The 115,343-nt window shown below is 64.9% G+C and carries 86 protein-coding genes, 1 tRNA gene and 1 pseudogene (1 of these 88 cut by a window edge); 49 read left to right on the top strand and 39 right to left on the bottom strand.

Features of this window, described 5'->3' with window-relative positions; genetic code table 11:
* The 3 genes from B9C43_RS06240 to B9C43_RS06230 form a co-directional block, all read right to left on the bottom strand.
* Positions 1-513, bottom strand: the 5' portion of a protein-coding gene (locus tag B9C43_RS06240; RefSeq protein ID WP_235038452.1) for an ABC transporter substrate-binding protein. 888 nt of this gene lie to the left of the window's left edge; only the first 513 of its 1,401 coding nucleotides appear in the window; it begins with the start codon at positions 511-513; the stop codon falls past the left edge of the window.
* A 15-nt stretch (positions 514-528) separates the two neighbouring features.
* Entirely contained in the window at positions 529-1,728 is a 1,200-nt protein-coding gene (locus tag B9C43_RS06235; RefSeq protein WP_084425037.1) for an MFS transporter, read from the bottom strand.
* Between the two features lie 148 nt (positions 1,729-1,876).
* Positions 1,877-3,157, bottom strand: coding sequence for an ABC transporter substrate-binding protein (locus B9C43_RS06230; protein WP_084425036.1), 1,281 nt, complete (start codon positions 3,155-3,157; stop codon positions 1,877-1,879).
* Positions 3,158-3,340: 183 nt separating this feature from the next.
* Between B9C43_RS06230 and B9C43_RS06225 the strand changes: the two genes are divergently transcribed.
* Together B9C43_RS06225 and B9C43_RS06220 are read left to right on the top strand one after the other, a co-directional pair.
* The gene (locus tag B9C43_RS06225; RefSeq protein ID WP_084425035.1) at positions 3,341-6,169 is read left to right on the top strand and encodes a family 43 glycosylhydrolase; all 2,829 of its coding nucleotides are present in this window, start codon (positions 3,341-3,343) and stop codon (positions 6,167-6,169) included.
* Positions 6,170-6,193: 24 nt separating this feature from the next.
* Entirely contained in the window at positions 6,194-6,997 is an 804-nt protein-coding gene (locus tag B9C43_RS06220; protein ID WP_084425034.1) for a glycoside hydrolase family 16 protein, read from the top strand.
* Here the strand turns inward: B9C43_RS06220 and B9C43_RS06215 are convergent.
* The 3 genes from B9C43_RS06215 to B9C43_RS06205 all read right to left on the bottom strand — a co-directional run bounded on the left by B9C43_RS06215 (position 6,973) and on the right by B9C43_RS06205 (position 11,518).
* Positions 6,973-7,812, bottom strand: coding sequence for an ABC transporter permease (locus tag B9C43_RS06215; RefSeq protein ID WP_084425033.1), 840 nt, complete (start codon positions 7,810-7,812; stop codon positions 6,973-6,975). The two genes, B9C43_RS06220 and B9C43_RS06215, sit on opposite strands and share 25 nt — an antisense overlap.
* Positions 7,809-9,131, bottom strand: a complete 1,323-nt coding sequence (locus tag B9C43_RS06210; RefSeq protein WP_084425032.1) for an ATP-binding cassette domain-containing protein — start codon at positions 9,129-9,131, stop codon at positions 7,809-7,811. Before B9C43_RS06210 ends, B9C43_RS06215 begins: the two co-directional genes overlap by 4 nt.
* Positions 9,132-9,253: 122 nt before the next feature.
* Entirely contained in the window at positions 9,254-11,518 is a 2,265-nt protein-coding gene (locus tag B9C43_RS06205) for a WD40/YVTN/BNR-like repeat-containing protein (RefSeq protein WP_084425031.1), read from the bottom strand.
* A 251-nt stretch (positions 11,519-11,769) separates the two neighbouring features.
* Between B9C43_RS06205 and B9C43_RS06200 the strand changes: the two genes are divergently transcribed.
* The 3 genes from B9C43_RS06200 to B9C43_RS06190 are packed head-to-tail and all read left to right on the top strand — an operon-like array spanning position 11,770 to position 16,204.
* Positions 11,770-12,786 carry a pectate lyase family protein gene (locus tag B9C43_RS06200; protein WP_084425030.1) on the top strand — a complete coding sequence of 339 codons (1,017 nt, stop codon included), beginning with the start codon at positions 11,770-11,772 and terminating at the stop codon, positions 12,784-12,786.
* Between the two features lie 11 nt (positions 12,787-12,797).
* Positions 12,798-13,760, top strand: coding sequence for a pectate lyase family protein (locus tag B9C43_RS06195; RefSeq protein ID WP_200825434.1), 963 nt, complete (start codon positions 12,798-12,800; stop codon positions 13,758-13,760).
* On the top strand, positions 13,760-16,204 hold the full coding sequence (locus B9C43_RS06190) for a pectate lyase family protein (protein WP_084425028.1): 2,445 nt from the start codon (positions 13,760-13,762) through the stop codon (positions 16,202-16,204). The genes B9C43_RS06195 and B9C43_RS06190 overlap by 1 nt, the downstream gene beginning before the upstream one ends.
* Before the next feature lie 45 nt (positions 16,205-16,249).
* Here B9C43_RS06190 and B9C43_RS06185 read toward each other — a convergent pair whose 3' ends face one another.
* The 6 genes from B9C43_RS06185 to B9C43_RS06160 all read right to left on the bottom strand — a co-directional run bounded on the left by B9C43_RS06185 (position 16,250) and on the right by B9C43_RS06160 (position 26,570).
* The gene (locus B9C43_RS06185; RefSeq protein WP_084425027.1) at positions 16,250-17,668 is read right to left on the bottom strand and encodes a DUF1996 domain-containing protein; all 1,419 of its coding nucleotides are present in this window, start codon (positions 17,666-17,668) and stop codon (positions 16,250-16,252) included.
* 94 nt (positions 17,669-17,762) lie between these two features.
* Positions 17,763-20,453, bottom strand: a complete 2,691-nt coding sequence (locus tag B9C43_RS06180) for a beta-L-arabinofuranosidase domain-containing protein (protein WP_200825433.1) — start codon at positions 20,451-20,453, stop codon at positions 17,763-17,765.
* Entirely contained in the window at positions 20,453-21,904 is a 1,452-nt protein-coding gene (locus B9C43_RS06175; RefSeq protein ID WP_084425025.1) for a family 43 glycosylhydrolase, read from the bottom strand. The genes B9C43_RS06180 and B9C43_RS06175 overlap by 1 nt, the downstream gene beginning before the upstream one ends.
* Positions 21,905-21,913: 9 nt before the next feature.
* A complete protein-coding gene (locus B9C43_RS06170) occupies positions 21,914-24,352 on the bottom strand; it encodes an alpha-L-arabinofuranosidase C-terminal domain-containing protein (protein ID WP_084425024.1) in 2,439 nt (812 codons plus the stop codon).
* A gap of 307 nt (positions 24,353-24,659) precedes the next feature.
* Positions 24,660-25,670 carry a LacI family DNA-binding transcriptional regulator gene (locus B9C43_RS06165; protein WP_084425023.1) on the bottom strand — a complete coding sequence of 337 codons (1,011 nt, stop codon included), beginning with the start codon at positions 25,668-25,670 and terminating at the stop codon, positions 24,660-24,662.
* Between the two features lie 108 nt (positions 25,671-25,778).
* Positions 25,779-26,570 (bottom strand): pectate lyase, encoded by a 792-nt coding sequence (locus B9C43_RS06160; RefSeq protein ID WP_143446150.1) that lies wholly within the window; start codon positions 26,568-26,570, stop codon positions 25,779-25,781.
* A 257-nt stretch (positions 26,571-26,827) separates the two neighbouring features.
* On the opposite strand from B9C43_RS06160, the gene B9C43_RS06155 reads away from it, so the two are divergent.
* Complete coding sequence (locus B9C43_RS06155) at positions 26,828-27,337, top strand: SgcJ/EcaC family oxidoreductase (protein WP_084425022.1); 510 nt, start codon at positions 26,828-26,830, stop codon at positions 27,335-27,337.
* On the opposite strand, the gene B9C43_RS06150 is transcribed toward B9C43_RS06155, so the two are convergent.
* From B9C43_RS06150 to B9C43_RS06140, 3 genes are read right to left on the bottom strand one after another with little or no spacing between them, the layout of a single operon-like run.
* Positions 27,303-28,661: a sensor histidine kinase gene (locus tag B9C43_RS06150; RefSeq protein WP_084425021.1), complete on the bottom strand. Its 1,359-nt coding sequence runs from the start codon at positions 28,659-28,661 to the stop codon at positions 27,303-27,305. The genes B9C43_RS06155 and B9C43_RS06150 overlap by 35 nt on opposite strands.
* Entirely contained in the window at positions 28,661-29,335 is a 675-nt protein-coding gene (locus B9C43_RS06145; protein WP_084425020.1) for a response regulator transcription factor, read from the bottom strand. Before B9C43_RS06145 ends, B9C43_RS06150 begins: the two co-directional genes overlap by 1 nt.
* Before the next feature lie 40 nt (positions 29,336-29,375).
* Positions 29,376-30,359, bottom strand: coding sequence for a LacI family DNA-binding transcriptional regulator (locus B9C43_RS06140; protein ID WP_051897487.1), 984 nt, complete (start codon positions 30,357-30,359; stop codon positions 29,376-29,378).
* Between the two features lie 147 nt (positions 30,360-30,506).
* Between B9C43_RS06140 and B9C43_RS06135 the strand changes: the two genes are divergently transcribed.
* The 6 genes from B9C43_RS06135 to B9C43_RS06110 are packed head-to-tail and all read left to right on the top strand — an operon-like array spanning position 30,507 to position 38,885.
* The gene (locus tag B9C43_RS06135) at positions 30,507-31,391 is read left to right on the top strand and encodes a carbohydrate ABC transporter permease (protein ID WP_051897488.1); all 885 of its coding nucleotides are present in this window, start codon (positions 30,507-30,509) and stop codon (positions 31,389-31,391) included.
* A complete protein-coding gene (locus tag B9C43_RS06130; RefSeq protein WP_033392236.1) occupies positions 31,388-32,251 on the top strand; it encodes a carbohydrate ABC transporter permease in 864 nt (287 codons plus the stop codon). Before B9C43_RS06135 ends, B9C43_RS06130 begins: the two co-directional genes overlap by 4 nt.
* Positions 32,252-32,281: 30 nt before the next feature.
* Entirely contained in the window at positions 32,282-33,613 is a 1,332-nt protein-coding gene (locus B9C43_RS06125) for an ABC transporter substrate-binding protein (RefSeq protein ID WP_084425019.1), read from the top strand.
* Complete coding sequence (gene arfA, locus B9C43_RS06120) at positions 33,610-35,142, top strand: arabinosylfuranosidase ArfA (RefSeq protein WP_084425018.1); 1,533 nt, start codon at positions 33,610-33,612, stop codon at positions 35,140-35,142. The genes B9C43_RS06125 and arfA overlap by 4 nt, the downstream gene beginning before the upstream one ends.
* Positions 35,135-36,880: a glycoside hydrolase family 35 protein gene (locus B9C43_RS06115; RefSeq protein ID WP_084425017.1), complete on the top strand. Its 1,746-nt coding sequence runs from the start codon at positions 35,135-35,137 to the stop codon at positions 36,878-36,880. Before arfA ends, B9C43_RS06115 begins: the two co-directional genes overlap by 8 nt.
* Before the next feature lie 19 nt (positions 36,881-36,899).
* Positions 36,900-38,885 carry an RICIN domain-containing protein gene (locus tag B9C43_RS06110; protein WP_084425016.1) on the top strand — a complete coding sequence of 662 codons (1,986 nt, stop codon included), beginning with the start codon at positions 36,900-36,902 and terminating at the stop codon, positions 38,883-38,885.
* A 1-nt stretch (position 38,886) separates the two neighbouring features.
* Here the strand turns inward: B9C43_RS06110 and B9C43_RS06105 are convergent, their stop codons facing one another.
* Complete coding sequence (locus tag B9C43_RS06105; RefSeq protein ID WP_084425015.1) at positions 38,887-39,900, bottom strand: proline racemase family protein; 1,014 nt, start codon at positions 39,898-39,900, stop codon at positions 38,887-38,889.
* Between the two features lie 137 nt (positions 39,901-40,037).
* Here B9C43_RS06105 and B9C43_RS06100 point away from each other — a divergent pair, with 137 nt between their 5' ends.
* The 3 genes from B9C43_RS06100 to B9C43_RS06090 all read left to right on the top strand — a co-directional run bounded on the left by B9C43_RS06100 (position 40,038) and on the right by B9C43_RS06090 (position 44,257).
* Positions 40,038-40,874, top strand: coding sequence for a helix-turn-helix transcriptional regulator (locus B9C43_RS06100; protein ID WP_160096371.1), 837 nt, complete (start codon positions 40,038-40,040; stop codon positions 40,872-40,874).
* 202 nt (positions 40,875-41,076) lie between these two features.
* Positions 41,077-43,449: an erythromycin esterase family protein gene (locus tag B9C43_RS06095; RefSeq protein WP_084425013.1), complete on the top strand. Its 2,373-nt coding sequence runs from the start codon at positions 41,077-41,079 to the stop codon at positions 43,447-43,449.
* 28 nt (positions 43,450-43,477) lie between these two features.
* A complete protein-coding gene (locus B9C43_RS06090) occupies positions 43,478-44,257 on the top strand; it encodes an endonuclease/exonuclease/phosphatase family protein (protein ID WP_084425012.1) in 780 nt (259 codons plus the stop codon).
* On the opposite strand, the gene B9C43_RS60440 is transcribed toward B9C43_RS06090, so the two are convergent.
* Complete coding sequence (locus B9C43_RS60440; protein ID WP_456077593.1) at positions 44,254-44,718, bottom strand: NucA/NucB deoxyribonuclease domain-containing protein; 465 nt, start codon at positions 44,716-44,718, stop codon at positions 44,254-44,256. The genes B9C43_RS06090 and B9C43_RS60440 overlap by 4 nt on opposite strands.
* A 486-nt stretch (positions 44,719-45,204) precedes the next feature.
* On the opposite strand from B9C43_RS60440, the gene B9C43_RS06080 reads away from it, so the two are divergent.
* The 5 genes from B9C43_RS06080 (at position 45,205) to B9C43_RS06060 (ending at position 54,067) form a co-directional block, all read left to right on the top strand.
* Positions 45,205-47,019: a lectin gene (locus tag B9C43_RS06080; RefSeq protein WP_084425010.1), complete on the top strand. Its 1,815-nt coding sequence runs from the start codon at positions 45,205-45,207 to the stop codon at positions 47,017-47,019.
* Complete coding sequence (locus tag B9C43_RS06075) at positions 47,016-48,023, top strand: SMP-30/gluconolactonase/LRE family protein (protein ID WP_235038450.1); 1,008 nt, start codon at positions 47,016-47,018, stop codon at positions 48,021-48,023. Before B9C43_RS06080 ends, B9C43_RS06075 begins: the two co-directional genes overlap by 4 nt.
* Before the next feature lie 179 nt (positions 48,024-48,202).
* Complete coding sequence (locus B9C43_RS06070; RefSeq protein WP_160096367.1) at positions 48,203-50,893, top strand: AfsR/SARP family transcriptional regulator; 2,691 nt, start codon at positions 48,203-48,205, stop codon at positions 50,891-50,893.
* A gap of 58 nt (positions 50,894-50,951) precedes the next feature.
* Positions 50,952-53,018, top strand: coding sequence for a M14 family zinc carboxypeptidase (locus B9C43_RS06065; protein WP_084425008.1), 2,067 nt, complete (start codon positions 50,952-50,954; stop codon positions 53,016-53,018).
* 374 nt (positions 53,019-53,392) lie between these two features.
* A complete protein-coding gene (locus B9C43_RS06060; protein ID WP_033393482.1) occupies positions 53,393-54,067 on the top strand; it encodes a glycoside hydrolase family 11 protein in 675 nt (224 codons plus the stop codon).
* Positions 54,068-54,127: 60 nt separating this feature from the next.
* Here B9C43_RS06060 and B9C43_RS06055 read toward each other — a convergent pair whose 3' ends face one another.
* The 5 genes from B9C43_RS06055 to B9C43_RS06035 form a co-directional block, all read right to left on the bottom strand.
* Complete coding sequence (locus B9C43_RS06055; RefSeq protein ID WP_143446147.1) at positions 54,128-55,132, bottom strand: hypothetical protein; 1,005 nt, start codon at positions 55,130-55,132, stop codon at positions 54,128-54,130.
* A gap of 67 nt (positions 55,133-55,199) precedes the next feature.
* Entirely contained in the window at positions 55,200-57,428 is a 2,229-nt protein-coding gene (locus B9C43_RS06050) for a glycoside hydrolase family 9 protein (protein ID WP_160096365.1), read from the bottom strand.
* Positions 57,429-57,448: 20 nt separating this feature from the next.
* Positions 57,449-59,047, bottom strand: a complete 1,599-nt coding sequence (locus tag B9C43_RS06045; RefSeq protein ID WP_327221769.1) for a cellulase family glycosylhydrolase — start codon at positions 59,045-59,047, stop codon at positions 57,449-57,451.
* A 299-nt stretch (positions 59,048-59,346) separates the two neighbouring features.
* Complete coding sequence (locus B9C43_RS59565) at positions 59,347-59,478, bottom strand: hypothetical protein (RefSeq protein WP_268811551.1); 132 nt, start codon at positions 59,476-59,478, stop codon at positions 59,347-59,349.
* The gene (locus tag B9C43_RS06035) at positions 59,475-59,711 is read right to left on the bottom strand and encodes a YbaB/EbfC family nucleoid-associated protein (RefSeq protein WP_084425004.1); all 237 of its coding nucleotides are present in this window, start codon (positions 59,709-59,711) and stop codon (positions 59,475-59,477) included. Before B9C43_RS06035 ends, B9C43_RS59565 begins: the two co-directional genes overlap by 4 nt.
* 137 nt (positions 59,712-59,848) lie before the next feature.
* On the opposite strand from B9C43_RS06035, the gene B9C43_RS06030 reads away from it, so the two are divergent.
* Genes B9C43_RS06030 through B9C43_RS05990 form a run of 9 tightly spaced genes read left to right on the top strand, consistent with a single transcriptional unit; the run spans position 59,849 to position 73,014 of the window.
* Positions 59,849-61,426, top strand: coding sequence for an ABC transporter substrate-binding protein (locus B9C43_RS06030; protein WP_235038449.1), 1,578 nt, complete (start codon positions 59,849-59,851; stop codon positions 61,424-61,426).
* Positions 61,423-62,403 carry an ABC transporter permease gene (locus tag B9C43_RS06025; RefSeq protein WP_033393471.1) on the top strand — a complete coding sequence of 327 codons (981 nt, stop codon included), beginning with the start codon at positions 61,423-61,425 and terminating at the stop codon, positions 62,401-62,403. The genes B9C43_RS06030 and B9C43_RS06025 overlap by 4 nt, the downstream gene beginning before the upstream one ends.
* 4 nt (positions 62,404-62,407) lie before the next feature.
* Positions 62,408-64,240, top strand: a complete 1,833-nt coding sequence (locus tag B9C43_RS06020; protein ID WP_084425002.1) for a dipeptide/oligopeptide/nickel ABC transporter permease/ATP-binding protein — start codon at positions 62,408-62,410, stop codon at positions 64,238-64,240.
* A complete protein-coding gene (locus tag B9C43_RS06015; RefSeq protein WP_084425614.1) occupies positions 64,233-65,006 on the top strand; it encodes an ABC transporter ATP-binding protein in 774 nt (257 codons plus the stop codon). The genes B9C43_RS06020 and B9C43_RS06015 overlap by 8 nt, the downstream gene beginning before the upstream one ends.
* Positions 64,984-68,301, top strand: coding sequence for a serine hydrolase (locus B9C43_RS06010; protein WP_084425001.1), 3,318 nt, complete (start codon positions 64,984-64,986; stop codon positions 68,299-68,301). The genes B9C43_RS06015 and B9C43_RS06010 overlap by 23 nt, the downstream gene beginning before the upstream one ends.
* A gap of 1 nt (position 68,302) precedes the next feature.
* Complete coding sequence (locus B9C43_RS06005) at positions 68,303-69,433, top strand: M20/M25/M40 family metallo-hydrolase (RefSeq protein ID WP_084425000.1); 1,131 nt, start codon at positions 68,303-68,305, stop codon at positions 69,431-69,433.
* Between the two features lie 23 nt (positions 69,434-69,456).
* Positions 69,457-70,287: a GNAT family N-acetyltransferase gene (locus B9C43_RS06000; RefSeq protein WP_084425613.1), complete on the top strand. Its 831-nt coding sequence runs from the start codon at positions 69,457-69,459 to the stop codon at positions 70,285-70,287.
* Complete coding sequence (menC, locus tag B9C43_RS05995; protein ID WP_084424999.1) at positions 70,284-71,390, top strand: o-succinylbenzoate synthase; 1,107 nt, start codon at positions 70,284-70,286, stop codon at positions 71,388-71,390. The genes B9C43_RS06000 and menC overlap by 4 nt, the downstream gene beginning before the upstream one ends.
* Positions 71,391-71,403: 13 nt before the next feature.
* Positions 71,404-73,014 carry a PucR family transcriptional regulator gene (locus tag B9C43_RS05990; protein ID WP_084424998.1) on the top strand — a complete coding sequence of 537 codons (1,611 nt, stop codon included), beginning with the start codon at positions 71,404-71,406 and terminating at the stop codon, positions 73,012-73,014.
* Between the two features lie 61 nt (positions 73,015-73,075).
* On the opposite strand, the gene B9C43_RS05985 is transcribed toward B9C43_RS05990, so the two are convergent.
* On the bottom strand, positions 73,076-73,363 hold the full coding sequence (locus B9C43_RS05985; protein ID WP_033393702.1) for a hypothetical protein: 288 nt from the start codon (positions 73,361-73,363) through the stop codon (positions 73,076-73,078).
* 99 nt (positions 73,364-73,462) lie between these two features.
* On the opposite strand from B9C43_RS05985, the gene B9C43_RS05980 reads away from it, so the two are divergent.
* On the top strand, positions 73,463-73,687 hold the full coding sequence (locus B9C43_RS05980; RefSeq protein ID WP_033393701.1) for a three-helix bundle dimerization domain-containing protein: 225 nt from the start codon (positions 73,463-73,465) through the stop codon (positions 73,685-73,687).
* A gap of 5 nt (positions 73,688-73,692) precedes the next feature.
* Here the strand turns inward: B9C43_RS05980 and B9C43_RS05975 are convergent, their stop codons facing one another.
* Positions 73,693-74,058, bottom strand: a complete 366-nt coding sequence (locus B9C43_RS05975; RefSeq protein ID WP_200825432.1) for a DUF4345 domain-containing protein — start codon at positions 74,056-74,058, stop codon at positions 73,693-73,695.
* Positions 74,059-74,102: 44 nt separating this feature from the next.
* Between B9C43_RS05975 and B9C43_RS05970 the strand changes: the two genes are divergently transcribed.
* Both B9C43_RS05970 and B9C43_RS05965 read left to right on the top strand, forming a co-directional pair.
* A complete protein-coding gene (locus B9C43_RS05970; protein WP_235038448.1) occupies positions 74,103-74,900 on the top strand; it encodes an AraC family transcriptional regulator in 798 nt (265 codons plus the stop codon).
* Between the two features lie 137 nt (positions 74,901-75,037).
* The gene (locus B9C43_RS05965) at positions 75,038-75,358 is read left to right on the top strand and encodes an STAS domain-containing protein (RefSeq protein ID WP_160096363.1); all 321 of its coding nucleotides are present in this window, start codon (positions 75,038-75,040) and stop codon (positions 75,356-75,358) included.
* Between the two features lie 7 nt (positions 75,359-75,365).
* Here the strand turns inward: B9C43_RS05965 and B9C43_RS05960 are convergent, their stop codons facing one another.
* Positions 75,366-76,355: a phosphotransferase family protein gene (locus tag B9C43_RS05960; RefSeq protein WP_084424995.1), complete on the bottom strand. Its 990-nt coding sequence runs from the start codon at positions 76,353-76,355 to the stop codon at positions 75,366-75,368.
* A 5-nt stretch (positions 76,356-76,360) separates the two neighbouring features.
* Positions 76,361-77,935: a non-homologous end-joining DNA ligase gene (gene ligD, locus B9C43_RS05955; protein ID WP_084424994.1), complete on the bottom strand. Its 1,575-nt coding sequence runs from the start codon at positions 77,933-77,935 to the stop codon at positions 76,361-76,363.
* Positions 77,936-78,196: 261 nt separating this feature from the next.
* Here ligD and B9C43_RS05950 point away from each other — a divergent pair, with 261 nt between their 5' ends.
* Entirely contained in the window at positions 78,197-78,748 is a 552-nt protein-coding gene (locus B9C43_RS05950; RefSeq protein ID WP_143446146.1) for a zinc-binding metallopeptidase family protein, read from the top strand.
* A gap of 123 nt (positions 78,749-78,871) precedes the next feature.
* Here B9C43_RS05950 and B9C43_RS05945 read toward each other — a convergent pair whose 3' ends face one another.
* The 3 genes from B9C43_RS05945 to B9C43_RS05935 form a co-directional block, all read right to left on the bottom strand.
* Positions 78,872-79,384 (bottom strand): DUF2231 domain-containing protein, encoded by a 513-nt coding sequence (locus B9C43_RS05945; RefSeq protein WP_084424992.1) that lies wholly within the window; start codon positions 79,382-79,384, stop codon positions 78,872-78,874.
* Positions 79,385-79,489: 105 nt separating this feature from the next.
* The gene (locus B9C43_RS05940) at positions 79,490-80,197 is read right to left on the bottom strand and encodes a LysR family transcriptional regulator substrate-binding protein (RefSeq protein ID WP_084424991.1); all 708 of its coding nucleotides are present in this window, start codon (positions 80,195-80,197) and stop codon (positions 79,490-79,492) included.
* Between the two features lie 47 nt (positions 80,198-80,244).
* The gene (locus tag B9C43_RS05935) at positions 80,245-81,591 is read right to left on the bottom strand and encodes a M20/M25/M40 family metallo-hydrolase (RefSeq protein WP_235038447.1); all 1,347 of its coding nucleotides are present in this window, start codon (positions 81,589-81,591) and stop codon (positions 80,245-80,247) included.
* 96 nt (positions 81,592-81,687) lie between these two features.
* On the opposite strand from B9C43_RS05935, the gene B9C43_RS05930 reads away from it, so the two are divergent.
* From B9C43_RS05930 to B9C43_RS58365, 4 genes and pseudogenes are all read left to right on the top strand, one after another.
* Positions 81,688-81,771 (top strand) — tRNA-Leu (locus tag B9C43_RS05930).
* A 177-nt stretch (positions 81,772-81,948) separates the two neighbouring features.
* The gene (locus tag B9C43_RS05925; protein WP_143446145.1) at positions 81,949-82,302 is read left to right on the top strand and encodes an AbrB/MazE/SpoVT family DNA-binding domain-containing protein; all 354 of its coding nucleotides are present in this window, start codon (positions 81,949-81,951) and stop codon (positions 82,300-82,302) included.
* Entirely contained in the window at positions 82,299-83,324 is a 1,026-nt protein-coding gene (locus B9C43_RS05920) for a site-specific integrase (RefSeq protein WP_084424989.1), read from the top strand. The genes B9C43_RS05925 and B9C43_RS05920 overlap by 4 nt, the downstream gene beginning before the upstream one ends.
* 118 nt (positions 83,325-83,442) lie before the next feature.
* Positions 83,443-83,922 (top strand): annotated as a pseudogene (locus B9C43_RS58365) (DUF2637 domain-containing protein); the annotation flags it as partial.
* Between the two features lie 471 nt (positions 83,923-84,393).
* On the opposite strand, the gene B9C43_RS05910 reads toward B9C43_RS58365, so the two are convergent.
* On the bottom strand, positions 84,394-85,086 hold the full coding sequence (locus tag B9C43_RS05910) for a tyrosine-type recombinase/integrase (protein ID WP_327222022.1): 693 nt from the start codon (positions 85,084-85,086) through the stop codon (positions 84,394-84,396).
* Between the two features lie 1,640 nt (positions 85,087-86,726).
* Positions 86,727-87,296: a hypothetical protein gene (locus B9C43_RS05900; RefSeq protein WP_084424986.1), complete on the bottom strand. Its 570-nt coding sequence runs from the start codon at positions 87,294-87,296 to the stop codon at positions 86,727-86,729.
* 2,595 nt (positions 87,297-89,891) lie between these two features.
* Between B9C43_RS05900 and B9C43_RS05890 the strand changes: the two genes are divergently transcribed.
* From B9C43_RS05890 to B9C43_RS05880, 3 genes are all read left to right on the top strand, one after another.
* Positions 89,892-92,309 (top strand): pentapeptide repeat-containing protein, encoded by a 2,418-nt coding sequence (locus B9C43_RS05890; RefSeq protein WP_160096361.1) that lies wholly within the window; start codon positions 89,892-89,894, stop codon positions 92,307-92,309.
* Between the two features lie 173 nt (positions 92,310-92,482).
* Positions 92,483-94,243 (top strand): hypothetical protein, encoded by a 1,761-nt coding sequence (locus B9C43_RS55430; RefSeq protein WP_143446144.1) that lies wholly within the window; start codon positions 92,483-92,485, stop codon positions 94,241-94,243.
* Between the two features lie 14 nt (positions 94,244-94,257).
* Positions 94,258-95,466: a S1 RNA-binding domain-containing protein gene (locus B9C43_RS05880; protein WP_084424983.1), complete on the top strand. Its 1,209-nt coding sequence runs from the start codon at positions 94,258-94,260 to the stop codon at positions 95,464-95,466.
* 268 nt (positions 95,467-95,734) lie between these two features.
* Here B9C43_RS05880 and B9C43_RS05875 read toward each other — a convergent pair whose 3' ends face one another.
* A complete protein-coding gene (locus tag B9C43_RS05875) occupies positions 95,735-95,929 on the bottom strand; it encodes a helix-turn-helix domain-containing protein (RefSeq protein WP_084424982.1) in 195 nt (64 codons plus the stop codon).
* A 496-nt stretch (positions 95,930-96,425) separates the two neighbouring features.
* Positions 96,426-98,276: a hypothetical protein gene (locus B9C43_RS05870; RefSeq protein ID WP_143446143.1), complete on the bottom strand. Its 1,851-nt coding sequence runs from the start codon at positions 98,274-98,276 to the stop codon at positions 96,426-96,428.
* 406 nt (positions 98,277-98,682) lie between these two features.
* Here B9C43_RS05870 and B9C43_RS05865 point away from each other — a divergent pair, with 406 nt between their 5' ends.
* From B9C43_RS05865 to B9C43_RS56615, 3 genes are all read left to right on the top strand, one after another.
* Positions 98,683-99,618, top strand: coding sequence for a hypothetical protein (locus tag B9C43_RS05865; protein ID WP_143446142.1), 936 nt, complete (start codon positions 98,683-98,685; stop codon positions 99,616-99,618).
* Positions 99,619-99,637: 19 nt separating this feature from the next.
* Positions 99,638-99,865, top strand: coding sequence for a hypothetical protein (locus B9C43_RS56620; RefSeq protein WP_084424979.1), 228 nt, complete (start codon positions 99,638-99,640; stop codon positions 99,863-99,865).
* Positions 99,866-100,004: 139 nt separating this feature from the next.
* On the top strand, positions 100,005-100,145 hold the full coding sequence (locus tag B9C43_RS56615) for a hypothetical protein (protein ID WP_160096359.1): 141 nt from the start codon (positions 100,005-100,007) through the stop codon (positions 100,143-100,145).
* Positions 100,146-100,288: 143 nt separating this feature from the next.
* Here B9C43_RS56615 and B9C43_RS05855 read toward each other — a convergent pair whose 3' ends face one another.
* The 3 genes from B9C43_RS05855 to B9C43_RS05845 are packed head-to-tail and all read right to left on the bottom strand — an operon-like array spanning position 100,289 to position 105,972.
* Positions 100,289-102,823 (bottom strand): toll/interleukin-1 receptor domain-containing protein, encoded by a 2,535-nt coding sequence (locus tag B9C43_RS05855; RefSeq protein WP_160096357.1) that lies wholly within the window; start codon positions 102,821-102,823, stop codon positions 100,289-100,291.
* Between the two features lies 1 nt (position 102,824).
* Entirely contained in the window at positions 102,825-105,029 is a 2,205-nt protein-coding gene (locus tag B9C43_RS05850; RefSeq protein WP_084424977.1) for a WD40 repeat domain-containing protein, read from the bottom strand.
* Position 105,030: 1 nt separating this feature from the next.
* Positions 105,031-105,972 carry a caspase family protein gene (locus tag B9C43_RS05845; protein ID WP_084424976.1) on the bottom strand — a complete coding sequence of 314 codons (942 nt, stop codon included), beginning with the start codon at positions 105,970-105,972 and terminating at the stop codon, positions 105,031-105,033.
* Between the two features lie 275 nt (positions 105,973-106,247).
* Between B9C43_RS05845 and B9C43_RS05840 the strand changes: the two genes are divergently transcribed.
* The 3 genes from B9C43_RS05840 to B9C43_RS05835 all read left to right on the top strand — a co-directional run bounded on the left by B9C43_RS05840 (position 106,248) and on the right by B9C43_RS05835 (position 108,228).
* The gene (locus B9C43_RS05840; protein WP_084425609.1) at positions 106,248-106,724 is read left to right on the top strand and encodes a hypothetical protein; all 477 of its coding nucleotides are present in this window, start codon (positions 106,248-106,250) and stop codon (positions 106,722-106,724) included.
* A 421-nt stretch (positions 106,725-107,145) separates the two neighbouring features.
* Positions 107,146-107,298 (top strand): hypothetical protein, encoded by a 153-nt coding sequence (locus B9C43_RS56610; RefSeq protein WP_160096355.1) that lies wholly within the window; start codon positions 107,146-107,148, stop codon positions 107,296-107,298.
* Positions 107,299-107,706: 408 nt separating this feature from the next.
* On the top strand, positions 107,707-108,228 hold the full coding sequence (locus B9C43_RS05835) for a peptidase inhibitor family I36 protein (protein ID WP_160096353.1): 522 nt from the start codon (positions 107,707-107,709) through the stop codon (positions 108,226-108,228).
* A 109-nt stretch (positions 108,229-108,337) separates the two neighbouring features.
* On the opposite strand, the gene B9C43_RS05830 is transcribed toward B9C43_RS05835, so the two are convergent.
* Positions 108,338-108,592, bottom strand: a complete 255-nt coding sequence (locus B9C43_RS05830) for a hypothetical protein (protein ID WP_143446140.1) — start codon at positions 108,590-108,592, stop codon at positions 108,338-108,340.
* A 441-nt stretch (positions 108,593-109,033) separates the two neighbouring features.
* Between B9C43_RS05830 and B9C43_RS05825 the strand changes: the two genes are divergently transcribed.
* The 3 genes from B9C43_RS05825 to B9C43_RS05815 all read left to right on the top strand — a co-directional run bounded on the left by B9C43_RS05825 (position 109,034) and on the right by B9C43_RS05815 (position 113,956).
* Complete coding sequence (locus B9C43_RS05825; protein ID WP_084424973.1) at positions 109,034-112,786, top strand: YobI family P-loop NTPase; 3,753 nt, start codon at positions 109,034-109,036, stop codon at positions 112,784-112,786.
* Positions 112,787-113,013: 227 nt separating this feature from the next.
* Positions 113,014-113,223 carry a hypothetical protein gene (locus tag B9C43_RS05820; protein WP_084424972.1) on the top strand — a complete coding sequence of 70 codons (210 nt, stop codon included), beginning with the start codon at positions 113,014-113,016 and terminating at the stop codon, positions 113,221-113,223.
* 220 nt (positions 113,224-113,443) lie between these two features.
* A complete protein-coding gene (locus B9C43_RS05815) occupies positions 113,444-113,956 on the top strand; it encodes a patatin-like phospholipase domain-containing protein (protein ID WP_084424971.1) in 513 nt (170 codons plus the stop codon).
* A gap of 266 nt (positions 113,957-114,222) precedes the next feature.
* Here B9C43_RS05815 and B9C43_RS56605 read toward each other — a convergent pair whose 3' ends face one another.
* Together B9C43_RS56605 and pip are read right to left on the bottom strand one after the other, a co-directional pair.
* Positions 114,223-114,396, bottom strand: a complete 174-nt coding sequence (locus B9C43_RS56605) for a hypothetical protein (RefSeq protein WP_160096351.1) — start codon at positions 114,394-114,396, stop codon at positions 114,223-114,225.
* 62 nt (positions 114,397-114,458) lie between these two features.
* Complete coding sequence (pip, locus tag B9C43_RS57450) at positions 114,459-115,340, bottom strand: prolyl aminopeptidase (protein ID WP_235038525.1); 882 nt, start codon at positions 115,338-115,340, stop codon at positions 114,459-114,461.
* Positions 115,341-115,343: the final 3 nt, after the last annotated feature.

Raw genomic sequence — 115,343 nt, 5'->3', positions numbered from 1 at the left:
GAACGGACCGGTGCCCGCACTGCCAGCGAGGATCACCAGGTTCGGCGACGACAGCCGTTGCGGCAACATCGCATCCGGCTTGGTCGTGGCCACAACGACATCGCGGTCTCCGTCCGCCTTCACGGTAAGCCCAAGCCCCTTGACGGCCCGGGGAACCGGGCTCGCCGACGCCGCCTTGGTGAGCGCGTCGACGACGTGCTGCGTTGTCAGAGTGGTTCCGTCATGGAACTTCACGCCGCTGCGCACGCGAAAACGCCACGTCGTCGCGTCCACCCTGGTCCAGCTTTCGGCCAGGCCCGGCACCGGCTTGCCACCCGCGTCCAGTTCCACCAACGGCTCCGCGATGCCAAGCCTGGTCAGCAACAGAGCGTCGTCACCCCACGGCGACATGGCCTGCGCAGGCGGGAACGGCAGCACCACACGCAACCTGCCATCGCCATTCGTTGCCGAGCCGGCGAAACACCCTGTCGCCAGCATTCCGACGGCAAGCAGGAACGCGACTATCCGAACCAAGAGAACCACCTTCTGTCAGCGGACCAGAACACCGCGGGATACGAGAACGGCGAGCACAACGGCACCACCGAGAGGGACGAGCGCGAGCAACAGCCAGGCGACCGGCCCGAGACCGAGGACGGCACCGCTGGCAGTACTGCCGATCAGCACCGCCACGCCACCCACCGACGACAGAAACCCGAAGTGGGCCCCCAACCGGCGTTCCCCAGCGAGCGCCGGCACCAGCTCCTGCGCGAAGGGCACCGCGAGCATCTGCCCAAGAGTCAACAGAACGACCAGCAGGACGGCGGGCAGCAAACCGGGCAACGGCACCGCCACAACCGCGAAAGCGGCCGCCATAAGCACAAATCCGGCTGCGACAGCGCGCCCGGGACCCAATACGCGCCGAGCGATCGCGGTGGTCGGCAACTGACCGAACACGATGATCAAGGAGGCCAACGCGAACAGCCAACCGAGAGCGGCCTCACCTCCGGTCACGGACCGCAGTTCACTGGGCAAGGCGAGATAAAGCTGGTTGTACGACACCAGATATCCGGAATACGCCACCGCGAACACGACGAACACCCGGTTGCCGAACACCTCACGCCAGCCCGCCAGCACCGGTTCCGACGCGTGCTCCCCCGGCCGGTACGGCAACAGCCAGGCATGACCGATCGCGATAAGCACGAACAGGCCAGCCGCGACCCAACACGCGAGGCCGAAGTCCGTCAGCACGAGAGCACCGAGCAACGGTCCCGTGACCGCACCTATCTGCCCGCACACCGCGAGCATCGCGAACGCCGTTCCGCGTAACTGCGGGCCCGCTTCCCGGGCCAGTGATGCTTCGACAGCCGGCGAGAACAGCGCACCCGCGAAGCCGGTGAGCACAGCACCCGCGAGCACACCGGGCAGCGTCTCGGACACGGCCAGCAACACAAACCCGGCGACCCGGACAGCACACCCGGCGAGGATCACCGGCTTCGCACCGAACCGGTCGGTCAGCGTGCCACCGACGAGGAACAGGCCCTGCTGGCTGAACGTCCGCAGGCCGAGTACGAGCCCGACGAGCCAGCCCGCCAACGCCAGGTCCTCGACGAGGTGACCGGCCAGATACGGCAGGACCAGGAAGAACCCGATGTTGAACAGCAACTGGGTGACGACCAGAAGCCGCACGACAGGCGCCAGTTCGCCGAACCGCGCCAGCGTCTTGCGACGCGTGCTGACAGACCCGGTCACCGAACTCCCCCGGACTCGACGGTTGATAACGCGAACACCGTAACGGTTTTCATTATCGTGTCGAGTCTGAGGTGATCAAGCCCACGCTCGGGCGTGCGGGCGACTGGGGTTCCGCCGAGCCTGGTGTCCTATCCCCGTGCGTGAAGGGTCATTTGCCGACGTTCGCCAGGTTCTCCTGGTAGGGCTTGGCTATCTCGTCCATCACCTGATGCGGCGTCGCCGTGCCGGTGATCAGCTTCTGCACCGCCGAAACCTGCACATCGTAATAACCCGGCGCCGGCCAGTCCGGATAGAACGCCAACCGATCCTGCGCGGCCAACGTCTTGAAATTCTCCGCCACTTCCTTCAACTGCGGCGCCGCACTCGACGCCGAACCAGTGTCCACAAGCGGCACACCACCCGCATCACGCAACTTGTCCTGAATCTGCGGCGACATCGTGATCTGAATGAAGTCGTACGCCAATTCCTTGTTCTTCGACCCCGCCGGAACCACCCACATGTTGCCCGCGGACCCCGCCGTCAGCCCCGGCCACAGGAACGACCCCCACTGGAAATCCTTGATCCCCGAAGCCAGCCTGCCGTACCACCAACTGCCACTGATCATGATCGGATGCTTGCCCTGCATGAACGACACACCCATGTCCTCGGCCTTCACCCCCGCCGAGTCCTTGCTGACATACCGCTTGTCCACCCAGTCAGCGAACGTACTGGCCCCATGCATCCACGCCGCGTCATGGAAATCCACCGGACCGGTGTACCGCTGGAACCGATCCACCCAATCCTTGTTCGCCTTCGACAGCGCCAACTGGTACATGATCTGGTGCGCCGGATACTCCGCACCCCCGACCGCCAACGGGGTCACACCGGCCGCGACGAACTTGTCCATCGCCGCCGTCAGCTCCGCGATCGAGGTCGGCACCGCGATGCCCTGCCGGGCGAACATGTCCTTGTTGTAGAAAACCATCACGTACTCGGCATAATTCGGCACACCGAACCACTTGCCAGACCCCATCACACCCTTCTCGTCATAACGAGCCGTGGTCTGGATCCCCGGACCGAGATGCTTGTCCCAGCCCCGCTTGGTCACCTCGTCACTGATGTCGGTCAGCAGTCCTTGTTTGGACAGCAGGCCAGCCGTCGCGTTGCCCTTGTTGTACTCCATCACATCCGGCGCGTCGCTGGAGTTCAGCACCATCGGCGCCGTCTTCTGGATCTGTTCGAACCCCTTCTCCTCAAAGGCGATCTTCACCCCGGGATACATGGCCTCGAACTGCTTGATCGCCTCGGCCCACGCCACACCCATCGCACTGTCGGGGCCCTCGTAGTGCCAGAGCTTCAACGTCCTCGGGCCGTCGGCCTGGTCGCCCGATCCACATCCGGCGATCGCCAGTACGGCCGTCAACGCGATTGCGAGAACTCGCTTGGACATCCGGCCTCTCCTCCGCACAACGGTGAACGGACTGTCGAAGCGCTTCGAAACACCATAGGACCACGTCCGCGCCGAGCACAACTGTGCGTACATACGTCTTGACCGTTCGCGTCGGCGTCTCTACGGTCGAGGCACCCTCGCTGGATGTTAGCGATAACACTGCTGTCGGGAAAGGGATCAACGATGACCCGTCGATTCAGCAGGCTGGCGGCTGCGCTGGGCATGGCCCTGATTTGTGGCCTGCTCGCCGCGCCAGCCGCCGCCGTACCGCAACCGGCGCAGGAACCCTATGCGGGGTACGCGTTCTTCTACTTCACCGGTGAGGGCACCGCGAACGGCGAGCAGATCTACCTTGCCACGAGTCGTGGCAACGACCCGCTGAAGTTCGACGAACGCAACGACGGCCAGCCGGTGCTCACCTCGACACTGGGCGACAAGGGCGTGCGCGACCCGTTCATCATCCGCGCTCCCGAAGGCGACAAGTTCTACCTGCTGGCCACTGATCTGAAGATCTACGGCAACGGCGACTGGGACAAGGCGCAACGGCACGGCAGCAGGTCGATCATGGTCTGGGAGTCGCGCGACCTGGTCAACTGGTCGACGCAGCGCTCCGTACAGGTCTCACCACCCACTGCGGGCAACACCTGGGCGCCGGAAGCGTACTGGGACAGCAAACGCGGCGAGTACGTGGTTTTCTGGGCGTCCAAACTGTACGCCGAGAACGACCCTGGGCACACCGGCTCCAGCTACAACCGGATGATGTACGCGACCACTCGCGACTTCGTGACGTTCAGCGAGGCGAAGGTCTGGGTGGACCCGGGATACTCGGTGATCGACTCGACCGTCATCGAGCACCAGGGCACCTACTACCGGTACACAAAGGACGAGCGGGATCCGAGTTCGTCCAGCCCGTGCAGCAAGTTTATCGTCGCCGAGAAGTCGACTGACCTGCTGGACACCTCGTACGACTTCATCAGCGAATGCATCGGCAAGCCGGACATCAGTCGCGGTGAAGGCCCGACGGTGTTCAAGTCGAACACCGAGAACAAGTGGTACATGTTCATCGACGAGTTCGGCGGCCGTGGTTACGTCCCGTTCGAGACCACTGACCTGGCGACGGGCAAGTGGACGATGTCGGCCGGTGCCCAACTCCCGGCGTCACCACGACACGGCACCGTCCTGCCCGTCACCAAGAAGGAACACGACCGGCTCACCGGAGGCCCCGTGCCGCCGGTGAAGGCGGACCGCAACGGCCTTGTCGCTCACTGGCCGCTCAACGCGGGGTCAGGCAAGACTGCCAAGGACATCACCGGTCACGGTTACGACGGAGCACTTTCCGGCGACGTGAGGTGGTCGAACGGATCGCTGTCATTCGGTGGTACGAACGGCTTCGTCGATCTGCCCGACAACATGCTGTCCGGCGTGGACTCGGTCACGGTTTCCGCGGACGTGTATGTCGACCCGGCTCAGCAGACACCGTACTTCTTGTACGGCTTCGGCAACACCGGATCGTCGGGTACTGGAAACGGGTATTTGTTCAGTACCGGCGGCAGTTCCGACAGCGGTCTGCGCTCCGCGATATCCAGCGGGGACTGGCGTTCCGAACAACAAACCGCCGCGTCAACCGGCTTGTCCAGAGGTTCGTGGCACAACATCGCGTACACCCTCGGTGACGGCAAAGCCGTGCTCTATCTGGACGGACAAGTGGTCGCCCGCAATGAGACCGTGAGTTTGAAGCCGTCGGACATCGGTGGCGGTCGTACGGCGGCGAATTACCTGGGCCGCTCGCTGTACACCGCGGACAAGTACTTCCAGGGCAGGATGAAGGACGTCCGGCTCTACAAACGGGCGCTGACCGCCGCCGAGATCGCCGCTCTGCCGAGCAACATCACGACGATCCGGTCGGTCACCATGCCCGAGCTGAAGGTGCCCGCCATCATCGACACGACCGCCGGAACCGTCGTGCTGCCTGTCAAGCCAGGGACGGATATCCGCCGCCTGGCCCCGTCTTTCGAACTCGCCCCCGGCGCGTCGATCCGGCCGAGCAGTGGCCAGTACGTGGATCTCAGCAAACCTGTGCCGTACCGCGTGATCGCGCCGCGCGGCAACACTCGCGTTTGGACGGTCAGCGCCCGGGAAATGCGCAGTCCGTTGCCACCAGGGCTGAACGCCGATCCCAACATCGCGGTGTTCGGTGACACGTACTACATGTACGCCACCACTGACGGGTTCCCGAACTGGGGCAGCACGACGTTCAAGGTGTGGTCCTCCAAGGACCTGGTGAGCTGGATCGATCACGGCGTGGCCCTGGATCTGGGTCCCGGCGTCTCATGGGCGGACAACAACGCCTGGGCACCGGGAATCGCGCACCGGAACGGCAAGTACTACTTCTACTTCTGCGCCGAGGCCAAGATCGGCGTGGCTGTCAGCGACTCGCCAACCGGCCCGTTCGTCGACTCCGGACAACCGTTGGTCAGCCGCAATCCTGACAGCGGCCAGGCCATCGACCCAGCGGTGTTCACTGACGACGACGGTCAGGCATACCTCTACTGGGGCAACGGCTCGGCGTACGTCGTACCGCTGAACAATGACATGGTCTCCTTCGACCAAGCCAAAGTAACGCGGATCACCGGCTTGACGGATTTCCGCGAAGGCTTGTTCATGGTCAAGCGCAACGGAACCTACTACCTGAGCTGGTCCATCGACGACACCCGTAGCGAGAACTACCGCGTCGCGTACGCCACCGGCAACAGCCCGACCGGACCGTTCACCAACCGCGGCGAGATCCTGCGCAAGGACTTGTCACTGGGCATCAAAGGCACTGGCCACAGCTCGATGCTGCAGATCCCTAGCACCGACGAGTGGTACATCGCGTACCACCGGTTCGCCATTCCCGGCGGCGACGGGACCCACCGCGAGTCCACAATCGACAAGCTGAAGTTCAACCCGGACGGCACGATCGTCCCGGTCGTACCGACGCTCGAGAGCATTGAGCGGAGGCCGATCGGGTAACCCTGCAACGAAAGGTCCCATGCAATGACGCATAACCGACGGGCGTTCTTGGCCGCCGGGTGCGGTGGCCTGCTTGGCGCGGCCATCGGCACCCAGCCGGCAGCGGCGGCGACTTGGGAGACGGTGATCAGCGGTTCGTTCGCGAACTACTCGACGCTGCAAGCCGCATGGAACTACCGCTATCCGTGGGGGTCGGACCACAACGGCTCGGCCCGGATGTACGCCAGCGCCTCGGATCACAACCACGTCTACCTGGAAAGCAACGGCGTTCTGGTGCTCAAGGCCACTCGGATCTCCTGGAACGAGGGCAACAGCTCGCACGATCCATACCTGCCCATCCGCTACCACTCCGGCGCCATCCACGCCCGCCAGCACGTCACAGTCACCGACCAGTTCCCGAACTGGGAAGTCAAAGGCGAGTTCCAGGCCCCGTCGGCGCGCGGCACGTGGCCTGCGTTCTGGCTTACCGGAGCCACGAGCTGGCCGCCGGAAAGCGACATCCTCGAGTACAAAGGGGACGCCCGCAACTGGTTCAACACATACCGCAACGCGATCGGCGGGTGGTCCAACACCATCGTCAACGTCTCGAACCCTGGCGCGTGGCACGGGTACCGGGCGTGGATCACCAAGGTCAACGCCACCGATGTCGACATCCACTACTACCTGGACGGCAACTGGGTCGGCCAGCACCGCGGCGCGAACTTCGCGGGCAAACCGATGTGGATCATCATCAACCTGCAGATGGAGGGGTCCTCCGGCGCGTCTGGCCCGTCCACCGACACCTACTACCGGGCCCGCAACGTCTACGTTGGACGAACCAGGGCCTGACGCCGTTCGTTGAACGCCGCCAGTAGCAACAGGACCGCGATCTGGACGCATTGCTGGCCGTACTCGTTGATTTTGAGGACGTCCATGACGGCGAGCAGCTGCACGCACAACACTGAGCCGAGAACGGTGCCGATGACCGTGCCGCGGCCACCGGACAGGCTTGCCCCGCCGATCAGCACGGCTGTGAGCACAAGGAATTCGAGCCGCACACCGGTCCCAAGGGGTGACAGCTCGGGTCCCGCCAGCGCTCCGGCGAGTGCGGCCAGCACACCAGAAGTCACGTACACCAGGGTCCGCACCAAGCCGGGACGGATCCCGGACAGACGTGCTCCGTCCGCATTGGACCCGACGAAGTACACGTGCAGTCCGGTCCTGGTTCGAGTCAGCACGATGTGGGCAGCAATGACGATCACCACCGCGACCCACACGACGACGGGTACGCCGAACCACCGCGTTGGATCCCCACTTGCCCCTCGCGGTCCTGCGCTCACGAGCACAGCACAGGTCGCCAACGTCACCAGGTACGGCGGTATCCGGGTCCGGGCCACCAGCAAGCCGTTGACCAGCCCACATGCCAATCCGACCAGCAGGCCGTAAGGCAGTCCGACAACCGCGAAGGCGGCGACCGGTCCAGCGGAGAGATCCATACCGCCCGCAGCGACGACGAACAGCAGTCCAATCGCGACAGACGCGATCAGTGCCGCACGGACAAGCCCTGGAGTGGACAGTAACGTTCCCGGTTGCGCGGCCACCGCACCAGCCGCCAGCACGACGAGGATCGCTTCCCTGGACCTGGCTGCCGTCGCAACGATCATGCGGCTCCCTCACCCACGAGGTAACCGTCCCGAAGCACGACCACGCGGTCGGCGAGTTCGGTCACCTCGGTCGAATCGCTGGAGATGACCACGACGGCCACACCCGCGGCGGCCAGCTCCCGGATCATCCACCGGATCTCCCCGTCAGCCGAGGTACCCGGTTCATCGATGACAAGTACCTGTGACTCGGCCGCGAGCCACTTCGCGAGGCCGATCTTGCGCATCTCGGCGAAGGAAAGCCCGTCAATCGGCAGGCGGGGACTCGGGTACTCGACACCGAGCAATGTTTGGACGTGCCGCACCAGCCGTTGTTGCGCCCTGCGCGACCATACCGAGGACGGCGCCAGCAGCCGGAGATTTCCCGCGACTGTCTGTCCCGGGACCAAGCCGGAACCAGAACCGCCATCGGACATATAGCCGACGCCGGCCCGCACGGCGTCATGTGGACCGCGTAGTCGCAGGGGTGATCCGTGCAACAGAATCTCACCGTCCAGAACAGGAGCGGCCCCGAACAACGCCTTGCCCACATCGGACCGACCAGCACCGATCACGGCGACGATCTCGCCGCCGCCAACGCTGAACGAGACATTGTGTACATCATCACCGGTACGCAGCCCACGAACCTCCAGCACAGGCTCGTCGGCCTCAGAGGCTGACACGAACGGCATGTCGTCCACCACGCTCATGTTGCCCAGCACAGTGATCCGGTCGCAGATCTTCTGCATCTCCTGAACACACCGGCTTGCGTAGATGACAGCCATACCCGCTTCGGCCAGCTTGTCCACCACCGAGTGCAGTCGGCGTAGATCTTCGGCCGGCATGAAGGCACCTAGACCGTCGAAGGCGACCACCCGCGCTCCGATCGCGTAGGCATTGGCCGCTTGCACAGCACAGCGCATCGCCGGCGACAAGTGCCGAACGGGCAGCCGAGGGTCGATCCGCAGGCCCAAAGCCGAGAGCACGCCGGCACTCCGGGCGAGCAACTTGCGTCGATCCACCAGCCGGAACCGGTTCCGGGGTTCGACACCGACGCATACGTTCTCGGCCACCGAAAGGTCAAGCGCCACCGCGTCCGGATCGCGGATCACCCGCATCACACCGGCACTCGCCGCCAGCAGGACGGGATTTCCCGCGATGACCACCTGACCGGAGTCCGGCATCAGCTCACCGGCGAGCATGTCGATCACCGCCGACTTCCCGGCACCACGGCCACCCGCCAGGCCCATCACCTCGCCCGCGCGCACGTCAAGGTCCACATTGTCCACACCGGACGCATCGCCGAAACGCCGGACCACACGGCGCATGCGCACCAACGCCACACCTGCCCCCTGGGTCCCGCTAGTTGAATTAATGATCGTTCAACCACGTGAACCGTACGATGGCAGACAGGCGGCGTCAACCGGCATTCGCGAGAAACCCTCGCGAATGCCGGTCACACCTCTTAGGACATACTTCCCATGATCACGCCGCGACCGTTCGTTCCCAAGTAGACCCTGCCGTAAACGCGTGGATCACCAGTAATGGCGTCACCGATGTTGCCGTACCTGTGTTTGTCGTCATTGATCCGCACCCAGATGGCGCCAGCGTCGATAGACCGGAACACCCCGTGCACACCGGCTATCCGGGCGATCGTGTACAGGGCCGGATAGCTCTTGCCGGGAGCCGCCCGGCCGATTCCGATGTTCTCCGCTTCCTGCACGCCTTGAACTTTCACGAAAGTGGCGCCTGAATCGGTTGAGCGCCACAGACCGCCGGTTCCCGCGAGCCAGATGTCACCTTCCCGGCCGGCCACGGCCGTGAACCGCGCACTGCTCGGCAGGCCTGCCGCCGAGCTCGCCGAGAAACTCGCTCCGCCGTCCACGCTGACGTAGAACTTTCCGGAAGCGAAGCCGTAGAACTTCCGCGGGTTCACGCGGTCAGCCGCGACTTTCGCACCAGCGGGAATTCCCGTCGAGGCGGTCCACGAGCTCCCATAGCCAGAGGCGTAGTGCACGCCCGTACCTGTTGGACTCCACACGAATCTACTCGCATCCGCGCCCGCGGCGACCGTCCCACCGCCGCTGACCCCCGCCGGTTCCGCACCTTGGAACCAGTTGGCGCCGCCGTTGGTGGAGAACGCGATACGGTTGTCGTTCGGCCTCGCGGCCTTGTCGAAGTTCCCGACACGCACCATCGACGCTGGATTGCGCTCGGCGAAGTCCAGATCGGTCGTGGTCGTGAAAACTGGTGACAGGAACACATTCCGGGGAACCGCGCCAAGCTGGTCGTGCCGGAACCCGCCGATGTCGCCCAGTGCGCTGATCAGCGGCGCTCCGGTCGGCGGACTGATCAGGTCGAGCACCGCGGTCTCCTCGAGACCGCCGACCATCGGCTTGATCGTGATCTTACCGCCGGTATCCCATGCTGTGAGGTTTGTCGTGCCGTAGATGGTGGCGCCGGTGCCGTACATCATCCGGTTCGAGTCGAACGGGTCGATCTCCATCGCCTCGGTCATCCAGCCGAGCTTCGGTGTCACTTCCGGCGGTTGCGGATTCGCACCGAGACTCAGCCACGGCACCGCCGAAATGTCATGGCTGTAGCGGAAAGAACGGTTCGGGTAGCTCGTCCAGTCCCAGATCCTTGTCCAAGTCGCGCCGCTGTCCGTACTGCGGAACAGAATGATGTCCGGCCACCATGACACCTGCGTGGACACCATCAGGGTGCCTGGTTTGCCGCGATCGAGGGTGAGACCGCTGTAGCCGAAGTAGTTGTCGGAACTACTCGACGGAATCGGGCTGATCTGTGTCCATTGGCCGGAGGCCGTGGTGAACTTCCAGACGTCGCCTTTGCTCCCGTCGTACGGTCCGCCAGTGTCACTGGTCGCGATGTACAGCTGACCGTTGACTGGGTCGAGAACTCCCTTGTGCGGCAGGTATCCGGTCGGTTGCCCGGCGACTCGTTCCCAGCTGGCGCCGCCGTTCGTGCTGCGATACAGGATGTTCTGCTTGTCCGCGACACCGACGTAGATGGTCTGCGTGGTGTTACCCCGGCTGCCGGTTCGCGGGTCGAACGTCACCCACAGCACGCCCTGGTTGTCGTTGAGATAACCGTTGGGATCATTCGGATCCTGGGCGTAGTTGCCCGGGTTCGGGAACGAGGTGACCTTGCTCCAGGTGGCACCCGAGTCCGTGCTGCGCCACAGGCCGTTCCCGCTCGGCGCGGCCAGGTACAGAACGCTGTTGCGGTTGGGGTCGATGGCCAGCCGCTCCCCCATTCCCCGGCCCGGCATGTTCCCGCCCAGCTTGAACGGCAGATTCGTCTGTTGCCAGGAGTTTCCGCGGTCGCTCGATCTCAGGATGGCGCCGTTGTTGGGATCCCAGCTGTTGGTGTACATCCCGGCGGCGACGTAGACCCGGTTCGGGTCGACCGGGTCGGTGGCCAGGCTGGCCACACCGTTGAGCCCCCAGTTGTCCCGGCCGATGTGGTCAAGCAAGGGAATCCACCTGCCAGTGGACTGGTTCCAGCGGTACGCGCCGCCGATGTCGGTCCGCGCGTAGATCAGGTTGCGTTCGGTTTGGTTGAACACGATTCCCGGTACGAACCCGCCGCCAGCGATCTCGACGTTGCTCCAGGTGTACGGCTCGGCCGCGTCTGCCACCGGGTTCGGTTGCGTCATCAGGCCCGCTGTCAGGATGATCGCGAGCGCGCCAGCAAGAGCTCTCCGCATTGAGAGTCCTCCGATCGCCGTGGTCGGACAAGGATCTGGGAGCGCTCCCAGATCCAGGGTAGCCGGACCGTCCGGCGCGGACAAGACACCCGTTGACACCCCGGAGCGGACCGCATACGGTAAGTCCGGAAAGCGCTTTCCGCGTTGCACGGCCGGACAACCCTGCATGTCCGGCCGACGCGGCCACGGCGGCTCGCGGCTTGCCCCAGCCGCTGTGGCCGCTTGCCCCGCACCGGAAAGGACACCCTCCCATGTGGACACGCTTTGTCGTGGCCGCAGTCATCGCGTCGGCTGCAGTGCTACCCGGACCACCACTCGGACCGTCACCGGCCGCATCCGCGCTCCCGACCGGACCAGACGGATTCGCCGCGGTCAATTCCCTGGGACAAAACGGAACGACCGGCGGCGCGGCGGGTGCCACCGTCACCGCGACCACAACAACCCAGTTCCTCGACTACATCGCGCGTCCTGAACCACTCGTCGTCCAGGTGCGTGGCACGATCACGCTCCCGACCGGGACCACCGACGGCATGCACAACGTCGCCTCGGACAAGACCATCATCGGGTTGGGCAGCGACGCCCGGCTGGTCGGCGGCGGACTGAACATCGGTCTGCCGGTCAACGACAAGATCACGGCACCACCACCGAACGCCGTGCACAACGTGATCATCCGCAACCTGTCACTCAGCGCCGCCACCGACGACCTGATCAACGTCCAGATGTTCTCCCATCACATCTGGATCGACCACAACGACTTCAGCAACGGTGACGACGGCGCCGTCGACATCAAGCGCGGTTCGGACTTCATCACCGTGTCCTGGAACAGGTTCCACGACCACGACAAGACCCTGCTGCTCGGCCACGACGACGACAACGGGGTACAGGACATCGGCCGCCTGCGGGTGACCTACCACCACAACTACTTCGACGGTTCCGACCAGCGCAATCCCCGGGTCCGCTTCGGTGAGCCGGTCCACGTCTACAACAACTACTACCGGGACAACAGCTACGGCGTCGCGGTAGCGATGAACGCGGGCGTCGTCCTGGAAGGCAATTACTTCTTCAGTGTGAACAACCCGGGCCGGGTCGACTTCAGCGGCGATCTCGGCCGGATGGTGGCCAGCGACAACGTCCTGGTCGACTGCAACCACGAGATCGAGACCCGTGGATCGGTCGTCGAACCGCGGACCTACTACCCGTACACCCTCCACCGTGCCACCGAAGTTCCCACCGTCGTGCCGAACGGCGCCGGTGTCGGCAGAATATGAGGAGGCCAGAAATGTCCCGGATCAGTCGCCGCACTCTGTTCGCCGGTGCGGCAGCCGCCGTCGTGGCCGCGTCCACGACGCCTGACGCGGTGGCCGCACCTGCGGCCACCGCTGACGGCTTCGCCGCAGTGCCCGCGTTGGGCCAGAACGGAACCACCGGTGGCCTCGGCGGTCCTGTGGTCACCGCGACCACGGCCGACCAGTTCCTCGACTACATCGACACAGTCGGCCCGATGACGATCCAGCTGTCCGGCCGGATCGACATCACCAGCAAGCAAGGGGTCCGGCCGAACAAGACGATCGTCGGTCTCGGCACGTCGGCTGTGATCAACGGGGGCGGGCTGGACTTCTACCGCTCGTCCAACGTGATCGTCCGCAACATCAAGTTCACCAACGCCGAGGACGACGCGATCAACGTCGGCCAGAACTCACACCACATCTGGATCGACCACAACGAGTTCGTCGCCCCTGTCGACGGCGCGGTCGACATCGTGCGCGGCGCGGAATACGTGACAGTGTCGTGGAACTGGTTCAACCAGACCGACAAGAGCATGCTGATCGGTCACTCGGACGGCAACGCCAGCCAGGACCGCGGCCACCTCAAGGTGTCCATCCACCACAACTACTTCGACCGCTCCCGGCAACGGCATCCGCGAGTCCGGTTCGGCGAGCCCGTGCACGTGTACAACAACTACTTCCGCGCCAACAACCTGTACGCCGTCGCATCCACAATGGACGCCGGTGTTCTCGTCGAGGGCAATTACTTCGAGAACGTGCCGTTCCCCATCTACTCGGGTTACGGCGACAGCGGCCCCGGACGTGTCGTACAGCGAAACAACGTGTTCGTCGGTTCGGGTACTCCACAGACACTCGGCACTGTCGTCGAGCCGCGCACGTACTACGCGTACACCCTCGACAATCCGGCCTCCATCCCAAGCATCGTGCCCGCCGGCGTCGGCGTCGGGAGGTTGTGATGAGAAAACTGACCACGCTGATCGGGTTCGCCCTCGCCGCCAGCATCGCACTCCCGCCGGCCGCTTCCGCTGCGACACTGCTCAATGACGACTTCGAAGACGGCAACACGACCGGGTGGAGCACCAGCAGCGGCAGCTGGTCGGTCGTGGCCGACGGGTCACGGGCGTTGCGCCAGTCCGGCACAAGCTCGGACGCCAGAGCCCTCCTTGGGCTGTCATGGTCGGACCAGTCCGTGCAGGTGCGCGTCAAGCCGACCGGCTTCGGCGCCACGAACCGCCATGTCGCCGTTGCAGCCAGGGCCCAGAACGCCAGCAGCTACTACTACCTCGCGTTGACCGCGAACAGCTCTGTGGTCCTCGGCAAACGGAGCGGGAGCGGGTTCACCACGCTCGCGTTGGCACCGGCGGCGGTGTCGACCGGATCCTGGTACACGCTGCGACTCGAAGCGTTCGGCACCACATTGCGTGGTTTCGTGGACGGCACACTGCTGACAAGCGCCGTTGACACCTCATTCGCCTCGGGACGAGCTGGCGTGACCACGAACTACGCCAGCGCATCCTTCGATGATGTGCTCGTCACCGATGTGCGCGGACCAGGCGGCCCGCCAGATCCGCCGCCTCCCGGCACATGCGACACCTCAGGGACCGCGACGGGCTTCGCATCGGTCGACGCTTGGGGCCAGAACGGCACGACCGGCGGCGCGGGCGGACCCACCGTCGAAGTGGACACCGCCACGGAGTTCCTCACCGCGATCGGGCGGACCGGACCGGTGAACATCTGTGTTCGCGGCATGATCGCCCTGCCTGGTCCGATGCACGACGTCACCTCGGACAAGACCATCGTCGGCGTCGGCTCCGCGTCCGGCTTCACCGGCGGTGGCCTGAACATCGGTCTGCCCGTCGCCGACAGCGTCACCACACCCCCACCGGATGCCGTACACAACGTCATCGTGCGCAACCTGGTGTTCCGCAACTGGGCCGACGACGCCATCAACGTGCAGATGTTCTCGCACCACGTCTGGATCGACCACAACGACCTGGCCAGCGGCAAGGACGGCGCGATCGACATCAAACGCGGCTCCAGTTACGTGACCGTCTCGTGGAACCACACCCACAACCACACCAAGAACATGTTGTTGGGACACGACGACAGCAACGGCGCACAGGACACCGGCCGGCTGAAGGTGACTTACCACCACAACTGGTTCAACGAGACGCCACAACGCAACCCACGAGTGCGATTCGGCGAGCCGGTGCACATCTACAACAACTATTACCTTCACAACACCGATATCGGCGTCGCGTGCCAGGCCAGCGCAGGCTGCGTCGTGGAGGGTAACTACTTCGAGAATGTCGAAGAGCCAGTCAGCAACCACTACGCTGGCCCGACGGGGCGTTGTGTCGCGCGGGACAACGTCTTCGCGGGCGAATCGGGCCAACCTGATTGCAGTGGGACTGTTCAGGAGCCGCGCGCCTACTACAATTACACACTCGATGACCCGAATTCGGTCAAGGCTTCAGTGATGGCGGGCGCCGGTGTCGGCAAGATCGGTGTGTCCGCTCTGGCCAACACTGTCGACGGCTTCGCCAGCGTCAACGCCCTCGGCCAGAACGGGACGACTGGCGGGGCGGGTGGACCGACAGTCACCGTCACGACCGCCGCACAGCTGCGGGACTACGCCGGGCGCGCGGGTCCATTCGTGATCATGCTGTCCGGCCGGATCCAGTTCGACGGGATGATCACGGTGGTGGCGAACAAGAGCATCATCGGTACCGCCGGTGCCGAGATCAGCGGTGGTGGCCTGCAGCTGGGGTCGACTACCCGGCCCGGCAACAACGTGATCATCCGGAACATCAAATTCGGTGACGCGTCCGACGACTCGATCAGCGTGACGAACTCCGCGCACCACGTGTGGATAGACCACAACGAGTTCCTGCCTGGCGCCGACGGTTCGGTCGACGTCAAGCGCCAGTCCAACTACGTCACGGTGTCCTGGAACTGGTTCCGCGGCACGGACAAGTCCATGTTGCTCGGTCATTCCGACAACTACACCGCGGATGTCGGATACCTCAAGGTGACGTACCACCACAACTTCTTCGACGGCTCAGCACAGCGGCATCCGCGGGTCCGGTTCGGCGAACCCGTGCACGTGTACAACAACTACTACCGCGGCAACAGCCTCTACGGTGTCGCATCCACAATGGATGCGGGCGTTCTGGTCGAGGGCAACTACTTCGAGAACGTCCCCTTCCCCTGTCACGTGGGCTATGCCGAGTCCGATCCGGGCAGGATCATGCAACGTGGTAACGCGTTCTCCGGCTCAGGCGCGTGCGAGGCGGCCGGAAGCGTCGTCGAGCCCCGCACGTACTACCAGTACACGCTGGACAGTGCGGCCAACGTTCCGGCCATCGTCCGCGACGGCGCGGGCACCGGCCGGATCTGACGGGATGCTCCTCGTGAGCGAGGGGCGCTCACGAGGAGCAAGTCGTCACTCCTTGCAGGTCTTGTTCTTGTTCACGCAGTTGACCAGCCGGTTCATGATGCTCTGCGACATCACGTTCGCGAAGTCGTCATGATCAGAGAACGGGTTGTGCTCCTCTTCCGGGAAGGAGTCCACCTTGTACTGTCCGTTGCGCTGCACGTCCGCTGGGATGTTGTACGTCAGTGTGATCCGCAGCTGCGGAACGGCTTTGAAGCCGTCACGGCACTTCCCGTTCTGGTCCGGGTAGACGATGTGGTCGCGGTGGTTCTTCGAGTCGGTGTTCTTGCCGTCCCAGCAGCTCGGGAAGTCGTGGATCCGCTTGACTTTGCTCCCCTGCGGGCAGATCGGGTACTTGTTGATCAACACGCGGTCCTCGAAGCCCTGGCAGGTCCACGAGTCACGGGCGTTCTTCGGCCCGTTGGTGGAGACCTTGGCGTCGCCGTACAGTACCCGCAGGAACTTCGGCATCGCGGTCACCTTGCCGACCGGGCTGCCCCGGAAGGTCAGCTCGACCGACTCCGGGCGCTGGATCTCGCCTTCGTTGCCCGGCAGCTCGTTGTTGTCGTTCTCGTCCGGCAACTGTCCACCGCCACCGGGATTCTGGTTGCCGCCCTGCTTGAGGGCGCATGGCGCGAGCCGCTCGAGTCCTTGGGGCCTCGGGGCGTTGCGGCCGATCGCGATGGCCATCCGGTCGATCGTGGCGACCCGCTTGTCCTTCAGCGGTCCCAGAATCGCGTTCTGGATGAAGTTCGGGCCACCCTCGCCCTGTGAGGTGATCAACCGCTTGTTCGCCTCGTCGATCTGCGTGTCGAGCAGGTCCAAGTTCCGCTGGATCTCCGCCTGCGCCTGCTCGGGAACGTCCGGTAGCTGGCTGGCGACATCCGGGCAGTCCACTTGCGGCGCCTGACCGGCCTGTTTGTCCTTGGCTTGCTGCTGATCGCGTTCCTGTTTACGGGCCGGCGGGTTGGCTTGCTCGTCTTCCCGATCGATGCGTACCACCGGCCAGAAGTACGTGGACTTGTCCCCGTTCTTGCAGGTGGTTCCCGCTGCGAGCAGGCTCTGGTTGTTCGAGTCCGCGTTGGTGGACAGGTTGCCGACGTAGTCGTGCAGGTGCTGCGCTCCATTGCGGACGCCCGGTTGCGCGATGAAGTTGTCCGGGTTGAAGTGCCCGTTCTCGTTGCGGCCGCAGTCCACAGTGAACGTGCCACGGGACGCGTTCTGTTGCTGCCGTGGCAGTTTGACGTTCGGACGGACGGTGGTGATGTCGACGAACAACGACTTGTCCGGGCCGTCCGCCCGGGCGACCGCCGGGTCGCCCGCGGTGGTCACCACGACCAGGCCGCCGACCGCCATAGCCAAGCCGATCGCACCGGTGGCGATCTTCGTTCTGCGGGAAATGCGGTGTCGCCCCTTGATACGCGCCATGGGCCACTCACCTCGTTCGGGTTAGTTGAGCTCTCATCCTGTTATACGGATGTGACCCGAAGTTGGACGCAAGAATTTTCGGCGTATTGAGTGGTCAAGGCCACAGTGGAGCGTGGCGTGCCGTGCGGGTGACCCGTGTCCGGTCCTCGCCCGCGTAGAAACGGTCAGCTACCCGGTCCACACGCGTTACGAAGTCAGTCTTCGTCGGGAAGGGCGCGGCCGACCAGACTGTGTCCAGGAAGGACGTTCCATCCCGTACGACATTGGCAACGCCGGCATCAAGACCGCCGAACACCACCCGCGGCTCCACCCGCCGGAAGTACGAGTGGAACGGGTCAGCGGTGCCTTCGAAGAACGGTGCCAGCTCGACTCCGTCCAGCGTGTAGTGCAGAGGCTTTCCGGCCACAGGCGTCAAGCTGCGGACCAGATCACCGGACAACGTGGCGTTGCGGTAGAGAGAGAATTCGAGCATGGCTGTCCGGGAGTCACGGGCGACCAGGTGGACCGGGCCGTACATCAGGCTCTGCACGTCGGGCCGATCAAGCGCCTGCTCGGCACGGAGGGTGAACGGCATCTCGACGCGAACCGTGTCCCCGCTGCGCCAGGCCCGGGAGATCGTCAGATAGCTGCCAGGAGTCGGCTTCCCCACGTGGTGGCTTCCATTGATCGTGACGGTGACGCCCTTGCGCGCCCACCCCGGGATCCGTAGATGCAGATCAAACGTGGCGTTGCCGGAGATCCGCAGCTCTGAAGCCTGTTCGAACGGGTACGCGGTAGTCTGGGTCACCGTGACGTTCTGCCAGCGAACAGTGGACGGCATGTAGAGGTTGACGTAAAGCCCCTCAGGATGCTGGAAGTAGACCGTGTCCTGGTACTTGGTCGCACTCTCCATTCCCGTGCCCTCACAACAGGTGGTGCCCTGTTTCGGGGTGTAGTCACGGACCGACCCGGGAGCCAGTCCGATGAAGTACGTCACCAAGGGAAGTTCAGGGTCCGCCTGGTCCTGTTTGGAGCCGAGGATCTGGTTGACCAGCGCCCGCTCGAAGTAGTCCATGTACTTCGGGTTCCGGTCGTGGGCGAACAACGACCGGCTCAGCTTGAGCATGTTGTGCGCACAGCACGTTTCGGCGTTGACATCGGTCAGCGTGCTCGCGACCGCTCCCCGAGCCCGCCAGAACTCCCGTTCGCTGGTGCCGCCGATGCTGTACATCCGGTGCGGTACGACCATGTCCCAGAAGTTCTTCGCCGCGGTCAGATAGCGCTGCTCCCCGGTGCTCTCATGCAGCCGCACCAGGCCGGTGAAGATGGGAATGTGCTGGTTGGCGTGCAGCCCTTCGAGCACGTCCCGGTTCGCCGCGCACGCGTCGATCAACGAGTTGAGATCGAACAACTTGGCCAGCGCCAGATAGTCCGCATTGCCGGTGATCTGGTGCAGGTCGGTGATCGCCTCGACCAGGCCGCCGAACTCACCGCTGGAGAACAGTCCCCACATTCGCTGCAGGACCTCGGCACTGAGCTTGCGCAGCCGGGCGTACATCCAGTCGGCCATCCCGGTGGCCAGGTCCAAAGCCCGCGCGTCGCCGGTGTTGAGGTACGCGTCCAGCAGTCCTTTGAGGATTTTGTGCGCGGTGTAGTAGGGCGCCCAGACGACGGTGTAGTCCGAGCGCGTCATCGTCTCGAGTGTGATGAACTGTGTCTCGGGATACGCGGCGAGGAAGCCTGGGTGGCTTGGGGAGCCCCACGTACGTCGCAGGGTCGCGTCCGACAGCCCGGAATCGAACGAGTACGAAGCGAGATCGCCCTTCCCCGGACTGTTCCGCAGTCCAGCGATCTCGCTCGCAGTCAATGCGCGCGACCAGATGTTGACGTCGTCGAGGACACCCGCGAAAGCCGGGTCGGCCGCGTAGTTGGACCGGCCGACCCAGTTGTTGCGCACCTGGCCGAGCACCGCTGGGTTGAGCGACATCGCGGTGTTCACCGCGACTTGGCTTCCGTTCACGTACAGCACACCGGCTGTGCCTTCGACAGTCACCGCGATATGGCTCCACTCCCCCAGTGGCAGCGAAGCGGTGCCGTTGATCGCTTGCTCGCTTCCACCGCCATTGGTGGTGATCGCGAAACGTGGCACGCCGTTGTTGTTGCGCGCGGTGAGGTACATGTAGCGGGTCGTGTCGTTGCCGAAGTCGAAAATCCGCGCCCATGTCGCGGCGTGGGTGGGTTTGACCCACGCCGACAAGGTGACGGCCGCGCTGCCGCCAAGCACATTCGGCGGCAGATCAAGGTATTGGTAGCTGCCGCGAATGAACTCCAGTCCGGTGCCGAACCGGCCAGGAACACTGAGCGGCACGGGATCTCGCCGCAGCGCCGCCCGGCATTCGACCAGTGCGCCCACTATCGTGCTGATCTTCTCGGCGAACACCGGTTCGCCGGTACTGCCATACGCCTGCGCCAGCATGGACAGGAAGTGACCTGTGTAGTGCCCACGGAGGTTGCCGTTCGCTTCCCCGTCCAGGCCTTCCCATCCGCCGGGCGCGACCGCGCCTCCAGTGGGAAGCCCGGCATTCGCGCGGAAGACCTGCACTAAGCGGTTGACGTCATAACCACGCGCGTAGGCCAGCATGAGGGCTCGCTTGTCCGCGAAAACTCCGCCGCCCAATGTGACGTCCCGCAGGGCAAACGGGCGTAGAGCCGGAGGCGCCGACTCTGCGAACGCCTGGCCCGTGGTCGCCGTCGTGGCGAGCGGAGCGACGACGGCGACCTTGAGGAGGCTACGGCGGTCAATCATCATCGGATCCAGAAGCTGACGCGTTGACGGTCGCGCTGCGATCCGCTGGGCCGGACCACTACGAACCTGCCATTGTCGTGGCCAAGGTAGGCCGCCGGATCGGTGGTCAGCCGGAACGACGTCGCTTTGCTGTCGGCCAGACCCGGCACCTGCACGAAACTCGCCGCTTTTCCGTACACATCGGACTCGTCGTACGGATCGACCCGGATGGTCATGGGATCCACCACCCGGACATACCGGTCGGGGAAGTTCACCGACTGCAGTGCGATCCGGCCGGGATCGCGGAATCCGGGAACGATGCGGAACTGTGAGTCGGCCAATTCCCGGACGTCGCCGTCCACGCGCAGGCGGTACTCGTAGTGCCGGACGTACAGGTTCGGCGCGTTCAGCGGCGAGAACCGCAAAGCTGGTCCGCCTTTGCCCACGGGGACACCGAAACTCGGTGTGCCGTCGTCGTTCCAGTACAGCCGTTGCACGCGCGTGTGCCGATTCGGGTCGTACAGCGGATCTCCGGAGATGTCCCGATAGTCGCGTGCGTGGTAGACCAGCACATCGGTCTTTCCGTCTTCGGCGACCGTGAAAGAGTTGTGCCCGGGGCCGTACTGCCGTGTGTTCTCGTTCGTCGTGAAGATCGGCTGCGGTGACTTGGTCCACGACCGGGCGTCGAGCAGATCCGATTGCTCGTCGGCGGTGAGCAGACCCATGCAGTAGCGGGCATCGGTCGCGCTGGCCGAATAGGTCATGAACACCCGGCCGTTGCGGATGATCACGGCTGGGCCTTCGTTGACCTTGAACCCCTGGATCTCCCACGGGAGTGTTGGGACCGCCAGCCGCACCGGGTCACCCTTGATCGCCAGTGGCGATGCCATCTCGGCGATGTAGAGGTTGCTGTTGGTCGCGATGCCTGGTTCGCTCTGCGCCCAGGCGAAGTACCTCCTGCCACGGTGTTCGAACGTCGTCGAGTCGAGGGTGAACGTGTCCCATTTGGTGATCATCTGACCACGCAGGACCCACGAGTCCGTCCGTGGATCGTCCGCAATGGACTCGAGGACGTACGTCCTGATCCGGAACACGTCGTCGGAGTCGCCTGCGGCGAAGTAGACGTACCAGCGACCGTCGATCCGGTGCAGTTCCGGTGCCCAGATGTGGCCGCCCATCTTGCCCGAGGACGGCCGGCGCCAGATCGTCCGCTCCCGGGCAGAGGCAAGGCCGTCGATCGTCGGTGCGCCTCGCACGACAATCCGGTCGTACTCCGGAACCGAACCGGTCATGTAGTACATGCCGTTCACTGGTCTGGTGATGAACGGATCGGCGCGCTGCTCGATCAAGGGGTTGCGGGTGGTGATTTGTGATTGCCCAGGTTCCGCTGCCTGCGCTGACTGCGCTGTGGTGGTTCCGGCAGCGACCAGCAGTCCTCCGCCGGCGAGCAGGACGTTTCGGCGACTCGGCATGTCGGCTCCTTACCTGGCCTGGACCCGCAGGAACGTCACCGAGTTGGCCGGGAACGTGTACGTGAACGTGTTCGCCACCCCGGAGAACCGGGAGTCTCGTGGCTGGATCGGTTGTGTGTAAGCGGTGTTGACGTCGTCGGGCTGACCTTGCAGCGTGGTCACTCGTGCGGTCGAACCGACTCGGACGCGTGAGCCGAGGTCGACCTTCGTGCGGGCGGCCGTGTCCTGCGCGTTGACGACCTTGACCACGAGTTCACCGGTCTTGGTGTCGCGCGTGACGACCTGCCGGAACGGTTCGGCGACCTTGTCGTCGGTGAAACCGCCCCACCGCTGTCCGTCGAGGAACAGCTCCACCTGACGGCCGCGAACCGAGATCCGCACGTCGTACTGCTTGCCGGTGTCGATCCGGGTGCCGTTCGAAACGAGGGTCTCCTTGGCTCCGCCGGAAGCTTTCTCCACCGCGGACACGGTGTTGCCCCAACCGCCGAGGTTCCACCAGTAGTAGTTGCCGGTGTCCTTGACGCCGAAGGCGATCAGGAACCCCTCCCGCCCCGCGAGTTTCGTCGCCTTGACGGACAGGTCGTAGTTGCTCCACGCCGGATCGCCAGCAGTGACCATGGTGTTCTCGGCGGCCTGGTCGGACTGGACGTACGCACCGTTGGAGACGGCCCATGAGCCGCGCCCGCTCTTGGTCCACCGCGAGTCGTTGCCCGAGAAGTCGTCAGTGAACAGCGAGGAGCCGTTGGCAGCGGTGACGTTCACGTCGTCGTAGGAGGCGCTCGTGGCCCATGTGGACAACCCGATCGCCCCGGCTATCGGCGCGACAGTGGTCGGTGTTGCGGAAGCCTTGCTCGGCACGACGTGGTCGCCGACGTTGGTCATGAAGAGCTTCTGGGTCTCGTAGCTGGTCGACCCCCAGGACGTGTGGTTGTTGAACCAGATCATGTCCGGACGCCACTGCACATAGTCGGTGTTCGCGAGCAGCGGAGCGTAGGAGGCGAGCTTGACTACGTCGGCGTTGCGCTCCAGGCCGGTCATGTACGCGGCTTCGGTCAGCGCGTTGTAGAACCGGTTGTCCTGCGATGCGTACTCGCCAAGGAAAACTTTGGGGCCGTTGCGATCGTACGAGTCATACCGCTGGTTGTTCTGCAGGAACCACTGTGGACTGTTGTAGTAGTGCTCGTCCACCATGGCCACGTTGGCACCGCGGTTGAGCTCCCAGAGGCGGTCGAACGTGGCGCCTGTGTCGTCAGGACCGGAGTTGCTGATCACGGTGATGCCCGGGTACCTGGCCTCGATCGCCTTGCGGAACTCGGTGAACCGCGCGAAGAACTCGTTCGGCAGGTTCTCCTCGTTGCCCACACCGACGTGCGTCAGGTTGAACGGCGCCGGGTGCCCCATCTCCGCTCGCTTGCGTCCCCACGTCGAGGTTGCCGGGCCGTTGGCAAACTCGATCAGGTCGAGCGTGTCCTGGATGTGCCGTTGCAACAGGGCAGGATCATCGGTCGCGCGGTTCTGCCCGCATCCGGTCACCAGTGCGGGCACGACCGGGAGCGGCATCGCGCCGATGTCCTCGGCGAACTGGAAGTACTCGTAGTAGCCGATGCCGTAGGACTGGTTGTATCCCCAGAAGTTCGCGTTGGTGGCGCGTTGCTCGACCGGACCGATCGTGTCTTTCCATTGGTACGAACGCTTCCGTTCCCAGTCGGGTGCCGTGTAGCCGTAGTGGCTGCCGGTGTTGACCAGGCAACCACCCGGGAAACGAACGAATCCCGGCTTCAGCGCGGCGATCTTCCCGGCAAGGTCGGCCCGCATTCCGTTGGGCCGGTTCTTGAACGTGTCACGCGGGAACAGCGACACCATGTCCAGCCGGAGAGTTCCGGTCCCGCTGGCCTTGAGCGTCAGCCGACCTGTCGTGCTGCTCGACCGAGCCCGGACCGTGCCGGTGTACTTGGCCCACCGGTCACCGCGCACTTGCAGCCGGAGCATATCGGTGAGTGGCTGGCCAGCGGGATCGGTGACCGAGACGGTGAGCGGCAGGCTTTCCGCGCGTGCCCAGACCGAGAAGTCGTAGAGTTTGCCGGCCTCGACACGGATGCCGGAGTTGTAGCCCGAGTTGGCGATGCCGTACTCACCGCCGCGCAGATCCATTCGCAGATAGCGTCGGTTGCGCTCGTTGAGCCGCGCTTCGTCGTCGACGACCTGCGCCGTCCCCGCTCCCCCGGTCGGCGCCCACGAGGTCATCCCGGTGTAGGACGCGTTGTCGGCCGGGTCGTACTCAAAGGACCTGTTCTGCACGAGTTCGGCGTACAACCCGCCATCCGCCGCACGATTGATGTCCTCGAAGAACACCCCGTACATCGTGCGGTCGATCGTGGCACCACGCCCGGTCGAGTCCACAGTCAGCGTGTAGTCCGTCGGATCGGCTCCCGCGGCTACCGGGTTCATGAGGCCAGCGAATGTTAGCGCTAACACTACTGGCAGGACGACGCCCCTCGTGAACACGACACATCCTTTCGCACCTTTGCGAAGATTCTGGCGGCGAACAGCTTCCAGATCGTGACGCCTGAACGCCATGGAGTCAATGGTCTGTTATCGCTAAACTTCCCGACCACCGGAAAGCGGTTGCCAGGACCTGCACCACCGACATGCTTCCAGCGCAGGCACCCGACATGCCAAGCATGTCCAGCACCCACTCCGGCAAGCCGAGCTGCCCCCATTGGGTCCGGTCTTCGAACGGGTCACCGACGCCCGGTCACAACCTGGTGCTGTCCCGCAGGATTACCTCGCCCTTGACGCGAATCACCCGGCGCCGCTCACCGGCTTGCTCCTCCATCGCCATCGACCCGGCCATCCGGCCCATGTCCTCGAGCGGCAACCGGACCGTGGTCAGCGAAGGCGCGACGTCCCGCAATGTCGGGATGTCGTCGAAGCCCGCGACCGCCATGTCACCCGGCAAGCTGAGCCCACGGTCCCGCACCGCCGCCATCGCCCCGATCGCCATCACATCGTTCACCGCGAACACACAGCCAGGCCTGGTCCTGCGATCAAGCACCTCGGACATCGCCTGGTAACCGCCATCTCGGGTGAAGTCGCTGTGCACGACCACCCCCGCTCGCTTGCCCCGCTTCGCCAGGCCTTCGACAAACCCGTCGACCCGGTCGCGGGCGGTGAGCAAGGTGTTCGGGCCGGCAAGGACGCCGAACGTCTTGTGGCCCTGGTCGACCAGGGCCACGGCCAGGTCCTTGGCGCCCGCGCGGTTCTGCGGCAGGACTGTGTCCGTCCCGAGTTTGTCCTGGCCGATCACCACGGCCCGGCCGCCGCCTGCCACGAAGTCCGCGATCGCCTGGGCCACCTGCCTGGTGTGGGCGTTGTCGGTGGTCCGGCTGCCCACCATGATCAAGGCCCGGGCCCGGCGCGCCCGCATCGTGCTGACGTACCGCAACTCCTGTTCCTGCCTGCGCAGGGTTGTACCCAGCATCATCTCGCCGGTCGGCTCGACCGCGGCCATCGCCGCCGCCGCGATCACCGAGAAGTACGGGTCCTGGATGTCCGGGACGACCAGGCCGACCACGTCACTGCGCCCGCGGGCAATCGCCTGTGCGAAGGTGTTGGCGGTATAGCCCAGCTCCTGCGCCGCGGCCAGCACGCGTTCCCGCAACCCGGCCCCGACCACGCGTTCGCTGCCGTTCACGACCCGCGATGCCGTCGCCAGGGAGACCCCGGCGCGCTCCGCCACTTCCGCGAGGGTGACCTGTGACCCCACGCCCGACCTCCCGATCGATGGAAACCGCTTTCCAAGCGTACGGGGTGCAGTCTGCGTGACGCGAGAGCAAAGGCGGAGCCGCGTGTCGCGACCCCGCCCGGAGCGCTCCTACCGATAGATGATGTCCGACGAGGAGTAGACGCAGTTCTTGCCGTCCGGCCCGGTCCCGACCTTCTTGGACTCGCCCTCGCCCTTCTTGACGCCGTTGTACTTGTCGCAGATGGTGACCTTCCTGCTGCTGTCGCCCACGATGGTCACCTTGCTCAACCGCGCGGTGTCGCCGTAGTTCACGTTGATGCTGACGACGTTCTTCGCCGACATCTCGATCCGCACGTTCTCCACCCGCACGTGCCGCGTCTGCGGGTTGTTGCTGCAGTTGCCGCAGGTCCGGACGAGTTTTCCGATGCCTTGGGCGGCGAAGTTGCGGATGATCATCGTGCCGGGGGCGTTGTGCTGGAAGACCTTGTCGCTCGCGCTCAGCGCACCTCCGCCGTCGATAGTCATCGTCTGCGAGGCTGACGTGCCCTTGAACGTGGCGGCATCCTCACCCACGTCTTCCCACCACACGTTACGCAACGTGCACGTGCCCATGCAGTGCACGCCGTCCGCGCCCGGCTTGCCGATGATGACGTTGGCCAGGGTCGCCCCGTCGGCCAGTTCGAACACCGCCTTCTGGCTTTCGCTCCCGCCGCCACCGCCCAGTCCCTCGGGAATGACACGCCTCATGCCGTAGTCCCGCGAACCAGAGACCTTCACCGTGCTCGTCACGGTTTCCTGGCCGTTCGCCGGCGGTATCGTCACCGCCGCGGACGCGGGTTGCGCGACCACCACCATCGCGCTCGCCGCGGCGGCACCAGCGACAACACCCGACAGAACGTGAAGCCACCTCTTCGTGGCCATAGAACCTCCGATAGCACCTCGTGGTTTTCGCTGTCCCGAAAGGGAAGCGCTGCAAATGTGCGAACCGGTTCCTTCGACGGACAGTACGACAGGAAAGCGCTTTCCGCAAGGTTTCGAAGTGCGCCCCGCCGTGAAAGGCCTTTCATTTATTGGCTGAATCTTGGCGCTTTCCTGGAATTCCGCTGTCCGGGCGTTTCCCATGCCGCATCCACAGTGGAGGTATCAGATCATCCGATCAGACAAGGGAAACAGCAACAATGCGCAACAAGGTTCGTAGTCGCGTCGGTGTCGTGGCCGGAGGGTTGGCTGCGACGGTGGTCCTCGTTGGATGCTCGACTGGAAACGCAGAGAACCAGGCTGCGCCGCAGGCCCCGTCGCCGCAGGCCCCGTCGCCGCAGGACATCGCGAAGCAGTTCGACACCTGGAACGCGGCATTGGCCACCGGTGACCCCAACAAGGTCGCGGACCTCTACGCGCCCGACGCGGTACTTCTGCCGACGGTGTCGAACAACGTCCGGACCAGCCGCGCGGAAATCGTCGACTACTTCCAGACCTTCCTGCAGAGCAAGCCGGTCGGCACCATCGACGAGCAGGTCATCAAGGTGATCGACCCGGACACCGCGGTCAACACCGGCGTCTACCACTTCAACCTGACCAAGGACGGCAAACAACAGCGGGTGGACGCCCGGTACACCTACGTCTACGAGCTGGTCAACGGCAAGTGGCTGATCCTCAACCACCACTCGTCCGCCATGCCCGAAGGCTGATCCGGACACACAGACCGCCGCCGGCGGCATCGGTCAGGCTGACCGTGCCGCCGTCGTCGGTCACCAGCTGCTTCACAATCGCCAGTCCCAGGCCGGACCCGGACGGTCCGGTCGTGCCTGGTCCACGCCAGAACCGGTCGAACGCGCGCTGCCGGTCGGCTTGCGGCAGTCCCGGTCCCTGATCGGAGATCTCCAGCACGACCTGATCGCCCTCGTGACTGCTCCGGACGCCGATGGTGCCGCCATCCGGCGACACCTCAAGGGCATTGGACAGCACGTTGTCCAGCACCTGCTCCAGATTGCCAGGACTGACAAGCACTTCGTCGTCAGTGGGTTCGGCGCGCAACTCGACGCCACGTTCCGCCGCGGCGGCTCGCCACACCTCGAACCGATCGGAGACGATGTCGCTGACCCGCATCCGTTCTGGCGTACCCACCGCGGCCTCCGCCCGTGCCAAGGTCAGCAGACCGTTGACCAGACGGCTCATCCGCACGACTTCCGCGGTGGCCAGATCGACATCCTCCCGTACCAGTGGATCCGACGCGCCGTCGGCGATGTTGTCCAGCGACAGCCGCAAAGCGGTGAGCGGCGTGCGCAACTGGTGAGAGGCGTCGGCGATGAACGAACGCTGTGAACGGACGAGCGTGTCGATGGTCTCCGCCGCGTTGTTGAGCGTCCGAGCCAAAGTGCGGGTCTCAGTCGGCCCGGTCTCCTCAGCACGGGCGCCGAGATCACCGTCTCGCAGGCGGCGGGCCATCCGGTTGAGTTCACGGAACGGGCGGGTCAGCCGCCGCGCCAGCAGTGCACCCAGCATCGCGGCCACGATCAACACGGCAACAGCGAGCGCGGCACGGAATCCCCAGATCTGCACTTGCCGTTCGTCCAACGGACCGGACGGATAGCTGACGCGAACCGCTCCCACGACCGTGCCAGTCGAGTCCCGTGCAGGCACAGCCAGCACCAAGCCTTCGGCGCCCAACGCTGGCGCGGCGCCCCATTCGACGTGCTCTCGTCCGTTCAGCGCGGCCCTGAACGCGGCGTCGTCCGGTGCGACGGGCAACGGCAGCGGGGTGGCCGCCGTTCCATTGGCGAGCAACACGTCCAGCCGACCCGGTGACTCCTGCTGGTAGGCGGCCACCAGTTGGACCAATGCCTGCCGCGATGGCGCGGCGACCAGCAACGCCGCGGCGGATGCTTCCCTGTGGACCGACGTCTCCACGTCATCACGCAACTGCCCGGTGAGCACGAACGCCACCGGAACCGTGAACGCCGCGATGGCCACCGCGACCAGCACCACATAGCTGACGACCAGTCTGCGGTTCATCAGGAGATGACCATCCGGAAGCCCACTCCCCGGACAGTCTCCACAGTCACCGCGTCGCCGAGCTTGCGCCGCAGCGCTCCAATGTGGACGTCGAGTGTCTTGGTCGGGCCGAACCAGTTGGTGTCCCAGACCGCTTCCATGATCTGTTCACGGGTCAGCGCGGCACCGGGTTCCTCGGCGAGGAACACCAGGAGGTCGTATTCCTTGGGCGACAACGAGATCTCAGCGCCGTCCAGCCGGACCCGCCTTGACCGCCGATCGATCACCAGCCGCCCGCCCGCGTACTCGGAGATTGACGACTGGGCCGGCGCAGCCTTGACCCGCCGCAGCACCGCCCTGATCCTGGCGACGACCTCCCTGACCCCGAACGGCTTGGAGACGTAGTCGTCCGCGCCGAGTTCCAGGCCGACCACTCGATCCGTCTCGTCGGCGCGCGCACTGATGACGATGATCGGAACTTCGCCGCGAGCCCGAAGCTCCCGGCACACGTCCAGGCCATCCGTGTCCGGCAGGCCGAGATCCAGCAGCACCAGCCCGCCCGGGTCGGCCGCGAGCGCCTCGGCACCGGTACGGACCCAGTCCACTTCGAACCCGTAGCGCCCAAGGCCGCGCCGCAGGGACTCGGCGATCGGCTCGTCATCCTCCACCAGCAACACCCGCACGCGGCCGATCATGCCATCAGTCCACAGCGCACGGCGACACATTCGCTGTCCATTATGGATTTTGTGGTGGTGCGGTGCTCGACCGGATGATCAGCGAGGTGGGCACAGTGACGGCCGACGCGCCCTTGCGCTCGTCGGCGATTTCGGCGAGCAGAGCGGCGACAGCGTCATGGCCGACTGTCTCAAAGGACTGGCGGACCGTCGTCAGCGGCGGCCAGAAGTACGCTGCTTCCTCCATGTCATCGAACCCGACGACACTCACGTCGCCGGGCACCGCCCGGCCTTTCTCGTGCAGGGCTCGCAGCAGGCCGAGTGCCATTTGATCATTGGCGGCGAAAACGGCCGTGACCTCGTCCGGCAACCGCAGGCCGTGGTCATAGCCGGACTGCGCCGACCAATCGCCGGTCATGACCGGAGGTACCACCCGCCCGGCGCGTTCCAGCGTCGCGCGCCACGACTTCAGGCGTCGTTCGGCGGAGTAGGACTCGGGTGGGCCTGCGATGTGCCAGACGGTCTGGTGGCCGAGGTCGAGCAGGTGCTGGGTCGCCGAAGCAGCGCCCTCGGCCTGGTCGGTGTCGACCACGGGATAGTCGTAGCGAGCGCTGGAATCGATGACGACGACAGGAAGCCCGTTCGGCAGTTCGATGTCGCTTTCGTCCAATTGGTGCTGCTCGATGAGAATGATCACGCCGTCGACCGCTTCTTCGTTGAGCCGGTTGAAGGCGCCGGTGACCTCCCCTTGGGACGGCTGGCTGACCGGCATCAGGACGATCGAGAAGCCCTTGGCCACCACAGCGGCGGCGATGGCGTTGAGGGTGCGGCTGTTGCCGAAGGCCGGCGCCGTCGACATGATCACGCCGATGTTGCGGAAATGGCCGTTGCGCAGGGCGCGGGCCGCGCTGTTCGGCCGGTAGCCGACCCGGCGCATCGCGGCGAGCACCCGTTCACGGGTGGCATGGTCGACATTGGACTTGCCGTTGGCGACCCGCGACACCGTCTGGCCTGACACCCCCGCCTCGCGCGCGACGTCCGCCATCGACGGTCCCCTGCCGCTTGTCTGCCGAACCACGGGTGACTCCTCGGTGTTCTGGACATGTTTACGTCAACAAGATAGCCTCCGCCGCGTTCATGTTGACGTAAACATCACCGGGTCGTCGATCCGGTGTCGGCCCCCGGAGCGACGATGACGTCCACGCGCAGGCTCCGCCACTGGCGAGGTTGGCTGTTCGTCGCGCCGTTCCTGCTGGTGTTCGCGCTGGTCTTCCTCGCGCCCATCGGCTACGCGTTCGGCCTCAGCCTGTTCCGCGACCAGGCGTTCTTCGGCGGCACGACGTTCGTCGGAGCCGACAACTACGCGCTGGTCCTCGCCGACGCGAAGTTCTGGGAGTCGTTCCTTCGGGTGCTGGTGTTCCTCGCGATCCAGGTGCCGGTCATGCTGCTGCTGGCGCTGGTCGCCGCGCTGGCGATCGACAGCGCGCGGCTGCACGCGGCCGGGTTCTTCCGGATCGTGATCTTCCTGCCGTACGCCGTGCCCGCCGTGGTCGCCACGCTCATGTGGGGCTTCATGTACGGCGACCACTTCGGACTCGCCGCCGACCTGAACCGCCTGTTCGGTACGGACGCCATCAAACCGTTGTCGGGCGGCTGGACGCTCGCCTCGATCGGCAACATCGTCACGTGGGAGTTCGTCGGCTACAACATGCTGATCTTCTACTCGGCGCTGAAGGTCGTCCCCACTGATCTGTACGAGGCAGCGGCCATCGACGGCGCGGGAACGATGCGCACCATCCTGAGCATCAAGATCCCGGCGCTGCGCGGAGCGCTGATGATCGCCACGATCTTCTCGATCATCGGCAGTTTCCAGCTGTTCAACGAGCCGAACATTCTGCGCACGCTGATTCCCAACGTGATCAGCACGTTCTACACGCCGAACATGTACGCCTACAACCTTTCCTTCGCGGGGCAGCAGTACAACTACTCCGCCACGGTCGCGATCGTGATGGGTGTGCTCACCGCGATCATCGCCTACGTCGTGCAACTGCGCGGTGCGCGGAAAGGCCTGCGATGAGCTCGATCTCCGTACTACGGCCCCGCAAATCCCGGGTACTCACAGCGGTCATGTCGCTGTACCTGATCTACACGCTGTTGCCGTTGGTGTGGCTGGTGATCAGCGCGACCAAGACCCAGTCCGCGCTGCTGTCCACGCCGGGGCTGTCGTTCGGCGGTCCGTTCGCCCTGTTCGACAACATCGTCGAGACGTTCACCTACGACAACGGGATCTACTTCCGTTGGCTGGGCAACACACTCCTGTACGTGGTGGCGGGCGCAGGTGGTGCCACGTTACTGGCGACCGCGGCGGGTTACGGCCTGGCGAAGTACGATTTCGCGGGCCGCAAGGCGGTTTTCGCCGTCATCCTCGGCGCCATCGCGATCCCCGGCACGGCGTTGGCCGTCCCGACCTTCCTGCTGTTCAGCGAACTCGGGCTGACCAACACGCCGCTCGCGATCATCATCCCGTCGCTGATCAGCCCGTTCGGCCTGTACCTGATCTGGATCTACGCCCGCGACGCGATCCCCGACGAGATGCTGGAGGCCGCGCGCATCGACGGCGCCGGGGAGATCCGCATCTTCTTCACCGTGGCGTTGCGCCAGCTTGTTCCCGGCATCGTCACGGTCGCGTTGTTCGCGGTCGTGTCCACATGGAACAACTACTTCCTGCCGCTGATCATGCTCAGCCAGCCGAAGTGGTATCCGCTGACCGTCGGGCTGTCCCAGTGGAACGCGCAGGCCACCGGCGCCGCGGCCCGTCCCGTCTACCACCTCGTCGTCACCGGCTCGCTGCTGACGATCGTTCCACTCGTCATCGCTTTTCTTCTCCTGCAACGGTTCTGGCAGTCGGGACTGAGCGCGGGAAGCGTCAAGCAGTAACCGCCCGCACACTGTCGTGAAGGGACACCAATGATCCGCCGCCACAGAAGGATCGCCGCGGTAGCGGCACTGGTCACCGCCATGGTGGCCGGCTGTTCGTCCGGGACGAGCACCGACCAGCCCGCCGTCACCGGCAACCAGGACGCTGTCGACGCCGCGCTGCAGGCAGGCGGGACGATCACCTACTGGAGCTGGACCCCGTCGGCCAAGGAACAGGTCGAGGCGTTCCAGAAGGAGTTCCCGAAGGTCAAGGTGAACCTGGTCAACGCGGGCACCGGCAACGACCACTACACCAAGCTGCAGAACGCGATCAAGGCCGGTTCCGGCGCACCGGACGTGGCACAGATCGAGTACCAGGCGCTTCCCCAGTTCGCGCTGACCGACTCGCTGGTCAACCTCGACCAGTACGGCTTCGGCGCGTTCGAGAAGGACTACACCGCGTCGACGTGGGCCAGCGTCAAGGTCGGCAACGGCCTCTACGGCCTGCCGCAGGACTCCGGGCCGATGGCGTTGTTCTACAACAAGGAAGTCTTCGACAAGTACGCCATCGCGGTGCCCAAGACCTGGGACGAGTACATCGCGGCGGCCAAGAAGCTGCACGCGGCCGACCCAGGCAAGTACATCACTTCCGACATCGGCAACGCCGGGTTCACCACCAGCATGATCTGGCAGGCGGGTGGAAAGCCGTTCAGCACCGACGGCCGGAACGTGAAGATCAACCTGGCCGACCCGGCCGCCAAGAAGTGGACGGCCATGTGGGATCAGATGATCCAGGGCAAGCTGCTGTCCACCATCAAGGACTGGTCCGACGACTGGTACCGGGCGATGGGCGACGGCACGATCGCCTCACAGGTGGCGGGGGCGTGGTTCCCGGGCATCCTCAAGGAATCCGTGCCCGGTGGGGCCGGGAAGTGGGCCGTGGCACCGATGCCGACCTATGACGGCAAGCCGGTCACCGCGGAGAACGGCGGCAGTACGCAGTCGGTCCTCAAGCAGAGCACCAACCAGGCGCTGGCCGCGGCTTTCGTGCGTTGGCTCAACAACGGCAACGGGGTCAAGATCTTCCTCGACAGCGACGGCTTCCCGGCCACCAAGGCCGACCTGGCCTCGCCGGCGTTCATCGACGAAGCCGTGCCCTACTTCGGCGGGCAGAAGATCAACCAGGTGCTCACCCAGGCCGCCAACGACGTCGCCAAGGGCTGGAGCTATCTGCCGTACCAGCTGTACGCCAACAGCATCTACAACGACACCGTCGGCAAGTCGTACCTCAACAGCGCCCCGCTGGACACCGGGCTGGCCGACTGGCAGAAAGCCCTGATCGACTACGGCAACCAGCAGGGCTTCACCGTGAGCGCCGGATGACTGTCCACATCGACGCGGACGTGACCGATGTGATCGGTCACGTGCCGCGCCGGTTGTTCGGCTCGTTCGTCGAGCACATGGGACGCGGGGTGTACACCGGGATCTACGAACCTGGGCACCCCGCCGCCGACGAACGCGGGTTCCGCCGTGACGTGCTGGACCTGGTCCGGGAGCTCGGCCCGAGCGTGGTCCGGTATCCCGGCGGGAACTTCGTGTCCGGCTACCGGTGGGAGGACGGGGTCGGCCCGGCGGATCGGCGCCCGGTGCGGCTCGATCCCGCCTGGCACAGCGTGGAGAGCAACCAGTTCGGGCTGCACGAGTTCATGCAGTGGGCCCAAGCTGCGGACGTGGAACCGATGTACGCGCTCAACCTCGGCACGCGCGGCATCCAGGAGGCCATGGACGTCCTCGAATACTGCAACCACCCGGGTGGAACCACGCTGAGCGAACAGCGCCGCGCGAACGGAGCTGACCGTCCTTTCCAGATCCGGCTGTGGTGTCTGGGCAACGAGATGGACGGCCCTTGGCAGATCGGCCACAAGACCGCCGACGAGTACGGCAGGCTCGCCGCGGAGACCGCCCGCGCCATGCGCATGATCGACCCCGGTCTCGAACTCGTCGTCGCCGGCAGCTCCAGCGCACAGATGCCGACGTTCGGATCATGGGAACGCACGGTGCTGCGCCACACCGCCGCGCTGGTGGACCACATCTCGCTGCACGCCTACTACCAGGAGATCGACGGCGACACCGACAGCTACCTCGCCAGCGCGGCCGCACTGGACGGCTACATCCGCGCCACTGCCGGGATCATCGACGAGACGCTGGCGAACCTCAGGCTGGACAAGAAGATCGGGATCAGTGTCGACGAGTGGAACAGCTGGGACCTGCGCCGGTGGAACGACGTCGACTCCGCCCGGCTGGCCGCCGAGGGCTGGCAGCAGCGGCCGAAGATCATCGAGGACACCTACACGGTCACCGATGCCGTCGTCGTCGGTTCGTTGCTGAGCTGCCTGCTGCGCAACGTCGACCGGGTCAGCATGGCCAACCAGGCGCAACTGGTGAACGTCATCGCGCCCATCCGCTCCGAACCTGGCGGCCCGTCCTGGCGTCAGACGATCTTCCACCCGTTCCGGCTCGCCGCCGCCTCCGCTCGCGGGTCGAGCTTGCGGCTGACCGTCAACGGGGCACGGATCCACACCACTCAGCACGGTGAAGTGGACATCGTTGACGCCGCGGCGACCGTGGACTCCGGACACTGCGCGGTTTTCCTCACCAACCGTGCGACGGCGTCGGCCACCGAGGTCCGCTTCTGCGTTCGCGGAGCAGACATGAGCCTTGCGGACGCCTGGACCATCGCCACACCCGACGGGCTCACCCGCCACGCCACCAATACAGCCGAGTCGCAACCTGTCCAGCCCACGAGGCTGGCAGGGGTCACGGCGGCCTCACACCACGGAGGAACCACCATCACCGCGATCCTTCCACCGCTGTCCTGGACCGTACTCCGGCTCGGCGGCCGGGATGCCTGAGTTCAGGGTCGGCGAGACCGACTTCCTGCTGGACGGCCGCCCGTTCCAGATCATTTCCGGCGCGCTGCACTACTTCCGGGTGCATCCGGACCTGTGGGCCGACCGCATCGAGAAGGCCCGTCAGATGGGCCTGAACACCATCGAGACGTACGTCGCCTGGAACGCCCACTCCCCCACGCCCGGCACGTTCGACCTGTCCGGCGGCCTGGACCTTGACCGGTTCCTCCGCATGATCGCCGAAGCCGGGATGTACGCCATCGTCCGGCCTGGCCCGTACATCTGCGCCGAATGGGACAACGGCGGCTTGCCGGCCTGGTTGTTCCGCGACCCGCAGGTCGGCGTACGCCAGTACGAGCCGCGCTATCTCGCCGCTGTCCGTGAGTACCTCAACCAAGTCTTCGATGTCGTCGTGCCGCACCAGATCGACCGCGGCGGCCCGGTCCTGCTGGTTCAGGTCGAGAACGAGTACGGTGCGTTCGGCGACGACAAGCGCTACCTCGCCGAGCTCGCCCGGTACACCCGGGACGCCGGGATCACCGTCCCACTGACCACTGTGGACCAGCCGACTCCGGAGATGCTCGCGGCCGGAAGCCTGGACGGGCTGCACCGCACCGCGTCCTTCGGCTCGCGGAGCACCGAACGCCTCGCCACACTGCGCGCCCACCAGCCCACCGGGCCACTGATGTGCAGCGAGTTCTGGGATGGCTGGTTCGACCACTGGGGCGCACACCACCACACCACGCCGGTCGAGGAGTCAGCGGCCGACCTTGACGCACTGCTCGCCGCGGGCGCGTCGGTCAACCTGTACATGTTCCACGGCGGGACCAATTTCGGCCTCACCAACGGCGCCAACGACAAAGGTGTCTACCAGCCGCTGGTGACCTCGTACGACTACGACGCACCACTGGACGAAGCGGGCAATCCCACGCGTAAATACCACGCCTTCCGGGAGGTGATCGCCCGCTACCACAAGGTGCCCGACAGCGTGCCCCTCCCGCCACAGCCCGCTCCCACACTCACCGTCGAGCTGCGCGACCCCGTACGGCTACTTGACGCACCACAGCGGTGGAAATCGTGGCAGTCATACGACCACCTTCCCACGTTCGACGAGCTGTCACCCATTCCTCGCCTTGCCCTGCTGCGCACGCGAATCGACGGTGATCGGCCAAGTGTGCTGACCTTCGGCGAGATCCGTGACCGCGCAACGGTGTTCGTCGACGGCAACCAGATCGGCACACTGCTCAGGGAACATCACGACCGCGCAATCGCGTTGCCCAGGTCGAACGGGGAACTGCTGGTCCTCGTGGAAGACCTGGGCCGGGTCGACTACGGACCGCGGATCGGTGAGCCGAAGGGCATCATCGGTGGCGCGACCGTTGACGGCATGCCACTGTCTACTTGGGACGTCCTGCCGATTGAACTGACCGCCATACCGGACCTCCGGCCCGACGGCACCCCGGCGACACCGTTCGGCCCGGTAGTGATGCGTGCCGAGTTCGATGTGGACCAGCCAGCCGACCTCTTCCTCGACACCGCCGAGTGGGGCAAGGGAATGGTGTGGCTCAACGGTTTCCTGCTCGGCCGCTACTGGCGTCGAGGTCCACAGCGGACACTGTACGTGCCCGGCCCGCTGGTCCGGGCGCACGGCAACGAGATCGTCGTGCTCGAACTGGACACCATGCTCAGCCCCGAAGTCAGTTTCGTGCCCCATCCCCTGCTCGGCCACACCGAAGCCTGAACGAAAGGGTAGTTCAACGATGAACCTCCGGCGTGTGCTCACTGTTCTCTGCGTCCCTCTGGCGACCGCGGCCGCGGTGCCCGTCGTCGCGACGGCGGCCGATTCGGTCACCGTCCGGCCTGATCCGACCTACCGCCACGAGCCCTTCGAGGGCTGGGGTGCGAGCCTGGCGTGGATGGCCGAGGCCACTGGCGGGTATCCCGACCAGATCCGCACCAAGCTCGCGGACATGGTCTTCGGCCCGGAGGGGCTGAACTTCACCATCGCCCGGTTCAACGTCGGCGGCGGCAACGCCCCGGACGTACCGCCCTATCTGCGTGCTGGCGGCGCGGTGCCGGGTTGGTGGAAAGCGCCCGCTGGAACGACCCGCAACGACAAGGACTGGTGGACGCCGAGCGATCCCGCCGAGTTCAACCCCGCGGCCGACCCGAACCAGCGGTGGTGGGTGGACCGGATCAAGAAACGGGTGACCAAGTGGGAGACGTTCAGCAACTCCCCGCCGTACTTCCACACCGTGTCCGGATACGTCTCCGGCGGTTTCAACGCCACCGACGAGCAGTTGCGCACCGAGAAGATCGGTGACTTCACCGCCTATCTGGCCAAAGTCACGAAGACCCTCGAGCGCGCACACGGGATCACTGTGTCGTCGGTGGATCCGTTCAACGAACCCAACACCAACTACTGGAAGACGACCCTCGGCAGTAACGGAAATCCGACCGGCGGGCGTCAAGAAGGCGCGCACATCGGACCGGCTGTGCAGTCGCAGGTGATCCCTGAGATGCGCAAGGCGTTGACGGCGACGGGATCCCGGGCCGTGGTGTCCACACCGGACGAGACAAACCCGGATCTGTTCGCAGCCGACTGGTACGGCTGGTCACCGGAGTCCCGCGCCCAGGTCGGGCAGCTCAACGTGCACACATACGGCACCGGAAACCGTGCTGTCGCAAGGGACATCGCCAAGGGCGCGGCGAAGCCGCTGTGGATGAGCGAAGTCGGCGGGAGCTGGCTGGACCGCCAGGACTTCACCAGCATGGACCCCGGCCTCGGCCTGGCCAAGCAGATCACCGACGATCTGCGGCTGCTCGAACCGAGGGCGTGGATCAGCTGGCAGCCGATCGAGGACTACAACAACATGAAGCCGGGCGGGGAGACGCCTGCCGGGATGAACTGGGGCGAGATCCAGGTCCCGTTCGACTGCCCGCCCAACGCCACCCTCACGACCTGTCCGATCCGGACGAACACGAAGTACCACACGATGCGCAACTTCACCCACTACATCAAGCCGGGCGACCGGATCATCGGGGTGAACGACACCGCCAGCACTGTCGCGATGCGCGGCGAAAACCTGGCAACTGTCGTGCACGCCAACGCCACCACCGCCGACCGTGATGTGGTGCTCGACTTGTCCGGCTTCGCGAACATCCGCAACGGCGCGACCGTCACGCCGGTCATCACCGACGTCAGCAGGGCACTGCACCGCGGCACGCCGGTACGGGTGGTCAACAAGAAAGCCACCATCCGCGTTCCGGCGAGGTCTGTGACGAGCTTCGTCGTCAACGGTGTCAGTTCCGCCGCTCCAGGCACCGGAATCGGCTCAGGCAAGCCGTTCTCGTTCACCGGAGTCCAAAGTGGCAAGTCACTGAACGCCGAGAACGGCTCAGTCGTCCAGCGCACAACGGACGCATCAGCGCCCACGCAGCGCTGGGTGCTCACCAACCGCACCGGCTGCCACGGCAACCGCGACCAGTACACCATCACCAACGTTGGCACCAAGCAGGTGCTCAGCACAGCTGACGGTGCCGTGACACTGGCCGCGGCAGGCACCGACAACGCCGCCTCGCGCTGGATACTGTCCAGCACAGGCGATGCGACCTGGGCGTTCGTCAACGTGAGCACCGGCCAGTTGCTGGACGTCGTCGGTGAATCTCGTGAGGACGGCGCTCGAATCGGGCTCTACCGACCCACCAACGGCGCCAACCAGAGGTGGACAGCCGTCACACAGTAAGTCAAGGACGCAACAGGAATCCGGGCACCAACGGATCGTCCGGGTCGATCGAGAACACATGCTCTCCCGTGCGGTAGGCCATGCCTGTGATCTGAGGGATGACCGCAGGACGCCCGTCGACGGTCTCCACGACCGTCCCGGTGAATGTGCTGCCAACGATCGAGTCGTGCCGCAGCACAGTGCCGGCGGGCATCCTGCCTTCGGCCGCCAGCACCGCGATCCGGGCACACGTCCCTGAGCCGCACGGGGAACGGTCGACTTGTCCATCAGCGAACACAGCCACGTTGCGCTGATGGACAAGTCCGTCTGCGGCACCGAGGTCGTCAAACCAGATGGTGCCGTAGATGCCGGTCAGTCGCGGGTCGGTCGGGTGCGTGGCATATGCGGTGTCGTTGAGCGCCCACTTGATCTCGCGGCCGACCGCGATGAGCTCGCCGAGGCACTCGGGCCTGACCGAAAGTCCGACCTGGTTTGCTGGCAGCGTCGCGTAGATCGCCCCTCCGTAGGCCACGGTCACGGTTACCCCGCCACGGGAAGTGGTCACCGGTACGTCGGTGGCCACCACCCAGCTGGGCACGTTGACGAAGTCGACGGCCACTATCCGGCTGTGCTCGCGATGCACGCGTGCGGTAACCCGGCCGGACGGCACATCGATCACCACGTCCACACTGCCGGTCGCCGGAGCCGTCACGCGACCGGTCTGCACCGCCCACACGCCCAGTGCGATCGTTCCGTGTCCGCAGGCGGTCGAGAAGCCATCCTTGTGCCAGAACAGCACACCGAGATGAGCACCATCGTCGTCCGACGGCACGATGAACCCGCCGTACATGTCGGCATGTCCACGAGGCTCCGAGCACAGCACCGCCCGCAGCGCCTGGATGTCAGGATCATCGATCGCCCGAGCACGACGCTCGGCCACCGTCATCCCGGGTATCGGCACCGGCGGATCGACCACGATCCGAAACGGCTCCCCGCCCGTGTGGTAGTCCGTGGTCACGATCGTCGGTGGCAGCACTACGGCATCGTCTCACGCCGCCCGTGAAGCAGTGTGAGTACGACGCGGGACGTACTGCGAATGCCGCTCTTGGCGTGACGAGGAGGCCATGCCGCTTCTCGACGATGGTCGCGACCGGACATCAGGGGAGGCGAACCATGGTCGGCAGGCGTTCACGAGCGGCGCAGCGAGGATTCGTAGTCGAGCAGATCCGCAGAGGGCAAGGCCCGATCGAGGCCAGGCACGGCGTCCCAGGGCGGGCGTTGGCTGGACAAGTCCTCAGTTATCGGGGGTATCGGAACGAGCGGGGTGGGTTGGCGCGGCTGCGTTTGGTGCCATCGCTTCGACTGAACCTGGACTTCAGTGTCGGCGTGCGCCCCTGGTTGGCCGACTCGGGAACCGTACCCGCGGGGGCGGTGTACGGCATGCGCTCCGATCCTGCGATGTTGGTGCGTTCCGAGGGTGAAGGCGTGCTCGTGGAGTTGACTCCGCCCGGGGCGTACACGCTGCTTGGCGTACCAATGTGGGAACTGGCCAACTTGGTCGTCGATGTTGCCGACGTGTTGGGGCCCAGGGCAGAACAGCTCGTAGAGAGGCTTGGGGAGACGCCGGGATGGCGGGCGCGCTTGGCGTTGCTCGACAACGCACTCGCCGTCCGGGCTGAGGTCGGACCGCGGCCCGCGCCACAGGTCGTGGGGGCGTGGCACCAGCTGTGCCGATCTGACGGGCACATCCCGATCGCTCAGCTGGCCGACGAGGTCGGCTGGACCCGTCGGCATCTGCTGACCCGGTTCCGCGAGCAGATCGGCTTGACACCCAAGACCGTTGCCCGCGTGATCCGCTTCCAGCGGGCACTGCAACTGCTCCAGCAGCCTGGAATTCGCCCGTCCGTCGGTGGCGTCGCGCAGGTGACCGGATACAGCGACCAGGCCCACCTCACCCGCGAGTTCCGCGCCCTCGCAGGCGTCACACCCGCCCGATTGACCGGTGCCTAGCGCAGTTCCCATTCGTTCAAGACAGGGCGCCGGGCAACCGGATACGAATGCCACTCGGGGTGTGACGGGGAGGGGGAACTGATGAGTCACCGCAAATGGATCGGACTGCTGTGCCTGGCTTTCATGGTGTTCGCCGGTGTGCCTGCGGCATCCGCCGGGAGTTCGGTGCCCGATTGGATCAGGCACAACGCGGCTCCGCTCGATGACACGGCATCCCCTTCGCCGGGCGATCGGCGACGCGCAGATCGTCGGGCTCGGAGAATCAGTGCACGGCGCCGCGGAGGAGCTCATTCTCAAGCACCGCACGATGCGCGTGCTTGTGGAGCAGATGGGGTTCCGTTCCATCGCATGGGAAGACCAGTGGACGACGGGCCTGCAGGTCGACGAATACATCCGGAACGGCACAGGCGATCTGGACACGCTGATGAGCCAGCTGGGCGGGCAGTGGCAGTCGCGTAAGGTCGCCGACGTGTTGCGATGGCTGCGCGACTTCAACGCCGGACGTGCGGACAAGGTGCGGTTCGCCGGAGTCGAGTACTACTTGACGGGACTGGCGGCCTATGACGCCATCGACGCGTACGTCGCCAGTACTGCTCCGGAGCGGCTGGCTGAACTCCGGCGTCACCTGAAGCCGATTCGGCCCGCGACGCCGGACATCTTCGACCACATCGCGAAGTACCAGAAGGTGCCGGACAAGCAGCCGTTCATCGACAACGCGCGCAAGGTGCGTGACCTGGTCGCCGACTTGCCCGAAAACCCGGCCCAGGCGATCACGCTCAACCACGCCCGTCAGATCGTGTCGTTCTACGAGCACTACAGTCTGTCCTTTGCGGACAGTCTGGTCCACCGGGACGCTCGTGCTGCCGAGAATGTGAAGTGGTGGCGGGACTTCAGCGGTGACAAGATCGCGTACTGGGCCGCGAGCCCGCACACCGCGAACGCTCCCCGGCTGCGCATCGCCGTCCCGCCGGACCCGGACTGGATCTTCCCCAGCGCTGGTTCGTATCTGCGCCAGTGGTACGGCCATCGGTATCTGACAATCGGCTTCACCTTCGACCACGGCACCGTGCGCGTCGGCCCCAGTCAGACCGCTGTCATGCCACCACCAGCTCCCGACTGGTTCGAACAACCGTTGGGCAAGACCGGTATCGACGAGTTCGTGCTGGATCTGCGCACGCCCGCGCCATCCCCGGTACGCGATTGGCTGCAGGCCCCGATCAAGACCCGCGGCCTGCCAGACCGCGGTCCCGGCTCGTACATGGCAGGCGGCGCCTTGGCGCAATGGTTCGACCTACTCGTCCACCGCCAGGAAGTGACGCCCACGCTCAGCATTCAGCCGGACAACCGGGACCAAGCCGTCGTCGAGTGGATCAACCGGAACGCAGCCCCGCTGACATCCAACGATCCCAGCGACCCGCTCGACGACCTGCGCCCGCTCCGGCGGATAGCCGCCTCGGCGGCCGTGGTGGGGCTCGGCGAGTCGACCCATGGCTCGCGGGAGCAGTTCCGGCAGAAGCACCGGATGGTGCGATTCCTGGTCGAGCACATGGGCTTCCGGACTTTCGGGCTGGAGCATGACTTCGCGCACGGCGTAGTGCTCGACCGTTATCTGATGACCGGCGAAGGAGATCCACGGCAGGTGGTCACCGGTATGGGGTTCCCGTTCTGGATATCCGAGGAAATGCTCGACCTGGTGCGGTGGCTGCGCTCGTACAACGAAACCCATCACGACAAGGTGCGATTCCTCGGCACCGACGTCATCGCGTTGCGCGAGATGAGTTTCAGTGAAATCACCGCGTACGTGCGGCGGATCGCCCCGGACCGGCTCGCCGAGGTGGAGCGTGAACTGGCACCGGTACGCCCGACCCCTGGCAACCATGTGCAGTGGTACCAGGGCCTTTCACCCGAGGAGCAACGAAAGCTGATCCAGCACGCACGCCGGGCGAGTGACCTGGTGCAGGGCTTGCCGGAGACCGGTTCGCGGCTGGAACGCGAATACGCGGAGCAGCACGCCCGCACGATCGTCGGCTGGTACGAGAGCTTCGCCCATTTCGCCCGGTCCGAACGCGAGCTGTTCATCGCCGACACGATCAAGTGGTGGCAGCGCACCATCGGCGGCACGATCGTCTATTCGGCGGCGAACATCCACTCCACGGCGGCGCCGCGAGTGACCTTCCGTTCGCCGGGGGCAATCAGGACCGCGAACCACGCGGGCGGCTTCCTGCGTGAACGCCTTGGCGGACGGTACGTCTCGATCGGTATGCTGTTCGGCCACGGTGCGATCAGCTCCGACTTCATGCGGCCAGGGCCCCACCCGATCTTGTCGCCGCCACCTGGCATCCTCGACACGACGCTCGGCAAGGCACGTGACCCCGCCTACATGATCGACTTGCACAGCCGCGCGCCGGGCCCGGTCCGCGCATGGCGCGACGGACCGTCGACTATGCGCATGATTCATCCATCCTATGTGGATGATGACGACGGCTCCGGTTACACGATGTCGGTCGATTCGTTGACCGATGCCTTTGACGCGCTCGTGTACCTGCGTACGACGACCCCAACCCGGCTTTTCTGATCCCCTGCCGCTGCGAGAGCATCAGCGGGTGGCGGACAAACAGTGGAAGCACGTGATCATCGTCCTGACGACGCTCGCCCTGCTGGTCGCACCATCGGCGGCGGCGACGAGCACCGGGACGACGATCACTGTCCTCCAGCTGAACATCTGCCACGGCGGTATGGCTGTCGGCTGCTATCGCGGCGATGCGGTGATGGTCAAGGCCGCCGAAGTGGTCAGGGTGAGCAAGCCGCAGGTGCTGTCGGTGAACGAGGCGTGCTCCGGTGACGTCGACCGGCTGCGGCCAGCCATGGGGCCTGCGCGGGCGCTGTTCGTGGCGGCACGCAACCTCGACGGCACACCGGTGCTGTGCCGCGACAGCGACCAGGAATACGGCAACATCATCATGGTCGCGGCCGACCTCGCCGGGACCACAGAGGAAACCGGTATCTACGCGGCCCAGTACACGGCGGCGGACGGCTACCGCGAGCTGAGGTCCTGGGCGTGCCTTCCCGCAGCCCGGCTCACCGCATGCACCACACACCTGTCCGCCGACCACGCACCGACCGCACTCGCGCAATGCCAGGACCTGTTGAGCCGAGCCGTCCGCTTTCCACGGCCCACCTTCGTCGCCGGCGACTTCAACCTGCCCGAACAGGGTTCCCCGAGCATGCGGGACTGCGATCCTGGCGGGTTCTCCCGCCGGGGTGACGGCAACGTCCAGTACGTGTACGTCAGCAACGACCTGTCGTTCGTCGAGACCACCGAGATCGACATGATGGGCACCACTGATCACCCAGGCTGGTTGGTCACCGTGACAAGCCCCTAGCGCACCACGACGAAGAACTTGTCGCCGTCAAGCATGTGCTCGCGGCCGTACCAGTCAGCGATAAGCCCGCTGCCCGCAAGGTTGTGCGTCGCAGTGATCGGCCGGACAGCGAAGCTGTACTGCGTTTTTCCGTCGACATATGCCGCGTTCTGGTAGGTGCTGGCGAACGGGTACTCGTCGCACTCCGTCGAACTTGTTCGTGTGAGCGCAGCCGTACATCTCACCGGTCGCCTCGGAAGCCGAGACCATGTCGGGGTTCTCCCGGGTCCACGTCGGCATGAGGTTCCACAACGGACGGCCTTTGCGGACTTGAGTGCGCGCCTTGAACGTGTTGAGGCCGTCGAACGTGCCGCTGTGCGGGTAACCCCACCAGTTGTCCTGCGCACGGACGAGTGTCTTGGCCGTGAACGTGGACGTTCCCTGCAGCTTGCCGGAGTTGGTGTACACCCAGAGCGAGCCATTGCTGAGATCTGGTTGTCTGGCAAGGAGATCTGGTATCCCATCGCCGGTCAGGTCGTGCGATCTGGTTGACGCGCGCTGCACCATTTCACCCGCGACCGCTGTGCTCGCGTCAGCCGCACGCGGCTCGACGGCGGACGCTTGAACCGGTGTGAGAAGAGCGCAAGCAGTCGCGGCCAGCAGGGCGATGTTCCCGGCGGTTCGCCGACGTGTGGATACGGCCATGAGGTCACCTTTCTTGGCACGGCTGCACTGAGTCGCACCACAAGCCCCGCTGATGGCTTTCACCTGGTGAAGGCATCATCCGAAGGCGCACTCGCGTTTTCTTCTCATGTTCTGGCGGTGGTGTGGGAGCGCTCGCGTGGCGCCGTGTTCCCGAGCCACCTCTTGACGCCAGGCAGTTCTCGTTGTCTCATAGGTAACACGGTCTTAATTTATGTACTAAATTTATGGCCAAAACAAAGTGCTCCCACCCTGCAAGGAGCGTCATGTTTCGAACAACTGGACGCCGGCTGACCGCGCTCGCCTCGGCAGCGCTCAGCATCGGTGCCTTCCTGTCCATCCCTGCCCCTGTCGCGCTTGCCGCGACCACTGCCAGCGTGTGGCTGACCACCGCCGACCGAGCCAACCTCCTGCGTCAGCAGGCGAACGCGAACTTCGGGACGCCCGGCAGCGGGCCCGTGATCACCGTGAACCCGAACACCACGTATCAGTCCATGGTCGGTTTCGGTGCGTCGTTCACCGATTCAGCCGCATGGAACGTCTTCAACTCGCCCCGGCGTGACGAGATCATGAACGCCCTGTTCAACCCGAGCAGCGGCATCGGGATGAACTGGCTGCGGCAACCGATCGGCGCGACTGACTTCTCGCGCAGCTTCTACACCTACAACGACGGCCCGGCCGATCCGAGCCTGTCGCGGTTCTCCATCGCGCACGACGACACCTACATCCTGCCGCTGGTAAGGCAAGCAAGGGCATTGAACCCGCAACTGTCCATCATGGCCAGCCCGTGGAGCGCTCCGGCGTGGATGAAGACGAACAACAACCTCATCGGCGGCTCCCTCAACGACAGCCAAATCGGAGTGTACGCGGACTATCTGGTGAGGTTCGCTCAGGCGTACGGGGCCGCGGGTGCGCCGATCGCGTACATGAGCGTGCAGAACGAACCGAACTTCTCCCCACCCGGTTACCCGGGAATGCTGATGTCCGCGACCCAGCAAGCCAACATCATCAACAACCTCGTGCCGAAGCTGCGTGCCGTCGGGCTGAACACGAGGCTGCTCGGCTACGACCACAACTGGGACAACACCACCTATCCGCAGCAAGTGAACAACGCCGCAGGCAACAACGTGGTCGGCTCGGCGTGGCACTGCTACGGCGGCAACCCAAGTGGACAGTCCACAGTGCACAACGCGCAGCCGGACAAGGAGATCTTCTTCACCGAGTGCTCAGGCACGTCGTCGGGCAGCGACGAGGCCACGTTCCGCGACACGCTGCGCTGGCAGGGGATCAACCTCGCGATCGGTACCACCCGCAACTGGGCCCGGACTGTGACCACATGGAACATGGCCCTCGACAACAACCACGGCCCGGTGATCGGCAGCTGCACCAACTGCATGGGCGTGGTCACCACCAACGGCAGCAGCGTCACGTACAACGCCGAGTACTACGTGCTCGGTCACCTGAGCAAGTTCGTGCGGCCCGGGGCGGTCCGCATCGACTCGACCGGGTACGGCGAAGGCGGCATTCAGAACGTGGCCTTCCGCAACCCGGACGGCACGATCGTGCTCGTCGCGCTCAACAGCGGCGGAACGCAGAACTTCCAGGTCTCCTACGGTGGCCAGTCGTTCGGCTATCAGCTGCCGGGCGGCTCGATGGCGACCTTCACCTGGGCAGGCGACGGCACTCCCCCGCCAACCGGCCGGACCGGACCGATCACCGGCCTTGGCGGCAAATGCCTGGACGTCACCGGCGGCTCGACCGTCAACGGCAACCAGCCACAGATGTGGACGTGCACGGGCGGACCGAACCAGCAGTGGACCGTGTCAACCGACGGCACGATCCGGGCACTCGGCAAGTGCCTTGACGTGACGAACGGAGGCACTGCCGACGGCACCGCGGTCCAGCTATGGGACTGCTTCGGCGCCGGCAATCAGCAGTGGACCTACTCGGCAGGCCAACTGATCAACACCAACAGCGGCAAGTGCCTCGACGTACGAGATCAGAGCACAGCGGACGGTGCGAGGCTGCAGATCTGGACCTGCACCGGCGGGACCAACCAGCGCTGGACGGTGCCGGCTTGATCAGCCGGGCGACACGAACCGTCGCGGCCGCGATGACGGTGCTGGCCGTCGGCGGTCTGAGCGTCGCCAACGCCGCACCTCCCAACGGACCGTGTCCCGAAGGACCCTTCGGTAATCCGCTGCCGTCCCCGAACCTGACCGCCACCAAGATCAAGGACGGGTTCAACTTCCTGGAAGGTCCCACGTGGGACGCGGCGACGCAGACCCTGCTGCTGACGAACATGTACGACGGCAGCGGCCCGCAGAACGTCCAGCCGTCGGACATCCTCCGGTACACGCCGTCCACCGGTGCCTTCACCACGTTCATCAAGAACGCGGGCAGCAACGGGCTGGCGATCAGCCGCGACGGCACTGCCCTCTTCGCGGCGACCCACGACCAGCGCAGCCTGTCCTCGTACAACCTCGCGACCAGCCAGCGCACGACAGTCGCCGCGAACCACCAGGGGCGCCTGTTCAACTCACCCAACGACGTCACGGTGGCCGCGAACGGAACTGTCTACTTCACCGACCCCAATTTCCAGCGCGCGAACCGGCCGGATGAGATGTCCGGCAAGACCGGCGTCTTCCGCGTCACCAACGGTGTCGTCACCCTGATCGACGACACGATCCGCCAGCCGAACGGCGTCCAGTTGTCCCCGGACGGCAAGACCCTGTACGTCGGCGGAAACGCCAGCGGCAAGATCTACAAGTACCCGGTCAACGCCGACGGCAGCACTGGACCGCGAACTGATTTCGCGGCACTCGGCGGGACCGACGGCGGCACGGTCGACTGCGCCGGGAACGTCTACCAAGTCACCTACGGCGACGGCAAGGTCAACGTGTTCTCCCCGGCGGGACAGCGCCTCGGCACGATCTCGGCCGGGCGTAACGCGACCAACGTCGCCTTCGGTGGCCCCGACCGGACCACCCTCTACATCACGTCGGGAACGCCGTCCACGGGCGGCAACACCGGGAACTTCGGGCTGTACAGCATTGGCCTGAACGTCCCGGGCTGGCCGTACTGACCTGTTCTGGCAGGCGCCGACGGGAGCGCCCTCTTGCTCCCGCGGCCCCTGCCACCCCCCAGCTGTTCCCCCCTCAAAGCAGGCCCCTTCATCCGGGGTGCCCCTGACGTGAAAGGGTGCACCACCGGGCAGGGACATCTCTTGAATCACCATTGAATCCGCAGGTGAGGGGGTCAGCAGTGGAGTTTCGGCTGCTCGGTGGCGTCGAGGTCACCGCATCGGGCGAGCCGGTCGACGTCGGCCACGCGCGGCAGCGGTGTGTGCTGGCGGTACTGCTGATCGAGGCGAACAACCCCGTGCCGACCGACGTGTTGCTCGACCGGGTGTGGGACGAAGGGCTGCCGCACTCCGCGCGCGGGACCTTGCAGAGCTACCTGACCCGGCTGCGGCGGGCACTGAGCACGAACGCGGAAATCGTGCGGCGGTCAGGCGGCTACGCCCTCGTCGTCGACGAGCAGGCGATCGACATGCACCGGTTTCGGGCACTGCTCGCTCAGGCACGGGCGGCCGGGGATGACGAGACGGCGCTCGACCTCTTCGACCAGGCACTGGAGCTGTGGCGCGGCGAGCCGTTCGCAGGGCTGGACACGCCATGGATCAATTCCGTTCGCGAGTCGTACGAGCACGAGCGACGCACCGCCGAACTCGACCGCACCGACGTCCTGCTACGAACGGGCCGCCATTCCGAGCTCGTCGCGCCGCTGCTCAGCGAAGCGCGCAAGCAGCCGTTGGACGAGCGGCTCGCCGGGCAGGTGATGCTCGCGCTGTTCCAGAGTGGACGGCAGGCGGACGCGCTGAACCATTTCCGGCAGACCCGGCAGCACCTGGCCGATGAACTCGGCACCGATCCCGGTCCCGCGCTGCAGGCGCTGCACCAGCGGATTCTCACCGGAGACCCGACGCTCGTGCCGAGCCAACCACCCGCACCGGACCGGACGGCACGCGAGCTCGCCGACATGGTGCACAGGCAGTGGACCAAGGAAGCAGGGTCGTTGCGGCGGCCGAACCCGCTCAGCGTCCGGTGGTCGATCACGGGCAGGCCGGTCGCGGCCAATCAGCCGGTGTCGTCGGCGCGCGGAGACCTCGCCCGGCTGGTGCGGACTTTCCAGGAGGCGCCGTCCCGGCAAATGGTGGTGCTCGGCGAGCCAGGCGCGGGCAAGACGGTACTGGCGTTGCTGCTCACCCTTGCCTTGCTGGAAAGGGCCCGGCCGAGCGATCCGGTGCCGGTGCTGCTGACCGCGTCGAGCTGGGACCCGCGGACCGAGCACGTGCATTCGTGGCTGGCCAGGCGGCTGGCCGAGGAATACCCGGCGCTCGGCGGCGAAGGCGGCCGTCTGGTGTCGGAAGGCCGGATCACACTGATCCTCGACGGTCTCGACGAGATGCCCGAAGCCCTGCACGCCGCGGCGATCGAGGCACTCGACCACATCACCGGCGAGCTGGTGCTGACGTGCCGGACCACCGAATACGAAGCGGCGGTCGCCAGCGGCGGCGTCCTGCTGACCAAGGCGACGGTCGTGGAGATTGAGCCGGTGCAGCTCGCCGACGCGACCGCGTTCCTGCTCAGTGCCGGACCTCCGGCGAGGAAACGCTGGCAGCCCGTGCTGGACCGGCTTCAGCGGGAGCCCGGCCTGCCCCTGGCCCAGGCGATGGCCAGTCCGCTGATGGTCACGCTGGCGAGGACGGTCTACACCGCGACCACAACCGATCCGGCGGAACTGCTGGACGAGACGAAATTCCCGACCAGCGAGGCGATCGAAGGCCACCTCCTCGAGGCGTTCATCCCGACCGCGTACACATCGCAACCCGCGCCGCCGGACGCCGCCACTGTCCTGCGCCAATACCCAGCTGACCAAGCGCACAACTGGCTGCGGTTCCTGGCCCGTCAGCTCGACCGGTCCGGCACCCACGACATCGCCTGGTGGGACCTTCTGCACGCGGTCTCGCGTCCAGCCAGGGTGCTGCTGGTCGGACTCGCGTCCGCCGTGGTGTTCGGACTTGCCGGGGGCATCGCGGGCGGTCTGGGATCGAACCGGCCGGAATGGCCGCTCTACGCCGGGTCGTACGCGATCGCCTTCGGGCTGGCAGGAGGGCTCGTTTTCTGGGCCGCACCGCGCGCCCGGCCAGTGCGTGTCGAGCTGCGCTTCGGTGGATCATGGCCGCGGTTTCTCGCCAGATTCGCCGCAGGCGCGGTGATCGGCGTGGCGCTGGGCCTCGGCATGGGTCTGCCCAAGCCGATCGTGGCCGGCGTCGGCATCGCCGTGGGCCTCGCGGTCGGTATCCGGGTATGGCTCGGCACCCCGGCAGACGTGGACGAGGTGTCCAGCCCCAGAGTCGTCCTGCGGCAGGACCGCATCGCCGCGCTCGTTCTGGGACTCACGTTCGCGCTCGCGTTGACCTTCCCCGGTGGTGTGGCCGTCGGCGTGCCCACGCTGGAAACCGCGGGTCACACCGTCGGCACCATCGACATCGTGATCAGCGCGCTTGGCGGCGCGCTCGCGGGCGCGGCCATCGGTGCCGTCTGGTTCGGCTGGATCGGTGTGCTGGCCTACGGTTTGGCGAGCGGTGTCGCGGGCGGGCTGATCTTCGGCCCGGTTTACCCGAACGTCTCCGGCGTGGGCGTCGGCATCGCTTTCGGGACGGTTTTCGGGCTCTCCGTCGCGTGTCTGAGCGTGTTGTCCCGGGCATGGGGCACGTTCGTGATCAGCCGGATGTGGCTGGCACTGCGCGGACATCTGCCCTGGCAGCTCATCCGCTTCCTGGAGGACGCGCATCAACGCGGTGTGCTGCGCCAGAACGGTGGCGTGTACCAGTTCCGGCACGCGCGGCTGCGTGACCACCTGGCCCGCGGCCAGTCAGGATCTAGTTGACTGCGCCAGGTCATGGTGAATGATTCACCCCAGTCACTCCATTCGTCTGGGAGGCGTCATGAGGAAACGCGGATGGGGTCTTACGACCGCCACCGTGCTGCTCCTGTCCACCGTCACCTTCAGCTTTCCCATAACCGCCAACGCGGAGTTACCCGCCGCGGCCGATGAGCTCTCGCTCGTCCGAGTGCAACTGCCGACCGAAGCCATGTTCGACGAACTCCTCGCGAGTGGCGCGGACATCGCGGCCAGACCCCGGATGGACGACGGGCGCCTGCTCGTCGACCTGGTTCTCACCGGCAGCCAGCTTGACGCGCTGACCGCGCGCGGCGCGAAGACCGTGCAGGTGATCCAACGCGCGGGCGACGCACAGGCGCGTTTCGCCGAGTCACAGCGCTCCGGCCAGCGCGCGACCGCCGCGGACACGCTGCATTTCCTGTCCGCCAACTGGTGGAGCTCCGAAGGCCGTACTTTCTTGCAGACGCTGGTGGCGACCACCGCGATCGCCGATCCGGACGTCGAGATCACCGTCACCTGGACCGCCGCGAACGGCGCCACGGGCTCGTTCCCGTTGCAGCGCTTCGTGGACGCGGGCGAGTACCAGTACCACGTCGCTGATCCGCAGGTCCTGCCGGCGCAGCCGACGAAGGTCACGGCGTCGTCCAGCTTGGGCGGGGTGAGCCGTGTCGTGACACCGACCGCGTGGCCGGGCGCCACTCCACCGCCGCTGCCGGTCGGATACCAGAAGGACTTCATCGACGCCTACATGACGCCGACCGACATCAAGGCCAGGATCGCGCGCTTGGGACGGCAGTATCCGAACCTGGTGGAGGTGGTGGACCTGCCGCACAAGACGCAGGGCTACCGTCGCACCGCGACCGCCTACCTCGGTGACCCGGCGAACGCCGCGGTTGTCGTGGAATCCAAGCAGTTCGGCGACCAGGGCCCGAACGGCTGGCAAGTCAAGACGGTCAATCCCGGCAAGCCGAACCAGCCGGCTCAGGCCACCTGGCGCGACCGTGTCCTGACCGTCTCGCTCGCGACCGACAACACCGGCGCGGTGATCAGTACGACCGACCAGATCGCGGCGCTGATCTCGGCGCGTTTCCCGCAGCGTTTCTCCGCGTTCGTCGAAGACGGCTCCGCGGGCAAGGCAATGCCGGTCGCCGGACCGACCACAATGGACGATGGGCTGGACGGTTCGGTGTCGCGCAAGCCATGGACTGTGCAGGCCCTGCGGATCGGCGCGCACCGCGACGGTTCGCGTATCGGTGTGCTCGCCTACTCACAGGAGCATGCGCGGGAGTGGGGAACGCCGCTGGTCACGCTCGAGTTCGCCGAGCGGCTGCTCGCCAACTACGCGACCGACGCCGCCACAAGGCAGCTGCTGGAGAGCGTCGAGGTCTTCGTGATCCCGACGGTCAACCCGGACGGTGCGAACTACTCGTTCAACGACGCCAGCTTCCAGCGCAAGAACCTGGTGAACCACTGCACCGGCGCGCAGCGCGACCCACGCAACGCCGACTCGTGGGGCGTGGACGTCAACCGCAACTACACCGTCGGCTCGGTGTTCGACGGCTACGTCGGCGCGTCGATCACGAACTGCCTGTCCGGAACATACGCAGGCACGGCGGAGCTGTCGGAGGCGGAGTCCAACAACGTCATCGCCCTCGCCAAAGCACATGACAACATCAAGTTCGCGATGAACGTGCACAGCTACGGCGGGTACTTCATGTGGCCGCCGGGTGCGTACGCCATGCCGGGCCGTGTCACGTTGCCACGGCCGTCGGCCGAGGAGGCTGCGATGTTCCAGGCGTCGGCGAAGCGGATCGTCGGTGCTATCTCGGCATCGCGGGGCACGGTGACGTGGCCGTCGCGCACCGGCCCGGTCGCGGACGTGCTGTACTCGGCGGCTGGCAACTCGGCCGACCAGCTGTACTACGAGCTCGGCATCTTCGCGTGGGACTTCGAGATCGGCAACGACCGCTGGAACCCGCAGACCAGCCAATGGGAGGGCGTCGGCTTCCAGCCGCCGTTCGCCGAGGCGCACGCCGAGTCCCAGGAGTACGCCGAAGGCCTGGTGGAGCTGCTGAGGGTGGCCCGGGACTACGACCGACAAGGCCGCTGACCGAAAGACACACGGGCCCGGGAAGCGTCGCGCTTCCCGGGCCCGCGGCAATTCGGGCGCCGAAAGTTTCGATTCCGCCGGGTCGATCAATGCTGGCAACGGAGATCAAATCCAGATTCCACGCGGGCCACCGGCGAGCTTTCCAGGAATTACGTGCGGAGCGCAGGTCATCGACCGCCCCGCGACTATCGAAACTTTTCCGAAAGTTATTGACTGCCCTGCGTGACCGGTTCGATACTGGCGTCACCGACAGGACCCATCCCCTGCCCATCCGGGTCGCTGCGAGAATTGATCCGCCGGTCGCCGACCGGCCCATTCCCACGCCGGGTCATATCGCGCTGCCCGATTTCTGTCGCCCTCAGCGAGGAGGAGACGTGCACTGGGAAGACAATCCGATCACCCGCCGCGGATTCATCGGCCGCGCAGGCGCGTTGGCGCTGGCCACGTCCACGCTCGTATTGCCGGGAACGGCGCACGCGCAGACCGTCACCACGAACCAGACCGGCACCCACAACGGGTTCTACTACTCTTTCTGGACCGACGCACAGGGAACCGTGTCGATGACAATGGGTTCCGGCGGCCAATACAGCACTTCATGGCGGAACACCGGGAACTTCGTGTGCGGTAAAGGCTGGAGCAATGGCAGCAGGCGCACCGTGAACTACTCCGGCAGCTTCAACCCGTCCGGCAACGGCTACCTCTGCCTTTACGGCTGGACCTCCAACCCGCTGGTGGAGTACTACATCGTCGACAATTACGGCACCTATCGGCCGACCGGCGAACACAGAGGCACAGTCACCAGCGACGGCGGTACGTACGACATCTACCGCACAATGCGCTACAACGCGCCGTCGGTCGAAGGCACGAAAACATTCCCGCAATTCTGGAGTGTCCGGCAAGCACGCCGGACCGGCGGCAGCATCACCACCGGAAACCACTTCGACGCGTGGTCACGAGCGGGAATGGGCCTTGGCGCCTTCCGCTACTACATGATCATGGCGACCGAGGGATACCAGAGCAGCGGCAACTCCAACATCACCGTGCGCTGAGCCCACTCCCAGCCATCAGTCGCGTGGCCCGCTTTCGCAGGCCACGCGACTGATGGACGCTCACCTGTACGAGCAACTCCACTTGAGCGGTCCGTAGTTGTACGCGTCGCCGTAGATCACGTCGTCATCACCGACGACGAAGACACCGCTGGCGTCCCGGACTCCATCAGGCATCGGAAGCTCGGCAAGGAACGTGGTGTTGCGCCACACCGCGGACGGACCGACGATAGTGCTCCTGTCGCCAACGATCAGACCATTGGAATTGATGTCCCACGCCGTACCGCCGTCCTCGATCGGGCGCGGCTCGTCCGGGTTTTCCCAAAGCCAGGACTGGCCCTCTGGCCACATGCTCTCGGTGCGGACGACCTTCCCTCCGCGAATGGCTCCCGTGTTCACGAAGGAACCTTTGCCGGACAATGGAATGATCTGACCGGCTCGCCACAGGTACCCCGGGTGCGTGTAGCCCGCGTCCAGCAATACTGTGCCGTCGTCGTCCAGATCGACGCCTTGACCCAGCGGCGTGTCGATCACCAGCGGCCGGGCAGCAACCATGGACCACAGCACCGTGACACGGTGTCCATCCTTGAGGCGTTCCGCCGAGGCCAGTACATCTCCCTGATCGTTGAGCGCGATCCCGCGATCGGCTCGGTATCCCTCCGGCGCCTGCAGCTGGGTGACAGTGCCGTTGCCGGTGTGACCGCCGGTGTACAGGTACACACCCCACTCACCTGCACCACCACGGTCAACACCAGTCACCAATACCGTGCCCGCCGAGTTCTCGTCATCGACGTGCGGGTAATTGAAGTTGGCGAATTCGCTGACCACACGCGGCTCGCCATTAGTCCACAACACGACCGCGCTGTTGTTCTGGCCCGGAATGATGACCGTGCCGGAGAAGTTGCCCTTGCTGTCGGTGCCGCTCACTCGGGCGCTAGCCGGGTCGTATCCCTCAGGCGTCTTGATGTCCTCGACTATCCACCGGCACGTGTCCGCCTGGGCGGGTGTCGCGAAGACCATTCCTGCCGCGAGCACTGCCGCGGTGAGCATGCCAAACCGTTTGTGCACAAAACCCCCTCCGATGGCTTCCATCCCTCGAAGCGCATCATCCCGAGGCGATCTTGCGGTTTTCTTCTCACTCGCGGCATTCTTCGGCTTGGCCCGCGGCGAACGACGCCACCCAGGCCAGTGCCGAGTTCCAGTTGATGGCAACTTCATTGGTCGACCACGAGCCGATGTCGTCGATGTAGCACATCGCGCTGGCGCAGCCTTTCAGCTTGTCCTGGGCGACCGGGTCCTGGATACCGGAGTTCGGGCCACCGGCCAGCGAACCCGCTGGCGGGTTGGGCAGGGCCGGATCCGCCTGGTGTGCCCAGAAACGGTGGTGCTGGTTGCGCGCGTCGCGTTCGCCGTAGCCGGTCACGTACGACACGTTCAGCGGGTTCCGGCCGAGCACGTAGTCCAGTCCATTAAGGACGGCGTCGCGGTACGCGGCGTTCCGTGTCAGGTCGTAGGCCGTTCCAAGGACGATGAGGTTGTTCAGCACCTGACTGTTGGAGCCCCATACGTACTGTCCACCTGAAGGCGCGTATGGGATTCCGTAAGCCTGACTGCGCGCTGTGGCGAGAAGTTTGTCGGCACCGGCGATCACGGAACGCCGGACTTTCTGCCGATCGGGCAGCCGACTGGGGACAGTCGCCAAATTCAGCCGGCCCAGCGCCGCGACCGACTGCCAGGAGAAGCCATCCACAGTGAACACATCGGCGGTGTGCACTGGCGAGGACGTGACGAAGTCCCGGTATTCCGGTGCGCCCGTGGTGAGGTACAACTCGGCTGCAGCCCAGTAGAACTCGTCCGTCACGTTCGTGTCATCGTACGTGCCGCCACCGTTACCGTCCGATGCGGACGCATATATGGCCGGGTTCGCCTTCGCGGCGGACCACGCCTGACGAGCCGCCGTCATACAGCGGCCAGCGAACGCCCGGTCGTACGGCGAGAACAGCCGCGCGCACTGAGCCGCCGTCGCGGCCAGGTTCAGCGTCGCCGCCGTGGACACCGGGTGAAGCTCGCGCAGCTTGGGATCCAAGTGCGGCAGCTGGGGCAGCCCGGTCCATTCGTTGTCGTGAATCTTGTGGTGTGCCATCCCGGCGTACGGCTTGCCGGCCGGAACCTGCATCCGCAGCAGGAAATCCAGTTCCCAGCGCGCCTCGTCGAGGATGTCGGGCAGTCCGTTGCCGCGCTCCGGGACACGGAGTTTGCCGTCGCCGAGGGCACCCGGGTGGTGCTTCACCCGCTCGAACTCGCTCATCAGCTGAGCCACCGCGATGCCGCCGTTCACCACGTACTTGCCGTGGTCGCCCGCGTCATACCAACCACCGCGCACATCCAGCCGGTAGTCGCACACACCAGGCTGACAGGCGACATCCGTATCACCCTGATTCGGGGCAACCCCGAGATGCGCGGGCGGACGGGCGTGCGCGGGCCCGACGAGTGCCGCGTCGATCGCGATCCCGCTGCGCTGGTGGTAGAAGAAGGCCAGCGAGTCCGATCGCAGCCGCTGGTAGAAGTCTCCGCCGATGTCGAACGGGACACTGGTCTCGCCGTCGGCGCTGAGCGTGTATCCCTTGCCCGCCAATGCTGAGCTGAAGTCGATCAGGTGGGTGTTCTGCCGCGAGGTCGGATCGATTCCTTGCGGCTTCGTGGTTCCGCTCGCCGCGACGCTGCCGTCAGCCTTGCGCAGCTGCCAGCCCACCGGATCTGTTGATGTGGTGACCAGGGTGCCGTGCTTCGCCGCGCTGGGCAGATATCCAGCCTGGTTGACTCGCACGCGCGGCCCAGTGTCCGGTATGTACGGAGGCGGTGCCGTTCCACCGGCCAACGACACGTTGTCGACGCAGAACGTGAACGCCGTCGGGCTGCCGCCGATCTGGAAGGTCACCTGCGCCTTCGTGGTGTCGACGCTGGAGGTGAAGCGGAACTCGGCCCGGCTGTCCGCGGCGGTCAGCGAGACCTGTTGGGACAGCTCAGGAGTGTAAGGCGGATCCGACAGCTGCACGTTCGCCCGGATGGTGACCGGAGTGGACGCTGAGGCAGTGAACGTGAAGACGTACGGCTCCCCCGCCACCAGGTCGATCTCGTTCTGGCCGATGCTCGCGTCCCATGGGTTCGTCGTGCCCTCAGGCACGGTCGCGCATAACCGGCCGTCGACCACTGCGCCGGGTGCGTTGGCCGTCCACCACCATGGTGCGGTGCCGGAATCGAAGCCGCCGTTGGTGATCTGCTCGGCGGGTTCGGCTTCGGCCGCGACAGGTGCGGCGACAACGAGCGAGATTCCCAGTAAGGCAATGATCATCGTGCGGGACATCTGGCTTCCCTTCCCGGTACTCAGCTCGTCGCGCAGGTGTTTCCGTTGAGGGTGAACGAAGTCGGTGCCGGGTTGGCGCCGGTGTGGGTGCCGTTGAAGCCGATGGTGGTGGCGGCATTCGGCGCCAGGGTGCCGTTCCAGGTCAGGTTGGTCGCGGTGACGTCAGCGCTGCCCGTCGGTTGCGCCCACGTGGCGCTCCAGCCGGGCGGGGTGAGCCGCTGACCGGCGGCGTACGTGAAGGCCAAGGTCCAGCCGTTGATCGCGCTCGCACCGGTGTTGGTGATGGTGACACGCGCGGTGTATCCGTTGGAGCCCCAGTTCGTGCTGCCGTAGGTCACGTTGCACGTCCCGCCGCCACCGGCAGCCGTGGTGACCGTGGCAGCCCCAGAGTTCGCCGAGAAGTTCGGCACAGCATCGCGGGCTCGCACCTGATACCGGTAGGTGGTCGACGGAGTCAGACCGGTGTTGGTGAACGTGGTTGCCGCGGTCGAGCCCACCAACGTGAACGCGCCATCGGTCGCACGGTAGACCTCATACCCTGTCACACCAACGTTGTCAGTCGAGGCCCCCCACGTGAGCGTGACACTGTTTGACGTCACGGCGGATGCCGTTGGTGTGCCAGGGGTGGTCGGCGGTTCGGTGTCCCCACCGCCGCCCCCGTAGATGGTGGCTTCGCGTGAGGTCTGGCGAATTCCGTTGGGGCCGTTGAAAATCCGCTCACCCCAAGCAGTGAGGCTGGCGGGGTTGAACGCGGTCACCATGTCCAGGTACTCGACACCGCCGCTGTTCCCGCTCCACGACCAGCCGAGGTATCCGAGGCCACGGGACTGCGCCTGCGCCATGATCGTGTCTTCGTCCGGGTTGCCGTCCGAATGGTTGTGCCCGAACTCGCCGACGACAAGCGGCAGCCCGGCGGTGCGGAACGCGTCGAAGTAGGCGTTGATCTCGGCCGCGGTGTCGTACACGCCGTACATGTGGATGGAAAAGACCGTGTTGCGCTGCGGGTCGGCGTTGAACACCGATGCCGCGTTGTCCCGCATGATGTTCTGCCAGTCCTGGCCCCACATCGGCGCGTCAGCCATGATCAGGTGCTGCAGTCCCGCACCGCGCAACCGGGCGACAGCGCTGGACGTCGCGCTCGCCCAGGTCGCACTGACCTGCTGGTTGTTGCCGAAGGGTTCGTTGCCCAAGTTGACAACGACGTAGTCCTCCTGCCCCTTGAGCGCGCTCGCCACACTGATCCAGTAACTGGCCGCCTGATCAAGGCTCGCGGCCGCGCCCTCCTCACCGAAACCGGTGGTGTCGTGCGCTTCCAGCACACAGATCAAGCGCGACTGCTTGCACAGCGAGATGACGTTGGAGACCTCGGCAGCCGACGTCGGGCCCCACCGCTGACCGCTGCCGAGAACGACCCGGACCGTATTGGCGCCGAACGACTTGATGTTCGCGAACGAACTGGTCTGGCTCTGGTACCACACATGCGGATGGTTGACGCCGCGCATCACGAACGTATTCCCGTTCGCCTCAACGACACTGGTGCCAGCAACCCGCAGCCCGACGGCTGCAGCGTCCGCGGCAGGCACAGCCGTCAGCGTGCCAGCACTCAACACAAGAGCCATCGCGAGCATCCTCATCGGTCACCTCACTGTGGCCGAGCCGCCAAATTCTGGGAGCGCTCCCAGAAACGGACTGTATCCGGTAAGCGACAGGAAGACACTCCGCCAATCGGCCCAGAACGGCACTCGGCCCGCGCGTCCGTCAGAGACGAAGTTCCTGATCCACCAGGCGCAGATCCATGTTGGCGGCGACCAGTTCGGCACGGTGGCGTGCCTCCTGGCGCCTTCGATGCTGTCGGCGAGGCTGGCCCCGGTCCACGCCTCGCGGGACGACTGGACCGGGGCGACCAGCGAGTTGTCCGTCATAGCCCGCCCTCGTCGCCGACACCGCTCAGCAGCGAAGCGTTGGACGTGTCGATGCCCTCGTAGGAGTCCGCACTGGTTTTCAAGGACTTCGCGACCAGGCCGAGGTTCCGCTTCACCTTCGCGATCAACTCGTCCTGCCTGGTGTGCCTGCCTTCCAGCACACCGGAGATCCACCCGCAATCTGCTCCTTTGCCGCGGTGAGCGCGGCCATCACGGCTTGTGCCATGGCGCCAGGGGTTGACCGGAGCATCCGATCGTTGAACCGGATGTCGACCAGCCCGCCGGTGGAGTCGACGGTCACTTCTGCCAGGCCGTTCGGGTCGCTCGCGCTGACCCGGACCTCCTTGAGCCGGTCGCTCATGGTCTGCGGTTCCGGCGTTCGGACCGTGCGACGAGAGCGGAGGCGATACCTGGTTCGCGCGCACGAAGACACCCGCCATCGGCCCGGGCAGGCTCCCTACGAGGGGAATGCCTGTTGGAGGCCTGATGAGAACGGTCATGAGAATCGCGGCGGCGGGCACGGCGGCGCTGACCCTGGCGTCCTGTGGTGGCACCGCGGACCCCGCCGGGAGCCAGAACCTCGTCAACGGCAAGACGTTCACCATGGTCCTGCCCGGCGATCCCGGCAACCTCGATCCGCATTTCACCTCGCTGTCAGTCACCATGCAGGTCGACCGGTTCCTCTACGACTCGTTGATCGCCATCGACAAGGACGGCAAGACCGTTCCCGGCCTCGCCGAGAAGTGGGACACGACCACCACCACGGCGACTTTCACACTGCGTAAGGCAATCACCTGTTCCGACGGCAGCCCGCTGACCGCGGCCACGGTCGCCGCGAACATCAACTTCGTCGGCGACCCGAAGAACTCCTCCAGCCGGATCGGGGTCTACGTACCGCCCGGCGCGACCGCCACGGCCGATGAAGCCGCCGGTACGGTGACTGTCACGTCGCCTGTGCCGCACTCGTTCCTGGATCGCGCGATCGGTCAGCTGCATATCGTGTGTGACAAGGGAATGCAGGACCGTTCCGTGCTCAAGCAAGGGGCGAGCGGGTCCGGGTTGTTCAAGATGACCGAGGTCGTTCCGGGCGATCATTTCACCCTCGAGCGCCGCAAGGACTACGCATGGGGTCCTGGCGACTGGAAAGCCGACCAGCAGGGCCTGCCGGACAGGGTGGTCCTGCGCATCGTCGCCAACGAGAGCACCGCGGTGAACCTGCTGCTGTCCGGTGAGGTGAACGCGGCCGGCGTGATCGGGCCGGATCAGCAACGCCTGCAGGCGCAGAAAACCTTGCAGCGCGACGTGATGGCGATGTTCGGCGAGCTGTGGTTCAACCAGAAGCCCGGCCTGCCCGGTGCGGACGTCGCGGTCCGCCGAGGCCTGACGCATGCGCTTGATCTCGGCCAGCTGACCCAGGTACTGACCAGCGGAACTGGCCAGCTCGCCAAAGGCATTGTCGCGCCGGGCATGACGCCGTGCGATCCGGACACCATCAGCGGCAAGCTGCCCGCGCACGACGTGGAGAAGGCCAAGACCACCCTGGACGCAGGAGGATGGCGAGCCGGACCTGACGGCATCCGCGTCAAAGACGGCAAACGGCTTGCGATCACCATCTACTACACCACCGAGCTGGGCACGACCATGCAGGCCACGGCCGAGCTGATGCAGAAGTTCTGGCAGCCAATCGGCGTCGAGGTGGCGCTGAAGGGAGCCACACACGCCGAGCTCAGCCAGGTCATCGTCGCGGGCCAGGGCTCGTGGGACGTCGGCATCGTCCCGTTGAACGTCTCCACGCCCGGTGAGGCGGTGCCGTTCGTCTCCGGGCCGACGGCGCCGAACGGCACCAACTTCGCCGGTATCCAGAACGCGAAATACGCCGCACTGGTGCAGGAGGCGTCCGGCATCGCGGGCACCGCGGGCTGCGGCAAGTGGGCCGAGGCCGAGCAGGCACTCGCCGAGAACGTCGACGTCGTCCCGTTCGCCAACACCAACCGTCCCATCTTCGGCAAGGGCGCGACGTTCGAGCTCACCGTGGGCAGCGTCGCACCCGGAACGATCCGGATGCTCGGCGCATGACCGCGGCTCTCCCGGCAACGCGGTCATGGGACAGTCCCTGGCTGCGGTTCGCGATCCGCCGCACCGGACGGTTGTTGGTGTCGCTGTGGGTGCTGGTGACGGCCGCGTTCCTGATGATCCACCTGATCCCCGGCGATCCCGTCCGGGCCGCGCTGGGTCCGACGGCCTCCGTGGAACTGGTTGAGACCCGGCGCGCGGCGTTAGGTCTCAACGACCCGTTGTGGTTGCAGTACTTGCACTATCTCGGCGACCTGATCTCCGGGGACATGCACTCCTCGATGGTCTCCGGCTTGCCCGTGGCACAGGTGATCGGCGATCGGCTGCCCGCCACGCTGGAACTGGCCGTCTACGCGTTCGTGCTGGCTGTCGTCGTGGCGATCCCGCTCGGGGCGGGAATGGCGGTGCTCACGCGGGGAGGGCGCCGCCGTCCCGCCGAGCTCGCGTTCACGTCCACCAGCGCTGTGCTGGCCGTGATCCCGGAGTTCCTGCTCGCCGTGGGTTTGGTCTACTTCTTCGGCGTGCAGCTGGGCATGCTGCCTGTCGCCGGACGGGACGGTTTCGACTCGTACATCCTGCCCGTGCTGTCCCTCGCGGTTGGCCCGGCCGCAGTGCTGGCGCGCATCATGCGGGTGGAGATGCTCACGGTGTTCGACGCCGACCATATCCGCACCGCCAGGGCGAAACGACTGCCCTCCTGGCTGATCACGTTGCGGCACGCGTTGCCGAACGCGTTGACGGCCACGATCACCATCGGCGGCTTGCTGCTCAGCTCGATGGTCGCCGGGACGGTGCTGGCGGAGAACGTGTTCGCCTGGCCCGGTCTGGGCAGCACGATCGTCCATTCGATCCTGGCCAAGGACTACCCGGTGGTGCAGGGCATCGTGCTGGTCTACGGCCTGGGCGTGCTGGTGGTCAACCTGGCGGTCGACGTGCTGCTCGCCGTGCTGGATCCGCGTTCGACGATCAGGGAGAGCTGAAGCGGTGAAACGGATCCTTCGCACACCGCTGGGCGCCAGCGCCACCGGACTGCTGCTCGCCATCCTCATCCTGGCGGTTGTGGCGCCGCTGCTGTGGACCGATCAGGCCAACGCCATCGACACGTCACAGATCATGAAGGGATCGTCGGCCGAGCACTGGATGGGCACGGACAACCTCGGCCGGGACGTGTTCTTCAGAGTCCTTGTCGCGACAGGGCTCTCGGTGCGATCCGCGTTGCTGGCGACCGCACTCGGTGTCCTGATCGGACTCATCCTGGGCACCGCACCGGTCGTCCTCGGGCGTCGCGCGGGCCGGTTCGTGGCCGCGGTGGTGAACATCGCGGTGGCGTTCCCCGGTTTGCTGCTGGCGCTGTTCTTCGCGGTGGTCTTCGGCGTCGGCACAACCGGTTCTTTGCTGGCCATCGGTTTCGCCATCGCGCCGGGATTCGCCCGGCTGGCGCAGACACTCGTCGCCAAAGTGTCCGGTTTGGACTACGTCGCCGCCGCGCGGGTGGCGGGTGTCGGCCGGATCCGGTTGCTGGTACGGCACATCCTGCCGAACATCGCCGAGCCGTTGGTGGTCAACGCGGCCATCGCGGCGGGCAGCGCGTTGCTCGCCTTCGCCGGTCTGTCGTTCCTCGGTCTCGGTGTGCAGCCGCCGGACTACGACTGGGGCAGGCTGCTCGGCGAAGGGCTGCAAGCCATCTACCTGCGGCCCGCCGCCGCACTCGGCCCCGGCATCGCGGTGATCATCGCCGGTCTGGCGTTCCACCTCTTCGGCGAGGCGCTGTCCAAAGGGTTCACCCGGCACACAGCACCGGTCAAACTCCGCCGTACCGACACCACTCCCCCGGCGCCAACCGACGATAACGCCGTCCTCGTGGTGAACGACCTGCGCGTCGGCTTCCCCGGCGTGACGCCCGTGCGTGGCGTGAGTTTCACGGTGGGACAAGGTGAAGCGGTCGGGATCGTCGGTGAGTCCGGGTCCGGCAAGAGCCTGACCGCGTTGGCCGTCGCCCGGTTGATCGAACCACCAGGCCAGGTCGACGCCGAGCGGCTGACCTTCCTGGGACGGGACCTGCGTAACGGCAACCACCGGCAACTGCTCGGCACGTCGCTGGCGATGGTCTTCCAGGACCCGATGACGTCGCTCAACCCGGCAATGCGGATCGGCCGGCAACTGGCCGAGGTCGCCGAACAGCACCAGGGCAAGAACCGCAAACAAGCCTGGAACCGAGCGGTCGACCGGCTGCGAGCGGTCCGGATTCCCGATCCGCGACGGCGGGCACGCCAGTACCCCCACGAGTTCTCCGGCGGGATGCGGCAGCGCGCCATGATCGGCATGGGCCTGATGGGCAAACCCGCGCTCATCATCGCCGACGAGCCGACGACAGCGCTGGACGTGACCGTGCAGCGGCAAGTGTTGCGACTGTTGGCGAACATCCGGGCGGCCGACGGCGCCGCCCTGCTGTTGATCAGTCACGACATCACGGTGGTATCGCAGGTCTGTGACCGGGTTCTGGTGATGTACGCCGGACGCATCGTCGAAGACCTGCCCGCGGACGAGTTGCACACTGCCGCGCGTCATCCGTACACGCGTGCCCTGCTCGCCGCAGTTCCGGACATGACGACGGACCGCGCGCTTCCACTTGCCGTGATCCCAGGCCGCCCGGTCGACGCCGCACAGGTGCCGACCGGATGTGCTTACGCCCCAAGATGTCCACTCGCCGACGAGCGGTGCCTCAGCACGGATCCCCCACTGGAGAACGAGAACGGACGGCGAGTGGCATGCTGGCACGCGGACGTCCCGGTCCAGGCGGGTGATCGCGGTGAGTGAACTCGCTTTCGAGAACGTGACCGTCCGGTTCGGTACCCGCAGGCACAGCACAACCGCTGTCGCCGGCGTCGATCTCACGATCCCGCACGGCACGATCGTCGGCCTCGTCGGTGAGTCCGGCTCGGGCAAGTCCACGCTGGCACGGGCCGCGGTCGGGCTCGTCCCGGTCGACAACGGCCGGATCCTGCTCAATGGACACCCGATCGACCACAGAGCACGCAACCTGCAGATGGTGTTCCAGGATCCGCATTCCGCACTGGATCCGAGGATGACCATCGGCGAGTCGATCGGCGAGGCACTCCCCCGCCGCATGCGCAACCGCCGCGACCGGGTGGCCGAACTACTGGGCCTGGTCGACCTTTCCACGGAGTGCGCACGTCAATACCCGGCGCAGTTGTCCGGAGGGCAACGGCAACGCGTCGGACTGGCCAGGGCACTGGCCGGTGAGCCGGAGGTGATCATCGCTGACGAGATCACCTCCGCGCTCGACGTCTCCATCCAGGGCACCGTGCTCAACCTCGTGCGCGACCTGCAGCGCCGGATGCGGTTGTCGATGCTGTTCATCTCGCACAACCTCGCTGTCGTCCGGTACGTCAGCGACTTCATCGCCGTGATGTACCAAGGCCGGATCGTCGAACACGGCCCCGCCGACGAGGTGCTGGCCGACCCGAAGGATCCCTACACACGCGAACTGCTCGCTGCCGCGGCCGATCCAGCCGGACAGCTCAACCTAGGAGAAACCGGTGACACGACACCAGCGCATTGATGATCTGACTACCTTCGCTGTGCCTGGGCAACCGGCCGTGTCCCCGGACGGCGGCCAATGCCTCTACGTTCTACGCACCACCGACGCACAGGCCGACGGCTACAACCACGCCATCTGGCTCGTCAGCACCAAATCAGGACGGCCACGGCAGCTCACCCATGGCCGCACGGACATGGCACCGTCATGGTCACCCGACGGTACGAAGGTGGCGTTCCTGCGTGCGCAGGACGGCCCGCCGCAGATCTGGCTGCTGCCGATCGACGGCGGTGAGCCCGAACAGCTGACCACACTCCCGCTCGGTGCGGGTGAGCCGGTCTGGAGCCCCGGCGGCACGAAGATCGCGTTCGCCGCCGCGACCGACGAGACTCCCGGTGACACCGCACCGATCGTGACCGAGCGGCTCGACTACCAGGCCGATGGTGCCGGGTGGCTGGGAACCGTGCGCAACCACCTGCACGTGCTCGACGTGACCACTCGGGACACCCGCCAGGTGACCAGTGGTGACTGGCACGCGGGCAGTCCGTCGTGGTCTCCCGACTCGGCGAAGCTCGCCTTCAGCGCGGCGACCGCCCCGGACGCCGACCTGACGTTCCGGTTCCCGGTGCACGTCCTCGACCTCACCAAGGACTACGCCGAGCCGGAGGTCGTCGGCCTGCCAGAAGGCATCGGCGGCCCGGCGGTCTGGACAGCGGACGGTTCGGCGCTGCTGGTCGTCGGTTCGCCTGCCGGCCCGAGCGGACACGCTGGTTTGTGGCGGATCCCGCTGACCGGCGGCGATCCGGTGAATCTCGCGGAGTCCTTGGACCGCAACGTGATGCCGGGCGGTCCAGCGTACCCCGGTGCGACGCCGCAACTTTCCCAAGACGGCGGCACGGTCTACTTCTGCATCCGCGACCGCGGCTGCACGCACCTGTACTCGGTGCCTGTGGAAGGCGGAACGCCCAGCCCGGTCGTCACGGGCGCAGGGCGCGTGGTCGCCGGGCTGTCCATCGTCGGCGACACAGCGGCGATCACGCTGTCCACACCGGACTCACTTGGCGAGATCGTCACTGTCGATCTCAAGTCCGGTAACGAGACCGTGCACACCAGTTACGGCTTGGGCGATGTCGAGTTGTTCCGCCGTGAGGAGCGTGAGTTCACGATCTCCGACGGGACCGTCGTGCAGGCATGGCTGGTCCGTGACCCTGCCGTGCAAGAACCGCAGCCCCTGTTGCTGGACATCCACGGTGGACCGCACAACGCGTGGAACGCAGCGGCTGACGAGGTCCATCTGTACCACCAGGAACTCGTGGCGCGCGGTTGGGCGGTGCTGATGGTCAACCCCCGCGCCAGCGACGGCTACGGCGAACAGTTCTACCAGGACGCGATGGGATCGTGGGGCGAAGCGGACGCCAAGGACTTCCTCGAACCGATCGACGAGCTTGTCGCACAAGGCATCGCGGACCCCAATCGGCTCGCTGTCGCCGGATACAGCTACGGCGGCTACATGACCTGCTACCTCACCAGCCGGGACACCCGGTTCGCCGCCGCGGTCGCCGGTGGCACGGTCGCCGACCTGGTGAGCATGGTGGGCAGCTGCGAGAGCGCGCACTACCTCAGCGAGCACGAACTCGGCGGCCAGCCATGGACCGGACGCCGGTACGACGGCATGTCACCGCTGTCCCAAGTGGACAAGGTGCGCACGCCCACGCTGATCCTGCACGGCACCGCGGACCGGGTGTGCCCGGTCAGCCAAGCCCAGCAATGGCACACGGCGTTGCGGGAACTCGGCGTCCCGTCGAAGCTCGTGCTCTACCCGGAGGGGTCACACCTGTTGATCCTCAACGGAAAGCCATCACACCGGATCGACTACAACCGCCGCATCGTTGACTGGCTGGAGCAGTACGCCGGGGACGCAGCCGGACCACGCAGGCCGCGCATCGACGCCGCGCATTGGCAGCGCAGGCTGGACGTCTTGGCCAAGCGGCACAAGGTCCCCGGCGCGACGCTGGGCATCCTGCGGCTGCGGCCCGGCTCCGACGACGACCTCGTCGAAGCGGCGACCGGTGTGCTGAACAAGGACACCGGCGTGCCGACCACCACCGACTCGCTGTTCCAGATCGGCTCGATCTCCAAGGTCTGGACGACGACCGTGGTCATGCAACTGGTCGACGAGGGCCTGATCGACCTGGACGCACCGATCGTCGACGTGCTGCCCGAGCTGAAACTGGCCGACCCGGTCACCGCCAGCAAGGTCACCATGCGCCACCTGCTCACGCACACCAGCGGCATCGACGGCGACGTGTTCACCGACACCGGCCGCGGCGACGACTGCCTTGAGAAGTACGTGGCGGCGCTGGCCGGTGAAGCGCAGAACCACCCGCTCGGCGCGACCTGGTCGTACTGCAACTCGGGCTTCTCGCTGGCCGGCCGCGTGATCGAGAAGCTGACCGGCACCACGTGGGACGCCGCGATGAAGGAGCGGCTGTTCGTGCGGCTGGGCCTTGAGCACACCGTCACGCTGCCGGAGGAGGCGCTGCTGTACCGCGCCGCGATCGGTCACATCTCGCAGGGCGGCGGTGACCCGGTCAAGGCTCCCGTCTGGGTGCTGCAGCGGTCGGCTGGCCCGGCCGGGCTGATCACCTCCACCGCGGCCGACGTGCTGGCGTTCGCGCGGATGCACCTGACCGGTGGCGTGGCGCCAGACGGGACTCGGGTGCTGAGCGAACAGAGCACCGAGGCGATGGCGTCGTGGCAGGCCGACGTGCCGGACAAGCACCTGCTCGGCGACTCGTGGGGCTTGGGCTGGTTCCGGTGCGGCTGGGACTCCCAGCGGCTGATCGGCCACGACGGCAACACCATCGGGCAATCGGCGTTCCTGCGGATCCTGCCGTCCGAAGGCCTCGCGGTCACGCTGCTCACCAACGGCGGCACGGCGCATGCCCTGTACGAGGACCTGTACCGGGAGATCTTCGCCGAACTGGCCGGAGTCGCGATGCCCGAGCCGCTGCGGCCACCGGCCGAGCCCGTGACCGTCGACCTCGAACGGCACGTGGGCACCTATGAACGAGCGAGCGTGCGGATGGACGTGTTCACTGGAGAGGACGGCCTGCACCTGCGCACGACCATGACGGGCCCGTTGGCCGAGATGATGCCGGACAAGGTCCAGGAGTACCCGATGGTTCCAGTGACCGAGGAGCTGTACCTGATCATGGAGCCGGGGATGGGCGCGTGGGTCCCCGTGACGTTCTACGAACTGGCCACCGGTGAGCGGTACCTGCACTTCGGTGTGCGGGCGACCCCGAAGGTGAGCTGAGATGCTCGGCGAGCTCCTCGCGGACATCCAGGACCTGGTGACGTGCGAGTCACCGTCCACGGACCTGGCCGCGGTCGCCGCCAGTGCGGACGCGGTGGCACGAGTGGGTGCGCGGCGCCTGGACGTGTCGCCGGAGCGGATCGTGCTCGACGGGCGAACGCACCTGCGCTGGCGGTTCGGCGACGGACCGGCTCGCGTGCTGCTGCTCGGCCATCACGACACGGTCTGGCCGCTGGGATCGTTGGCCACGCATCCGTTCGGTGTGGCGGGCGGAGTGCTGCGTGGACCTGGCTGTTTCGACATGAAAGCCGGGGTGGCGATGGCTTTCCACGCCCTCGCCCAGCTCAAGGACCGTGCCGGGGTGACGCTGCTGATCACTGGCGACGAGGAGATCGGGTCGCCGACGTCGCGTGGGCTGATCGAGGCCGAGGCCGCGGGATGTGCCGCGGCCCTGGTCCTCGAGGCATCCGCCGACGGCGGCGCACTGAAGACCGAACGCAAGGGTGTTTCGTTGTATCGCGTGCGTGCACACGGCTTGGCCGCGCACGCCGGGCTGGAACCCGAACGTGGCGTCAACGCGACCGTGGAACTGGCGATGCAGGTCCTGGCGGTGAACGGAATCGGCGACGACAGACTGGGCACGACCGTCACCCCCACGCTGATGTCCGCGGGCACTGCGACGAACACCGTTCCCGCGACGGGCGAGTTCGCGGTGGACGTACGCGCGCGTACTGCCGCCGAGCAGGAGCGAGTCGACGTCGCGATGCACGGCCTGCTTCCCGTGCTGCGCGGCGCTCGGCTGGAGATCGTCGGCGGGCCGAACCGTCCGCCCATGGAGGCCGCATCGTCGGCTTCGCTGTTCGACCATGCGTCCGCGTTGGCCGCACAACTCGGGTTGCCCGCGTTGACAAGCGCGGCCGTCGGCGGCGCGTCGGACGGCAATTTCACCGCTGGTATCGGAATTCCGACGCTGGACGGGCTCGGCGCGGTCGGTGGTGGAGCGCACGCCGACGACGAACACGTCCTGATCTCGGCGTTGCCTGGCCGTACGAGCCTGGTCAGCGCGCTCGTGGCCGACGTACTGGCCGGTTGGACAAGTCCCGTGGCGACATCTGGTTCGGGCCGACCATGACGAAAGCCGACCGGGCCGTCAGCATGGACAACGTGACCGAATTGCTTGACGACAACGCCGTACGCGTCGCTTCGTCCGCGGCGCAGGCGGCCGGGGTTGTCGTCCGCGAGCTCGCCGACCTCGACGACCTGAACCGTGTTTACCGTCTGTACAACGAGATCTGGCGGCCGGACCCGACCAACCCCCCGGTGACCACGGAACTGCTGCGGGCGATGACCAAAGCGGGCAACTACGTCTCCGGCGCGTTCGACGGCGACCGGCTTGTCGGGGCGTGTGTCGGCTTCTTCGGTACGCCACCCGGTGTGCGGCTGCACAGCCACGTGGCCGGTGTTTCCCCGGCGGCGATGGGCCGCAGTGTCGGGTACGCGCTGAAGCTGCACCAGCGGGCGTGGGCGATCAGCCGCGGCCTCACCGCGATCGAGTGGACGTTCGACCCGCTGGTCAGCCGCAACGCGTACTTCAACCTCACCAAGCTCGGTGCGGTCGTGGCGGAGTACCTGCCGAACTTCTACGGCGGCATGCGCGACGGGATCAACGGCGACGACGAGAGCGATCGTCTGCTCGTGCAGTGGAATCTGCACGCCACCAAGGTCACGTATGGCGATCGCAGTGCCGTCGTCGCGCTCGGCCGGTCAGCCACCGGGTTGCCCGTAGTGGGCACAGTGGACGGACCAGAGCTGGTGGTGGCTGCGCCACCGGACATCGAGTCGCTGCGCAGGACTGACCCCGCGGGGGCGCGGGAATGGCGGGTCGCGGTCCGTGAAGTGCTCGGCACGTTGCTCGCCGAAGGCGCGTGGGTCACCGGGTTCGACCGGTCCGGGTGGTATCGGGTGACCAGAAAGGACAGTCGATGAAGCTGTCGGGCGTTGAGCTCCGGTTGATCAGCATGCCGCTCGTGGCTCCGTTCCGGACGTCCTTCGGGGTGGAGACCACGCGCGAGATCCTGCTGCTGCGGGCGGTCACCGACGAGGCCGAGGGATGGGGCGAATGCGTCGCGATGTCCGATCCGTTGTACTCGTCCGAGTACGTCCACGCGGCCGTCGACGTGCTGACCCGGTTCTTCATCCCGGCGCTGGCCGACGTACCCGAGCTGGACGGCAACGCGGTCGCACCGGCCCTGGCGAAGTTCAAAGGGCACCGGATGGCCAAGGCAGCGTTGGAAACCGCCGTTCTCGACGCCGAACTGCGCGCCCAGGGACGGTCGATGGGGCGGGAGCTCGGCGCGGTGCGTGACCGGGTCCCGTGCGGGGTGTCGGTCGGCATCATGGACTCGATCGACGAACTGCTCGACGCGGTCGGCGGTTATCTGGACGCCGGATATCTGCGGATCAAGCTCAAGATCGAGCCCGGGTGGGACATCGCGCCGGTGCGCGCGGTCCGTGAACGGTTCGGCGACGAAGTGCTGCTGCAGGTCGACGCCAACACCGCGTACACGATGGCCGACGCCCGGCACCTGGCCGGGCTCGACCCGTTCGGCCTGCTGCTGATCGAGCAGCCGTTCGACGAGGAGGACGTGCTCGGGCACGCCGAGCTCGCCCGCGTGGTCTCCACACCGGTGTGCCTGGACGAGTCGATCACCTCGGCGAGGGCCGCCGCCGACGCCATCAGGCTGGGCGCGTGCCAGATCGTCAACATCAAGCCCGGCCGGGTCGGCGGCTACCTCGAGGCTCGCCGCATCCACGACGTGTGCTCGGCCAACGGTGTCGCGGTGTGGGCTGGCGGCATGCTGGAGACCGGGATCGGCCGGGCCGCGAACGTCGCTCTGGCCGCGCTGCCTGGCTTTACCGTGCCCGGCGACACCTCGGCCTCGGACCGGTACTACCGCACGGACATCACCGAACCGTTCGTCCTCGACCAGGGCCACCTCGCTGTCCCGACCGGTCCGGGCATCGGTGTCACGCCGATCCCGGACGAACTAGCCGCCGTGACGTCCAAGGTGGACTGGCTGCCGCTGTAGGACACTGAGCGAGATGACCGCGCGACCACACGCGAGCCTTGGCCGGATCCTCGACGACCTGGGCAGCACGCTGCTGGACCTGATCTACGGCGACCCCGGCAGGCCGGGCGACGTCGGCGGCGTGGTGATCCACGACCCGGTCGAGGAACCCGTCCTGGCTCCGCACGCGATCGTCCTGGGCGTCGGGGTGAGCGAACCCGTTGACCTGCTGCTCTCGTTGGGCCGCTCGGACGCTGCCGCCCTGGTGCTCCGCGCGCCCGTGCGGCGGTCGGACGAGCTTGCCGCGGCGGCTGCGGAGTCCGGGGTGGCGGTGCTGGCGCTGGCCAGGGGCGCTACCTGGACGCAACTGGCCGCGTTGCTGCGCTCGATGCTGGCCGAAGGTGATGTCGGTGGCGCGGAGCCGGAGACGTTGGGCGGGCTGCCCTCCGGTGACCTGTTCGCCGTCGCCAACGCGATCGCCGCGCTGATCGACGCGCCGGTCACCATCGAGGACCGCAGCTCACGCGTCCTGGCGTTCTCCGGGCGCCAGGACGAGGCCGATCCGTCCAGAGTGGAGACCGTGCTGGGCCGTCAGGTGCCCGAGCGGTTCTTCCGGATGCTGACCGAGAACGGCGTGTTCCGTCAGCTGTACACCAGCGACGAACCGGTGTACATCGAACCGCCCACCGACGAGTTCGCGGATTTCGTCGTACCCCGTGTGGCCGTGGGAGTGCGAGCCGGAGACGAGTTCCTCGGATCGATCTGGGCAGCCGTCCACGACAAGCTCAGCACCGAACGGTCCCAGGCGCTGCGCGACGCCGCCAAGCTCGTCGCCTTGCACATGCTGCGTATCCGGGCGGGCGCGGATGTCGAACGCCGCCTGCGCAGCGACCTGCTGGCCACCGCGTTGGAAGGCGGCGCTGGTGCGCGGGAAGCGTTGTCCCGCCTGGGGCTGGCCGACCTGCCGGTGGTCGTGCTCGCACTCGCGACCGTCCACACAGGACACTCGACGGACGCCGCGGTGATGAGCGAACGGCAACGGCTGACCGACGGCCTCGCGATGCACTTGAGCGCCGTCCACCCGCGGTGCGCGGTCGCGCTGATCGGGGACGTCTCGTACGGGTTGCTGCCCGTGACGCGAGCCAACGAAGAACAAGGAGTCCGGGTCGCCACCGACTTCCTCGATCGGGTCGGCAACCGTACCCCCGCCTTCATCGGAGTCAGCCCCGTCGTCACCGACGTCTCCGGGCTGGCCGACGCCCGTTCCAGCGCCGATCGCGCGGTCCAGGTCCTGCGCTCAGGCACGACGCACGGCAGCCGGGTCGCCCGCCTGGCGGACGTGTACGTCGAAGCCCTTGTCCTGGAACTACGTGACCTCGTCGCCGCCCGCGGCGGCCAAGTCACCGGCCCCGTCGCACGGCTCGCCGCGTACGACGAGAAACACAGCACGAACCTTGTGGAGACCCTGCGAGCGTGGCTGGACGCCTTCGGTGACGTGATCGCTGCGGCGGCCGCAGTTCATGTGCACCCCAACACCTTCCGGTACCGGCTGCGCCGTCTCACCGAGATCAGCGGTATCGACCTGGCCGATGCGGATCACCGGTTCGTCGCGATGCTGCAACTACGCGTCTTCCCACTGCCGTGACCAGTTCGCCAGACTCTCGCGTGGAGTCGAGCCTTTCCCGGCCACCGCCCGCGGACCAAGGTCAAATTGACTCAGTGATCTCCGACCGCCCCAGGATTCTCGACACCCACCCACGCGCCGCGGCGCACATCGCCGCCTCATCGCCCCTGGCGTGCGCCATCACCTCGTCGTCCCGCCACACGATCAAAGCAACAGCTGACTGCACGGGAGTCAGGCCGACCACCCAGCTGTGCCCGTCGTGCTGAAATGCGCGCTCCGCGACGCTCCAGCGCCCACCGGTCAACAGCGTGAGCCGCCATGCCGGATCGCCCGCGAGCCCCGCGACGCCGCCGCCGTCCTCGTCGCTCAAGCGCCAGACCACCTCTCGTTGTTCACCTGCCGTTCATCGTAAAGACATGTGAGTGGCAATACGAAAGATGGACGAAAACACCCATAGAGGCGGTATCCGATGACTCAGCACACCCTGGACGAACTCACCCGCCAGTCCGGCGACCACCTGGCCGAGGTCGAACAGCGCCTGGCCGACCGCTACCAGGACATCCCGGCCGACCAGATCCATCGATACGCCGAAACCGAAGCCGACCGCCTGGCCGAACGCCCGATCCAGGCCTTCGTCCCGATCCTCGTCGAACGAGCGGTACGCAACCGCCTCGACAACGACCCCGGTCAGTAATCGGGTCAAGCGACCACGAACAGCAGCGCGGCGCAGGCAGCCTCGACACAGAAGTAGAACCAGACCGGGTAGAAGGACGTACGCGCGTCCGAAAGCCGCGACACCACGCGCCCGAACGCCATACCCGCCAACGCAATTCCGACGCTGATGACGGCACCGGTACGGATCCCACCTACGTCGAACGCGGCCGCGCCCAACAGCATCGCCATGGCGATTCCGAATCCGCCGTAGACCGCGCGGACTTCCGACCTTGCCTCGGGCGCGTCGACACGGATCCGGAAGGGACGGGCCAACGCCGCAGGCGCGACCAGCCCGTACACCCCCATCGCCAGGAAGAACACCCCGACCACGATGATCACTGCGGTTGTCACGTGCATCCCGCCTCAAATCGCATCACGGTGCGATCATCAACACCGTGACCGCCCGCGCGCTTCCGGAAACGTGCTGTCCTGACCAGCGAACTCTCTGGCTCTGGCCGGCCCGGGCGATCTATCTGGGCCCGTCGTTCGACCTCGACGCGCACTCCGGCTCAGTTCACTGCTTCGCTCTCGGCGTGGACGCTCCGTTCGACCTGCACTCCGCCGAGACAGGCCGTCGCCGTACCCGTAGCGCGTTCATCCCGGCCCGCACCGAACATCACATCGTCGCCACCGGCCGAGTGCTGTTCAGCTACGCCGACTCGCTCGACGTTCGGGATCACATGACCGAGCATTCCTCCACTGTCGCGTTCACCCATCGCGACGAACTCGCGCTGCTGCAGCACCTTCAGCACGCGCGACCGGGGAGTCCCGAGTTCATCCGCGGGCATTTGGATCGCGGCACCGCGATCGACGAGCGAATTCGGGCGGCAACGCAGACGTTGCAAGCCGACCCCGCGCGTGTTGTCAGCGCGGCGGCACTCGCTGCTGAGGTGAACCTCTCAACCTCACGGTTCCTGCACCTGTTCGCACAGCACACCGGCACGAGCTTCCGCCGCTATCGCCTCTGGGCACGGATGACCAAAGTCGGCCACGCCATCAGCACCGGAGCGAACATCACCACAGCCGCGACGGACGCGGGTTTCGCCTCAGCCAATCACTTCAGCGACACGTTCCACGCGATGTTCGGCCTCACCGCCACCGCCCTCCTCGCCGCTGGAACTCGCGTCGTCATCCAGGACAACGCCGCCGCTGAACCACCGCACGCCGAATCAAGACCGCACAACAGGCCATAATCAGGGATAATCGACACGATCCTTGGGCATCGTGCCCGAAGCGCGGCATCACAGTGCCGAGGACAACCGATCTCCGCGCCGAACGAGACGGGACCAAAACGGTGACTGAACAGGCGAAACGCGCGCCCTTCCGGTGCGTGGTCGAGCAGAACGAGCATGCGATCGTCGTATCCGTGAGCGGGGCGATCGACTTGACCACACAAGCCGCCTTCGCCGAGAACGTACAAGAAGCCATGCAACGGGAGGCGTCGTCGGTGGTGATCGACCTCGCCGGCGTCACCTTCCTGGCATCGCCGGGCCTCGCGGTTCTGGTTGAGGCGCAAGAGAATGCGATGCGCGCCCAGAAGAACCTCCATATCGCGGTGGGCAGTACGGTTGTCAAACGGTCGATCGAGCTCACCGGGTTGGGGCAGATCCTGCCCTTGGTGCCGGATCTTGACACAGCCTTGCGCACGTAACGATCGCTCATCCCAATGCCTGCTGTAGTCCGGCAGTGAGCAGGCGTACGGCTTCGGTGTACCTGCCCGACCGCCGGTCCTCCTCGTTGCCGCGTTGGGTGCGAAAGTGCAGCGACGAGAAGAACCGCTCGAATATCTCGAAGGCGTCGCGACGGACGCGCAGGTCTGTCACCGGCTCAGCGGCCTCGCCGGCATGGACGACATAGGCGTTCAGGAAGCGGTCGATCTGCTCGCTGGTCAGCTGGATGTACCACGGCGGAGCGGCGACGAGGCCGCCGATGTAGGCCAGGTCTTGGGCTGGATCACCGATCTCCACCCACTCCCAGTCCACATACCGCGGCGTGCCGGCGTCGACCAGGATGTTCGACGCCACCAGGTCGCCGTGGATCAGCGCGAACCGCCGTAGCCGGGCGAAGGCTGGTTCCGCCTCGGTGATGTGCCTTTGAACTGCTGGGACGAGACGTGCGACCTCGGGGTCGCCGAGCACATCCGGGTGCGCGCCGCGCCACCAGTCGAGACTGTCCGCCAGCCGCGCGGTCAGGGACAACCTTGGCGTTCGGTCGCGCTCGGCAGCAGTGACCTCGCCAGCGGCCGTGAACGGCGTGGCGTGCAATGCGGCGAGTTGTCGCGCGTGTGCCAACAACAACGCGTCGTCCCAGTCCTGGACGCTGACTTCGCGTCCCGGCACATATCCGGTGACGAGGAACGGCACGCCAAGAGAGTCGGCCGACTCCTCGAACAGCACCGCGCGCGGTCCCAGGCCAGGCGGTACCAGGACCAGCCCGGCCATCTCGGCCGCCATCGGGCGAGGCAACTGCTCGACCGGACGCCGCGGAATCCGCACCACCAGCGGGTCGGCGTCGGCGACCCGTACGAGCCAGGCCGCGTAACTCTCGCCAGTGCCAATCAGGCTGACCTTGGGCTCCCCGGGAGGCAGACCGACGCGATCAGTGTTGGCGCGTACCCAATCAGCGATGCGCTGTGCGGTATCGGTCATCCTGGCTACAGCTTAGGCAACTGCTGGGCGGTGCCGAGCAAGGGTGCGAGCGGGTCGCCGGTCTTCCGGAGTCGGTCAAGGACCGTTCGGATGGTCCATCGGTCCGGCCGCAATTCCGGGTCGTCCAGCTCATCCCACGTGATCGGTACCGACACAGGTGCGTTGCGGGTCGGCCGCACGCTGAACGGCGCGACAAGGGTTTTGTTGATGGCGTTCTGCGTGTAGTCCAGCCGGGCACGCCCGCCTCGCTCCTTGCGGTACCACTCCCAGCTGACCAGATCCGGCAATGTCCGGCCGACCGCGCGTGACACCTTCCTGACCCAGTCACGGGTGTCGTCGAAGCTGTAGCCGGCCCGGACCGGAACCCAGATCTGGATACCACGCTGGCCGGTCACTTTCGGCATTCCCGCCACGCTGAGGTGGTCCAGGGCGGTCCGGTAGAGCCGGGCGAGCGCGAGGACGTCATCGAACGAAGTGCTGCTACCAGGGTCGATGTCGATCAACGCCCAGCTGGGCTCGTGCACGTGCGGCAGCCGCGAGGTCCACGGGTGCAGTTCGATCGCGCCGAAGTTGGCCATCCAGACCAGCGCGGGCACACTGTCGACGACCGCGTAACACCGCGTTTCGTCCTCGTCGGCTTCCTTGTTGTGCCATTGCGTCAGCCAGTCCGGTGCGTGGCTGGGAACTTCCTTGTGCCAGAAGCCCGGTTTGTCGACCCCATCGGGATATCGGTGCGCGTTCACCGGGCGCCCGGCGAGATAGGGCAGCATGTACGGCGCGACGAGCGCGTAGTACCGGACCAGATCCCGTTTGGTGATGGGCGGGTCGGCAGGGAACAGCACTTTGTCCAAATTGGTCAGACGAACTTCGTGCCCTTGGACGGCCCATCGGCCCGTCGTTTTCATCTTCTCGAGCGCTGCCAGTTCGTCCTTCGACGGGGCATCCCACTCGTGGACTGGTTGTGGCGCAACCTGTTGCTCGGCCTCGGCGGCCGGGACCCCGCTTCGCCACAGCGCGTGCGGGCTGGCGGCCACCTCGTCGTTCGTCCGGCCGGTTTTCACCGACTGCGGCAGGTCGTCCGGGTTCCACCCGCGTCGTGCGTGCTCGTCGTTCTTGTGGATCAGGATCCAGTTTTTCTCGTCGTCCCTGCGGACCAGCACGAACCGCCCGGACAGCTTTTCGCCGTGCAGGTCGAAATGCAGTTCGCCGTTCTCGATCGCCTTGCGTGGGTCCTTGGTCTTGGCCGGTTGCCATGTCCCCCAGTCCCACACCGTGACGTCACCGCCGCCGTACTGCCCTTTCGGGATCACGCCCTCGAAGTCGAAGTACTCGATCGGATGATCTTCGACGTGGACGGCGAGCTGACGGGCTTTCGGGTCCAGCGTGGGCCCCTTGGGAACCGCCCAGCTGACGAGCACGCCGTCGAGCTCGAGCCGGAAATCGTAGTGCGTCCGGCGGGCACGGTGCCGCTGCACGACGTACCGGCTGGCGCCGTCCGCCGGTGGGCCACCCGCCGGTTCGCTGGTCGCCGAGAAGTCACGTTTGGCCCGATAAGTGGCCAACCGGTCGTCCGTCACCATCACTGAGTACCCACAGCGAACTCGTCCACCCGGGCCTCGAGTCAGCGGACCAGTTCGTCGGGCACGGGGACGCCGAGTGCGACGAGGAACCGGGCGGTCTTGGTTGATCGACGGGGACGTCGGGTAACCGGCGGATATGGATCACAGTCGGGTGCATCCCATGGCGGATCGGCTGTGGGACGTCGCATGCGCCCTGCACGCCCACCCGGAGACCGCTTTCGACGAACACCGCGCGGCCGACCGCTTGTGCGCTGAGCTGGAATCGACGCGCTCGCGTCGCTGGTCCAGTTGTTCACGACGCTGGCCGCGCTGCGGCAACGCCTTCCGTCCGGCTCTCACATCCAGGGCATCGTCACGCACGGCGGGCAAGCCACCAACATCGTGCCTGACCTCGCCGAAGGCCGTTTCGGGCTGCGCGCGCTGACCACAGCGGCCCTCGATTCGTTGATCGACCAGGTGACCACGGCGGCCCACGGCATCGCGGCGGCAACGGCGACAACCGTCGACGTAGAGAAGGTACGAGCGCCGTACGCGCATTTCCGGCCCAACGAACACCTCTCCGCCCGGTTCGACGAACACATTGCCAGGCACGGCATCGTCATGTCGCCGCCGGAACCCGGCGTGTTCCTCGGGTCCTCGGACATCGGCAACATCAGCACCACGTTGCCGTCCATTCATCCCTTCGTGGCCATTTTGGACAGTGACCAGTCGGACCACACACCCGAGTTCGCTGTTGCCGCAGCGGGAATGCGCGGCCGTGAGGTCATGCTCGCCGCGGCCGACGCACTGGGCCGGACCGCGATCGACCTGTAGACCCAGCCCGCTCTCGTGGCCGCGGCGTGGCGGGAATTCCATCAGCGCGCCAACACCGATCACATCGCGACGCCGCTTCGCTGAAGTTCTGCCATGGACAGAGCAGGCATTGGAGAACCGTAGTCAGCGCCGGTAGCCCGCGGCCTGGGTGCTCTCGTCGGCGACGCGTACCCCGTAGTGGTACGCGAGCTTGCCGCCCAAATAACCCGATACGGCCAGCGCGGCCAGGCTCACCGCCGAGAGCAGCAGAGGGCCGAGCGCTACCGCGTCAGCCTGGCCGTAACTGTTCTGCCGCCAGAAGAAGCCGACCACGTACGCGACGGTGACGGCAAGGTTCAGTCCCATGTGGACCAGACCGGTCCTGAACGCCGCGGTACCCCGTGGGATCGTCAACAGGTCCAACAATCCGACCATCGCGGCGAGCAGCGCGCCGACGACGCCGATCCCGATCAGCCACACCGAGCCCATCGCCAAGAAGCCCGGGGTGCTGACGAACTGGGAGGCGACGTCGAACACCAGACTGGCCACCCACGCGCCAATCGGGACAGTCACCAGGATCGGATGGAACGGGTGTCCGTACGGGCCGGCCAGTGCCGCGCTCATCGGACGTTTCGCTTGGTGCAGTTCGTCGGTCATCGTCGACCTCCGCGTCCGCGTAGTTACACCAATAAATACTGGTCTTATTACCCGACGGAAGTCAAGACGTCCCGATGAATCTATTTTCGGACATGATCATTTGCGTTATGACCGGCGGCGAGGTTTGCCCTTCGTCGGCGTGCGCCGCCGGTTGCCACCCGACGCCTTGCGCGCCGTGGATTTCCGCGGTTCGGCGGCGCGTTTCGGTTGCGGCTGCTGGCGCCCGCGCGTGCTGTTGACCGTGCGGCCACGGACGATTCCGATGAACTGCTCCATCAGGTCAGTGGTCTCGTCCTCCAGCCACGACAGGACCACGCGTGACTCGGGCGCGTCAATGACCGGCCGGTACGTCAAATCCCTGCGGTGGTGCAGCCGGGCCAAGGATTGCGGAACCACCAGCACGCCGATGCCCGCCGCCACCAACTCCACGGCGTCGGCCGTGCTGGCAGGCCGCTCGTGCGCCGGCTGCCCCGGCAACCGCTCCCAGTCGAGCGTGTCGTCGAGGGGATGCAACACGACCTGATCGGCCAAGTCCTCAGTAGACACCTCATCGACGGCCGCGATCACGTGGTCCTTCGGGACGATGACGACGGTCGTCTCGGTGTAGAGCGGAATGGCGTGCAGCCCGGTCCGGTCAGTCGGCAGGCGGAGCAGGGCGGCGTCCACGTCACCGTTGCGCACCAAGTCGGCCGCTTCGGCCGCGGCCACGTTGACGAGTTCGAGCGGGACGTCGGGCTCTCGCTCGGCCCAGATCCGAGCCCACTTGGCAGGCGTCGCTCCGGGCACGTATCCGAGGCGGAACGAGCTTGTCACCGGGGCAGATTACCGTGGGTGGCGCGCCGATGAGCCACCCAGGCCGCCTAGCAGTTGCGCAGGAACCGGTCCAGTACGCGGGTGCCGAACCTCAGGGCGTCGACCGGAACCCGCTCGTCCACGCCGTGGAAGAGGGCGGAGAAGTCCAGGTCGGCGGGAAGCCGCAAGGGAGCGTAGCCAAAGCACCGGATTCCCAGCTGCGCGAACGACTTGGCGTCGGTACCACCGGAAAGCATGTACGGAAGGGCCTTCGCACCGGGGTCCTCGGCGAGGATGGACGAGGTCATGTGGTCGACGAGCGCGCCGTCGAAAGTGGTCTCCAGCGGTGGCAGGCCAACCCATTCCCGCTCGATGTCCGGCCCGAGGATCTCGTCGAGCTCGCGTTCGAAAGCCGCCTGCCGCCCGGGAAGGATCCGGCAGTCCACAGTGGCCTCGGCGATGGACGGGATGACGTTGGACTTGTACCCGGCCTTCAACATGGTGGGGTTGGCCGTGTCACGCAGCGTCGCACCGATCATCCGGGCGATGTTGCCCAGCTTGGCGACGGAGCCCTCAAGGTCGTCCTCGTCGAAGGCGAGCCCGGTGATGTCGCTGATGCCCTGCAGGAACTCCCGGACGGAGTCGGTGAGCACGATCGGGAACCGGTGCGTGCCAAGGCGAGAAACCGCCTGCGTGAGTTTGGTAACAGCGTTGTCATCATGGATCATCGACCCGTGACCGGCCCTCCCCCGAGCCCGAAGGGTCATCCAGGCGATGCCCTTCTCAGCGGTCTCGATGAGGTAGGCGCGGACACCGTCCTTTACGGTGATCGAAAAGCCCCCGACCTCGGAAATCGCCTCGGTGGCCCCCTCGAAGAGCTCGGGCCGGTTCTCCACCAGCCACTGGGCACCGAAGTGACCGCCAGCCTCCTCATCAGCGAGGAAGGCGAAGATGATGTCCCGTTTGGGCTGAATGCCGTCCCGCTTGAGCCGCCGAGCCAACGCGAGGGACATCGCAACCATGTCCTTCATGTCAACGGCGCCGCGACCCCAAACATAACCGTCCTGGACAGCGCCAGAGAACGGGTGAACGGACCACTCGGAAGCATCGGCCGGAACAACATCAAGATGCCCATGCACCAGCAAAGCCCCACGATTGGGATCACTGCCGGCAAGCCGCGCGACAACATTGCCCCGCCCCGGCGCACCAGACTCAACGTATGTGGTCTCATACCCAACCTCAGCCAACTGCGCCGCCACGAACTCAGCGGCAGCCCGTTCACCGACAAGAGTGTCCGGATCACCGGTGTTGGTGGTATCGATCCGGATGAGCTCACTAGTGAGCCGCACCGCCTCCTCCTCGGCGAGGGAGGTGTCCGGAACATCAGGCGTGGTGGGTGGCAACTGCTCAGTCACAAGGCCTTCCTATCACTGATTTCCCCAAACCCGACCCCCGATTTGGGATGATCATCAACCATCCGCTACGCTATGCCCACTGCAGCAAGAACGCAGGTCCGGGTGGCGGAATGGCAGACGCGCTAGCTTGAGGTGCTAGTGCCCGTAAAGGGCGTGGGGGTTCAAGTCCCCCCTCGGACACACAGTTGTGGAACTCCTGCCACATCCGACGTGTGAGTGCTTGAGTGCACTCCAACCCTCTGAACCGGTCACGAACCGCCTCGGGCGGTGGTCGTTGTGATCGGTTCTGTCATTCAGCCGGTGGTCTTCCCGACCACACGCTTGGCTCCTTCGAGTTCACCGGCAGCACGCCGACCGATGCCTCTGCCTGTGGTCCCGCTGACCCGGTCCAGCACTGCCCTCTACGGGGTGGCCACGGTCGACGACCGCGGCCGGTTCGTCGATCACACCTCGACGACCGCGCTGGGCTGGTCCCACGGCACTGGCTTGGGCCTCCGCGAGTCCGGCGACTGCGTGATCTTTCACCCCCACGAGTGCTCGGTGACCGTGATCACCAAGCACGGCCGTCTGCACCTGCCAGCACAAGTCCGGCACCGGTACGGCCTGTGCGCTGGTGACCGTGTCCTGCTGGTCGCTGACGTCGACCGGCAAACCCTCGCGGTGTATCCGCCTGCCTCGCTCGACCTCCTGCTGGCGGGTGGCCGACCATGACCATCACACCGTCGACCGCGGAGGTGGATGCTGCTCGGCTGCTGCTGGATCGGATGGGCATCACGCCCGAAGACCTGCTCGCCGCACCGGTCGAGCGACCCGCGATCCCGACGTTCCGCGAGTACATCCCGACCGTCTCGGCAGCCGTCACCGCAGGCACCCGCCGCGCTTATGGCTCCTACTGGAACCGCATCACCCGGGAATGGGGCGATCGACGCCTCGACGAACCCACACCCTCACAGATCAAACAGCTGGTCGAAACTGTCAAGGCCAACGTCGTCACCCGGCGCAACGCCCGCGGCGGACGCAGCGCCGCCGAACATCTCATCGCGGCTTTGCGCTGCATCTACCGCCACGCCGTTGACGACGGGCTCATCGACGAGTCGGCGAACCCGGCCAAGAAGGTCGCCAAACCGCGACGGCTGCCCTCCACGCGACGTGCGGTGGCGGATACCCGACTGGCGGAGATCAACGAGATCGCCGGAACCACCGGTGACGACCCAGCCTTGGACACGCTGATCCTGCGGCTGCACACCGAGACCGCCTGCCGCCGGGGCGGCGCGCTCGCCCTGCGCCCGCAAGACCTCGACCGTGATCAGTGCCTGATCTTCTTGCGGGAGAAGGGCGAGACGGTCAGCTGGCAACCCGTGTCTCCAACACTGATGACACACCTCGTCGACCACGCCGAGACCCGGGGAGCACCGCACACCAGGCAGTTGTTGCGCTATCGCAACGGCAAACGCATCACGACACGACGGTATGACTACCTCTGGGGCCGGATCGGCAAACACCTCCCCTGGGTAGCGACCCAGCAGATCTCCACGCATTGGCTACGGCACACCACCCTCACCTGGGTCGAACGCAACTTCGGCTACGCCGTCGCCCGAGCCTTCGCCCGGCACGCCGAGAACACCAGCGACACCGGCACCACAACCACCTACGTGCGCGCCACGCTCGAAGAAGTCGCCACCGCCCTCGCCGCGCTCACCGGCGAACCACACCCGCTGGCCAGGCAACCATGACCCGAAACCGGACCGCGTGTCCAAACAAGACCCGAAAAACCGGATTCAGTCTTATGCAGGACAGCACCGTTCACTCACGGATCCGGACCGACACTCCGGCCGCCGGAGGTGACCCGACATGACCAACCGACTCACCATCGGGCAACGCTTCGCCTTCGGCGGTGCCATCATGATGGCCCTCGTCTTGGCCGCCTATGGTGCGGTGGGCTCCTACAAAACCGTGTCCGACACCGCCGCGGCTCTCGGTGTGCCGTTCCCCAATCTGGTGCCGATCGGCATCGACGGCGGACTAGTCGGCGTCGTCACCCTCGACCTAGCCCTGGCCTGGACCGGGCACCCGATCGCATGGCTACGCCAACTCGCCCGCCTGCTCACCCTGGGAACGGTCGCGGCGAACGTGTCGGCGGGGTGGCCGGACCCGATCGCGGTCGGCCTGCACGCCGCTGCACCGGTCATGCTGCTGGCCATGGTCGAAGCAGGCCGATCAGTCCTGTTGCGACGCGCCGGTCTCGCGGCAGGAACCGTCCGAGACCGGATCTCGATCGGACGATGGCTGCTGTCCCCCTGGCGGACATGGCTGCCGTGGCGGCGCATGGTGCTCTGGCAAATCGCCGACTACCACGACGCCCTCGACATGGAAGCCGCCATCCGTCGAGCCCGCACGCAGTTGCAGATCGCGTTCGGACCGGCTTGGAAACGCGAAGCTCCGTCGGACCTGGTGTGGATGCTCAACGTCGCGCCGTTCGCCCGCGAAGCCTGCGACCGCGTCAACAACCTCGCCACCAAACCCATCCACAACCCACTACCCCGCACGCTCCCGCCGCACCAGCCCAACCCACGAATGACAGCGACAAGCAACTCGACGAAGTCATCAAGATCAACGAACACCACTGGGCAACACGAAACCGCCCAGTATCAGCCGACACCGTCCGAGAACAACTACGCATCGGCGCCACACGCGCCCGAGAACTCACCAAAACCGTCCGAGCAATGGACAAAGCCCGCATCGAACGCCAGCGCCCAGCCGCATCCGAACCAGCGTGACCAGTGTGGTGCAGGGCGCCAGGCGTTACGCCCTGCACCACTCCCCGTGCGCCATGGGATGTGCTTCGCCGGTAAGCGCTGCCAACGCCGTAGCAACTTCATGGATGTCAGCGCGAACATAAGTAGACGTGGTCCCGCCGTCGCCTTTCCCACTGTGGCCCGCGTACGCACGCGCCACGGCGTACCCGAAATTACGTTCCACCCACGTGAGCGTGGTGTGGCGAAGCCAGTGAGTACTGACCTGCTGGGTCGCCACCCAAGGAAGATGACGTCCAATTCGCTGCCACAGATGGTCATAGCGTCGCGCCGTAATGGGCTGCCCATTGCGATATCGCAGAAGCTGCTCACCCGAGCCCGGACGTTCCTCATGATGAAGCACGAGATGCTCCATGAGGGTAGGTGAGACAGGTTGCCACCGCATCGTCTCGCCCTTCTCCCGCAGACGAACAAGACACTGCTCACGGTCGAGATCCTGAACTCGAAGAGCCAGCGCACCGCCGCGACGACATGCCGTCTCGGTGTGCACACGAAGCACCAACATGTCCAGGTCAGGATCGTTGCCAGTGGATGCGGCGACCTCGTTGATCTCCGCCAACCGATCAGCCGGCAACGCGCGACGAGTACTGGCAAGCCGACGAGGCTTGCCGACGCGGACCGCAGGGTTGTCCGTCTCAGCAATAAGTTGATCCACCACGGCGTGGCGATACAAGCACCGCATCGCACCAATCAAATGCTCGGCGGCCGATCTGCCACCTCGGGAGTTCCTTCGTACGACGGCCTGTTGCTTCGTCCGCTCGGCAAGCTGCTGGATCTCGATCGGAGTCGGCTCGTTCAGGCACCGATCACCCCACACCGCGATGATCCGCTCCCAATACGACCCGTATGCCTGACGAGTGCCTTTGGGAACCGCATCACTGACCCGACCCACATACTCGCGAATGGTAGGCAGCGGTCGACTCGGTGCGGGCGCGGTAAGGAGTTGCTCAGCGGTGATGCCCAACCGAGCAAGTAGAAGTCGAACAGCCTCAACATCAGTGTCTGTCACGACAACTCACCACGATGGTGCGCGAGAAGTATCGCGTCCAAGCTCGCCGCCGGATACACAGCGACCATACCCGGCTCGGGACACGCCACGACCAGTAGCCGAGTTCCCGGCGTCAACCGGAAGGCGCGTCGGATCGGCGTTGGTAGCCGCAGCTGCCTTTGCCGGGTAACGACATCCTTGCCCGGTGCCGACGTTGCCAGGATCATCTCCCCACGTATCGGAGTGATCGATATTGACTGCAGCGGACGCCACCCGAGAACCCGCAGCGCCGATCGGTCCGCCAGACGACCTCCCCGATCGATAGTCGTGACGGTGTAGTGGTTCGCAGTCCTCCTCGGGCAGCTGCGGAGCTGAGCAACGGGGAGCCCGAATGTTCTGTGAGATTGCGTGAATGGCGGTTGCACGGACATGGCCGCCAGGCAGTCCTGCAGAGTCTGTGGGTTGTCAGCCATATGCGCACTCGTCCCATGACGGGCGTGCTTCCGGACAAGCCACACCCTGAGCAGCGGCCATCTCGGACAGGTCCAGAGCCCGCATGACCAACACTGTTCGGTGCGCGACCAATGCGATCGGTATTCCCGCGGCGCGCATGCGATCCGCAGTCTCACGTTCCACAATCGACGCCCGCGGAACAACCCTGTCCCGGCGCAGCTTCGCAGTCAGCGCTACACACCGATCAGTCACCACCAAGCCATTGCCGTGCGCAGCAGCTGACAACGCAGCGGCGACATCAACAAACGTGCCATCCTGCACCCGATGCGGACGCAGAACCACCACCGCGTAACCACCAGGCCGCAACATCGACGTCCAAGCACGAGCCATGCCCACCAAATCCGGCTCCAAACTGGAACCGCCCAGCAGCGAAGGAAGCCGAACCGTTGTCAGGATCAAATCGGTGCGTCGGGTCAACCCAACTTGTCGAACCATCCCCGCCGAGTCGACGCCCGGATCCACGACCGTGCCGTCACTCCATGCCCCTGCCCGCTTCGCCACCGACACGTTGGCTCGAGCGACACGCCACCACCGCGAACTGGCAGTCACCCCGACCGCATGCCGACCAGCATGCAACGCCTCAACCAACACCGTGCCAGCCCCACACCCTGGATCAACAACCAGCGCCCCCGGCCGCGAATAGCGGCTGATCGCGTAGGCAGCGATAGCTGGCGAAATCCCCCTATCGTCGTCGGCCGTCTCCGGGACGTACCCACGGTGACGCAACTGCTCAACGCGTCCGCATTCGCCAGTCGGCCACACGGACCAAGCAACGCGCGAACTGTCAGGCAGCGATGGTGGCGGCACACAGCAAGTTGGACTCATGCGCCACCACCGCGGTCAGCACTGAAAACGTGCAGATCAGCGTGAGCACGAACATGGACTGCGGGCTCCGCCAGCCCGGGCACGGCACCGTCAACCGGCACCTGCAACAGCCCGATACGATCGACATACTTCAGGCCATCCTCACGCCCAGCCCACACCAGCGAATCGGCCGGATCCCAGAACCCATGCATAGTTCGCCGACCGTGGGTGACCACCGCCAGAACGCCACCCGGCACCAACAAACGACACCACCTTGTCGGCCGGATCGACGTGAGCACCTGCGGATCTGCCGCCAGAATGACCACGTTGAACAACCCGTTGGGCGGCATGCTCTCGCCGGACGCCACGTACGGCGCGGCAAACGCTGTTTGGATGCCGCGGCCCAGCCGCGCCACCGACCATGCCGCTTCGAACAGACCCGCATAACGCCCAGGTCGCCGAGGTGACGACACAGCATCCGGGCTGGGGGCAAGCAACAACACGCGGTGACCAGGCATGGAATAAGTGGCAACGATCTTGATCACTGCGTTGTGCAGCCACCCAGCCAACACACCGGTTCCACTCACCTGAGCTTCCTGCGCGCAGGGCCAGACCGTGGCGAACCGACCTCGTGGCCGACAGGCGCCATCCTTAGACGGGACCCCACGATCGCGACCTTTCGTCATATGTGTTGCAGTGCGGGGATGTCGTGACATTGAGAACTCCTGGGTAGCGAACGGCAACACTCACCCATGAAGTCCGAATCATCCGTTTCGATTGGACACGCCATCCGATCGAATCACGCTCGCCGGCCACGAGTCTGCGTCCGGACGCAGACCATTGCCCCAGAAAGACTGTGTCGGCATCCAGACTCATACATGCCGACACAGTCGTAACCAACGAACACCTTGCCTCTACCCCGTTGAATAGAACACCCCAACGGCATACAGGCCACGGATCCAGGTGTCACGGCCACGCCAACCCACGAAGACCACGGTCCGGGACGAAGCATCGATATCCTCAGGCGAGCGTAATCGCCAGAAACCGTCGATCTGAGCAACGTCCTGCCGAGCGATACCGTCGGTGCACGACGACCTCTACCGTGTCAAGGGTGATCCCGGCTTCTTCCAGGCGGACTGCCCCCGTGGTGATGCCTGATGACCGCCACGGACCACAACTCTGTACGCCAGCCATCGACCGAACAAGCAGCCATTGCGCGGGCCATCACCATGATTATGGGTCGTTGGACTCACGTTCCTCTTCGGCTTTGGCAATGCCTCAACCTCGCCCTCCGCCTGGGAGTGCCCGTCTGGGTGGCTCCGCTCGTCGCGCCTACGGTCGACCTTTCGATCCTCGGCTGCTGTTGGGCACTCGGCACCTTGCACTCAGTGGCGCCTCCCCGAACGTGCTGCAGCCGGCCCGTCGGCTGCTGATCTTCGCGACCGTGGCCACGTTGGCGTTGAACGTCGCAGATCCACTTATGGCGGGTGAGTACGGAAAGGCGGCGTTCGATGCTGCAGGCCCGCTCCTCCTGATCGGGCGGGCTGAGATAGGCCCCGGATTCCTACAGGCGATCAGCGCAAGCACAGCATCGACCGCTGATCACTACGTCGGCAGTGAGAGCCACCGGACTCGGGCCGTCATACCGACCGTGACGCAGCCACCGTGCAGGGAAGCGTTCGACCCACAAGGCAGAAACGTTTCCCCGCAGCACTTCTGGCACAAGCACGACGCGAAGACACAGCACATCGCGCGGTTCACCACAAGCCGATTTCCGCCGACACATTGCGAGTCCAACTCCGCATAGGCACCACTCAGGCGCGTCGGCTTGCGAAGCTCCTTCGAGCCGAGTTTCAGACACAAGCCGCGAACGACCTGTCAACCGATACGACAGGGGAAGTGCAGCGGTTCGATGCCGTAGTGACCTGAACGCGGCTGAGGATATTGTCTCCGAGGCGAGTTCGGCGCCTTACCCGATGGGGCGGGACGGGCTGGGTGTTGACATGACGCCACCCTGCCCTCGGCCACGGAAACCCGATCGCGCGCAGCCCTGAATTGCACGGGCTAGCGAGATCGAGAAAGCAGCTCACTGGGGAGCTGAGAGGACACTAACCATGACCCCCACACCGTCAGTCCGATTCGGACACTACCACTGACCTGCGACTATACAATACACGAACGTCAGGACCATTGTAATCAAAGCAGTATGATGCAGCACAATGCAGTACGGCGTAGTTGGACGCGCACCCGTGCTCGAGGTTTGCTCCTGTTCGTTCAGCGTGAAACCCGATTGAGCACATGTCAGTCCTCCGTAGAGGGTGGCGCACACCTACCACCAATTGTGCTGTTCCCAGGATTGCATCGCCTGCAACCTCTTCCCAACGGCACCAGTCCCGGTCACCCCAAGCCAGCTCGGCTTGCACCAGACCGCCCCAGCACTGCGCACAGCCTTGGCCGCCGTCGCCATCCGGCCGGTAGAACGAAATGTGGACAGTCGAAGATGACAAATGCACCGGCCACTGTGGAGCGCACCCCTGCTGCTTACAGCCACGGGGCAGCACGGTCTTGACCCGCTACTCGTCCCCGCCCCCAGATTCCACAGGTCTCTCAATGATCCAAGCCGGTGATCTCGCGGATGTCTAGCAGCGCGAAGCACGTGCCGTTCCCTCTCCCGGCGCCCTGGTCGAGTCCGAGCCGCGCCCCTAGAGCCGACCCCAGAGAACATCCTCGACTCGGATGTTGAGGGCGCCCTTTAGGCTGCCAAAGACAACTCGCTAGGCCGTGTCTCACAAGAGGATCGCGATCCAGGTGTACTTCGGGTCCACCCGATAAGCGAGTTCACTGTGGATGATGCCCGGCATGGCGAGCATGTCCGTTCTGGTGCGGAACTCCACTAACCCGGTCGGTCGCTCGCCGCAGCGGCCGGCGAACCGGGCTGCGGCACCTATGTGCTCGACGCCAACATCGCGAACCCCAGCTCCAAACCAATGGAACGCGGAGCGTGGATGACATAACGTTATTTCGCCGTGTAGCGAAGTTCGTCCTATCGGGTGAATGTTCACTAGGACAAGCGGGCGTTGTTAACAGGCAGTACATCAATGGCGACGTCTCCCCACAAGTCAGGCGGACGAGATCCGCTGTTGACGTATTTGGAGCGCGATAGGCAGTGCCGAGGAGCAGTCATGGCCGTTGATCCTGCGCAACTCAGTTACACAGATACTGTTACGAATCAACCAGTTGTCGAGACGGTACAGGCGTTTCTCACAGCACAAAAAATCAACGTTCGCCTCACTTCCTGCTCCGACCATCTGAATCACGTATTCGCCGACGATGACGACTCACTGGTGAACACCTACCTTACTGTCGACGGGCCGATGGCGGAAGTTGTCACTGAGGCGCTCTTGGCGAACCTGAGGTTGCCGGAGGTCGACCCTGCCAGAACGGACCTCATCATCCCGGATGCATTCGCGTCGATGGAAGCAGGATTACGTCAGCTAACCCGAGGACAGGTTCGACGGGTGGTAAGAGTTTCGGAATTTCTCGACGGCCATCTGCGCCCCAGGAGTATCTGCGAAGACCTACTAAGGAAGCGCCCGGAATCGGACAACAATAGCTCCCAATTGCTATCAACCGAAGATTTTGTAGACCAGTGGGCCAACATTGAAGGCTCAGACCGTGTTTACGCTTGCGACTACCTCTTCACAAAATGGGCCAGAGGCATTGCACCGAGGCTATGCATAGTACTCGCGCCAGCCGGCTACGGCAAAAGCAAAGTGACGCACGTTCTGGCAAGCAAGATGGCAGCGAACTATGAACAGTCGAGCCAACTGTATGGAACGACGCAGACCACACGCCCGCCTGTCCCAATTTTGATTGCATTTGGCGAATATCGCTCGTACACGTCGTTCGCAGGGCTAATACTGCAAGCTCTCAATAGGCACGGGCGCACTCGGCTGACAGTCGAGGCGTTCCAGTACCTTATATCCCTAGGCCGGGCGGTGTTCATTCTCGACGGTTACGACGAAATGATGGAAGCGGATCCGGACACCGCTCGGCACAATGTTGCCGAGTTTGTTCAACAGGCCGGCCCTGACAGCAGGATACTTCTGACCTCGCGTTCGGTCTTCTACCGAACTGCGACGGACGTGGTAGGCCAGGTCGGCGATCCTCTGCTCGCCGAGTCCGAAGTTGAGATACTGGAACTCAACCAGTTCGACAAGAAACAGGCCCGACGGTACCTCGCAAAACGTCTTGCTGGCAGCTCCGGACGCGACCGCGGTCTGGAACGTGCGCAGGAGGTACTGCAAAGCGACGAGGCCATGTCAATCCTGGGCAGCCCGATATTTCTTGCTGAATTCGCCAATGACGTCGTCGAAGGCAAGTGGTCCATCAGGGACGTCCGGCAACATGGCGGTCTGGAGTTCTTGGTCAAGAGGGCATTCAGCCGCGAGCGCAGCAGACAGGGACACGAGTTTACCGACGAACAGCAGCGAGCGTTTCTGGAGGGTCTCGCATTCGAGATATTGAATACCGGAGTCGTTGGATACACCCGCGAAGCACTTGAAGTCCTTGTAGCCGAAGCGGTCGACAACGATTTACTGCTTGAAAGTTGGTCGAAGCTGGCAAGCCATCACTTTCTTTCACCTGATGTCGACGGACCTAACGCACTGACCACCATGAGACACCAGGTGTGGCGCGATTACTTTCAGGGAACAGCACTAGCGAAAGAATTGACCAACAGGAGTGGCCGGGCTATCAAGTTGATCGATACGAAAGATCTTCCCGAAGGAGTTCTTCGCGCCGCAGCGAAAACGTTACCTGCCGAGACGTGGGATTGGCTCCTGGCAAGTATCGCAAACAATGAGGACAAAAAGATAAGAAATCTCCTCAGGCTGCACATTCTGCGGGCAAACAGCCTCGAAAAGTTTCTTCTTCCAGATGAGCTGACCGTCTCACTAGACCACCTGAATCTATCGGAACTCAGCTTCTCAAATATCACTTTTACAGGCGCGAGTTTCGCGGGCACCGACTTGACCGGGACATACTTCGACCGATGCGACCTGTCCGATTGTTCTTTACTGGGAACGATCTTAAGCAGGACAGATTTCAGATCATGCCAGCTTCCTGACAGTATTACCGAGGCGGAAGTCAGGAGTGTACGAATAGACGGCGAACTGATGTACGAACCTCAGATCAAGGCCGTTTTTGATAAATCAAATACGACGCCCGAAGATCAATTGATCGCGCGGACCGGATACGAGCAAAGCGTTCGGGAGTGGGCAAGGGACATCCTGCACGGTCGGCTGGAGAAGTTCGTAAAGAGGAAGGTCGGTGAGCACAACTTTGCGGTGGACGACTCGATCAGCTGGATCGCGTTTATGGGCGGAACCGACCCCAAGGAAAGAGACTTTGTCGTTCGGCGGTTGTATCGGGCACTGCAGGCAGAAAACATGGTGATGTCCGGCAAGTTGAGTGCCAACGGACGGCCGACAATAAGACTTTCCAGCGATCCGCAAATTCGCTCAGAAATAGTCCATTTCGTCAAGAAAGGAATTTCGGGACCAAATATCGAATCAGTCATGAAACGATTGGTTAAGTAGGAATATTGACAAACATTAACGGAACAGAAAAAACTGCGAGCCTTCCTCGCGAATCATTCCTCAGAGGATGGCTTGTCGCACCTGGTCCTCCGTTCGGAGAATCAATACACGTACCTTACAACGGCCGTTCCATCGTTCTCACGGGCCCGAACGGGCATGGCAAAACCCGGCTCATGAATTCGATTGTAGATCGTCGAACGCCGCGCGTATTCGCGGAAGTTCCCAGGAAGCTGGTCGCGTACGCCTCATATCAGCGTGCTTGGTTGGAAGGACACATCCCCGACCCCTTGAATAACCTGTCGAACCGAGCACTAATAGATTGTGGCGAAACCTGGCGCGCCGGCAACGATGACAAGACATGGTGGCGCGAGAAACTCGCTGTACCCGACCTCCGTTGGATCGTAAAGTTCCAAGGACTTGACACACCCGGCATGCTGAGCGTGGCGTCTGCCGATGATCTCCACAATCCACAGTTCACAGTGCCTGTCGCGCCGCAACACGTGGAACCGGTGATAGAGCGATGGGTGACGTTGGACGCGGATCGTGCGAACGATCTGAAGTCCATCACATTGTCAGCGTTCCGACAATGGGCGGTGCACGTCTTTGAATCCGCCGGCCTCCGAATGAAGCTATACGGAAATGCGCTCGTCGCCAGCGATGAACGCAACCAGGCGATCTCACTACTTCCGTTGGCACGAGCATTTGCCCATGTGCTCGGTGAACGAGCTTCCGCTCGACTGGAACTCCTGTGTGGATTTGTCGCTTCGCTCAGATGTAGCTCAGAGGATGATTTCTCATGGCAGGCCACGGTGGGCGGAATGACTCTACCCCTCACCGCGCTCAGCCGGGCAATGAGTAGATGGTCAGGACTTGCGGTATTTGAGACTCTGCGGGAGTTGGCACAGAGCGCATCCGACGCGGCGATGTTGCAACTTACGTCATCTAACACTGGCTTGCTCAAGGGAGATGTTCCGCCTGAGATCCTCCCTGCCGCGCTCCCGCGGCCATTCAGTACCCGAACAGCTTGGGTCGCGATGGATGAACCTGAGGTCCACCTGTTCGCGAGTGAGGCGCGCCTGCTTGGCCACACGCTGGCTAGCCAGGCGAAAGCTGGCCGGACGATGGTCGTCACCCACCGTCTGGATCTGGCCGCTCGGCTGGTCGGTGGGTGTGACTTTCTCACATTCAGCGCACCCGGATCTTTCGAGTGTGCGGATCTCCCATCAGGGATTGAGTCGCTTCTCAAGTCACTCGCGCAGCATGGTGCTGGGATCCTCTCGGTAACCCGAGTTCTGTATGTTGAGGGTCACTGGGATGTGGAGATTCTGAACAGGCTGTTCCATACAGAACTGAGCGAGAAAAACGCATTGCTCAGCCCATTCCATGGCGTGGATGGCGCCCATCTGGCGGTGACGTCGATTTGGCACCGAATGATGGGCACCCCCTTCGGCGTCATGTTCGATTCTCTGACGGCGGAGCATGCAGCGCGGAAGTGGAATACCATCAATGAAACAGTCCGGTTGCGAGGCCGGGAATATGCGTTGCGTCAACTGCGATACGAGATTAAGGAATACAAAGCCGGAAAGCGCGAAGATCTAGGACTTCTTCGACTTTTTCATGCCGTCATCGACGGAGATCTTGGGCAACGTCTCAGACTCGTCATGCACGGCATGTCGGATATCTTTCAGGTTGTACATCCGCAGGTCTTCGACATCGAAGCCGACAGCTGGGTTTCAGCAGGCTTCACCGGCCAGACCAGTTTTAAAGATTTCGTGTTCGAGAAGGCGAGAATCAACCTCAACGACGGCCGCAGCTGTCGACTGGTTGTTGATGCCTTCGACAAGATGAAACATCCGGTCGACCTCGCGACGTTCGGCCAACTTTCCGGACAGCTACGTATTTTTTTAGATGACGATATGTCAATGATTAATTGAGTCGAGGAGGCCAGATGATCTTTCGCCGGGACCACCGGTCACAAAAAGGTCAGTGTTTCGTCTTGATGCCCTACGCCACCAAGACACTCGATGATGGACAAGTCATCGACTGGGATGAACACTACAAGCAGGTTCTCGAACCAGCGATCAGCGCAGCCGAAATGACGCCCCGGCGCGCGGACTTCATCTTCGGCGTTCAGCCGTTGATAGACAGAGTGTGGCAAGGGATACAAGAAGCCGAGGTAATCGTCGCTGAGATCACTGGCCTGTCACCAAACGTCATGTATGAGATCGGACTCGCGCATGTGATCGGGAAGCGACTCCTCCTACTGACGACTGACATGTCTGCGCTGCCGGTAGATCTGGCCAGGTACGTGGCCGTGGAATACTCACGAGAGGGAATCGGGCTACTGAAGCTCAGCCGGGACCTGGAAGCGAATCTTCGAGCTGCCAGGACTGCGCCTCTCCAGGAGGCGATGATCATCCCTCTGGTCGGTGGTGAAGTCGAAGCCGTTCCCGCAGTGGTCGAGTTCGTCGCGGAAACCTATGTGACCGTGCATGCGGCTAACAACCGAATGGGATTCCTGCATCCTGCCTATGTTTCACACACGCGTGTCATCAAAGATATGCGAAAGCACTTCAGGCTGGGACAGAGTCTCAACGGCGCCTTCATTGTCGACGTGGACGGCGAGTCCCAGTACTCACTGATCGCCAATCAGGAAAGTCCTTGGCCAAAAATTTTGGCCGACTACCCAGAAGAGACAACCTTCATCGGAATAGTCGAAGCATACAAGGAGAACATCGGCGCGTTCGTTTCACTCGCGCACGGGGTGAACGGTCTTGTTCCACGTTCACAGCTGCCCGCCGTCTCATTGAAACGGGGTGACCAGGTTGAAGCAACCGTGCAACGGATCGACCAGGCCGAACGACAGGTCAGCCTCAGATTAGAACGCATCGTCAGCCAGGTCGAGGTCGACGGCGATTGGGCAGAATATAAGGCAGGCACGGAATACACCGGAACAATCACGCGACTTGTTCAGGATCGAGGATTTGCCTTAATCAAGCTTCCACCTGGCAGAGTCGGCCTGTTGAACGTGAACAGAATGAGCATGGAATTCCGCGAGATGTTCACCTCCGGCCAGGTGAAAACCGGTGACAAAGTCAATGTTGAGATCGTTGACGCCAATGCGGCAAGAGGTCGGATCATTCTCAAGACCACATGATGACGTACGGAGGGGCAGCGCCCATGAGCGCTGCCCCTCACATCACTTAGCAGAAGTATGTGTCACTAATAACGCTGTCGGCATCGAATCACTGGCCGACCTTGAAAGAAGAGTAGCTTCAGTATGCCATCGCGTGCTCGCTACGTCCAGACCAAGCCGCCAGGGCGAGAGTAGTCCAAGCCCTCCGCTCGTCGGTGATCGCGCGGGGCCGACCAGGCCGCAGTTCGTTGATCAGACCGTCCATTCTGTCTCGCGTGAACCTGGCTCGTCAGGTCGACACCGTGGTCCGGCTCAGCCGCAACTGTTGAGCCACTTCGGTATTCGATGCGCCTTCAGCACAGGCGAGCACGATCCTGGCACGCACGGCTAACCCTTGTGCGGTGGTTCGCCGCCGTGACCATCCGTCCAACACCTGACGCTTGTTATCGGACAGCACCAGCGGCAGCAGCTTCGAACTCGGCATCAACCAAGCCTACGGTGTTCAAGCATTAACGACTCAGGACACTAAAGCGCGCCGATCGTACAGTAGGCGCCCATATGAGCGAATAGAACTCATGAGTGTGAGCAGCTTGGCTGAATCGCATGGACGACGGGATCACACATCTCGCCACGCATGCAGGCTAGCCAGTTGTACGTTCCGCAACGCCTGTGCGGCGTCTTGCTCCACACGCACTGTTGGGCGAGTTCCGCATCGGTGTGACGGTCTGACGCAGCTCGGTGCGCCCCCACGTCGACGGCAGCAGACCAGGCATTCCGCGGGAAGCACCGCATCCAGTGTGTCCACGCGCGTCAGCGCGAACGCGGCCCGGCATCGACTCTGACACATGGGAGACGACACGGCAGTCTTCCTCAACGAGGTCGCATCCTAGAAGCCTGCCGCCCGCCGGTTCGGCACCAACAAGGATATCGCCTGGGCTGCGTTGATTGCGCTGACCAAGGGCTTCACCACCGGCACCGTGCTATACGTCGTCGGTGGTGGCCGGCTCACGTAAGCCTTCCCATCGGGGCAACGCGTACTGAAGCGCCTGATCGATGGCTACCACATAGGTCCATTCCGACCTCGCCTCGGCGCCCCAACCTTGCCAGCCGAGCCCGGGAATGTGCACAAGCACGTGGGTTGCCAGCGAGGGGCAGGCGGATTCGACGCCGGAGAACAACTCCAGGCCAGCCGTCGCGGCGAGGAACCGTTGCCAATTGGCGGCCAGCCGATCCCGGCGCCATGAGCCAAGAACTAGCATGATCCGTTGATGGCCGAGGGTGGTGGCGAGGAAGTTCAACTCGGCGGCGAAGCCTGGGTTGATGGTGGTGGGCGTAGCGGAGACCACGACGAACTTGGCTTGGCTGGCCATCTCCGCAACCACCGGTTCCCAGCCGGCGGCGGGCAACCTGACCTTCTCCACACCGTGCGAGGCAAGGACCAGTCCGGGCTCGTTGACCGCGAGGACTGAGCCAGCCGCCGACAGCCTGCGGATCACAAGAGATTCGAATGGCCTTGTGCGCCAGGGAGAAAGCCTGCCAAGCAGGCCACGCCTGCTGATCCGGCTGGCGCGCAGCCGCAGCTTGTCATCACCGAAGTTCCTCAGGTACAGCACGTCCGGCGTGGGAGTTCCGGCCGCGCGCCGCACGGTGGGCATCAGCAGTCGCCGTCCGAACTGATCGACGGCAAGGAGCAGGGCGATCACCGCGACCGCTATCAGTCCGACCAGTCCGGCGGCCTGCTCGGCGCCCATGCCGATGATCGTCAGCAGGTAGTAGTTCCAGAAACCTGTAGTGCCCCAAGAGGTTTCGGCCAGTTTGATCGCGAGCGCGCTCGCGAAGCCGCCGCTCGCCTCGAAATAGGCAGCGACTAGGACGCTGCCCAGCACGAACAGCAGGGCTGACCGGGTGATCCCCAAGATGGCCAGGCCGCCAAGCAGGTACCAGCGCGAGCCTGCACCGTCGCGGACCTCGCGCCATCGCCGCCTGGTGCCAAATGCCGGCCGCCAAACCCGCCGCACCAGCACCGTCAGCCCGGCGATCGCCCCGAGCGTGACGACGAGTCCCACGGCCGAGGCGGGCGTACGGACCACAAGCAGAGTGCCAGCGAGCACCACGGCGAGCACCACTGCGGTCCGACGGAGACCGACCAACGTTCCCCAAGCGAAAGACTGCCAGCGCAGCCGCCACGAAACGCGGCTCACATCGGTCCATGCGCTGTGTTGGGCGGGCAAGGGATACCTGTCGCGGCGCAGATAGCGGATCAAACCGGGCAACCCGACCGACATCAGCCACACGAAGCCACCCAGCGCAAGTATCCCGGTCAGCACGTTCAGGCTCGTGGACTGCCACGGTGACGGAGCGCCCGGCAAGGATTCCGCGAAGGAGCGTGCGACCGCGTCGGTGAACCGCTGGCAGGTGGCCTGGTCATGTGGTCCACACTGGGCTTCGGCAACCAGCACTAGATTTCCCTGTGCCCAGAACCTGTCGACGATCCACTGGTTCTTCGGCCGCTGGACGGTCTGGAAGTCGATGCCCACGCCGAACACCGGTTGGCGGTCCACCGGACTGGCATTGCTGCGCATGATGCCCGCGAGCTTCTGCGCCTCCGTCGGACTGGCGCAGGTGTACACCTTGGTGGCCACCCACAGAGGATCCGGTCGCTGCCAGATCGACAGGTCCTGCGGACACTTGTTGCGCAGGGCGATCACACCCGGCGGCATCGGCTCCTGTTCCGAAAGCACTTCCCACGGGCCGGGTTCCACGGCGGCCGGGGTCCAGCCGGTCGTCATGGCCAGCCCGGCAAAGACGCCGCAAATCATTAGCCGGATCATCGGACCTCATTCACCGCCATTGCACGAAATTTACAAACTGACACCAAGGACGTGCTCGTACATGTTTCTTCGCACTATTGGCAGCTAGCGTTAACCAAATGGCCCCAATCTCGGCCGATTCCACCGAAAGATGGACGTAGCCGATTGTGTAACCATTTCGTTGCCAGGCACCTGAAACGCAATAACCATCGGCAAGGACTACTGGCTTCTGAAATTAATCGCACTGCTCGCCGCAGCCGTACTCACGTCATCGGCTCCCGCTCAGCCGCCGACGAGTGGGCCCAGTGTCTGGGCTCGATGATCGTTTCAAGCGGCGATCTAGGCAGATGCGTCGCGCAGTCGAACGGACCGCTGCCACTGACCGACGTCATCGGAGGCACCGGCGACTATTTCGACCATGTCCGGCATGGCAGCCTGGTGGCCGCGTACGGTCGGAGCTTTGGCGAGTTCGGCGGGGAGGCAGCCGATCCTGCAACGGCTCACGCTACGCCGCAAGGAGCGGTTCGAGGAGATCATCACGTGGAGCCTGTGGAAGTTCGATCTCCCGGTCACACTGGGTGAGCCGGGGACGAAGCTGCCGCGACTGGGCGCGGTCCGCGAGTACCACTCGGATGACAACTGGGAGGCCGCAGTCGCCGCACTGGTCGAACGCTCCAGCGCGATCGTGCTGATGGTAGGCAGATCATCCAGCCTGCGCGACGAGATCAAGCTGATCAGAGCCAAACAAGCGTTATCGAAGACGATATTCGTGTTGCCGCCTGCGCCCTATCGGGAGCTGCGGATACGGCTGTCAGTACTGTGCAGCGCCCTCGATGTCGATCCGGCCTGCATTCCGACGGCCAATCTCGCTCATGACGCAGTGCTGGTTCTGTCGTTCACCAACGACGGCGAGATCACGCTGGCCACCGCCCGAAGCCGCGAGGACATCGCCTACCAGGCGGCGATCGAGTCGGCCATGGCAAGCATCGTGGGAAGTCCGCGTCAGCCGGTCAGCGATCCGGAGTTCGCAGTTCGCCGCCCGGGCACCGACGCCGCCGGTCTGTTGCGCAGGTCTCCCACCGCCGTGCAAGCTCGGCGAATCAGACGGGCGCGGCGGTTCGGGACATGGCCGTGGATCGCCTCACTGGTCTTGTCATTTGCGTCGTCTCTGCTGTTCGCGCAGCCCGCGGTCCCAGCCTCAACGCCACCACCTGGCATGGTCCTGCTCTCACAAAGCCTGCCGTCCGCTGGTGATGTCAGCGTCGGGCACCGTCCTCGGCCTGAACGAGTCGGGCACGAAGATCGAGGAGCTCACCCCTTCGCCCGCGCACCTTCTCGTACAACTGCCCAAGGCAGCCAATGAACTGTTCGCAGGCTCAGACATGGTGTACGCCAAGGCCTTCACGCCCTATCGAGTCATCGCGGTCAGCACTGCCGGTCAGCAGCCCGGCTCCGTGACGTGGACACAGGATCTACCCGACTTCCCCGGTGGCCTAGCCGAAGCCGTCAGGCACGTGTTCGTCTCGCTGCCCCGGACAGAAACCGTTCTCGTGCTGGACAAGGCTACCGGTCGTCAGGTCACCCGCATCCCGGTACCAGGCGCCCGATGAGGCTCGCGGCAACCAGAGACTCCATCGTCGTGGCACCGGTGACCGGTCTGTCGCTAGCCCGCATCGACCCGAAGTCCTTATCCCTCACCGAAACCATTGCCCTGGGGTTCAGCCCGGCCACCGTGGCCAAGCGCTCGTCGTGGGCAGTCTGGAAAGTTCCTTGCTGGCCGAGATCGTGGACTCGAGAGTGGTCCGGGTGGTACCAGCAGCACGGTTCAACGGGACCTTCGCTGTCGGCCCTGCGCAGATCGTCGCTGGAACCTACGGCAAGCCGACCTAACTGGTGATGATCGAACCGCCGGTCGGCCACCGTCACCTCGACGCACACCACTCCCAGTGAGCTGTACTCCGTCCTGCCGGGCGGATCCGAGTTCTACTGCAGCTATCCTGAGAATCAGCTCGTCACCCGGCTCGTCCGATGAACTAGCCGGTGAAGAGGCCCATGGTCCTGGCGTTGGATACTCTGCGGTCCGCAGTCTGGGCCAACGCCTGGATCGAGTGGCAGTTGGGACAGGAAGGTATCACGTTGATCATGCCGTCCCGGGTGGCGACGAGAAGCATCTGGTTGTCGCCGGTGAACTGCAGGCCACGGATCGAGCCAGACATCTCAGTCCAATGCCAGCCCGGCGACATGTCCTCGGGCAGGAACACCTCGATGGTGCCGTCCGCGAAGCCGACCGCGCCGAGCTTGCCGTCCTTAGTCAGTGCGGCCGCGCGGATCTCCTGACCGGTCCCGGTCGCGCCTGACAGAATCATGGTGTCCCAGCGCCAGTCGCCGCCCACGCCGCGATGACCTGCGAACGCGTAGCCGACGTTGCCAGTGCCGTCGGTGAGAGCCAACGCAGTGCGACCGTCAGCGGACACCACGATGGTCCGGACCGGGCTGAGGTTCTTGGACGGATGCGGCGTAGCGACGTTGGTCAGCTGAGAGTCGGTCTCGAACACGCTACCGTCGTAGCCGCCGACCAGCAGCCGGTCGGTGTCCGGGATGACGGCGAGCGACTGCGCCCCAAGTCGTGGGATGTCGATCGTTTTGATCACCTTTGCAGAACGGATGTCGATGGCGACCACCATCCCGCCCACGCACGCCCCGTAGACGGTCGGTGTGTGCCGGGCGAACCCGAGTGAGCTCACCAGGCAGTTCGGGACGGGGACGGTGCGTTCCGAACCGGTGCCGAGGTCACGCAGCATCACGGCGTTGGCCAGGCCGAATGCCGCGTTCGTGCCGGAACTGTCGGTCGCTCCGTTGTAGACCTCCTGCTGTGAGGTTCGGGTCGTTGTCACGCTCGCGTTCACTGGGTCGATGGCGTCGATGGCGTCGATGGTCTCGATGGTCCCATCGCGGCGGAAGGCCGTCACACGTCCGCTGGGATCCACATCGGACAAACCCACGAACCACGCCGTCGCGTCGTCGAACAGCACGCGCCCGGACCGCCATGGCCACGAGGTGACACGGTTGTCCCCAGCCACCGCCCACACCTTGGCTCCATCAGCGGACCAGGCCAGGTCGCGGACGAGACCCACACCGCCCCGCAGCGTCGTCTTGACGACACCGGTCGTCAGGTCCACCAGTTCGACGGATTCGCCTACGCCGACCGCGAGGACTCGGTTGTCCGGCGAGAAAGCGAGCGCGGATGGCACCTGTGCGGTGGAGATCTTGCGGTACACCGACCCGTCCTTGGCCAGCAGGATATGGACCAGTCCGGTTCTGCCGTCTGCCGCGGCGAAGAACTGGTTGTCGTGACTTGGTTTGAGCCGGTCGACCGGACCGGCGGAGATCGTGGTGGACCCAACTTCGACCAGGTTGTTCAGCACGTGCACGGTGCCGTTGGCGTCGCCAACGGCGACCGTGCCGCCAGCTGCCGCCACCGAAGTGAGTGGGCTGGACAGCGTGGCTGTCACCGGTGCGTGTTTCCCAGTGGACAGGCAGATCCGCCGATTGCGAATACCTACTTTGGACTGACTGTCCGGCGAGACGGCGACGTGTTCGGCGTCGCACAGTGCGCCAGGCGCGGTCAGCACCTCGCCCTTGTCGCCGGCGGAGATTTCGCTGACTTGGTGCGGCTTTGACGCGGCGGAGCCCGTCCCGCCCATGGTGTCCATGACGACCGGATCGGCCGCGATCTCACCGGTGGTGAAGCCGACGAGCTGGCGTCCCGCGGCGACTAGGGACGAGTCCGGCACGGGCACGTCGAGTGCGTCCATCAGCGCGTTGCGGGTGAGAAACTCGGTGTGTCCCTGGAAGACCCGCTGACTGGCCTGTTCGAGGGCGCCGTAAACGTCCCATTTCAGCTGTAGCCCGATCGACGCTGTCGGCAGGAAGACTTCTGCGGCTGCGGCGGTCTTTTCACTGATCATGTCCTTGGCTTTGAGGATCGACTGGCCGAGCGGCAGGAGGATCGCCAGCACTGAAGCGCCGAACAGGGCCAGTGTCCGGCGGCGCCGATGGCGTTTCCGGCTGGCCCTGAGATAGTCCCGGGCGTCCGGGGTGAGCGGAAGCCCGGTCTTGTTCTCGACCGAACACAGCCGCCGCAACGCCTTACCGAGGGCCAGAGACCGGCTGGAGCGTCCCGCCCGTGCCCATGCCCCGGCCCGACCCAGCAACTCGGCATGCACATGATCTGCGGCACTCAGTTCGCCGTACATCCGCGCGATTTGCTTCCCGGCGAAGACCGGGTCCTGGTCCGCCACATCGACGTGCTCAATGTGTTTGCCGTACTCCTCGGCGGCCAGCAGCTCCAGCCGGCACGCCTCGGAGGAATACCAGTCCAGCGACTCGCAAATGACGACGAGCGGCGCTTCCATGATCGAGTCGCGCACCTCGTCGAACCACGGAACGGACACCGGGATGTCCCGCCGGTCGATCCAAACTGGCACGCCCGCCTGGTCGAGGACGTCTGCTATGGCGTCCACTTTGGAGAGATCGTTTCGTGAGTAGGACAGGAAGACCTTGCTCATGCTAGCCAGCCTCGGCATCCGGGACGTGCTGACACAGCGAGACGCCCAAGGCCTTCTTAGTCTCGTCGGTCAGGAACTCGATCTGGTTCTCGGTGTAACAACCCCACATCCGGGCACGAACGTGCGCCACGAGCTGTGTGGTGTCGTCGCAGTGATCGCAAGATGATGGTGTCCACCAGTTTCCTGCCTCCGTGTGGGCGAGCAACCGCCCAGGCTCGTCAGCCCAACCGACCTGGGTGACCGGTGCACCGTCGGGCGCCTGCCAGTTGACCACGGCCATAACCCCGTCGCTCGACAGGCTGAGCTGGGCAACCTCACCGTCGGCCGAACCGGCCACAACCGATCGGCCGTCCGGGCTGATCATGATCGCCGTTATCGGTCCGTGCGCGGCGAGCACCTTCGTCTGCCGTGATTGTCCATGTGCAGAGGTCGTGACGGTAATCCGGCCTGTCACGTCGCCTGAGACGGACACTTCGCCGACGGTCAAGGACGCGCTGCTGCCCAACGGTTTGCCGGCTGCTGGCGGCAGGACGGGGCTCAGGTGAGCGGTCCGCCAGAGATCCACCGTGGCGTAGTTGAGGCAAGCGACCACATCGCCGTCGGCAGCAGCCACAATGGACTGGTTCACCCCGAATGAGCGGCACACGGTACCCAGCGTGAGCCCGGTGCGGGAGTCGAGGATCCGCACACCGAACTGCCCGCCCGCGAAGGCGATCCGGCCGCCGGGAAGGATAGCCAGGATCGACACCACATCGGGGACTGCCTGACCAGTCCGGGTGAAGGCGAGGTTGTCCGTGGCGAACAGGATCTGCCGGTCCGCTGCGGTCACCGCCGCGGACCGGCCGTCCGGTCCCAGCGCGCCCACTTCGAACCGCCACTCGGGCAATTGAGTGCTGGCGATCGTCTTGCCTGCGACCGGATCGATGATCGCCAGCTGTCCGCCGTCACGGACCAGTGCCCGCACATCGCCGGCCGTTGTGCGGCGCAGGGCCAGGATGGTGTACTTGCCGAGCTGACGAAAACCGTCAGCGGACACGATGTAGATAGCGCTGTCCGTGGCCGCGACCGCCACCCCGCGCGTGAGGTCGTACGCGACCGATGTCGGTTCAGTCGGCAAGCCAACCCGTTTGATGTGCCATGGATTTAGGTGCACGAAGTACAGGTCACTGCGGACTGTCGCGACCGCTCTGGCCAAGTCGGGAGAGGCGTCCAAGGTCGCGTAGTTACCGTCCCCCAGGTTCCTCCGCCAGAACGCCGTGTCCGTGCGGGTGTCCCACAGCGCGAGGTTGGCGCGTGCGTCCACAGTGAGCACGCGGTCGCCGTGCTCACTGACCGAGGCGTCCAGAACGTTCGCGTCCGAGTCGACGTTGAGCGCCCCCATAGACCACGGCAGTGGAAGCTGCGCGGCGATCACCTGACGTGCCACGGTCTCGTTGGCCACGTCGCCCTGAAGCAGGTTCGCGGCGCTGAGCATGGCCAGCCGGTCCGGCCGCTCGCTAATGAACGTCGGATAGTTGCCTTGAGAGGCCAAGTTGTTGTTCTTCACCAGAACGCGCACTGTGGCCACGACACTCACCGTCAGGGCGACGACAACCACAGTCGCCAGACCTCGGACACCCCACTTACGCAGTTGTTTCGTGCGGTCCTTGCGTCGCACCCGGTAGGACTCGGTGACGAACTCGAGAACATGCTGAGGGAGAGCAGCGAGCGGGTCGTGAACTGCGTCACGGAGATGGTCGACGGCCGACTGGGCGCGGCGCCGGTCACTGATCAGCAGATGAGGTGACCGGCCCTCGGCCAGCCACGCGTTCGCCTCGGCGGTAAGACTGCGTGCCGTCTGGTACCGGGACAAGTCCGACCGGAGCGCTGAGAACACGCGGGAGCGTGAGCCGAGGGTGTTCTCCGGTTCCCACACCACCCAGTTGATGTCCCCGACAGCGGAGGGAACGTCACTACTGGAGGGGATCGTGCCTACAGTTACGGGCACGATTCGAGTGTCCGCATGTCGTTGCAGCTGACGGCGCCACTCCGGATCGGTCAAAGCCTCTGTGCTGAGCACGACCACGGTTGAGGCACCGCTGGCGTCCGTGGCGATGGGCATCCCCATGTTCGACAGTCCGTTCGCGAGCAGATTGCGGACCGATCGGTCAGCTTCGCTCGCGACGATGTTGACTGCAGGGATCTCAACGTCCTTGTGATCGGGCACGTCAGATCCGATCGTTCTTCGCGAGATTCCAGTAGTGCTTGCCCAACGGCGTCAGCCTGCAGCTCAACGAATTTATTGCCGCGTAGTACATGTGCGGTGTGCCAACTGGTTCCACCAGCTTGGCAGCTCGGCATTTCTGGAGTTGCTCGAAGATGGCCTCGTGCTCCGGGTCGTGCGGTCGTGCGTCCGGCTCGTAGCTAGGGCCGAGCGGCAGTTCCGCGTTCGGAGTCGGGAACCAGGTGGGAAGCTGCTGCAGGCTGTCCAGCGGCACCACCGGGCGGCAGCGGCGCACGGTGTGCAACCGGTCGATGTTCGCCTTGAACGTCGGGCGCTGTTCCCACGCTCCGAAGGATTCCGACAGGTAGGCGTAGAGACCGGCGATGGTCACCTGCCCCAGGACGTCCGCGGAACCGCCCTCCAGCGCACTCTCGACGTGGGTCGAGAACCTGCCACGACCGTCGAACTCCATCGAGACCTGGTCCGACCGGGCGGCGGTGAGCACGGACATTCCGCTGCGGATCATCGCGGCGCCTCCATCCAGTGCCGGAATCGTGCCCGCGCCACCGGAGAAGCAGCAGTCCAGCATGATCACGACCTCGTTCACCTTCGAATTCTTGACCTGCTCAAGGACCTCGGTGAACCGCACGCCTGGGGTGGCCCGGTCCCCGTCGGACGTCACGAGGGCGACGTCGCCATTCACCGGGATGCCATGGCCAGCGAAGTACAGCAGGGCGAAATCGGCGCCGTTGGAGAGCAACTCGCTGATCTGACGCAGAAACATGGCCCGGGTCGCCCTCTCCGTCAGCACCTTGCAGTCCAGGTTGCGTGAGCGGTCTTCATTGCGGGCGAGTAACGGGAAGAGCGCATTCGCATCGGCTACACAGCCAGACAAATCCGTGAAACCGTCATATCGGTCTACGCCGACCAATAGCGCCCTTTTCATGATCGAACTCCAGCTCTCATCCACGACTGATGCGTGAATCGACCCGGTTGCTACAGTGGTTACCCTACGAAGCGTCGATCACCGGATCGGGCTAATTGCCACTCATAGATGTAACGCCGCCCTGCGAGAATGCGACTATTCCTACCGACCACTTTCTCGGGGCGGGTATTTTTACGACGTCCCGTCCGCGACTACCGCCGTAGTGGATCTTGTGTGTCCTTGACTGGGCAGCTACGTTGCCCGGTAGGTAACCGGCGCGGACCATGGCAGGCGTGATGACGATCGTGGGGGTCAGCGGCCATCAGCGGCTCCCGGACGCCGCGCGACTCCACGCGGACCGGACCATCCGGGAGATCCTGGCAGCCGTTCCTGGATCACTGGTGGGTTTGAGCAGTCTCGCAGAAGGCGCCGATCAGCTCTTCGCCGAGATCCTGGTCGATCTAGGTGGCACGCTGCACGCCGTCGTGCCCGCGAAGGGATATGACGCCACCTTCTCGGGCGCGGCGCTCGACCGCTTTCAGCGGCTGTTGTCCGCTGCGGACATCGTCACCGTCCTGGACCATCCGGAACCCGGCGAGGCCGCGTACGACGACGCCGGAAAGTTCGTGGCCGAGAACAGCGAGCTGCTCATCGCGGTGTGGGACGGGCAACCGGCTCGAGGCCTCGGTGGCACAGCAGACGCCGTAGCCCACGCCCGCCGGTTCGACCGTCAAGTCGTCATCGTTTGGCCTGACGGTGTTCAGAGATCGTGAGCCATGCGTAGTGGTTGTGCGTCACCGGATCACAGGAACACCCCGCGGGTATAGGAGACCCGAAACAGCGTCCGGATCAACTGTGCCCCCGCGCTAGCGTCCAGCGCTGATCCTCGCCAGCCATGGACTGCCGGCTCAACGTCCAATGCGGACTGCAATCGCACCAACTGTTGAGCGATAGCTTGCAGGGCCCAGCCGGACCACGCGGAACCAGCGCCCCGGGCTCCACCGCGCACCAGTCCCGCCGCCACACGTAGGCCAGCTTCGTCGAGACCCGCAGCCGGTGGGCGACCTCGACCGCACCCGACACCACGGGCGAACAGATCGGCCGCCCGCAGGCGCACCTCCTCGCGTTTGGCTCGTTCCTGCACGGTCAGGCCGACGCCATTTGGCGAGTGCTTTCTCGAACTCGGCCGGGTCGGTGGCGGATACCGCGTCGTTGAAGCCCTGCACCCCGAGCTGGGCGGTCTGCATCGCCACGCCCGCCGCCAGACCAGTGGCTGGGAGCAGCAACAGCGATCCGGACGCGGTGGCTGCCGCGCTGCCCAAGGCGCTGATCACGCCGATGGCTTAGCCCACCGCAGCCGCCAGCACTGCGGCTTGCACGGTGGTGGCGCCGACCGACAGCGTCAGCCGCATCAACCCCGACACGGCACGGCCGCCGCTCGTGGACATCTCGCCCAAGCTCTGTGCGATACGCGACAGCGAGGCGGCGCGGTGGCTTCGGCGGTGACCCGCGCGCCGGGACCGCTCACCGGCAAAGCGTTGCGGTAGCTGCCCACCCTGCGCGCACGACGTCCCCCTTTGCCTCCGCGGTGTCGGGCGGCGTGGGCGCCCGGTCAGGAGGTTGGGCGTGGAACCCGCCCACGCGACGCCAGCGCCGACGCGAGGAACTCGCCCAGAAAACAGCGATCAGACCCCAATTCCGGGACCGCACCATCGGGACTTTGTTGACATTTCGAGCAACCCCAGGAGGATGAGAATGTCTGTTCCCCGAGTGTCGTCGCTGTTCGGCCTGGTTTCCAGTGTGATCGCGGTGGTCGCGCTCGCCAGCGCACCGGCCGCCCAGGCGGAGACAACGTCGCCAACCACGATCGCCGCGCTGCGCAACGTTATTGGCGAGGCGGGCGAGTTCTGCCTGTTCCGGGACCGTAACCTGACCGGACCGGTGCTGGACTTCGCCCGTGCTCAGGATGACTTGGCCTACAGCCCTTTCCAGTGGCCGATCGTGGGCGGCCAGGTGAATGACCAGGCGTCGTCGGCACGGAACAACACCACCTGCGCTGTCCAGGTCTTCCACGCCGGCCAGCACAACGGGCGCGGCGTCACAATCCCGCCCTGCAGTCCGATTCGGACAGTATCCCTGACCTGCGACTATACAATAAACACACGCCAGAACCGTTGTAATCAAAGCAGTATAAAGCAGCCTTGTGCAGCACAGCGCAGTTGGACGCGCACCCGAGCTCATGTTTGCTGCTGTTCCAACAGTGTGAAACCCCATTGAGCACATTTCAGTCCTCTGTAGAGGGTGGCGCGCACCTACCACCAAACGTGGTGCTCCCTGGAGTACATCGCGTGCAACCTCTTCCCAACGGCACCAGTCTTGGTCATGCCTACGGCCAGACAGACTCGTCGACGTTCACAACACCACCGAGAACATCGAGATGATGTTTGGCGAGCCGGTGCACGCCCGGCGGCTGCGCCCTCCCGGCAGTGAAACGGACGTCGAGCGCGACAGGACCAGTCAATGGGTGCTGGCGAAACGCGGTCAACTGCTCCACCAGGTCCCGCTGCGCACGAGCGGCCCGGTGAGCACCTCCGCGGCGAGCCTTCTGCTCAGGCTCGCCGTCCATCTGCAACCTACGCACGCGCAGCCACCTCCGACGCCAGAGAATCTCCCCCTCCGGCCCCTCTCAAAACCGTCCGTCAACGGTGCTCCACATAGTCTCAGTCACTCGCCAGGCCACCACATACCCAGCCTCATCAGATGATTGTCCGACAAAGAAGCCAGCTGGCACACCGAAGACGCGTCAACTAGCGCGGTCGTGGCATGAGCGGAAGGTCGGCGCAGGTCAGTGCCCATCAGCGGAGGCGTGATCGTCGACCTAACGCCAAGGCGCGCTCACAAATTTGAGGGCCCTGGATCGCGTAACGCTCGAGGACAGTTCTGCGAGAGACCGACACAACCTCTACTGCAGAGAACGGACCGAAGTCAGACGTACACTCTTCGAAACGGGTGGCCAGGAATGTCAGCAAGGCATTGAGGCGGCGCTCCCGAATTACTCTGTGCAAATAATGAAAGGAATTCAGTGAGCGAGGCCGAGCACCACGCTGGTCATTCCGGGAAACCTTTGGGCGCCTTCGCGGCCACGACCGACACCGTGACAGCTTCGCAGCCGCCAACGCCAAGCGACGCGTCCGGCCAACTTGGACTGAAGTCCTTGGCATCGCAGTACGACGACGGGCAGCACAAGACCTATCTGGACCTTTTGGAGCGGGCGGTTGAAGACCCCAAGAACCGCAACATCGCTCTTAGTGGACGGTACGGGACCGGCAAGTCCAGTGTGCTTGACAAGTTCCAGGAGGCGCACAGGGGCTCGACACTGCGACTAGCAGTCTCCTCCCTGGCGCCCGACATGGAGGGGGTGACGCTGACCAACCGCATTCAGAAGGAGGTACTCAAGCAGCTGGTTTACAGCGCCCGGCCGCGCACACTTCGCCACTCACGATTCAGCCGACGGGGTCCGCTGCCGTGGTGGCGAGCGTGCGTTGAGTCCACGCTGTTCGTCGGCGTGCTGGGGGCGCTGCTCGCGTTGCTCGGACGTCTGCCCTCACAGGTTGCCACCAGTCCTGGTCACTCCTGGGCTGAACGGGCCGTGGTGTGGGTGGGGATAGCCGGCCTACTCGTCGTTGTGTTCGCGGTGCTGCGGATGGCCACATACAACCGATTCGTGGTCTCGAACGTGTCCGCGGCCGGCGCGACCCTGACACTGTCGGCACAGAACCACACCTACTTCGACGAGTACCTCGACGAGATCGTCTACTTTTTCGACCAGGAACCCAAGGACATCGTCATCTTTGAGGACCTGGACCGCTACGACGATCCTCAAATCTTCCAGGCGCTCCGAGAACTCAACACACTTCTCAACAACACCCCCAAGCGGCTCAAGAAGATCGAGAAGAACAAGAAGCCGCTCCGGTTTATCTACGCCATGCGCGACAGCCTGTTCGAGAAGATCGGCGAGGTCCCTACTGAGGAAAGCGACGACACCGCACGCGCCGAGACCCACCGCGCGAACCGAACCAAGTTCTTCGAAATCGTCGTCCCAGTCGTACCGTTCATCTCGCACCGCACCGCCCGCGAGCACCTACACCTGCTTCTGCAGAACGCGGGCATCACCGACATCGAGCGTCCGCTGGTCGAAGTCGTCGCCAAGCACGCCACCGACATGCGGCTCCTGCTGAACATATGCAACGAGTACCTCGTCTTCGCCCAACGGCTACTGAAGTCAGGCCGAGTCGCTCCTGAGCTGTCGCCCAGCCGTCTATTCGCGCTAGTCGCCTACAAGAACTTTCACCTGCAGGACTTCGAGAATATCGCGCGGCGCTCCAGCGACCTCGATCGCCTATACGACTACCACCGCAAACTCGTCGCGACGTCGGTCGCGCACCGAGAGCAGACCAAGCGAGAACTGCTGGCGAAAACCACGCCACCGTTGGCTATCGGCCGGCTTACGAGCAGTCTCGGCAGGCGGCTCGTGGCCCTCGGGATGGCTGAACTCGATCGGATCGGCTGGACGAACTGGCAGCTGCGCTTCTTCGTCGACTCACGCCAGTACGACTCTGAAGAAGTGACCAAACCCGAGTTCTGGGAAGCAGTCATCGCGGCACGCACCGTCACCCTCCAGGCGGCATCGAACCCGCGGATCCACAGTTTCAACGAGCTCATCACGTTGTCGCAGGCACACCTTGAGGGCCTGTTCCCTGAGGCACTGGGGGTCGGATGGGAGGAGAGGAACGCTGAGGAGGTGCGCGAGGAAATTCAGCAGCTCGATCGCGAAATCGAGAAACTCCGCGGCGCCGACTTCCGGGATCTGGTCAACGCCAACAAGTTCACGATCACAGTCACTACGCGAGGCCTGGACGAGGAGCTGACATTCGGCGAACTCGTAAGCAGGACCTTAAAGTCGGATCTGGCATGCGACTTGGTTAAGCGGGGTTACATCGACCGGAACTTCACCCTCTACGCTGCGCAATTCTACGGCGAGTTCACCGGGGTCGACGTGGCGACGTTCATCGTGCAGACAGTCCAAACCAACAGCATGGATATCAACTACAAGTTCACCAGCCCTGGTGCGTTCGCGAACCTGCTGGCCGAGGCCGGCGAGGACCTGACCCGCACCGTCAGCGCCTACAACGTCCAGCTGGTCGACTATCTTCTCGTCGATGATGTCCAGCGTGCCGACAAGGTCGTCAAGCACCTGACCTCGAATTTTGGAAGCGAGGCGGAACAGTTCCTGGCGGCCTTCTTCACCTCGAACTTCAACCGGACCCGACTGGCAGCGCGGCTAAGCCACGAGCCGTGGCGAAGCGTGTTCACTTACCTCGTCTCGGATGCGGGTGTACCCGCCGATGGGCGTACAGCACTCGTGGACGCTGCGCTCATAGCCGCGCAACCCGATGGCGCCTACGACCTCGACTCCGACGTCGGCGACTTCCTGGTCTCGCACTACAACGAAATGCCAGCCTTCACCGAGCCCCACCCCACGTCCGAACTGGACACAGTCGTGACCATACTGCGCCGCGCCGAGGTGCTCCTGCCCAGCCTCGGCGGTGTGCACGAGGAACTGCGGACGCTCATTGTGGACAACAACTTGTACGAGCTGACTGCGGAGAACCTCCGCGCGGCACTGAATATCAACGGCCAGGTGACGCTCGACGCGGTTCGCGGAAATGACACTGTGTACCAGTACTGCTTGTCCAACCTCGACGCGTACCTCGACGCAATCGAGGCGGACGACGAGACTAACTACTCCACACAAACTTCTCAGACACTCGTCGACGCACTCGAAGCGTCGGAAGCGGAAGCCGAGATCCTCGTGCGTGTCGCCGCGACCGCGTCACCAGACAGTTCGCTATCGCGGCTGACTGATGCATCCGAATCGGTCTGGCCGACGTTGGCCGCGGCCAAGCTGTTCCGTGCGTCGCTGGCCAATCTCGACGCGTACCTGGCCAAAGTCGGAGATATCGACGAGAGCCTCGGCGAACTCCTACTCGAAGCCGGCATGATCCACACCAACGACGGCGAGACAAAGCAACCCCGCGATGAGGAAGACGGCGATCTAGCTGCGACCAAAGCCGCCGCAGCTGTTGCGGTGCTCAACGCCCAGTGTGGCATCCCACGCCCCGAGGACCGGGTCCAACTAGTACGCAGTCTTCGGCTCGGCGAGCCACTCGCGGCCACGCAGATCACACCAGAGGAGAGCAATCTATTCGCGTTGCTCATCGAGCACGAGCTAGTTCCCGACGACGCAGCCACCTTCGCCCACATCCACAAGGCCGGATGGACCGCTGTCAGGCCCGCCATCGTCGCCTCCAACGGCATTAAGGATTTTCTCACCCCAGACCTGGTCGACGGGATGGTCGCCGACCTCGTTGAGGATCCCCAGACCAACAGCAAGATCGGCCAACGGGTACTCGACAACCTGGCGGATTTCCTTCCGACCGACGAGAGCAAGGCCCTGATGGCTGCGGCCAAGTTCGCTGTCCAGAGCAACACAGTCCTGCCGCTGGACCAAATCCGCCGGGTCGCCACGACTGTCAAGGATGCGAACCTCACCGTTCGGCTGCTCCAGATCGCGACTCCCGCTGCAAGCGAGGTCACAACTGTGTTGAACGACTTGGGCGGCAAGTACAGCTACCTGACGACCTGGCAGCGCGACGAGTTCGAGGTCCCGTACGACGAGGCCCACAGGGCCGTGTTCAAGATCGTGGCCGACGCGAACCTTTGCCGGACCAGCAAGAAACCACGTAAGGAACTCCTTGTCGTCAAGCGGGCGTAACAACCAACAGGTGCTGAAAAGAGGCACGCGATTGCAGCTCGTTAACCTGCCTCGCGCCTGCAAACCTGCAGAGCAAGCGCCGCTCCGGGACGGGAATTGGGGACTGCTGCTGTCGGGAGTCGATCTTGACAATGACGCATACGACTTCGGCGAGGTCCAGCTCGGTAACGACGCATTTCAGAGGTCCGACCGGGAACTGGCGCGGAAGCGCTCTAAACCGCGCTGGCATGGCGTACAAGCGTGCTGCCAAATGGGATCACCCGCCAGATGCGTCGGGCGTGTGGCTGCTGATGTTGACTCCTGTTTCGGCCAGCAACGGGGAGGACGAAGCCTGGTTCCAGAGCGGTCACCTCGCTGGATTCGTGGTTGTGCACGACCGCGACGAGGACGGCGCTTATGAGTCGATAGGCCACATCTGGACAGCCACCGCGTGGTAGCGACGCGGGATCGCACGGCGCCTGCTGACTGAGGCCAGCTTTTCCGGCCAGCCTACGACATCGAAGTCCTGCGCGAAGTTCTGAGCGACGTGCTAGGAAGCCGCGTCCTGGGCGACAGCGCGAAAAGGCTCGTCATCCCGTCCTGGGATGTCCAGGTGGGCCAAGTTCACATATTCAAGACCCGCACCACGAGAGACTCGTTCGCGACTGGAAGATCCCCATGGTCGACGTCGGCTTGGCCACAGCGGCCGCGCCCGTGTACTTCCAGGCGGCCGACGTCGACCAGACCAGGCTGATCGACGGTGGCGTGTGGGCCAACAATCCGTCGGTCGTGGCGATCACGGAGGCCTACAGCATGCTCGGCGTACCTTTCGAGAAGATGAGGATCCTGAACATTGGCACGATGGGTACCGTCACCGACCACTCGCCGCGGCTCCACAACGCCGGCATATTGCGGTGGGACACTGCGGCCATTTCGGGCATCTTGACCGCGAGTAGCCGCAGTAGCATCGGCACCGCCCGCCACCTGGTCGGTTTCGACAGATTTGTCCGATTCGATGTGGACGTGCCACCGAAGAGGTTCACCCTCGACACGATTGACGCCAAACAAGTCGCCGCCTATGCGGGGGAGGTGGGCCGCCAGTTCAGCCCCGCGTTCACAGAGAAGTTCGCAGGACACCGAGCCACAGCTTATGAGCCGCTTAAGACGCACGTCACGCGGCTAAAGCCGTAAGTCTCGATCGGGTGAGACCAGGCACCTCGATTGACCGAGAAAAGACCATCCGCTGGGATAGGTCGAACAGTCGCACACGCCGGTCGGGTACTCAGGGCCCGTACGGATGATCAACCATGTACCGGAAGTTCTCTCCGCACCGAACAGCTGGTTCCGTTTGCGTAGTTCGATTACGGTGGCGAACTGACGGTCCTGTGTCATCCTGCGGCGCGGGGACCGGATGATTCCCACTAGTTCGTTGATGGCCGCCGGGGAATCGACACTGTTCAAGATGTCGACCATCGCCAACCACGCGTCTTTCGGGGCATCAAGCTCGTCAGGTCGCGCACCATTCCCACGATCAGCAGCGGGTTACGCTCCGCGGCCAGCGTCTCGACGTGCTCGGCGGTCCGCCGGTAGTTCATCTGACCGTCCTGCATCGGCGCGAACAGCTGGCGCAACTGGTAGTTAAGGATGTTCGGGGCCCATGCAGCACGTCGAGCCCGCGCTGGACGGGTCTGCACTAGCCGCGGAACCGATCCGTCGCTTCCAGCAGCGCCTTGAGGATGCCAGGCTCGTCGTAGGCGTGCCCGGCATCCGGCACCAGCACCAGTTCCGCCTCCGGCCAGGCCTTGTGCAGATTCCAGGCCGACACCGCCGGCGTGGCGACGTCGTACCGTCCCTGCACGATCACCCCGGGAATGTCCTTCAACCGCACGGCGTCCCGGATCAGCTGCCCCTCCTCCAACCACCCGTTGTTGACGAAGTAGTGGTTCTCGATCCGCGCGAACGCCAGCGCATACTCCGGCACCGCGAACTGTGCCACCAGCTCCGGCCGGGGCAGCAACGTCACCGTGGCGCCCTCCCAAGTGCTCCACGCGACCGCAGCCGGCCCGTGCACCGCGGGATCCGGATCAGCCAGCAGCTTCGCGTACAACTCGACGGGATCGCCGTCGAGCCCAGAGATGGGCGCCATGAACTTCTCCCACAGATCTGGGAAGAAGTTCGCCGCTCCACCTCGGAAGTACCAGTCCACTTCGGACGAACGCAGCGTGAAGATCCCGCGCAGCACCAGCTCGGAAACCCGCTCCGGATGCGTCTGCGCGTACGCCAGTGCCAGCGTCGATCCCCAGGATCCGCCGAACACCTGCCAGCGAGAGATGCCCAGCGACTCCCGCAGCCGTTCCATGTCGGCGACGAGATGCCAGGTCGTGTTCAGGGACAGATCGCCCGACTCCGAAGCATGCGGCAGAGAACGACCACACCCGCGCTGGTCGAACAGGACGATCCGGTAGGCGGACGGGTCGAACAGGCGGCGATGCGACGGCGAACATCCGCCACCGGGGCCGCCGTGCAGGAAGACGACCGGCTTGCCGGAAGGATTCCCGCACTCCTCCCAGTACACGAG

This window comes from Kibdelosporangium aridum (genome assembly GCF_900176515.1).
In the GTDB taxonomy this organism is placed as follows: domain Bacteria; phylum Actinomycetota; class Actinomycetes; order Mycobacteriales; family Pseudonocardiaceae; genus Kibdelosporangium; species Kibdelosporangium aridum.
Note: the sequence above shows the minus strand (reverse complement) of the source record. Positions and strands in the feature narration are given on the sequence as shown.

Bases quoted from the DNA above. Each gene is read 5' to 3' on its own strand.
- B9C43_RS05815 (WP_084424971.1), top strand. From the start codon at position 113,444: ATGGTCGACGTCGGCTTGGCCACAGCGGCCGCGCCCGTGTACTTCCAG.
- B9C43_RS05920 (WP_084424989.1), top strand. From the start codon at position 82,299: ATGACCATCACACCGTCGACCGCGGAGGTGGATGCTGCTCGGCTGCTG.
- B9C43_RS06035 (WP_084425004.1), bottom strand. From the start codon at position 59,711: ATGAGCGACCGGCTCAAGGAGGTCCGGGTCAGCGCGAGCGACCCGAAC.
- B9C43_RS06170 (WP_084425024.1), bottom strand. From the start codon at position 24,352: ATGAACCCGGTAGCCGCGGGAGCCGATCCGACGGACTACACGCTGACT.
- arfA (WP_084425018.1), top strand. From the start codon at position 33,610: ATGACTGTCCACATCGACGCGGACGTGACCGATGTGATCGGTCACGTG.
- B9C43_RS05855 (WP_160096357.1), bottom strand. From the start codon at position 102,823: ATGAGCAAGGTCTTCCTGTCCTACTCACGAAACGATCTCTCCAAAGTG.
- B9C43_RS05980 (WP_033393701.1), top strand. From the start codon at position 73,463: ATGACTCAGCACACCCTGGACGAACTCACCCGCCAGTCCGGCGACCAC.
- B9C43_RS06125 (WP_084425019.1), top strand. From the start codon at position 32,282: ATGATCCGCCGCCACAGAAGGATCGCCGCGGTAGCGGCACTGGTCACC.
- menC (WP_084424999.1), top strand. From the start codon at position 70,284: ATGAAGCTGTCGGGCGTTGAGCTCCGGTTGATCAGCATGCCGCTCGTG.
- B9C43_RS06025 (WP_033393471.1), top strand. From the start codon at position 61,423: ATGACCGCGGCTCTCCCGGCAACGCGGTCATGGGACAGTCCCTGGCTG.
- B9C43_RS06135 (WP_051897488.1), top strand. From the start codon at position 30,507: ATGACGTCCACGCGCAGGCTCCGCCACTGGCGAGGTTGGCTGTTCGTC.
- B9C43_RS05910 (WP_327222022.1), bottom strand. From the start codon at position 85,086: ATGCGGTGCTTGTATCGCCACGCCGTGGTGGATCAACTTATTGCTGAG.
- B9C43_RS06000 (WP_084425613.1), top strand. From the start codon at position 69,457: ATGGACAACGTGACCGAATTGCTTGACGACAACGCCGTACGCGTCGCT.
- B9C43_RS06230 (WP_084425036.1), bottom strand. From the start codon at position 3,157: ATGTCCAAGCGAGTTCTCGCAATCGCGTTGACGGCCGTACTGGCGATC.
- B9C43_RS56620 (WP_084424979.1), top strand. From the start codon at position 99,638: ATGGTGTACGCCAAGGCCTTCACGCCCTATCGAGTCATCGCGGTCAGC.
- B9C43_RS05945 (WP_084424992.1), bottom strand. From the start codon at position 79,384: ATGACCGACGAACTGCACCAAGCGAAACGTCCGATGAGCGCGGCACTG.
- B9C43_RS05835 (WP_160096353.1), top strand. From the start codon at position 107,707: ATGTCTGTTCCCCGAGTGTCGTCGCTGTTCGGCCTGGTTTCCAGTGTG.
- B9C43_RS55430 (WP_143446144.1), top strand. From the start codon at position 92,483: ATGAATTCGATTGTAGATCGTCGAACGCCGCGCGTATTCGCGGAAGTT.
- B9C43_RS06225 (WP_084425035.1), top strand. From the start codon at position 3,341: ATGACCCGTCGATTCAGCAGGCTGGCGGCTGCGCTGGGCATGGCCCTG.
- B9C43_RS06100 (WP_160096371.1), top strand. From the start codon at position 40,038: ATGGTCGGCAGGCGTTCACGAGCGGCGCAGCGAGGATTCGTAGTCGAG.
- B9C43_RS06080 (WP_084425010.1), top strand. From the start codon at position 45,205: ATGTTTCGAACAACTGGACGCCGGCTGACCGCGCTCGCCTCGGCAGCG.
- B9C43_RS05865 (WP_143446142.1), top strand. From the start codon at position 98,683: ATGGCAGCCTGGTGGCCGCGTACGGTCGGAGCTTTGGCGAGTTCGGCG.
- B9C43_RS05880 (WP_084424983.1), top strand. From the start codon at position 94,258: ATGATCTTTCGCCGGGACCACCGGTCACAAAAAGGTCAGTGTTTCGTC.
- ligD (WP_084424994.1), bottom strand. From the start codon at position 77,935: ATGGTGACGGACGACCGGTTGGCCACTTATCGGGCCAAACGTGACTTC.
- B9C43_RS06190 (WP_084425028.1), top strand. From the start codon at position 13,760: ATGAGAAAACTGACCACGCTGATCGGGTTCGCCCTCGCCGCCAGCATC.
- B9C43_RS06150 (WP_084425021.1), bottom strand. From the start codon at position 28,661: ATGAACCGCAGACTGGTCGTCAGCTATGTGGTGCTGGTCGCGGTGGCC.
- B9C43_RS05875 (WP_084424982.1), bottom strand. From the start codon at position 95,929: ATGCCGAGTTCGAAGCTGCTGCCGCTGGTGCTGTCCGATAACAAGCGT.
- B9C43_RS06185 (WP_084425027.1), bottom strand. From the start codon at position 17,668: ATGGCGCGTATCAAGGGGCGACACCGCATTTCCCGCAGAACGAAGATC.
- B9C43_RS06045 (WP_327221769.1), bottom strand. From the start codon at position 59,047: ATGGCTCTTGTGTTGAGTGCTGGCACGCTGACGGCTGTGCCTGCCGCG.
- B9C43_RS06005 (WP_084425000.1), top strand. From the start codon at position 68,303: ATGCTCGGCGAGCTCCTCGCGGACATCCAGGACCTGGTGACGTGCGAG.
- B9C43_RS05840 (WP_084425609.1), top strand. From the start codon at position 106,248: ATGACGATCGTGGGGGTCAGCGGCCATCAGCGGCTCCCGGACGCCGCG.
- B9C43_RS06130 (WP_033392236.1), top strand. From the start codon at position 31,388: ATGAGCTCGATCTCCGTACTACGGCCCCGCAAATCCCGGGTACTCACA.
- B9C43_RS05820 (WP_084424972.1), top strand. From the start codon at position 113,014: ATGGCGTACAAGCGTGCTGCCAAATGGGATCACCCGCCAGATGCGTCG.
- B9C43_RS06220 (WP_084425034.1), top strand. From the start codon at position 6,194: ATGACGCATAACCGACGGGCGTTCTTGGCCGCCGGGTGCGGTGGCCTG.
- B9C43_RS06155 (WP_084425022.1), top strand. From the start codon at position 26,828: ATGCGCAACAAGGTTCGTAGTCGCGTCGGTGTCGTGGCCGGAGGGTTG.
- B9C43_RS05845 (WP_084424976.1), bottom strand. From the start codon at position 105,972: ATGAAAAGGGCGCTATTGGTCGGCGTAGACCGATATGACGGTTTCACG.
- B9C43_RS06200 (WP_084425030.1), top strand. From the start codon at position 11,770: ATGTGGACACGCTTTGTCGTGGCCGCAGTCATCGCGTCGGCTGCAGTG.
- B9C43_RS06205 (WP_084425031.1), bottom strand. From the start codon at position 11,518: ATGCGGAGAGCTCTTGCTGGCGCGCTCGCGATCATCCTGACAGCGGGC.
- B9C43_RS05960 (WP_084424995.1), bottom strand. From the start codon at position 76,355: ATGACCGATACCGCACAGCGCATCGCTGATTGGGTACGCGCCAACACT.
- B9C43_RS06195 (WP_200825434.1), top strand. From the start codon at position 12,798: ATGTCCCGGATCAGTCGCCGCACTCTGTTCGCCGGTGCGGCAGCCGCC.
- B9C43_RS06115 (WP_084425017.1), top strand. From the start codon at position 35,135: ATGCCTGAGTTCAGGGTCGGCGAGACCGACTTCCTGCTGGACGGCCGC.
- B9C43_RS06095 (WP_084425013.1), top strand. From the start codon at position 41,077: ATGACACGGCATCCCCTTCGCCGGGCGATCGGCGACGCGCAGATCGTC.
- B9C43_RS06050 (WP_160096365.1), bottom strand. From the start codon at position 57,428: ATGTCCCGCACGATGATCATTGCCTTACTGGGAATCTCGCTCGTTGTC.
- B9C43_RS05990 (WP_084424998.1), top strand. From the start codon at position 71,404: ATGACCGCGCGACCACACGCGAGCCTTGGCCGGATCCTCGACGACCTG.
- B9C43_RS05925 (WP_143446145.1), top strand. From the start codon at position 81,949: ATGCCTCTGCCTGTGGTCCCGCTGACCCGGTCCAGCACTGCCCTCTAC.
- B9C43_RS06175 (WP_084425025.1), bottom strand. From the start codon at position 21,904: ATGCCGAGTCGCCGAAACGTCCTGCTCGCCGGCGGAGGACTGCTGGTC.
- B9C43_RS05870 (WP_143446143.1), bottom strand. From the start codon at position 98,276: ATGATCCGGCTAATGATTTGCGGCGTCTTTGCCGGGCTGGCCATGACG.
- B9C43_RS06030 (WP_235038449.1), top strand. From the start codon at position 59,849: ATGAGAATCGCGGCGGCGGGCACGGCGGCGCTGACCCTGGCGTCCTGT.
- B9C43_RS06160 (WP_143446150.1), bottom strand. From the start codon at position 26,570: ATGGCCACGAAGAGGTGGCTTCACGTTCTGTCGGGTGTTGTCGCTGGT.
- B9C43_RS06065 (WP_084425008.1), top strand. From the start codon at position 50,952: ATGAGGAAACGCGGATGGGGTCTTACGACCGCCACCGTGCTGCTCCTG.
- B9C43_RS06215 (WP_084425033.1), bottom strand. From the start codon at position 7,812: ATGATCGTTGCGACGGCAGCCAGGTCCAGGGAAGCGATCCTCGTCGTG.
- B9C43_RS06110 (WP_084425016.1), top strand. From the start codon at position 36,900: ATGAACCTCCGGCGTGTGCTCACTGTTCTCTGCGTCCCTCTGGCGACC.
- B9C43_RS60440 (WP_456077593.1), bottom strand. From the start codon at position 44,718: ATGGCTCGCTCTGGGTGTACACCAACTCCGGCAAGCTGCAGGGAACGT.
- B9C43_RS06180 (WP_200825433.1), bottom strand. From the start codon at position 20,453: ATGATTGACCGCCGTAGCCTCCTCAAGGTCGCCGTCGTCGCTCCGCTC.
- B9C43_RS05890 (WP_160096361.1), top strand. From the start codon at position 89,892: ATGGCCGTTGATCCTGCGCAACTCAGTTACACAGATACTGTTACGAAT.
- B9C43_RS06140 (WP_051897487.1), bottom strand. From the start codon at position 30,359: ATGGCGGACGTCGCGCGCGAGGCGGGGGTGTCAGGCCAGACGGTGTCG.
- B9C43_RS06145 (WP_084425020.1), bottom strand. From the start codon at position 29,335: ATGATCGGCCGCGTGCGGGTGTTGCTGGTGGAGGATGACGAGCCGATC.